The sequence below is a fragment of the Tenacibaculum sp. 1_MG-2023 genome, from assembly GCF_030547425.1.
In the GTDB taxonomy this organism is placed as follows: Bacteria; Bacteroidota; Bacteroidia; order Flavobacteriales; family Flavobacteriaceae; genus Polaribacter.
Map to the genome: position 1 here is coordinate 114946 of NZ_JAUORH010000003.1, position 115343 is coordinate 230288.

A 115343-nucleotide genomic window follows, 5' to 3' on the forward strand; every position below is an offset into this window, starting at 1 on the left:
AACACCTCCTAAAGAAAAATGAGCGTCTGTAATTGTATTATTTTTTAGTGTAATTCTTCCAGCGGAATTTAAACTAGCAATGTCTAAATGTGTTCGTTTGCTTACCTTCTCAAAATTGAAAAAGTCTTCCGTTTGCGGAACTTTGAATTGTATTGAATGTAAGATTTCACCTTCGTGTAAATCATACTTTTTATAGTCTTGATGAAATTCTTGAAATGGAATTTGTCGCGTATTTCTATCTTCTTTTTGAATGGTTACCATTGAGTTTAATGCTAAAAAGAAAATAGACATATCACCAATAGGTGAGGCATTTACAAAGTTACCTCCAATAGTTCCCATATTTCTGATTTGCTCAGAAGAAACAAGTTTTAAAAATTGTTTGAGTTTAGGAAAGAGGGTTTGTAATTGTTTGCTTTCTGCTATTTCGGTAACGGTTGTATTAGCACCCAGTCTACAAAATCCTTCAGTAAAAGAAATTTCTTTTAAAGCGTTTTTATCGGTTAATAAATGCACATCTTCTTCCGCCATTTTATCAGCATGTTGTACATATATATCGGTTCCGTTGGCTACTTTTACTCCTGTTTTTTCAAAGGTTCTTGGTTGTAATTGAGCTAATTTTTCTGGAATAGTTACAAAATAATTAGGAATAAAACCTTCCTTGATTAGCCAGTCAATTTGATGGTTTTTATCTTTTTGTTGTAGTTTTTGTTCTATTTCAAAACCTGCTTTTTCAATCGATTTATAACCTGTACAGCGACAAATGTTTCCGCTGATAGCATCGTTACAAGAAGTTGTTTGTTTACTGTCAAGAGCATAACCAGTCATAGAAACCACAAATCCTGGTGTACAGAAACCACATTGTGTCGCATAATTATCGGTCATTGCTTTTTGAACGGTATTCAGTTCTTTTGGTAAATTGATTCCTTCTACCGTAACGATGTGTTTTCCGTTAGCATTTCCTAAAGGAGAAATACATGAAGTTATACTTTGGTAGCTAAGTTTATTATCATTTAGATCACCAATTAAAACAGTACAAGCTCCGCAATCGCCTTCACGACATCCTATTTTTGTACCTTTTAATTGTTGATGTTCTCTAATAAAATCGAGTAGGGTAATACCAGCGTTTGCTGTAGTTTTTATTACCTGATTATTTAATATAAATTGTATCATAAGCAGAATGCAAGATACGAAAATGTGACGTTAGGGGAAAAGTTGAAAAAGAAAAGTGTGGAGTTTAAGCTTTTTAATTATTTAATGATATGATGGTCAAAATATGTAGCAATAAAAAAGCCTCCAATTTTTGGAGGCTTTGTATATATTTTAAGAAAAATATTAAGCAAATAGGCTATCTATTTTTTCTTTTTCTTCTTGTGCTAAGGCTGGGTCTACTAAAATACGACCACTATGCTCATCAATTGTAATCTTTTTACGGTTTGCAATTTCTAACTGAACTTGTGGTGGAATAGTGAAGAAAGAACCTCCAGCAGCTCCACGTTCAATAGCAACAACAGCTAAACCGTTTCTTACTTTTGTTCTAATTCTTTTATAAGCAGTTAATAAGTGACCTTCGATAGACTTTGAAAATTCTTCAGACTTTTCTTTTAATAATTGCTCTTCTTTCTCAGTCTCTTTTAAGATAGCATCTAGTTCACCTTTTTTGTGAGTTAAATGTGCTTCTTGCTTCGCTAATTTTTCTTTGGTGTTATCAATAACCTCTTTCTTTTGAGCAATTTTAGCTTTATATTCCTTAATTCTCTTTTCAGATAATTGAATTTCTAGCTCTTGATACTCAATTTCTTTAGATAAAGAGTCAAATTCACGGTTATTACGAACATTTTTTTGTTGTTCTTCATACTTAGTAATTGAGTTTTTAGATTCTTCAATCGCTAACTTTTTATTACTAATGTCAGTTTCTAAATTTTTAACATCCTCAGCTAAATTAGAAAGTCTCTTGTTTAATCCGGCAACTTCATCTTCTAAATCTTCAACTTCTAAAGGTAATTCACCGCGAACGTTTCTAATCTCGTCAATTCTAGAATCGATTAACTGTAAATCGTATAACGCTCTTAATTTTTCTTCTACCGTTACTTCTTTTTTTGCCATCTGTTAAATATAGTATATTGGATTTGTACTTTTTTCGCTTAAAATAATTGCAAAAATACTAATTTTTTTGCTAAGATAATCAACTAAAAGGTTTTTTGTAAATTGTTCACTTTCATAATGTCCTACATCTGCAAGCAAAATTCTTTTTTCTGCTTTAAAAAACTCGTGATATTTAAAATCAGCACTTATATAAGCATCGGCACCAGCTCGCATCGCATTTTTGATAGCGAAACTTCCTGAACCACCTAACACAGCTACTTTTTTAATAGGTTTGTCAAGTAATTCTGAATGTCTGACACAGCCTGTTTTAAAGGTTTCTTTTACAAATAATAAAAAGTCTTTTTCATCCATCGCTGAAGGGAGTTCTCCAATCATCCCCATACCTACGTTTTGGTTTTGGTTATCCAGCGTAATAACTTCGTAGGCAACCTCTTCATAAGGATGGTTTTTAAAGAGAGTAGAAAGTATTTTTCCTTCTAAATAAGAATCAAAAGTTACTATAATACAGGTTTCCTTTTCAAACATTAATTCTCCTTTTTTACCTACAATAGGGTTCGAATTTTCGTTCCCTCTATAGCTTCCTTTTCCTTCTACATTAAAAGAACAGTTGTCATAATTACCAATGTTACCTGCCCCAGCTTCAAATAACTTTTCACGTACATTAGTAGCTTCTGCAAAAGGAACATAAGTTGTTAGTTTTTTTATGATTCCTTTTTTGGGGATTAAAGTTTTCATGTTTTCTAAGCCTAAAACTTCTCCCATTTTAGCAGAAACCCCATTGTTTACATTATCTAGAGCTGTATGTGTAGCGTAAATAGCAATGTTATTTTGAATAGCTTTTAATACAACACGTTCTACATAATTGTTGCCGTTAAATTTTTTTAGTCCACTAAATACAATAGGGTGAAAACTTACAATAAGATTACAGTTTTTAGCAATAGCCTCGTCCACAGTTTCTTCAAGAGTATCTAGCGTAACTAAAACTCCTGTAACTTTAGTACTGTAATTGCCTATTAATAAACCAACATTGTCAAAATCTTCGGCATACGAGAGTGGTGCCAGTTGTTCAATATAGTTGGTGACGTCTTTTATTTGCATTTGGTACGTTTTCAAAATTACTATAGCAAAGTTACAAAGTAGAAAAATGAAAATAAAAGTATCCTGTACATTAATGCTTAAATTATTACTTTTGGTGTAATGAAGCTACTTCGATTTTTATTATTTCCGTTTGCTGTTTTGTACGATGCTATTACGAGAATTCGTAATTGGTTTTTTAATCTAGGTGTTTTAAAATCAACTTCTTTTGATATCCCAGTGATTGCTGTTGGAAATTTAAGTGTAGGAGGAACAGGAAAATCTCCTCAGATAGAATATTTAATACGTTTACTAAAAGATAATTATAGAATTGCAGTTTTAAGTCGAGGATATAAACGTAAAACAGAAAGGTTTCAAGTAGTGAATGGTACCCATACAGCTGAAGATGTAGGTGATGAACCTTTGCAATTTTATAAGAAGTTTAAAAAAGGTGTTACCGTAGCTGTGGATGCTGACAGAACGAACGGAATTCAACAGTTGTTGCAGCGTAGCACCCCTCCTGAAGTAGTATTGTTGGACGATGCCTATCAACACAGAAAAGTAACGGCGAGTTGTTATATTTTACTCACAAAGTATAACGATTTGTTTGTAGATGACTTTGTGTTGCCTACAGGGAATTTGCGAGAAAGTAGGAGAGGAGCTAAACGAGCAACGATGATTGTAGTTACGAAATGTCCTGAGAATTTATCGAAGACAGAACAAGAAAAGATAGTACGAAAGCTCAATCCAAAATCGTATCAAAAGGTATTTTTTACAACCATTGCTTACGATGAGAATTTAAAAGGAACAAAAGAGTTAACAATTGATGATTTGCAGGATAAAGAAGTGTTGTTAGTGACGGGAATTGCGAATCCAACCCCATTGTTAAACTTTTTAAAAGAAAAGGAAGTAAGCTTTAAACACCTAAAATTCCCAGATCATCATAATTTTACTCAGCAAGATATTTCAACTATTAAGAAGGCTTTTGATGAGTTACCACCTGAACAAAAGATTATACTAACTACCGAAAAAGATTATATGCGTTTAGAGGGTAAGGTTGATAATCTTAATTATATATCAATAAAGAGTGATTTTATTAATGAAGAGGAGGTTTTTAATTCTTTGGTGTTGGATGAAATAAAAAGAGTAAAAACAAAATAACGTTATTTGCTTGTTAATAAGTTCTAAAAACGGCAGCATATATTTTTTTTGAATTTTCTTTTTGATCTTTTGGTATTGGTAATGTAAACTTCATAATTCTGTTAGCATCATATCCTTCAAAACTAGTACCTCTGGTTTCATCTGTAAAACAAATACTATGTTTATTATGTTTTTTGCTTAATGATACGTTTTTCATGTAGCTAAAAGTTTTAATAATGTAGTATTCATTTATAAGAACTATACCATATTTAAAGCATTGAACCTCTCTTATACGACAATCTAAAGCCTGTTTTAAAGGAGAAATTAAAAATTGGTAAGAGAATATCCCCCAAAAAAGAGAAATTATTAATAAGTTGTAACCTACAGCTAAAGCAAATTCTCCATCATTTTTTAAGGTATGACCCCAGTATATTAAGGAGATAGAAACCATGAAAATACACAAAACAACTATAACGTGTTTTTTCTTTCTCATAGATAGGTTTTCTTGAATAAAAAGTACCCATTCACTTTTGGTATACTTAAAACTTAAGATAGGCTTTATTTTTTTATGCTTAATATCATATATGAAACGTCTTTTATTGGAGTCTATAATATATTTGATTAGAAGGGAGGAGAATAGACCATAGAAAAAGGCAAGTATAAAATAGTCGAGTCTAGAGTTTTGAGCCCCAATATAGCCAATCAAGGCTAAGTAAGTGGTTCCTAAAGGTATAATTATAATTGATTTTACAAGAGTAATAAGAGTACCGTCAACATAATTTCGATCCATTTTTATAGCATTTTTCAATAATGTAAAGTGTTATGATAGTTACATGTGCTTTTTACCAAAAGTGTCTTTTGCTTCAGTTCGTAGTTGTTTTATGTCTTGTTCGTTTTTACGTGGACAAATAACCAAGACATCGTCTTTTTCTACGATAATAAAATCTTGTAAACCTTGAATTACTACTTTTTTGCCATTTTTAGTACTAACCATATTCCCGTTGGCATCTTTAAAAATAGTTGTGGCTCCAACTGTTGCATTTTGGTGAGTGTCTTTACCAAGTTTGTTATATAAAGAACCCCAGGTACCCAAATCATCCCAACCAAAATCTACAGGGAGTACGTGTACCTTTTCAGAGCGTTCCATAATCCCGAAGTCGATAGAAATGTTTTCACATTTTTCATAGTTACGTTTAATAAAATCATCTTCAAGCTCGGTGTTGTAAACGTTATCTCCGGTATCTAAAATGTTGACCATTTCAGGAAGATGTTTTTTAAAGGAATCTAAAATGCTAGAAACCGACCAAACAAAAATACCAGCATTCCATAAATAGTCACCGCTTGCTACAAACTGTGTAGCTTTTTCTAGGTTTGGTTTTTCAGTAAATGTTTTTACTTTTTTAACTTCAGAAACATTTTCTTTAAATTGAATATAGCCGTAACCCGTATTAGGATGATTTGGTTGAATCCCCAAAGTCATCAATATATCTTCTTTAGTACAGGCTTTAAAAGAAGTTTCAATGTTTTTAAGAAATTCAGTCTCGTTTTCTATCCAGTGATCAGACGGAGCAACTAACATCACAGCATTTTCATTCTGCTGACGGATTTTTAAAGCAGCATATAAAATACAAGGAGCAGTGTTACGCATTGCAGGTTCTAGCAGTAACTGTTTATTACCAATTTTAGGAAGTTGTTCTAAAACTAATTCTTCGTAACGTTTATTAGTGGCAATTAAAATATTTTCTGCTGGAATTAATTGATTAATTCTGTTGAAGGTTTTTTGTAACAAAGACTCTCCAGTTCCTAATAAATCATGAAATTGCTTAGGGTATTTTTCGGTACTTACTGGCCAAAGACGAGAACCTACGCCACCTGCCATGATTACTGCATAATAATTAGTGTTCATACAAGCTGTTATTTATTTAAAGCTATGAGTTTCACCTCTGCGTTTTGGTTGAATAAATATACACGCTTGTTTTCTAAATTTAAACATTCATAGCGTGTTCTTCGTTTATCACCTCTTTTATATAGTTTTTCCTTGAATTGAAAAACGCTTCCGTTTGGTATTTCAAAGATAAAGTTCTTTCCGTCTTCTGATTTTCCACCTCGCAATGCCAGTGATAAATTTACATCAGCATCGGTACTGGCTTTTGGGCTTTTTAAGTAGTTGGCTAAATAGGGTAGAATGTTTTTTGGATAAATTTCGGGTTGTAAAAAAGGGAGCATTAAATGCTGAAATACTGTTTTCCATTCTTTACCGTGGGGTTGTACTCTTCCAAATTTTTGATAGGTAACATGATGTGCAATTTCATGAACTAAGGTCAATAAAAACTGATAAGGATTCAAGTTGTTATTCACCGTAATTTGCATGTGTCCGTTTGGTAAACGACGGAAATCACCATGTTTGGTTTGACGTTCGCTTACTATTTTCAAGTTGATTTTATGTTCAATAATTAAATATTCAACTAACGGAATTGCTTCTTCAGGGATGTATTTAATCAGTGTTTTTTTCAAAAGTCAGTTCGAGTGGTTTTTTATTTTGAAATAAAAAGGAAAAATAAAAATTGTATCGAGAACTAGCTAGTACTTCTCGATATAATTTTCTTTTCAATTATGTTGAACGAAAATCACTCGAAGTGACAATCGTTATTTTTCTACGGAGTAGAACTAGAAACTTGTAAAACTTTACCGTTGTAATACTTATTACCAGTTAAAGCAAAATCAAAAATGTAGTTAGCCATTTCTTTAGCCGATAAAGGAGCTTCATAACCAGGGAAAGCCTCTTCTAACATCTCTGTTTGTACGGCGCCTAAGGCTAATACATTAAAAGCTATTTGTTGTTCTTTGTATTCTTCTGCTAATAATTCTGATAAGGTTATTACAGCACCTTTGGCAGAGCTATAAGCGGCTAGTCCAGGAAACTTCATGCTTCCTTGAATTCCACCCATACTACTCACTGTTACCACATGACTCCCTTTTTGCATAAATGGTAGTAAGTTTTTTGTTAATTCGGCAACTGCAAAAACATTCACTTTATAAACCTCTTCAAAATCTTGGGTGGTTAATTGTTCAAAAGGTTTATTAATTAATTTTCCAGCATTATTGATAAGGATGTCTACCTTTTTCCATTCAGTTGAAACAAAATCAACCGATTTTTTTATGTCACTTTCGTCAGATAAATCAACGGAAATAGTTGTAATGTTTGAATGATTTATTTGTTCTAAAGGTTTTGTGTTTCTAGATAGCGCTAATACCTGATGTCCTTGATTAGCAAACTGCTGTGCTAATTCAAAACCAATACCTCTACTAGTTCCTGTAATAACAATGTTCTTCATGTAATTGTCAAAATTTAAAAAGGCAAGCTACATAAAAATCACTACATTTATTGCTTAATCATTCTTAAATTATCATGAGAAAAAGACTTTTTTTAGCGTTACTCTTAACAATGTCAATCGCAACATTTGCTCAAAACACCTATATATTTTGTGGGAAATTAATTGATACAGAAAAAGGTAAAATAAATAAAGAGCAAACCATTGTAGTAAAAGGAAATAAAATTGTTGAAGTATTAAAAGGATATGTGAATACTGAAAACACTGATGATATAACGATAGATTTAAAAGATAAGGTGGTAATGCCAGGGTTGATTGATATGCACGTGCATATTGAAAGTGAGCATAGTCCAAAATCAAGGCTAGAAAAATATATATTGAATGATGCTGATAGAGCTTATAACTCGGTAAAATTTGCAGAAACTACTTTGTTAAACGGTTTTACGACAGTGAGAGATTTAGGAGGAACAGGAGTTAATATTTCTTTAGCTAAAGCAATTAAAGCGGGGAAAATTGTAGGTCCTAGAGTGTTTACTGCGGGGAAATCTTTAGCAACGACAGGTGGGCATGCAGACCCAACAAATGGAAGCAGTAGAAAGCTAATAGGAAACCCTGGCCCAAAAGAAGGAGTGGTAAATTCAATAGAAGATGCTCGAAAAGCGGTTAGACAACGCTATAAAAATGGAGCAGATTGTATAAAGATAACAGCGACAGGAGGTGTGTTAAGTGTGGCTAAAAGCGGAGATAATCCTCAATTTACTATTGAAGAGGTGAGAGCAATTTGTGAAACAGCAAAAGATTATGGAATGCATGTAGCAGCTCATGCTCATGGTGATGAAGGTATGCAACGTGCGGTTATTGGAGGAGTAAAAACTATTGAACATGGAACTTATATGAGTGATGAAACGATGGAGTTGATGAAAAAACACGATGCGTATTTAGTTCCTACCATTACGGCAGGAAAAGAGGTTGAAGAGAAAGCAAAAGTAAAAGGTTTTTATCCAGAAATTGTAGTACCTAAAGCGTTGGCTGTTGGTCCACAAATACAAGGAACTTTTGGAAGAGCTTATAAAAAAGGTGTAAAAATTGCTTTCGGTACCGATGCAGGAGTTTTTAAACATGGAAAAAACGGAAAAGAGTTTGGGTATATGGTAGAAGCAGGTATGCCTGCTATGGAAACGATACAGTCTGCAACAGTGACTAATGCAGCATTATTAGGTATGAAAAATGAGTTAGGAAAGGTTAAAAAAGGATTTCTTGCAGATATCATTGCAGTAGATGAAGATCCTACTCAAAATATTCATACAATGGAAAAAGTAGTTTTTGTGATGAAAAATGGAAAGATCTATAAAAAATGATAAGCTAAAAAAGTCGTATATTAAAAATGAAAAAGGAGTGCTTAGCCCTTTGCACTCCTTTTTCATTTTATAGCTTGTAAGCTAGAGATATATGTCCTGACAAGTGTTTTAATGTAATGACTCTTTTTTAAGAGTTAAAAGCTAACATGTTGGTAAGCTCCAATATCAGGAGAAGTACTTCTGTCTACGCCTAAAATATCTTTAGAAATAGAAGAAGCTTTTGCGTTATTAATAGCGTCACTATTTTTACCAATGATAAACTCGTTTTTAGTAACATCTTTAAAGTCAGATTCACCGTTTAAAATGTTGTTTTGATAATGTGAAGTATCATCAAAATTCAATTCATTATTATCTGTAAATGAATTATTAAAATCATCAAATTTAATTAAGCAACTTTCAACCATATAGTTGAAAGTTGTTCCGTCAATTCTATCAAGGATAAACTCTACATTGTTATTTCCTTCAATAATGCAATTAATAAAGTTAGCATTAACTAAATCATTAATTTCTGTAACTTCTTGGTTGTTATCGTTAGAATAAGTAATGTGGTTATTTATTAAAACTGTAGGTAATTGACGAATACTGCTATTCCAAAAATTAGCAAAAGTAGCATGGGTAAAGTTATATTTACCACCAAAAGTACAAGCTAATGCAGATTGTCCTGCGCTACCTATTACTAAGTTTTCTCCTTCAATATGTGTGTTTCTACCTAAAACACCATAGTTTGAACTGTTATATATTTCAGTATTTTTTATTGTTAGCGTGGGAGAGGAGGTATCTTGTCCGTCAACAAGAAGTCCAACAGTTCCATTTTTAATTTGAGTATAATTTAGTTCGTTGTTAAAACTACCTTCACGTATCCAAATAGCCCCCCATTGTCCTGGAATTTCACTAAACTGATGCTCTAGTCGGTCACCTTCAAAAACAATTTTTTTATCTAAGGTTCCATTGGCTTTAAGGTTAGCGTCTTTATCTATAATTAATCCAGAATTGTTGTGAAAGTGAATTTTAACTCCTGCTTCAATTGTTAGTATTTTACTTGATGGTACAGCAGCGTAACCGTAAATGACATAAGGTTTTTCATTAGTAAAGGTTAGTTCTTCATCAGTTAAAAAACGACCTTGAATCTCGGTTTCTTTGCCGTTAATAATTAATGTTTCAATACCCGAACTGTTTTTAGAAGGAAAAATAAAATGCGCATCTTGTACCAAGGTAACCAAATCTACATCTTGTTGATTTTCTCCATTATCGAACAATATTTTATCAGTGTATAAGGGATTGGTTACTGTATTAACGTTAATAGTGGTTTCTATAAAAATATAGATGCTGTCATTTGCTAAAATATCAATGTTATTAAAGTTGTCACCAGCTAATCCATCTACATTCAATCGGTAATTTGAAGTATTTCCATTTTCCAATTTGATTTCTGGAATTGTAATAGTTTTACTACTCTTATTGTATACTTTTAAGTTATAAGTAGCAGAACCTATGTTGCTGAAAATGGTGTCTAGAAATACGGTATCTTTTGAAAACTGTAACTTCCCATAACTAGGTACTGTAGTGAAATCTTTTCTACAAGACATTACAATAATAGATAAAATAAGCGCTAGTATTATGGGAAGGGGATTTTTCATGATTTTAGGTAGTAGATTATTGTTTGATTAATTCTATTTCAAATAATTTTCCCCAATGTTTTCCAGTTACGAACAAACGATTGTTTTCAGTATCATATGCAATACCATTTAGTACATCGTCTTGAGGCTCTATAGTTTGATCTTTAGCAACAATATCTCTTAATCCATTTAAGTTAGCTACACCTTCAACAACACCAGTTTCTGGATTGATAATAACTATTGAGTTTTGTTGCCATTTATTAGCATAAACTTTACCATCAATAAGTTCAATTTCATTCAAATTATCAACAGGGTATTTGTTTGTGTATACTTGGACACTTCTTTTTTCTTGTTGATTATTTGCGTCTAAAAACCAAATTTTGTTGCTTCCATCCGTTTTAATAAGTTCAGAGCCGTTGTGTGTTAATCCCCAACCTTGATTGCTATTGGTGTAATCAAAACTTCCAAGTTGCTTAAATGTTTCAAAATCGTATATGAAACCTTTACGAGCATGCCATGTTAACCAATAAATTTTATTGTTAAAAATGGTCATTCCTTCACCAAAGTACTTTTCGTCCAAATCTACCTTTTGTAAAACTTTTCCAGTTTCTAATTCAACTTTTCGTAAAGTAGATTCTCCATTACGTCCTGTGCTTTCGTATAAGTAACCATTTTTGTATTCTAACCCTTGGGTGTATGCTCCTTTATCGTGCGGATAAATATTTACAATTTTATAAGAGTATACAGCAGGGGCTTCCTTTGCTAATATCTCAATAGAATTGTTTAGTTTTTTTGATTTGTTTGGATAAAAAGCCAACGCAGTAACAGCATGTTTTCCTACACCAAAATCAGCAGTATTTATAGTAATACTTGTTTCGTTAGTATTTACACGTTTGTTGTTTACGTAAAGTTGTACAGAATCGATCTGTTCACCTTTAAGTTGTTCAAACTTAATAGCAGCTTTTTTACCTAAAGTAGTTTTTTTGGTAGTATTTAATTTAAATTTGTAATTAGTTTCGCTACAAGATGTTACAAGTAAAGTAGTTAATCCTAAAGTTAAAAGTTTATAAAAACGCATATATAAAATGTTATTTTCTATAGTTTATAAAGATGGTTGTACAAATTAAAGCAAATTATTTGTTTGCAAATTAAAAAAAAGGGTTAAATTTGCACCCTCAAATAGCCATTGCAGGTTTTTGATATATGAAACAACTATAAAGCATTACCAACTTTATAATTTTTTCAACAAAAATAAAAGATTTTAAATTTACAAGAGATGAAAAAAGGTATACATCCAGAAAATTATAGAATGGTAGCGTTCAAAGACATGTCTAACGGAGATGTTTTTTTAACACGTTCAACTGCTAATACAAAAGAAACTTTAGAAGTAGAAGGAGTTGAGTATCCATTAATTAAATTAGAAATTTCAAGAACTTCACATCCTTTCTACACTGGTAAGTCTAAGTTAGTAGATACTGCAGGGCGTATTGATAAGTTCAAAAACAAATACTCGAAATTCAAGAAGTAATTTTAAGTATTTTAAATATAAAAGAAAGCTCTGGCTATATGTCAGGGCTTTTTTTATGCTAAAATTGTATTTTTGTCAGAAAAATAAAAGAAATGAGAGATACTATCTTATCTGTTATTATTGTAATTAATATTTTATGTGGTGTGTTGGTTTATTTCATGCCAGATATGGGGAATTATATCTTATTAACTGTTGCTTCAGTAGTAACTTTATTAGCAATATATGATGCTTTTATTCAAAAAGAGCACTCATTAATGCGTGCATTTCCTGTAATTGCACGCCTACGTTGGGTGTTTGAAGAAGAGCGAGAAAAAATTCAACAATATTTTATTGAAGATGATTTAAGCGGAAAGCCTATAAACCGTGAGAAAAGGAGTATAGTTTACCAACGATCAAAAAAAGAAATTGAAACAGTTCCTTTTGGTACACAACACAATGTATATGCAAAAGGATATGAATTTGTAAAACATTCACTATTTCCTAAAGATCATCATCATATTAGTGGGGAACGAGTACTCATAGGCTCAGATAAGTGTACACAAAAGTATAATTCCTCTATAATTAACATTTCTGCAATGTCGTTTGGTTCGTTGAGTAAAAATGCAATTATGGCATTAAATCAAGGAGCAAAAATGGGAGAGTTTGCTCATAACACAGGCGAAGGAGGGGTTTCTCCTTACCATTTACAAGGTGGAGATTTAATTTTTCAAGTAGGAACAGGCTATTTTGGAGCAGGAAAAAGTGTAAATGGGAAACGAGTTTTTAATGCTGAGGTTTTTAAGAAGAATGCAGTAAGACCAGAGGTAAAAATGGTTGAAATAAAGCTTTCTCAAGGAGCTAAACCTGGTCATGGAGGGATTCTTCCAGCAAAAAAGAATACAAAAGAAATTGCTGAAATTCGTTCTGTAGAGCCTTTTACACGAGTAGATTCGCCACCAGGGCATGATGCTTTTTCTAATTTTGATGAAATGGTTGCATTTATTCAACAAGTAAGAGAGTTGTCAGGAGGGAAACCAATAGGAATTAAGTTTTGTGTTGGAGATAATGATGAAATTGAAGCAATGATCAAAGCATTTGCTGATGCAAATAATTATCCTGATTACATAGCTGTTGATGGAGGCGAAGGAGGAACAGGTTCAGCACCTTTGGAATTCTCAAATTACATCGGAACACCGTTATTAGAAGGGTTATCTTTTGTAAATAAAAAGCTAAAAAAATACGGGTTAAGAGACCAAATAAAAATCATTGCAAGTGGAAAAGCTATTGATGCTTTTGACGTGATTAAATACTTAGCGTTAGGCGCTGATGCCATAGGAATGGCTCGTAGCTTTATGTTGAGTTTAGGATGTATTCAGGCGCGTGAATGTAATTTAGATACTTGTCCTGTAGGTGTAGCAACACAAGAAAAAGACCTGGTAAAGGCTTTGGTAGTTAAGTATAAGAATATGCGTGTAAAAAATTATCACAATAAAACAATTAGCGCAACTAAAGAAATGGTTGCAGCTATGGGGAAAGAATCAATAGAAGATATTGAGCCAAAACATATTTTTAGAAGAAATAGAGCAGGCGAAATAACTTCGTTAGATGAAATTTACTATGCTAAAGAAAAGGTTTTGGTAAATTAAATGTAGAGTACTAATTTGGATACTAAAGTAAAAATTAACTCAAAAACATATCAATTACAGCGTTACCCTAAGACTTTTGATAAAAGTTTACGAGCTTGGAGTAACGCTGAACTCTTAGCGTTAGATTATATAGCTGAAAAAGAGATAGATCACTTACATCTTTTTAATGACCGTTTTGGAATGTGGAATTGTGCTTTACAGCATAAAGAGATTACTGCTATTTGGACGTATGCTAGTCAGCAAAAAGCAATTCGTCAAAACTTAAAGTTGAATAATTTTTCTACGGAAATTGATTTTAAAACTCCGCTTGATGATTTGCAGAATGTAGAAGTAGCTTTGATTAAAATTCCAAAGGCATTAGAATTATTTGAATTGTTTTTACAACAAATTCATACAGCTTCTAATAAAAAAACAGAAGTTGTTTGCGGATTTATGACTAAGTATTTTTCTCCTTCTTTTATAAGGGTCGCAGAACAATATTTTGAAGAAGTTACTCAGTCAAAAGCATGGAAAAAAGCAAGGTTACTTATTTTAAAAATACCTAAAAAGGAATTTCAAAATAAAAACCTAATTAATACTATTCAATGGGAAGATAAAGCTTTACGGCAATATTATGGTGTGTTTTCTTCTGGAAGTCTAGATATAGGAACACAATTTTTTTTAGAAACTTTAGAAGTTAAAACAGAGGAGTTAAAAGTATTAGATCTAGCTTCTGGTAATGGAGTTATAGCTTATGAAGTTACCAAGCAAAATCCACTAGCGGAAGTAACTTTGTTAGATGATTTTAATTTAGCTATTGAGTCATCTAAAATTAACTTAGAAGGGAAAAAAGCAGAATTTTTATGCGATGATACTCTAGAGGAGTTAAAAGAAAATTCTTTTGACTTAGTAGTATCGAATCCTCCTTTTCATTTCGAGTATGAGAATAATATTGAGATAGCACTTAATCTTTTTAAAGGAGTAGAAAATTGTTTGAAAAACAACGGAAGGTTTTTGTTAGTTGCTAATTCCCATTTAAATTATAGTACGCACCTAACAAAGCTTTTTACTTCGGTAAGTGTGTTACAACAAAATAAAAAGTTTCAAATAATAGAATGTATAAAAAAACGCTAAGAATTTTCTTAGCGTTTTTTGTTTGATTTGTAAACTTTAATACTACCAATAATATGATAAACCGAACATTAAATCAGTTGAGTTTATATTAAACTGAAATGAATCAGATTCTCTGTCAGGAAAACTACTTTCATCTTGGTCTGTTTTAGAATAACCTAAGCTACCTATATTAGCCTCTAAGGCGATGTTTTTGTTTAAAAAATAAGTAAGTCCAGGTCTTATCCCTACAAAATATTGGTTAGTGCTTCTTTCGTGTGGGGTGGGATTAATATTGTTTGAATAGTCAGAATAACTATAGCTAAACTCTCCTTGTAACGAAATAGTTAATTTCTTTCCAAGTGGAAAGTGTTTTTTGATGTAAGGAAAGATTTTATAGGAGTTACCTTTTCCAATTTCACTCCCTGATTCACTTTTTGAATATCCATATCCTACACCTAAACCTATAATTAAGTTGTCGTTAATAGTATATCCCACCTTAGGAGAGAAGTTAAAATTAAAATATTTAGAAGTTTCAGGAGAACCTTCAAATTCATTACTATTGTGTCCTATGGAAAAATTGGCACTAGTATACCATGTACCTTTTTCAATAGTTAATTTTTCTTTTTTTTCTTGCCCATAAGCAAATGACAATGCAAGTAGCATTGTACTTAATAATAATTTCTTCATAATTAAATTTTCTTTTATAGCAATCAAAAGTACTTGTCTTAGATTAATATAAGGTTAGCTTAATGAAAAATCATAGGAGAATTCCTCTTCAATAATTTGTTCTGTACAATTTTTTAAATCGTTTACAAATTCGTCAATTTGAGTTTTCGTTACGTTAGGCATACAAATCACATGAGAAATATTTCCTTCAGTAGCTAATTGCCATTTATCTTTAATACTTTGGGGAGTTTTGGGTAATACCACAGTAATTGCATTAGGGTTTCTCCAAGCATTGACTCCGATTTTTTGTAATTGGGCTTCGCAATATTCAGCTACAGCTAAGCTATGTTGGTAACGTTGTTGTAAACCTTCAACACCAAGCTGTTTTAAGGCGTACCATAAGAATAAAGGAGAGTGCCCGTTACGAGAACCTGTAATAGTGGTATCAAAAGAACCGATGTATGAAATTCCTTTAGCAATTCTATCTCTATTAGATCTTTTAGCCATTAATACTCCGGTAGGTATTGGTGAACCAATAAATTTATGTCCACTAATAGAAATACTGTCAGCACCATCCATAAAATCAAAAGGAAGACGAGGTTGCATAAACGGACCAAATGAGCCTGCCAAAGCAGCATCACAATGAATATAATGATCTTGAATAGCTAAATTGTGTAATATCCCTTTTATTTTACCTATGTTGTCTTTAGCTTCTTTCATAGTCGTACCAAAAGTAGCTAATACAATTACAGGCTTATGACGGTTCATACGAACAGTATTTTCAAAATCCTCATAATCCATCTCACCATTTTCTTGCGATTTAATTACAATACTAGGAATGTTTAACAAATGAATGTTTTTGCGAACACTGTAATGAGTAGATTCTGAATAATATACCATAGCCTTCGGAAACAATTCACGAGCGATGTATAAGCCATATAAATTACTTTCTGAACCACCATTGGTAACGTATCCCCAAAAATCTTTAGGGTTAGCTCTAAATAGCTTTGCGAAAAAAGCTATAACCTCACGTTCCATTTCATGGGTACGTACACGATAAGTACCTTGTTCGAAAGGATCACCAAGGTTGTTAATTGGATATTGAAAAAACTTATTTAATTCTGAATAATCAAAGTCTTTTGATACAGGATACCCTAAAAAAGTATCGCGAGCAGAAGCTAATTCTTCTTGTAATTTATTTAGTTTTTGCTGATTTTCTAATGATAATTTTCCCTCGTTAACCATAGTATTAAATTTAAGCAAGCAAAAGTAAATGAAGTAATATTATTTATCAGGTATAGGTTTAGTATTTAGATTATTTTTCTAATTTAATTGTTGTAGTAGATAAATAATCTATTAACGGTTTTTTACAGGAAGAAAAGAAGATATATTTTAGGAACGATATATAGATTAGAATTAATAAAAAAGCTCATCTAATTAGATGAGCTTTTAAACTTTATAATTTAAACTTGGTTAAGACCTTATTCTGCGGCTTTATCAACCACAACACGATTTTCACGATTCGCAACTTCCCAAGCAGTATGGAAAACCAAACGAGCTCTATTCTCTAACATTTCGTAATTGATTTTGTCAGGAGTATCAGTTGGTCTGTGATAGTCGGCATGTGTTCCATTAAAATAAAAAATAATTGGAATGTTGTGCTTAGCAAAATTATAATGGTCAGAACGATAATAAAAACGATTTGGGTCGTTATCATCGTTGTATTTATAATCTAAATCGATGTTTGTATACTTTTTGTTCATCGCTTCAGAGATATCGTGTAATTCAGTACTTAACTTATCAGAACCAATTAAGTATACGTAATTTGGATTTCCTTTATGGCGGTCATCAACTCTACCAATCATATCAATATTTAAATCAGCAACAGTATTTGCTAATGGGAAAATAGGGTTTTCTGTGTAATATTTAGACCCTAATAAACCTTTTTCTTCACCAGTAACATGTAAGAATAAAATAGAACGCTTAGGGCCTTTGCCAGCATCAGCAGCTTGTTTAAAAGCTTCAGCAATTTCTAAAATGGCTACAGTTCCTGATCCGTCATCATCTGCACCGTTATAAATTTCTCCATTTTTAACTCCTTCGTGATCTAAGTGAGCAGAAATAACCACTATTTCATCTGGTTTTTCCGTTCCTTTGATAAAAGCAACAACGTTTTCAGAATCTTTTAAAGTCATTCCTCTACGATTGTTACTTAAGTACTCAGAGGGTACTTCTTGAAAGTAATCATCACCACCTAAAGGAGAAGCAATTCCTTGACTAACATAAAAGTCTTTTAAATACTTTACTGCTTTTTTTTGTCCAGGCTCACCCGTATTTCTTCCTTCAAATTCATCTGAAGCATAGATGAATAGGTGTTTGCCTAAATCTTTTGCAGTAATGGTTTTTGCATATTTTGCAGCTTGGTCTGTGGTTACGTCATTATCTGTATTTGCAGTTTCTTTGCTAGAACCACATGCTACCAGTGCAATTGCACTAGCCATATAAAGTAATTTCTTCATCAATAATTAAGGTTTGTTTAGTTTGATTAGCTTCAAAAGTAACAAAATGTTACTGTCATTCAAATTTAATTTTTCTTGATAACGAATTGTTCTAATGTTTTGTTAAAACTTATTAATTCTTTCGGAAAAAGTTCTTCAAAAGCATTCTGAGTGATTAATTCTTGCGAAGTACCAGTGTATAATTGCTTTTCAGAAAGGAGTATGAATTCATCAGCAAGTTGAATAGCTAAATTTACTTCGTGAGTAGAAATAATAATAGTTTTTCCTGTGTTCTCTACAAGTTTTTTTAATAAAGAAAATACTTTAAATGTGTGATGAATGTCTAAGTGAGCTGTAGGTTCATCTAAAATGATGATTTCGGTATCTTGAGCTAAAGCACGAGCAATAAGTACACGTTGTAATTGACCATCACTTAATTCATAAAAACGTTTGTTTTTTAAATGTGTGATTTCAGTTTGTTCAATTGCCCAGAGAATTTTTTTTAAATGATCTTGAGTTAGTTTGTCAATCCAATTGGTGTAGGGTTGGCGCCCTAAAGCTACCAATTCAAAAACGGTTAGCTGACTTAACGGTAAACGTTCGGTTAATACTAAACTTAGCGTAGTTGACAATTCTTGATTCGTGTAAGATGAAAGTTCTTTTTGATTGATTTTTACAAAACCTTTTAAAGGTTTTTGAACTTTAGAAATTGTACGTAGCAGAGTTGATTTTCCTATTCCGTTTTTACCTAATAAAGCAACAAATTTTCCTTTTTTAATAGCTAAATCAATATTTGAAGCAATAACGGTTTGTTGCTTTTTTGATTGATACCCTATAGAAAGGTTTTCTGTTTGTAAGACGATATTTTTTTCTTGTTGCTTGATGTTTATCCGTTTAGTTGTTTATAAAGTTTTTAGTAACTCTATGCTATACATATATTTTTTTCTTCCTTATTAATAACCAAATAACAACAGGTGCTCCAAATAATGAGGTTACTGCGTTAATAGGTAAAGTAAATTCACTTGTGGGTAATTGTGCTATACTGTCGCAAATTAACAGAATAATTGCTCCAATTAAAGCAACGGCAGGCAACAAAATTTTATGGTTTGATGTAGCAAAAATCATTTTAGCGATATGCGGAACAGCTAGTCCAACAAAAGCTATAGGTCCCGAGAAAGCAGTAATTACACCTGTAAGAATACTTGTAATTAATAAAATAATATTTCTGCTTTTTTTGATATTAATTCCTAAGCTTTTTGCATAATTTTCACCTAATAAGAAACTATTTAAAGGTTTTATTACAGAGAATGTTCCTAAGATTCCGATAAGATAAATTATTCCAAAAACCGAAAGTTCTGTCCAAGTTAAATTTCCAAGACTTCCAAAGCTCCAAAACAAATATTGTTGTATTTGCTCAGCTTCACTAAAAAAAGCTAATACACTAATAACCGCCGATGTTAACGAGCCAAACATTAATCCAATAATTAGAATAGACATCGTATTACGAACTCTATTTGCAGCTATAATAACGGCTGATAATACTAAGAAAGACCCTGCACTAGCAGCTATGGCTAATGCCCAGTTAGAGTAAATAGCTACAAGAAAAAATCCTCCAAAAACACTAGAGCCTAAAATAAGCAATGCCACACCAAGGCTTGCGCCAGAAGATATACCTAATACAAAAGGACCAGCAAGTGGGTTTCTAAATAATGTTTGCATTAATAAACCACTTATTGATAATCCTGATCCTACCAACATAGCAGTAATTGATTTAGGTAAACGGTAGTTAACGATGATAGTTTGCCAGCTATCTTTTGCTACAGGATTGCCAAATAAGGAATTAAAAATTTCTTGAAAAGGGATGGAAACTGAACCTAAACTAATGTTTAGTAGTAGAAAAACTATCAGTAAAACTGATAAAAGTAAAAAATGAACTGTGTATGTTTTTGATAAATTCAATTAGTTAATTGATTTTAAAAATGCTACTAACTGCTGAATTGCTAACCCCCTATGGCTTATTTTGTTTTTTTCTTCTGAAGTCATTTCTGCAAATGATTTGTTATAACCCTCAGGCTGAAAAATAGGATCATACCCAAATCCTTGTTCGCCTTGTTTAGAGGTTAAAATACTTCCTTTACAAATTCCATCAAATAAAAATTGCTTTCCATCTAAGTTTAAACAAATAGAAGTTCTAAACTGAGCATTTCTGTCAGTTTTGTGATTCAATTCTGTTAATAGTTTTTGCATATTGTTTTCTGCATTAGCAGGTTCACCAGCATAGCGAGCAGAATATACTCCTGGTTCTCCATTTAAAGCTTCTACCTCTAAACCTGTATCATCAGCAAAACAATTATATCCAAATTTCTCAGTAATGTAATTTGCTTTAATTTGAGCATTTCCTTCTAAAGTTGTTGCAGTTTCTTCAATATCATCAAAACAGTTAATATCTTTTAAAGATAACAACTCAATAGAGCTAGGGAGCATTTTTTGTACTTCAGCAAGTTTATTTAGATTATTGGTAGCAAAAACTAGTTTCATGTATTGAAAATTAACAAAAGCAAATGTATTCAATTTTTATCATCTTTGTGGTTGTTTTTATTTTTATAGAAAAGGTATTCGTCTTGAAACTACTATAAACAAAGAGATGTCGTGTAAAAGTCGGGTTTAAAACAATTAAATAGTTTTATCAAATTTAGAATGAAAAGTAATATTGTATGAGAAATAAAAATTTACTTACCATGAAACAACCAGATTTAGGAAAAAAGATTCTTGAATTGAGGAAACAAAAAGGATTAACTCAAGAAGAGCTTGTTGAAAAATGTAATATTAATGTTCGTACAATACAACGTATAGAGGCAGGAGAAACTATGCCAAGAAGTTTTACCATAAAGACTATATTACAAGCATTAGATGTAACTATTAATTTAGAAGAGTTTACAAATGAGGTAGTATTTACAAATCAAGATAAGAAGAGATTAAACTTAGCTTGGATTTGTGGAATTATTTATTTTGTTTTTGGATTTATTGAAACTATCGCAGATATATACCAGTTTACAAAAGATGAGTCAATTTTTAATGTAGCTATATATACTAGCATTAAAGTAGTGTCCTCTGTAGCTTTTGTGCTATTTTTTATGGGTTTTTTAAGAATAGCCAAAATTTATGCTCATAAATTATTAGAAATAGTGGTTTATGTGTTTATGATAGTTTTTGTGTTGTTTGAGTTTTATGATATTTTTTTAATAAATTTTAGTGAAGAAACTATTGCAATATCTCTTGTTGCAGAACTACTTGTTTTTGGAGCAATTCAAATAATTTTTGGAATGAGTTTATTACAGTTAAAGGATAAATTAGGGGTTTTAGTACAAATAGGAGGTGTTTTAGAAATTGTTACAGGAGCTTTCTTGGCTACAGTAGTTTTGGTTAGTTTAGGATTGCTCTTATTAATACCTACTGTGATAATTGAAATAATTATAATTTATAAGATAGCAAGAAAATAGGTGTATTTAAATCGTTTGAGAGGCTTTTAAAGCCTCTTTTTATTAAAATAAATGAAGTAGTGCTTAAGGATTTAAAAAGGGAAGTTGTTAACTAGGTTTACGTAAAATCTTTTCCATTTTACGACCTTTAGCTAATTCATCTACAAGTTTATCTAAATAACGAACTTGCTTAGTTAAAGGAGTTTCTATTTCTTCTATCCGATAACCACAAATAACACCTGTAATTAAATGAGCATTTGGATTCAAGTTGGCTTCATTGAAGAAGGTTTCAAAAGTAACCTTTTGATCAATTAAGTTGTCTAACTTTTTGTCATCGAAACCAGTCAACCATTCAATTACTTGATGTAATTCCTCTTTAGTTCTACCTTTTTTCTCAACTTTCGTAATATAGTGAGGATAAACAGAAGCAAAAGTCATGCTCGCTACTCTTTCGTTGTGCTTAGGTGTTGTTTTCATGGCTTAGGTTAATGTGAAACGATTTTGAGTCCTACAATCGAAGTAATTAATGTTGTGATAAAAAATAATCGCCAAAATGTAGCGGGTTCTTTAAAAACTAAAATTCCGATTAGTACTGTTCCTATAGCACCAATTCCTGTCCAAACCGCATAGGCGGTTCCAATAGGTAGCTCTTGGGTTGCTTTTACAAGAAGTAACATACTGATAGATAAACAGATTAAAAAGCCAATATACCAATATGTAGCTTTTATTCCAGTAGCTTCTTTAGCTTTTCCAAGACAAGCGGCAAAAGCAACTTCAAAAAGTCCAGCTATAATTAACAAAATCCAATTCATTTGTAATTACTTTTTAGACACTAAAATACAATAAATTTTCTCAATTATAAACTAAGCTATTTTACCTTTTTACTTGATTTATTTTGAATAAGAATGGTTACTACTGTAATTAAGTTAAAGGTTTTTATAAATCTTCTTTATTAATTATTCCTCCCCACTCGTCAGAGTACACATATTTATTATTTTCAAGGTTAATACAGTAATTTTCGAAAAAAACCTTAAAAGATGGAGCTATAAACTCTCTTGCACTATCGTCGTGCCACATTCTTATTACTTGACCTTTGGTTCCACTTTCAGTAGGATCCATATCTATACATAGATGATTTCCAGAGCCATCATAAGTGATTGGAATCCATTTAGGGTTCCACCAAAAATCTTTAATTTCTTTATCGGGTTCAGCTTCACTATCTTCAAAATCTCCACCTTTATATAAATCGTACCAAATTTTCCATTCATCAATTATTCTATCAGAAGAAAGTAGTTCTTCAGCATCTATTAAGCCTTCGGCATTTCTATCCTGACCATTGTGTATACTTAAAAATGCTATAAAGTCTTCAGGTAATTCTGTTTGTATGGTTTGTTGAAGTTGTTTTATTTCTTCTGGTTGAATAGCGGGTTGAAGCTCTTTTGATAAATGTGGAGCATTAGAAGAAATCCAATTTTTAAAATGGTTCCATAAAATTTCAATTTCAACTTTTTGATTTTTCATTGTAATTATTTTTTGTAGTGTAATATTAGTGCTTACTAAACTTCTTGTAAAAAAATAGATAGTGCTTTTCATAGCACCTTTGAAATGTTGAAGCTAAAATACTATGTGTGGAAAAGGCTTAAGGAAGTTTTTTCGCTAATTTTTCGTTAAAAAAGAGTAGAGAAGGCTAAAACTGCATTCCTAACTTAAAGTTCAATACTCTTCCTGTCATGTAGTTAGGAATACCGTATTGGTTTTTACTGTAAGCATCACGTACCCATGTATTGGTGTTGGAATTACGGATATCGAAAATGTTAAATAATTCTAAACCAGCGGTAAGTTCTTTAAAGTTATGTAATAATCCAGTTTTATGTTGTTTGTTAGCATCAGCAAAAACATAAGAAATTCCTACATCGGCACGTTTATAATCGTTCAAACGGTTTTGAAATTGATATACATCTGAATAAGCAGGAGCTCCACCTGGCAAACCAGTATTGTAAACTAAGTTTAAGTAGGCTTTTAGATCAGGTAAGTTAGGCACATAATCTTGAAATAATACACCAAATTTTAAACGTTGATCGGTTGGTCGAGCAATATAACCTCTATTGTTGATGTTTTCTTCGGTTTTTAAATACCCAAAACTTACCCAACTATCGTTACCAGGTACAAACTCTCCGTTTAAACGAACATCTAAACCGTAAGCATAGGCATCAGTAACATTGTCTGCGCGATAACGAATACGTACATTATCTACTGAGTACGCATTTACATCTGATAAATCTTTGTAATAAAGTTCAGTAACTAATTTAAAAGGGCGTTCCCATACGTTGAAACTATATTCATTCCCAGCAACTATGTGAATTGACTTTTGTGCTTTTACTTTGGGGTGTACTTGTCCGTCATAATCACGTAATTCTTTATAAAATGGAGGTTGTGAATACCACCCACCAGATATTCTAAATAGCATATCGCTTTCCCAATCAGGTTTTATAGCAAATTGCGCTCTAGGACTAAAGATTGTTTGAGAATAACTATTAGTAGAAACTGTTTTTATAGACCAATAATGAGAACGGACTCCAATATTCATCCAAACTTGGTGGTCATTCCAAATTGCTTTTCTACTGAATTGTAGGAAACTAGTAATACGATTGATGTCTGTTTCATTTTCTGCTCTTATATTTCTATAAGGCTCAATAGGACCTGTAAAAGGTTCGTATGGTTGATTGTTTGGGGAGTGGTGTGGTGGACGAACAGAAAAACCTAATGAATCTATTACTTCCCATTCACGAATACGATCTTTAATATTTTCTTTTTGGTATTTAATACCAGCTTTCCACTCATTGTTACCGTCTTTTAAAGTAGCTTTTAGTTGAATGTTACTAATTAAAGCATCCAAGTCGTTACGTGCATGATTAATTTGTGAACCTATTCCTTGAGAAAATTCAACTTCGCCAAAATTTTCAGAACCAATATTGCTATTTACTTCACCTATGGCGTAAGCGGCAGTAATATCAAAGTATTCTTCTTCTTGTGTATTAAAAGATGAAATAGTACCAGTAAGTTTTAGATTGTCGTTAACTTGATAATTAGCAGAAAAAGCTCCAAATAAGGTTTGAAAACGATCTTCTTCTTGTCCTTGATAAAAAACAATTAACTCTAGCGGGGAGCTTAAGGTACCAAATCGAGTTTTACGAGTTAATGGTTTATAGTTGTAGTTGTTGAGAGAGAAATTACCTAAGAAATTTAAAGTGAGTTTATTGGTAACTTGATAGCTTAAAAATGATTGTACATCAGTAAAACGGGGTCTGAAGTTAACTTCTGTCTGTTTACTATTAACAAATAAACTATTATCACGATAACGAACACCTACTATAGCACTAAGCTTATTGTTAGCAAAAGTATCTTCAATAGTAAAACTACCTCCTAATAAACTTAAATCTAGTTGAACGCCAAAATTGGTTGGTTTTCGATATGTAATATCCAAAACAGAAGATAATTTATCACCATATTTTGCTTGAAATCCACCTGCAGAAAAATTAATATTCTGAATCATATGTGGATTGGTGAAACTTAAGCCTTCTTGTTGACCAGAACGGATTAAAAACGGACGATATACTTCTATTCCATTTACGTATACTAGGTTTTCATCAAAGTTACCTCCGCGAACATTGTATTGAGTACTCAATTCGTTATTGTTACTAACTCCAGGGAGTGTCATTAGTATGTTTTCAACACCGGCATTGGCACCAAGTATGTTTTTTACTTTTTTAGATTTTATTTTGGTAATACCTTGTGCTTCTTTTTGTTGGTTTTTGACAATGACTTCTTCTAATTTTTCACTCTTAATTTGTAAAGTAGGAGAGAAGTTAAAGCTTCTTTTTCCTCTAGAAGTGAATTTTTTTACCAAAGTTTTATAAGAAACATGTGTAAATGTAACAGTAACAGTTTTGCGAATAGGAATGGTAAATTGATACATTCCGTTGGCATTGGTAGTAGTTCCTTTTGATAAATAGGAAATCGCAACTCCTTCAATTGGTGTATTGAATTTATTGGTAATGATTCCTTTTACTGTAGCTGTTTTTTGTGCAAAAACGAGTGAAGGGAACAGTAATAAAAGAATAAATTTTTTCAAGCTTGTTTAGTTTACTTTCTGAAAAATGTTGCTGAAACTGTTTCAGTATTACCCACATTATCAGAGACTACAAGTTTAAAAATATGTTTGCTACCAACCAACTTTTTATCATTAAAATCGTATGTAAGTATTCTTTTTTTATGGTTATACTCCATTAAAATCCATTCACCATCAATAGTAGCGCGGTAATTTTTTATTCCCGTTTCTTTATCTCCAATTTTAACTTTCAGTGTTTTATTTTTAGAAATCCACTGATTGTTACTAAAATTGTATAGCTGAATAGTTGGTTTTTGAGTGTCAAAACGTAAAGCATAGCTACCTAAGAGTTTTGTGGTAGTATATACTTTGTCAATTTTTTTTCTTGTAGATGTGTATCTTGGATATTTAGGGTTTGTAACATTAGCAATATATACATGTTGTTTTTGATCTTCTGTTAAAAAAGAAGTCTCAAAAGTTAGTGTATAACGTTTGTCCAAAGGAATTGTAGGATTGTGAATTTTAGCAGTACCATTTTCAACTTTAAAATCAATGAAACAATCTTTATAAAAAGTGTTTTTAGGAAAAGCAACTGTTACATTTTTTTGTTGAAATTTATTAAAGTTAGCTGCTATAATTTTATAGTTAGTGGTATCTTTTTCCTTAAATACTAAATTACTGGTAGTCCCTCTAACTGGTATTCTTACTTTAGAAGTGTTGTGTTTGAAATCTTTGGCAATGATTTCAATATTGTAATTAGCTCCGTTTTCAATATGAATCTTTCCATTGTTTACTAAATCTTCATATAGGCTAAGTCTGTTTGCTTTTACTTTATGTGTTCTTTGTACTCTATTTCTATATTTTTTATAATGCTTGTAATCGATTAACAGATTAATATATTTACTCTCAGCAAAAGAAAAGGTTTCAACATCATGATAATACACACGCTTACCATTTACCTTCATTTCTAAACTATAAATTCCATTTTTATTCAATGCACCATTTAATCGGTCAAATACACTAATACCAAAACCAACAGTACCGCTAGCTGTAATTTTTTCTGCTACATAATTACCATCTCCCTTGTTTTTAAAAGAAATAACAGACTCTAAAGCAGAGTTGTTAATTCGAGCGTCGTCACTTAATGGATAGGCGACTAATTTTTGAACTGTAGGAGTCTTATCATCTTTTGCTGTTAAACCGAAGTGCATTGGGTTGATAATATGTTCTGTTTTAGTATTTCTAACTTCATAATGTAGGTGTGGACCACCAGAACTACCAGTATCTCCAGTATAACCAATAAGTTGCCCTTTTTTTACAGGGAATTTATCCGACTTAAGGAAAAGGTTTCCTGTGCTATACTTTTCTTTTTTATACTGAACACTTTTTACATATTGTTGAATACTTGGTTCAAATCGTTTTAAATGCGCATATACAGTGGTATAACCATTAGGGTGTGTTATATACAAAGCTTTTCCAAAACCATACTGCTGTACTTTTATACGAGAAATATATCCATTTGCAGGAGCATAAATAGGAATTCCTTCTTTTCCTTGGGTTTTAATATCTATTCCAGAATGAAAATGATTACTTCGTAATTCTCCAAAGGTACCAGACAATACTACAGGGATTTTTAAAGGATTTGAAAAGTAATTTCGTGGATACTGACTTTGAGCATGTCCACTAACAAAAATGACTAATAAAATGAGAGAAAAGTAAAATTTCAAAATGCAATAGTTTTAAAGCAAAACTAGTAAAAATCTATCAAAAACCTTAAAGGTTCAAAATCAATGGTTTGGTAAAAAACACTAAAAGAGTTGCTAATTATAAGTTATATTAATAACTTTGTGAATATAGTTTTATTCTCTAAAATAAATGAGTAACCCTTTAAAAGCAATTCATTTACTGGAAGATAAGTTGAAGAACTTACTTTCGAACTATGAGTTTTTGAAAGAAGAAAATAAAGTTTTACTTCAAAATAACGCAGAGTTACAAGTTTTATTACAAGAAAAAGAGAAGCAGCTAAAAGAACAGCAAAAACAATTTAATTTGCTGAAAGTTGCTAAAACTATTGAGGGCAGTAACGAAAATACAAGAGAAACAAAACTCAAAATAAATGCTTTGGTTCGAGAGATTGATAAATGTATTACTCTTTTGAACACATAATATAAAGTTCTTTACATGGCAAAAATAAAAGTTAATGTGGTAATTGCTGGTAGAACGTATCCGTTGAGTGTGAATAATACCGATGAAGAGGAAGGATTACGTAAAGCAGCGAAAAGCATTAATGAATTAATTGCTAAGTTTGAAGAAAGTTATGCGGTAGCAGATAAGCAAGATGTTTTAGCAATGAGCGCTTTACAATTTGCCTCAAAAGCAGAAATAGTATCGTTAAAAAATACTAAAGAAAACACCGAAGTATTGCAAAAGATAAATGAATTGACTAACTTGCTAGAAGATCATTTATAAAACGTTCTTTAAAATATATTATTTAATATACTGCCTACATTAGTACATTGTTTGTTAAACTCAACGTTATTCAATTATAAAGGATGAGTCGTGGTTAGTAAAGCAAGCCGATTTTACCTCGGATCCTTGATCAATCAGTTAATCCTAAACTTGTTATTTTGGAGTTTTTAAAACCCTATTAATGTAGGCTTTTTTTATACAATCAAATCAAAATTATGGAGGGAATATTATTTCCTGTTTTAGCAGGAATTATAGGTGTAGCAGTAGGTTTTTTTATTGCTAAAATGTTAGAAAAATCTAATGCAAATAAATTAATACAAGAAACTAAAAAAGAGGCTGGTAGCATTATAAAAGAAGCTAAAGTAGAAGCCGAAGCAATAAAGAAAGATAAGATTTTACAAGCTAAAGAGAAGTTTATAGAACTGAAGTCTGAGCACGAAAAAGTAATCTTATCTAGAGAAAAGAAAGTTTCTGATGTAGAAAAAAGAGTAAGAGATAAAGAGAGCCAAGTATCATCAGAGCTAGACAAAAACAAAAAACTTAATAAGCAATTAGAGAAGAAAGAAGCTGATTTTAATTATAAATTAGACTTTTTAGAAAAGAAAGAATCTGAGCTAGAAAAAATGCACAAGCGTCATGTAGATATGCTTGAACAAATTTCTGGACTATCTGCCGATGAAGCCAAAACAGAGTTGGTAGCATCTTTAAAAGACGAAGCAAAATCTGATGCTATGTCTTTCATTCAAGACACCATAGAAGAAGCGAAAATGACGGCTCAACAAGAAGCTCGTAAGGTAGTGTTAAACACTATTCAAAGAGTAGGCGTAGAGCAAGCAGTTGAAAATTGCGTGTCTGTATTCAACCTTGAGTCAGATGACGTTAAAGGTAGAATTATTGGTAGAGAAGGGCGTAATATTCGTGCTTTAGAATCTGCAACAGGAGTTGAGATTATTGTTGATGATACTCCTGAAGCAATTATCTTATCTTGTTTTGACCCTGTTCGTCGTGAAATTGCTCGTTTATCAATGCATAAACTTGTAACGGACGGGAGAATTCACCCAGCAAGAATCGAAGAGGTTGTAAAGAAAACTGAAAAGCAAATTACTCAAGAAATTATAGAGGTTGGTAAACGTACTGTTATTGATTTAGGAATTCATGGTTTACACCCTGAATTAATCAAAACAGTTGGACGAATGAAATATCGTTCTTCTTATGGTCAAAACCTGTTACAACACTCACGTGAAGTAGCGAACCTTTGTGGTATAATGGCTGCTGAAATGGGCTTAAATGCAAAAGCTGCTAAGCGTGCTGGTTTATTACATGATATTGGTAAAGTACCAGAAACAGAAAGTGAATTACCACACGCATTGTTAGGAATGCAATGGGCTGAAAAATATGGTGAAAAACCTGATGTATGTAATGCAATTGGAGCTCACCACGATGAAATAGAAATGAAGAGTTTAATGGCTCCAATAGTTCAAGTATGTGATGCTATTTCTGGAGCAAGACCAGGTGCACGTCGTCAAGTATTAGATTCTTATATTCAACGTTTAAAAGATTTAGAGGATATTGCTTTTGGGTTTAATGGAGTACAAAAAGCATATGCTATTCAAGCAGGACGCGAATTAAGAGTTATGGTAGAAAGTGCAAAGGTAAACGATACAAAAGCTGCTGAATTATCATTTAATATTTCTCAAAAAATTCAGAATGACATGACCTATCCAGGTCAAGTTAAGGTTACTGTAATTAGAGAGACAAGAGCTGTTAATGTAGCTAAATAGTTTATTAGTTATATAAAATGAAAAATCCCTCATCAATTTTGATGAGGGATTTTTGTTTAATCATGGTTTCTTCTTGATTTACCTCTTTGCTCAGGTTTTCCTTTCCTATATTTATTCTTGTAAGTTTTGTTTTTACGTCTTTTTATCACTTTACTACGCTTTCCAATTTTTGAATTTGGTAAGGCTCTATAGTAATAATAATTATTATCCTCTTTAAACTTACGATAGTTTCTTCCAAAATCTTTTCTGTAAAAATAAACATCATCATAGTCAAAAATATCTCCTATGTTTATATCGATATTTACATCAACTCCATCATCATAATAGTAACGATCATCATAATGATAACGGTGTCCCGATTTTACAAATCCTCTAAATCTTGGATTTCCCCATCTATCGTATTGAATATGTAAGTTTCCTACTTTAAATAAGTTTCCGAATTTATATTTTATAAATACGTTACCAATTCGTTTCACGTTTCCTCTAGCATCGTAGTTTATGTACACATTTCCTACACTTCTAACACGACCTCTTCTATCACGTTTAATGCGTACGCCGTAATCAGAGTATTTATTGTAATGGGTATTAAAGTCGAAATCTCCGTTTAAAAATACATGGAATTGAATTCCCTTTTCTACAAAGGTAACAGCATCATTATTACGATTTGTAACCCCAATTTTGCTAGTTGATTTTTCAATATTGTCGGCATTTACAGTTGTTAATGACATCATTGCTAATAATAAAAGTATCCCTGTTCTCATAATTGCTAATTTTAGGGTTATGCTTACTCTATATGCTTTTCGGCTTCCGCAGTTGTTATGTAATTTTCCAAAGAACGTGCCAAAAAATATTTTAAAGCTTTTTAAAAGTGATAATATAAAGTGATTTTTTACTTTAAACTACTGATATTTAGTATTTTTTTTAGGATTTAAAAAATAATTTACTTCTCCCCGTAAAAAGTTCTATATTTATACGACTTACTCGAAAACTTATACTTACGAATGATAGCAGCTATTAATAAAAATTTACAAAGAGGAATTAAACTATTAGAAGCAATTAATGATGAACAGTATAGTGATACATCAATTCCACCATATTATTCGAGTATAGGTGCTAATATGAGACATATTCTGGATGTTTTCGTCTGTATTTTTAATGGGTTAGATAAAAAATGTGTTGATTTTTCTGACAGAGAACGTAATCAACTAGCAGAGCAGAAGACGGAGTTTGGAATTGTATATTTTAAAGAGGTAATTGAGCAACTATATTGTTTAGAAACAGAAGATTTTGATACAATTATTTCTGTTACAGATGATTTAGGAACTGGAAAAGTAACTGCAAATTATACGTTAGGTAGTGCTTTGATACAAGCGCATAGCCATGCAATACACCATTTTGCTAGTATAGGTTTTATTATAAATCAATTAGGAATAGAGTTACCTGATGCAGATTTTGGGTACAACCCTACAACTCCAAAGAAAGAATTAGTAAGATAATTATCGATTAATGTAAACCCAGCCTTTTTTAAGCTTTTGATAAGCGTTTGGTTGGTCACCTAACTCTAGGTAGTAGAAGTAAGTTGCTGCTGGAAGTTTACTTTCTCTGTTAATAGTAGATCGTCCGTTAGAAGTACCATTCCAATCGTTTTTATAATCTTCAGTTTGATATACAATATTTCCCCATCGATTATAAATAATAAGTTTATTATGGGCATATTCATTTACTTCATCAAAAACTAAATAATCGTTAAGATTATCTCCATTTGGGGAGATTAAAATATTATTATTATTTGTTTTAATCTCATCATCTAATAGCGAACCAATAGTGATTACTTCGTAATTATCAGGAACAAACGCAGCTGATGTAATTGTTCCTTCCGATAAATCTCCAGTAACTTTTAATACATCTAAATTTACCCATTGATTTTCTGTTTTACTCCAGCCTACAACGATTAACTGAGAAACTTGATTAGCCAAAGAGCTTATATCACTACGGGTATTCCAAGTTAATGTAATACGGGTTTCATTTTTACCTTCTAAATCCCAAAATTCAATGTTGCTAATATTTTCAATTATTGCTTGTTTCTGATCTGTTAAAAAGTTAGCAGTAAAAGTGGTAGGAAAGTTTGGGTCTTCGTAAAAATATGCTCCTTTAAAAATATAATACTTGTCTTTATAAGGTAAGCTCATTGGGCGTAACATTGTTCCATCCCCCACAGGGAAGGTGAAGCTAGAAGTGTTTTTATTTCCTTGTTTTAGTGAGGTGTATCCATTAACGTGTCGCTCATTATCTTCACCCGCATAAAAGTCATAATCAATAAAGTTGAGTGTTATGCTAGTGTTGTTTCTTGGAGTAATCACTTGTCCGTTAATAAAACTTAATTGATTATGCACACCCAAAGAATTGTATAGCTCTAAGTTTTGTAGAGCATCAACCTCTACATTGAAAAAAGTAACTCTATTAGTTCCTGAAATAGTTCTAACTTCATTATCAGCATAAAAACCAGCAAAACCGGTATAGTTATCTAGTGTACCATTATTAATAACATTGGTATGGAAACCTAATTGAGCTCCATCATGAAATTGTACATTCCCTAAATTATGAAAGGCTGTTTGAGCTTTAATAAAAAAAGGAATAAACAAAAGGAATAGTGAAGTTAAAAAAAGTTTCATAATACTTAAGTATTTATAGTTATATATAAAAGCTCTTACAATAATTTAGTTAATTTTTTTAATTGTCATGCCTGTAGCATTAGCATCAATAACTACATCACCATTTTCACCTATATATTTTTCTCTAATTTTTATTCCATAGCTTTGATAGGCAGTTAGGTTTAACAACACAGTTCTAGAAGCACTTACATATCTTTGGTTTGTGTTTCCTATAAGAGTTAGTATGCTACCAGTATTAGGTATAGGGTTGTTGTTTTGACATACAACTATTTCAAAAGAGCTATTAGTTCTATCATTGAAGTCATTTGAATTCTCTTTTCTTAATGAAACAGTATATGTAATTTCATATAAACCTGTTTCTGTGACTTGTACTTGACTATTATTTCTATTATTAATTGGTCCGTTATAGAGCCTAACAGAATTCAACGGTATTAAAGTTCCGTTTGTATTATAATCATTTACTCTTATTGTAGAGTTTGTACTGTTATATTTATCGATATATGTTAAGGTTGAACTTCCACCTCCGCTAGTTGTCGTATTTGAATTGTTTATTTGATGCCAATTAGATCCTGTACTTTGAATTTTTAAAACTGTATTGGCTTCTATGAAGTTTGTATTTACATTTGATAAGTTACGATAACTTGAGATGTTAATGTTATTACTCGTTATATTTTTAAGCACGTACTCTCTTCCTTCACAGGTAGAAGCATTAGGCAATGTAATGGTATGGTTACCATTAATAATTATAGAATAATGATCTTCAGTTAGTGTTAAATTATTTGTTGTAGTAAAAGTAGATTTTGAAATGGAACCTTGAACTTGTAAAGTAGAGTTTGCAATATTAAAACTCCCAGTATTATAGTTTGCGTTTATATCACCAGAAATAGGTATTTCTTGTTGGTTGATATTTATTCCAAATCTTGTTTTAGCATATCTTCCAGTCGTACTACCTTGAACTCTAAAGAACTCTTTGTATATTTGAGGAGAATAGTAATAGCGTTTAAATATCATAGGTTCATTACCGTCATCACCAATAATAAACTCTAGACGACCTTGATTATTTGGTCCTGCAGAACCTATTTCAAATAAATCTGTATTTCCAGAACTTCCTTTTAATCTAAAGCTACCATTAGAAGTCGTATAAAACATAGGTTTATAAAAACTAGCACCATCAGCTCTAAATTGTAATGCAGATACACCATTAGAACCATTTAAATAAACTAATGATTGATCTGGGGCGTTATAGTCTGGGTAGCCTTGTACTAAATTAAGAGTAGCTCTTCTTCCAAATTCAAGCATTGGAGTATTGTTCGAACGAATCTGCATTTTAACATCATCAATCGTTCCTAAAAAATTTGTATTCGTAGTACCAGTATTACCTGTAATTAGCCAGTTATTCAAAGCAGGGTTATCTATCCAATCTACACCCGTACCTGTAGAGGTTAATATTTGACCTGTTGAACCAGCATTACCATTAATGTCTATTAGTGAGCTGTTAAACTCTGCTGGACTTTGTAAAATAATATTACTTGGCGCTGTTAACTGCATTGTTGAAGAAGCAGATAGCTGCATAGGACCTCCTGTAGTACTTATTTGGGTACTGTTAATACCATTTATTTGGATACTGTTACTAAATAGTTGTAGATAGTTTAAGTTTTGTAAAGTTAAACCAAAGCTGTTGGTACCGTTTAAAGTACGGTTTGAAGTTAAATTACCGTTGGCAGTGTAAATATTTTGAGAGGAAAGGGTAGAGCTGATTAACTTCCAACCATCTACAGTATCATATATTTTTATTTGACTATTGGTTGTATCGAACCAAACATCATTTTCAACAGGGTTGGTTGGTGTAGTTGTAGATGTGGTTACAGTATTATTGTTAACCGTTTGTATAGTTCCTTTATTATCTATAACCCTAACTTCTTGTGCATTGGCACTAAAAGAAAATAGTGCCAATACAGAAGTTATAAATACTAATTTTTGTATAATAATGTTATTACGCATTAATATTATTAATAATTGAATTGTACTTCAATAATATCACCATCATATACCGACCAATCGTTAGGAGCAGTAGTACTAGGAACTAATGTAACCGTAGAACCAGCTACAGTATAGTCTAAATTAGCAACTAATTTAGCTCCGTTTCTATATACCCATACTTTTTGATAACTAGTTAAGTTAGGTGCTGGTACTAATGCAGATAAATCATAAGCGGTTTGACCAGCAGTAGCTGTAAATACTGAATGTCCGTTTTGAACTACATCAGCAGCTAAAATTTTCTTAGTTTCACCAGTAGCTTCATCTCTTACTAAAAAAGTATAACCTGTTCCAGTCGCAGTACCTCCTTTGGCAACTTCACCATCAACTGCATTTGTAGATGCTGCACCAGTTTCTAAAGCAATACCATCTAAAGCAAAAATAGCACCACTAGCATCAATATATGTATTGTCAGTTAGTGTACCTCCTAATTGCCAGGTTGTTGTAGTTTGATCTGTAGTTGTATTTGTAATCATAGTTATACCATTTTTAGATTGTAAATACTTAATGGTACCTTTATTATCAATAACTCTAACAGTTTTGTTTAAACCTGTTTGAATGTTTTTATTGTTAGTGGTTACATCTCCAGTCTCTTGCTGTGCGTTAGCTGTACCAATAACTAAAAGACCTAAAGTAGCCAATGTTAATTTAAATTTGTTTGTAATTGTTTTCATGAATTGATAATTAAATTGTTTTTTAAGATTTTAAATTGAGGATTATTATTAATAAAGTTGAACTATTCGTATTTCATCACCTGCATAACATGTAGCATCAGGTTCTATGGTAATCGTTGTGGCATTATCAACAGTAAAGTCTATTCTAACTCCATTTCTGTACACATTAATTTTGTCAGTTGTATATAATGTAAGCCCTGTAAAAGTTATTTGACCATCTGTAGCTGTAATTTTTGTAATTTCCTCTTTTAGTAAGTTAGAGGCAGTAGTTCTTTTTAAAACGCCAGTAGTTCTATCTACTGTAACGATATCATCAGTAGAAGTGCTTCCATTTTCTAAACCTGTAATGGCTAACGTATTTGCAGTACTAGTTTCAATAGTAGTAGGCTGAATTAATACCCCACCTAATTGAATAGTGTTACTTGCGTTTATAAAAAGTCCGTTATTAGCAGAAAGCGTTGCGTTAGATGCTACCCAAGTTGTACCGTTATAAGCATAAATTACACCAGTAGTTGTATCTACATAAACATCTCCAGAGGTTGGGTCAGGAGCAGTACTAGTATTAGGTATTCCGTTACCTCTTCTAGGATTGTTATCTATAGAAATCCAATTGGTTCCGTCCCAAATACTGGTAGTGTTATTTAGAGTATCGTTAACCCAAAAATCACCTATGTTATTATCGGATGGTGGAGTAGAGGAGGTGGTTACTTTTATAGTTTCTCTTGTATTCCCAGAACCATTACATAAACTTATCCATGTAGTTCCATCATACATAAAAACACAATTTTGATCAGTATTAAAGACTAAGGCGCCACGTAAAGGTTGTATAGCATTCATTTGAGCATTAGTCATTCTACTAATAACTAATACTTTGTCTGAGCTTTCTAATTCTAAAATTGAATTTAAATGAATTGAAGACGGATTGTTTCCAACTTTTACTTGTGAAAAAGTTGGAGTAATGGCACAAAAAAGAATCAAAGAAAAAAGTAATTTTCTTCCCATTCAGTTAAATAATTAATTGTTTTTTTAAGACTCGGGGGGATTCTTAATAATACATGAATATGTATCGGCGGGCAAATATAAAAAATAATTTTTATTTGGAGAGACGTTTGATTTTTTTTGTGTACTTTTTTAATAAAATAATTTCATTAAGAAAACTTATAGAACTTTTGTATGGAGTGTTGAAGTTTCTATGATTTGTAATAGCAATAGTAAAGAGCGATTTCCAGTGGGTTCTTATAGCTTTTAAAGCTTTTAAGTAGGTGTAGTTTTCTGCATCATAAATATGTGTAGGTTCTGCTATTATTCCGTTAATTTCTAGTATTTTAAAGGCGATTCCTTTTTCTAGTTCGTCAAAGGTGTTGTACTTTAAGTCAATTCGTCCATAGTACCAACCTGGTATTGATTTACTAAGCTTATCAAAAGTGGTGGTTAGTTTATCACTTATTAAATGATTACCATTAATAAATTGTGTTCCTTTTGAATGATTACCTATAGCTGTAAGTTTAATAATTTTGTTTTTAATAGGTATTTCTGTCAGTTTATCTTGGTGAATTTTAGTAAATAAGTCGATGTATAATTTAGCTCTTTCATCAGCAAGAATAAGCTCTTTTAATGTAGAAGTACCATCTCCTGTAACAGATAAAAAACGTTTTAGCGTTAATGAAGAAATCTTACCAGAATCATCTTTTGGATTTCTGTGGTAAAAAATACCGCATTCATTCTCATGGTCTAAAAATTCTTGAATGATAATATCAATAGAGTACTTTTCAATATAGTTTTTTAAGGCTGCTTTTGAAGCTATTTTCTCAACTAATAAACCTCTAAAACCCACATCAGGTTTTGCTATTAAAGGGAAGTTTATTTTTTGCTTTTGTATTTTTTTATAAACTGTTTCAAAATTAGTGTTTGGTTTTATTAAAACCGATTTAGGTCGGTATTTTTCAGGAACCAATAATATGGTTTCGTATTTGCTTTCAGTACCGTTTCCAGAGCTTTTTATGCAGGGGTTTGCAGCACTAAAAAAAGTTAAGTGTTTAGCTTTAAAAGCTAAATAAAAAGCGTAAGGAAGATTAGGAAGGTAAAACATCGCCGAGGGCCAGTGCTCCCAATTTATTATTTTTTTTATGGAATTGTTTTTTATCAAAAGTTATTTGCTAAAAAGATGGTCTAATATGGTTTTAAAAGTTTTAAAACCATAATATACAGTAAATAGTATTAATAAAACACCAACCACGAGCAAACCATAAGCAATAAAAACTTTAGGGGCTTCTTTAAAAGCACGTAAGGCTTTAAAGGCAATACTTAGTATTAAAGGAGAAATAATAAGCAAGCCTAAAAAAACTAAAAGCTTTTTTATACCAGTTTCAAAAGTAGTAGGTTTATTCATTTGTAAATTTTTTTATAGCTTCACGAACATTTCCATATTTTTTTAATAATTCGCTAGCTGTCTTTTGGTCGATGTTTAATTCAGAAGCTAACATTTTTTCTCCTCTATCTACTAATTTGTTGTTGGATAGTTGCATATCAACCATCTTATTCCCTTTAACTCTTCCTAATTGAATCATACTGGCTGTAGATAGCATATTTAATACTAATTTTTGAGCAGTTCCCGCTTTCATACGAGAGCTTCCTGTTACAAATTCAGGACCTACAACGACTTCAATGGGAAATTGAGTGGTTAATGATAACGGACTATCTTGATTACAGGTAATACAGCCTGTTACAATATCGTTATTATTGCATTCTTCTAAAGCAGAAATAACATAAGGAGTGGTACCTGATGCGGCAATTCCTACAACAACATCTTTTGAAGAGATTTGATGTTCTTGTAAATCTTTCCAACCTTGGTTAGTAGAATCTTCTGCAAATTCAACCGCTTTTCTAATGGCATAATCACCACCAGCAATTAATCCAATGACCAATTCATGGGGAACACCAAAAGTAGGAGGACATTCACTTGCGTCCAGGATACCTAAACGACCACTAGTGCCTGCACCGATGTAAAATAAACGGCCACCTTTTTTTAACTTCAAAACAATTTGTTCTGTGAGTTTCTCTATTTGTGGGAGTGCTTTTTCTACAGCTAAAGGAACTGTTTTATCTTCTTTGTTAATATTATACAATAATTCAGAAATACTCATTTTTTCTAAATTATTGTAGTTAGACTCTTGTTCGGTTGTTTTGGTAAACTTCATGTTTCAAATTTACTAATTAAAAATTTTAAGAAATTAGAATATGACGATTATAATTTTTTTGTGTCTTAACTATGAGCCAAGCAATGTTATGGGGGATTAAATAGTAATTCGGGGGACGTTATTGTTTAGTAATTTGTTTGGTTTATTTTAATAAAAAAGCAGGTGATTTTTGCCACCTGCTTTTGAATTTTATATAATTGATTAATTATATACTTTGTAAAATATCATTAAGAGTTTCACTAGGTTGCATAACTGCATTAGCTAATGCGTTATTAGGCTCGTAGTATCCTCCAATATTTACTGCTTTACCTTGAACAGTATTTAGTTCTTCTACAATTGTAGTTTCATTTGTTGCTAATTTTTCTGCAATAGGAGCAAATTGAGCTTTTAACTCGGTGTCTTTGTCCTGAGAGGCTAAAGCTTGTGCCCAATACATTGCTAAATAAAAATGAGAACCTCTATTATCTAATTCTCCAGTTTTTCTTGATGGTCCTTTTTTATTGTCTAATAATTTGTCAGTAGCATCATCTAAAGCTTCCGCTAATATTTTTGCTTTGTTGTTATTGTTTGTTTCTCCCAAATGTTCTAAAGAAACAGCTAAAGCTAAGAATTCACCTAAAGAATCCCAGCGTAAATGATTTTCTTCTACTAATTGTTGAACATGTTTTGGGGCAGATCCTCCAGCACCAGTTTCAAATAATCCACCACCATTCATTAACGGAACGATAGATAGCATTTTAGCTGAAGTTCCTAACTCTAAAATAGGGAATAAATCAGTTAAATAATCACGCAATACATTTCCTGTAACAGAAATAGTTTCTTTACCTGCTTTAACTCTTTCTAATGTATATTTAGTAGCTTCTACTTGAGATAAGATTTTAATTTCTAATCCAGTGGTGTCATGGTCTTGTAAGTACTTTTCTACTTTTTTAATGATTTCTCTATCATGAGCTCTTTCTTCATCTAGCCAAAAAACTGCAGGTGCTCCTGTAGCTCTTGCACGAGTAACAGCTAATTTTACCCAATCTTGAATAGGTGCGTCTTTTGTTTGACACATTCTCCAAATATCACCAGCTTCAACAGTATGCTCTAATAAAGTAGTTCCGCTAGCATCAATCACTTCAACTTTTCCATTAGAAGTAATTTCAAATGTTTTATCATGAGAACCGTATTCTTCAGCTTTCTGAGCCATTAAGCCTACGTTAGGAACTGTACCCATTGTAGTAGGATCAAAAGCACCATTTTTTTTACAAAAATCGATAGTTTCTTGGTATAAACCAGCATAAGAACTATCAGGAATTACAGCTTTTGCATCTTGAGGCTTTCCTTCTTTATTCCACATTTGACCAGAAGTACGAATCATTGCTGGCATTGAAGCGTCAATAATTACATCTGAAGGAACATGTAAGTTGGTAATTCCTTTGTCAGAGTTTACCATTGCTACATCAGGATTGCTAGCATAAATAGCTTCAATATCTGTTAAAATCTCCGCTTTTTTATCTGCTGATAACTCTTCAAGGTTACTTACTAAGTTTCCAAAACCGTTGTTTACATCTACACCAATTTCTTTAAAAGTTTCACTATGTTTAGTAAACAAATCTTTAAAGAAAATACGTACAGCATGACCAAAAATGATAGGGTCTGAAACCTTCATCATAGTTGCTTTCATGTGTAAAGAGAATAACACTCCTTTATCGTTAGCATCTTTAACTTGTTCTTCTAAGAAAGCTAATAATGCTTTTTTACTCATTACTGAAGCATCGATAACTTCTTTAGCTAGTAATGATACTTTATTTTTTAAAACAGTTTTATTTCCGTCAGCATTTGTGTGTACAATTTGTACGTCAGTTGCGTTTGGTACAGTAACTGATTTTTCGCTGTGTGCAAAATCACCTTCTGTCATTGTAGAAACATGAGTTTTAGAGTCAGCACTCCAAGCACCCATTGAATGAGGATTCTTTTTTGCGTAGTTTTTTACAGCTTTTGGAGCTCTACGGTCAGAGTTACCTTCACGTAAAACAGGGTTTACAGCAGATCCTTTTATTTTATTATAACGTGCTAAAATTGCTTTCTCTTCATCAGTTGTAGCTTCTTCTGGGTAATTTGGTAAAGCATAACCTAAAGCTTGTAGTTCTTTTATAGCAGCTTTTAATTGAGGAACAGAAGCTGAAATATTTGGAAGTTTAATAATGTTTGCTTCTGGCTTTTTTGCTAAATCTCCTAAAAAAGCTAAGGCATCTTCAACCTGCTGCTCTTTAGGTAAAAGGTCTGAAAAATTAGCAAGAATACGACCCGCAAGAGAAATATCTTTGGTTTCTACTTCTATGTTAGATGATTTTGTAAAAGCTTTTACGATTGGTAAAAACGAACGAGTAGCTAATGCTGGAGCTTCATCCGTTTTTGTGTACATAATTTTAGCAGTCTTATTCATATTTATAAGTAATAAATTAAATTATATTTTGAAGTGACGCAAATTTAAGAATTACGGTTGAGTTTTTTGATGATAAATTGTTATTAATTAGGGTGTTTTGCTACGAAATTGACAATTTAAATAGATGAAATAGAGGTTTTGTTATTAAAAACAAAAGCCATATCAAACAATTTCTTGTAATTGATATGGCTTTCTTGAAATAGTAAGGATGCTGACCTGTATTACTACATAGTCAAATAAAACTGCGTTTATGCTTTTTCCTTAGAAAAAACTACGTTACTACTTCAAAAGAAACTTTACTTTATAAATTATGTCACCTATAAAATAAAAACTTCGATGTTTTTAAACAGATTAGTTAAGCTAAATAAAAACCAATAATACTTATAAACTTATAACTAGAAAACTATAAATTATTAATAACTTACAATTAATCAAAAAAATTATGATGATTGTACTTAGCTTTAAGTATGTTTAAAAACAAAATATATAAAGAACGTTACTTTAAAGGTTTACTTTTGGTGATTAATATAGTTAACTATAACTTAGATGTCACTTACTTTGTAAACTCTATTCCCAAATATAAGGAATAATACTGTTTTTTTAGTAAGTTTAAGTGTTTTGTTATCAACAGTTTGAGGAAGTGTGTTGTTAACAAAAAGTGAATAAAAAAAACACCATGATATTCATGGTGTTTTTATTTTTTTTTGAGTAGAAGATGTTTTTAGTGTCTTCTTTCTTTAATTCTAGCTTTCTTACCAGTAAGACCTCTAAAGTAGTAAATACGTGCTCTACGTACTTTACCTGTTTTGTTAATTTCAATCTTTTGGATAGATGGTAAGTTAATAGGGAAGATACGCTCAACACCTACAGTACCAGACATTTTTCTAATAGTGAATGTTTCAGAAGCTCCACTTCCTCTTTTTTGGATAACAACTCCTCTAAAAAACTGAGTACGAGTTTTGTTTCCTTCTTTAATTTCGTAATATACTGTAATAGTATCTCCAGCTGTAAATTCTGGTAATTCGTTTCTTGTTACAAATTCGTCTTGAACAAATTTTACTAAATCCATTTTATTATTATTTATGGTTGTATAAAAGCAACATTCACGATTTTCGTCAGAGGTTGATTTTGTGGCTGCAAACTTAAAGCTTTTCTTTTGATAAAAAAAATAAATAAAACACTGATTATTAGTTAATCTAATAAATCTGGACGTATTTCTTTTGTTCTTTTATAAGCTTGTTCTGAGCGCCATTCTTCAATCTTAGGAAAGTTTCCTGATAATAAGACTTCAGGTACTTTCATTCCTTCATATTCTGAGGGTCTTGTATATACCGGTGGCGATAGTAAGTTATCTTGAAAACTATCTGTTAAAGCAGAAGTTTCGTCACCTAAAACTCCAGGGATTAATCGAATTACAGCATCACATAAAACAGCAGCAGCTAATTCACCTCCAGTTAAGACATAATCACCAATAGAAATTTCTTTAGTTACAAATTTATCACGTATGCGTTGGTCTACACCTTTATAATGTCCTGTTAAAATGATAATATTTTCCTTTAATGAAAGTGTATTTGCCGTAGCTTGATTTAGAGTTTTAGCATCAGGAGTCATATATATAACTTCATCATAAGTCCTTTCAGATTGAAGTTTTTCAATACACTTAGCTATAGGTTCAATCATTAAAACCATTCCAGCACCCCCACCAAATTGATAATCGTCTATTTGACGATAATTACCAAACCCATATTCTCGTAGGTTATGAAAATGAACTTCAGCGAGTCCTTTATCAATAGCCCTCTTCATCATTGAATTTTGAAATGGACTTTTTATTAAGTCGGGTTCTACCGTAATAATATCTATTCGCATGCGGCAAAGATAGCTGTTTTAAAGGAGATTTATTGCGGGAATATTTTTTTGAATTTTTTAGGAAGTTCTTTAGTGATAGTTATTTCTTCTTTACTAAAAGGATGTGTAAAAGTAAGCGTAGATGCATGTAGAAATAATCCTTTCCCTTTCATGATTTTATTTTCTAAAAAATAATCCTTGTCCCCTAAAATAGGATTGTTTATAATAAGTAAATGTTTACGTAGTTGATGTTTTCTACCTGTTTTTGGGTTCAGTTCTACTAAATTCAAAAAATCAAATCGAGGAGACTCCACTGATTGTATAACTTCGAACGAAGTAAAGGCACTTTTGTTATCGATGGGTAAATCAATTTCTCCACTTCTTCCCATTTTACCAATACAAATAGCATGGTATGTTTTCCGAATTTCTTTTTTTTCAAATAGTTGATTTAAAGCAATAATACTCTCAGTTGTTTTTCCAATGAGTAATAACCCGCTAGTTGGATAATCTAAACGATGAACAGGTCTTGGGCGAGTAGCATCAGGTGAAGTGCTTTTCTGTAAGTTTTGTACAAGTGCGTTGTCAATTGTAGCAAAAGAGTTACCACTTACTAAAATTCCTGCAGGTTTATAAACTATAGCTAGATAATCATCTTCAAAAAGAATATCTAAAGGGAAATTAAAATGTTTTTTTTGCGAGTTTTCTTTTGATTGAAGTAACTCAATGGTTTCACCTCCTTTAATGTATAAAGCGGTTGTGGTTGTTTTGCTATTAACTTTAATTAACCCTTTTTTAATGGCTTTTTTTATACCAGATTTAGTAGGAATAGTTTTGAAAATTCCAACAGCATACTCTTGTAACCGAATGGGGTTTTCTAATAGAGGAACTTTATGAGTTTCTTTTGAAACCATTAAAATCCTATAGCTTTATCATCACCACGATGATCAGCACCACCTTCTAATTTTCCATTAGGAAGTATTAAAATAGCATCTACTTTTCCGATAATTGGTGAGTTGGTTTCGTCTAATTCGTATCCAAGATTTTGTAAGTTTATTTTTACTTGTTTATCAAAACCTTTAGGTTCCATTTTAATCACATCAGGCAACCATTGATGATGAAAACGAGGTTGATTTACCGCCTCTTGCATTCCCATACCAAACTCATGTACATTTAAAATGGTTTGTAATACAGAAGTAATAATTGTTGAACCACCGGGTGTTCCTATAACCATATATAAGTTTCCGTTTTTCTCTACAATAGTGGGAGTCATTGAGCTTAACATACGTTTTTCAGGTTCAATTTTATTAGCTTCAGCACCTACTAACCCAAACATGTTTGGTACACCCGGCTTGCTTGAAAAATCATCCATTTCGTTATTTAAGAAGAAACCTAAGTCTGAACAATATAATTTAGAACCATAAGCTCCGTTGATTGTTGTAGTGGCAGAAACAGCATTTCCGAATTGATCAACGATAGAGTAGTGGGTGGTTTCATCACTTTCAACCATAGTAATACTTCCATGAGAGACATCGGTAGAAGAAGTTGCCTTTTCAAAAGAAAAATCATTCATTCGGTCTTTTGTGTATTCTTTACTAATAAGTGTTTCAACTGGAATTTTTACAAAATCAGGATCAGCCAAATAAAAACTTCTATCTGCATAAGCTCTACGTTCTGCTTCAGTAATTACCTGCATAGTTTTTGTTGAATTATGACCGTATTTGTCTAAATCAAAAGGTTCAATTCCATTCATTATTTGTGCTAAACAAATTCCTCCGCTAGCAGGTGGAGACATAGAAATAATTCGTAAATCGTCGTAGGTAAAAGTAATCGGAGTTCTCCATTTAGCTTCGTATTTAGCCAAATCCTCTTCATTTATAATTCCACCATTCGACTGCATAAAAGCAACGAGACGTTTGGCGGTTTCACCTTTGTAAAATTCATCTCTACCATTTTGTGAAATACGTTCTAAAGTTGAAGCTAAAGCAAGATATTTGATAGTGTCTCCTTTTTTCCAAAGTTTATCAAAAAGAATAGAGTCTTTATTTACTTTTAAAAAATAATGTTGATATTTTTTTATGCGGTCTTCTTGTTTTTGAGTAACTACAACGCCTTTTTTAGCTAAAGCTATGACTGGTTTTAAAATTTCTTGAATAGGTAATGAACCAAACTTTTTATGTGTGGCAAAAACACCAGCTACTGTTCCTGGAACCCCTACTGCCATAGCGCCTAAAGTACTTTTATTTTCAATTACATTTCCTAAGCTATCTAAATACATGTCTTTATGAGCGGCAAGTGGAGCTTTTTCACGATAATCTAATGCACCGATTTCTCCTGTGCCTTGTCGATAAACCATAAATCCACCACCACCAAGATTTCCAGCATAAGGGTAAGCGACTGCTAATGCTAGTTCGGTAGCAACCATGGCATCAAAAGCGTTACCACCTTTTTGTAAAATATCTGAACCAATTTTTGAAGCCTCTTTGCGGGCAGAAACAACCATGGCTTTTTCGGTAACTGTACCTACAATTTTTCTCTTCTTACAACTGTATAATACTGTGAGTATTGAAAAAAATAAGAGTGCTTTTTTCATGTTTTGTTAACTTAGTTCTTTTAGTTTTTGATGCGAGAATGCACGGAGGTCTTCAAAAAAAGTAGTGAAATCGTTTTCGAAAATTTGATAATTTTCTAGTAAGTCTTCCGTAGCTAAGTTCATTTTTGATTTTCCATCAGTACGCCTATTCATACCATTTAAAACCTCTTGAATTCCTTTGGCAAATTGATAATTGTATAACCAATTATATTGTACCATATAAGGAAGCATTTCTTGTGTTCTTTCAGGAAGACTATCAATATTTTCTTGAAGTAATTTATATACAGAATTTACATATATATTTAACGGAATTTGAGAATAGTTTCTCCAGTTTTTGGCTAAATAATGATCGTAAAAAATATCGATAATTACACCATCGTAGTGTCGATAGCGTTCATGTAAGCGTCGTTTGCTTATTCTAACAATTTTATGCGCATCTGTATACGTATCAATTTCTCGATGCAATAAAATGCCTTTTTGAATATCTTCATGAAAGTGAGAAAACTTATTGCCTTTCACGTGGTCTGCTATAAAGTTACCAATCATGATGTTTGTGTTATCTTCAGAAAGGTATAAGTGCGCTAAAAAATTCATTTTATAAATGTAAACAAAAAACCACAACTGTACAGTTGTGGTCTTAAAGTTTATGTATAAGTTTTTAATTCTTTACAGGAGTGTTCTTTAAAATTTCTAATAAAAACTTCCAGAATTTTTGTGTTGATGATATCTGTGCACGCTCATCAGGTGAGTGAGCCCCTTTAATATTAGGTCCAAAAGAAACCATATCCATTTCTGGGTAGTTTTGACCTAAAATACCACACTCTAAACCTGCGTGACATGCTGCTACATGTGGTTTATCGTTGTGTAGTTCTTCGTATAATTTTGTAACTGTTTTTAATATTTCAGAATTTACATTGGGTAGCCAACCAGGGTAAGAGCCTGAAAACTCTACATCAAAACCAGCTAATTCAAAAGATGAACGTAATGAGTTAGCTAAATCCCATTTATTAGTTTCGGAAGAAGAACGAGTTAAACAACCAATTTTAATAGCTCCGTCTTTTACAATAATACGAGCAATATTATTTGAAGTTTCTACTAATCCATCTATATCTGGACTCATACGGTATACTCCGTTTAAAGCAGCATAAATTGCCTTAATTAAACCTTCTTGAACACCTAAATCCATCACGGTTTTAGGAGTGTCAACTTCTTTTAATTCAATAGTAAGGTTAGGTTCTAATGTTGAAAACTCAGCTTTAATATTGTTAATAAGCTCATGTATTTCAAATAAGAAAGGTTCTTTAGAAACAGCATCAATAACTACAGTAGAAAAGCTTTCACGAGGAATGGCATTACGTAAGCTACCTCCGTTAATTTCAGCAACACGTAATCCGAAGTTGGTAAACCCGTCAAATAATAAACGGTTCATTATTTTATTAGCGTTTCCTAAACCTTTAATAATATCCATTCCTGAGTGACCTCCATTTAACCCAGTAACAGAAATTTCATAAGCGATGGTGTTTTCAGGAGTAGTTTCTTCATTATAACTTCTAGTTGCAGTAACATCTACACCACCAGCACATCCCATTCCTATTTCATCATCTTCTTCAGTATCTAGGTTTAATAAAATTTCACCTTGTAATAAACCACCTTCAAGTCCCATAGCACCTGTCATGCCTGTTTCTTCATCAATTGTAAACAAGGCTTCGATAGCAGGATGAGCAATGTCAGTAGATTCTAAAACTCCCATAATAGCAGCAACACCTAAACCGTTGTCGGCTCCTAATGTAGTTCCGTCAGCTTTAACCCAATCACCATCTACAAACATTTTAATTCCTTCGGTGTCAAAATCAAAAACAGTATCAGTATTTTTTTGATGGACCATATCTAAATGGCTTTGCATAACGACTGTTTTTCTGTCTTCCATTCCAGTTGAAGCAGGCTTACGAATAATTACATTCCCTACGTTGTCAACCATAGTTTCAAGATTTAGGTTCTTACCGAAATCTACCATAAACTGTATTACTCTTTCTTCTTTTTTAGAAGGGCGAGGTACAGCGTTTAAGTCGGCAAAGTTTTTCCAAACAGCTTTTGGTTCTAGGTTTCTTATCTCTGAATTCATGTGAATTGAAGTTTTAATTTTAAAGCTACGAAGATACTTAATCCTTATCGAAAAATTGTAAATTCGCAGCATGGATTTTTCATCAAAATTATTAGAAAATGCAGTAAATGAAGTAAGTCGATTGCCAGGAATTGGTAAGCGTACAGCACTTCGTTTGGTGTTACATTTATTAAAACAACCGAAAGAGAACACGAAGTATTTAGCAGAGGCTTTAACGCATTTGCGTAACGATGTAAAATCATGTAAAAAGTGCCACAATATTTCAGATACAGTGTTATGTGATATTTGTAGTAATCCGAAGAGAAATGCAGAGATTGTATGTGTGGTAGAAGATATTCGTGATGTAATGGCGATTGAAAATACAGCACAATATAGAGGTTTGTATCATGTGTTAGGTGGAAAGATTTCTCCTATTGAAGGAATTGGTCCTCAGAACCTACAAATAGAATCACTAGTAGAAAAGGTAAAAGAAGGTGAGATAAAAGAACTGATTTTTGCGTTGAGTTCTACGATGGAAGGAGATACCACCAATTTTTATATTTATAAGCAGATAGAACAATGGGGAATAAAAACGTCAACAATAGCTAGAGGAATTTCGGTAGGAGACGAGTTAGAATATGCAGATGAAGTTACTTTGGGAAGAAGTATTGTGAATAGAATACCGTTTGAGCAGTCGATAAAAGGGTAAAAAAGAGACTGTTCAAAAGTAAGAGTAGAAATAAAAGTTTTCTGTTAACTATGTCTTTTTTAATCAAAAAAGCTCTGTTTTTTTGATTAAAAAACAGAGCTTTTATAGAAGAATTAAATTTTGTTGTAGAAGTCCTTGTAAGAATTTTTACTTTTTCTTGAAGGTAGTGATAGCGGTTGTTGTTCCGTCAGGTGTATCTTCAGTAAATATTTCTTGATAGGTGTTGTTGTCTTTAAGTAATATTTTGCTTGATTCATCATCTCCTTCTCCTAAAGTTGTGTAATTATTATTGCCTTTATTAGTCCATGTTCCTTTAAACGTTTCTTCAGTAAGACAAGTGTTCTCTCCGTTGTAATAAGAATAAGTAGCTGTAAATGTACCATTTTGAGAGAATTTGATTGTTGTGTTTTTTTCACAATCATTAACTTCTTGCTCATTTATAGAAAACTTATACCAAGTTCCTACTATAGGGTCTAAATTGTTTTCGTCGTCAGAAGAACAAGCTAATAAGCTAAACAAAGCAATTGTTAAAACTAAAATTTTTTTCATAGTTAAATGTGATTTAATTTGAGGTTTATAATTTGCGGCGAAACTAGTAAAGTTATTTGTTATAAAAAAAATTAATTATCTAATTTCTCATCCTCTTCAATCAATTCTTTTTCATATTTATCCCAAGATTTTTTAGCTCTTACTTTTTTATAATAACGAATACCAATCATCAGTAATACTCCAAATAAGATAATTCCTACAACACCCCAAATCCAGTTAATAGCACTTTTTAAAACAACTAAAAATACAACAGCGAATAAAATTACTGTTGGAATTTCATTAAAGAGGCGAAGTTTATTAGAGGAATACTTAATCTCATCACGTTGTAGTTCTTTGTAAACTTTATGGCAAAATCCATGATAAAAATATAGCGCTAATACAAAGGCTAATTTTACATGCATCCAAGGCATTTCTAAATACACAGGATTTTTATACAACATCCAAAAAGCAAAAAAACTCGCTAAAAATAAAGAAGGCCAAGTAATAATATACCATAAACGTTTAGACATTAACTTGTATTGGGTTTGTAGTATAGACTTAGCTGGTTCGTCTTTTTTTTCTGCTTCTACATGATAAATAAATAAACGACCTATGTAAAATAACCCGGCAAACCAAGTAACTACAAATATGATATGTAATGCTTTTACGTATAAAAAGTCCATAATTAATTCTTATTGAAATCGTTAATCCATCCTGCTAAAACATCCACCCACTCGTCATTATCATTAATACAAGGAACAGTGTAAAATTCTTCACCGCCTGCTTCTAAAAATTCATGTTTACCTTCCATAGCTATCTCCTCTAAAGTCTCTAAACAATCAGAAACAAAAGCGGGAGTTACAATAGCTAATTTTTTAATGCCGTCTTTTTCAGCTTTATTAACAATTGTTCTATCGGTATATGGTTGTAGCCAAGGATCAACACCTAAACGTGATTGGAATGAGGTAGAAACTTTGTTCTCATCTAAACCTAACTCGGAAATCACATTTTTGGTAGTTTGATAACATTGGTGACGGTAGCAATATTTATGAGCTTCAGAAGGAGTGTTACAACAACTTAAATTTCCTGCTTCAGGGTTACAGTGTGATTTTGTAATGTCAGATTTTCTGATGTGACGCTCTGGAACTCCATGATACGAGAATAAAATATGATCGTAATCTTTGTCAGACAAATAATCTTTTATGCTATTAGATAGTGCTGTAATGTATTCTGGTTTGTTGTAAAAAGCAGGTACATCGGTAATTTTCATACCAGAGAAGAACTCTTTTCTTAATTCTTCAGCTAATACCAAAATAGTCTCAGTAGTTGCCATGGCAAACTGAGGATATAACGGAACTAATAAAACATCTGTAACACCCTTGTCATGTAATTCTTGTAAACCACTTTTAATTGATGGATTTCCATAGCGCATTGCCAAAGCAATAGGTAGTTCTGTTTTTGTTTGTACTTTGTTTTGTAAACGTTCTGATAATACAATTAAAGGAGAACCTTCTTTCCACCAAATTTTTTGATAGGCTTCTGCCGATTTTTTTGGTCGTGTATTTAAAATAATGCCTTTCACAATAAAAGTACGTAACCAATAAGGAACGTCAATAACACGTTCATCCATTAAAAACTCCCCTAAGTATTTTTTTACATCTTTAGGGTTGGTGCTTTTTGGTGATCCAAGGTTTACTAATAAAACTCCTTTCATATTTTGGCTGAATTTATTTCAGAATATTTTTATTTAATTGGTTTGTTGTTTCGTATAGAGCAATAGCTAAACTATGAATTACATTCATGCTAGAGTTACGCCCATACATTGGTATAGCGACTGTTGCATCTACTAAGTTAACGTTTTCTATACCATTTCTTTCGCTGCCCAAAAGTAACACAATTTTAGAATGTGGGCTGAAATCATAATCGCTAATATTTATGCTTTCATCGGTAATTTCAATGCCAATAATAGTATTTCCTTCTTCTTTTAATTGATGGATAAGTTGTTCAAAATTCCCATAAGTATCATATGGTATTTGCTGAATAGTGTTTCGAGCTGTTTTCTTAACAATTCTATTGTCTATAGTGGGTGAACTTTCGTGTAAATAGATTTTGGATACTCCAAAACTTTCAGAAATACGAAAACACATACCTATATTTTCAGGAGTACGGATCGCATCACATACAATAGTTATAGGAAATTCTTGTTGGTTGTTTTCTATATCGTAATGGGTAAGTTGTTTCATTTTGTAAGTTTCCAGGTTTTTTATTTTGTCTACTGTCTACTGTCTACTGTCTACTGTCTACTGTCTACTGTCTACTGTCTACTGTCTACTGTTGTAAACTCATTACATATTGTTTAGGTGTAGTGCCAAACTTCTTTTTGAAGGCGGAAATAAAGTGACTAGAGGTGCTGTATCCTACTTGTAAACCAACTTCATTTACATTATATTGATTGGTTTCTAGTAGTTTACGAGCATGATCCATTTTATAATCAAATAAAAAGCTATAAACAGTATCGCCATAAATTTGTTTGAACCCTTCTTTTAACTTTTTTAAGTTTAAACCTACTTCATTCGCTAAATCTTGCAGACTAGGCGGTTCACTCATTCTGGAAATGATAATATCTTTTGCTTTTCTAATCTTTAAAACTTCTCGGTCATCAACTAAAAATGGGCAATACTCTTCATTGGTGTTTTCGCCACTATCAAAATGTAAACTTAGGAGTTCGTATGTTTTTCCTTTTATATAAAGGTCTCGCATAGAACTTTGGTTCTTAGCCGTTAAAATTTGTTGAAGGACTAATAAAACATTAGCATTTATTTCTGCATTGTCGTAATACTTTTTGTTTTTATTGTTCTCACTTAAAAAAGGAATGTAACTAGCCTCTTTAGAAAAAAAAGTATGGAATTTTTCGATTGATATCAATACAGATACCAAAGAGGTTTTTGGTAATATTTCTAAGTTAATTGGTAAATCTTGTTGGGGATTGTATAGGAATATTGAATGCTTGTCTAAAACATTAAAAGTATAACTGTTGTTGTTAAAATGAAATTTGCAATTGCCTTTAACACAGTAATGTAGTTGTATGTAAGAGTTGTTAATATCTCTTTTAAAAAACTCTGTTTCGTCAGAGTTATTTTGGAATTTTAGTACGAAAAAACCTTGTTCAATGGGAACTTCTCTAAATGTACTTTCTGCGATGTTTTTTGACATGGATTCAGTGGTTTGTATAAATCTATCTATTTAGAATGATTCTAAAATAAAATGTTTCTCCTAGTCTATTTTACTGCAAAAATACACTTTTGTGTAAGTTTTTAAGGTGTTTTTAAGCGAAAAAACGAATAACGACATTAAAAGTTCTTTTAGCGATACTTTTTTTTGTTCAATATTTATATTTTTGACCGACTTTTTGAAGAAGACTCAATGACAGTAGAAAATAAACATCATAGTAATTTATACAACATAGGCGTTAGTTATAAAAAAGCTGATGCTGCGATTAGGGGGAAATTTAGTATTTCTAAAGAAAATCAAATACAACTTTTAGAAGAAGCAAAACAAAAAGGAATAGACGGTATTTTTGTGTTGTCTACTTGTAATAGAACTGAAATTTGTGGCTTTGCAGAACATCCTTTTCAGTTAATAAGTATGTTGTGTAAATACTCAAATGGTTCGGTAGAAGAATTTGCAAACGTATCAAACGTATATAAAAATAAAGAAGCTATTAACCACTTGTTTAGAATGGGAACAGGGTTGGATAGCCAGATTTTAGGAGATTACGAAATAGTAGGGCAGTTACGTCAGGCATTTAAGCAAGCTAAAGAAGTAGGAACTACAAATGCATATTTCGAGCGCTTACTAAACCATGTAATGCAAGCAAGTAAGCGAGTTAAGAACGAAACGAAGTTAAGTTCAGGTACCACTTCAGTATCATATGCAGCTGTTCAGTACTTAATTAATAACTTACCAGATTACAACTCGAAAAATGTTTTAGTATTTGGTTTAGGTAAAATGGGAAAACACACCTGTAAAAATCTAGCGGAGTACACACAAAATAAATCGGTAAGCTTAATTAATAGAACGGAAGAAAAAACAGAGGAATTTGTAAAAGACCATAATTCGATAAGAAAAGCGTCGTATGCAAATTTAGCTGAGGAAGTTCAAAACAGTGATGTGTTAATTGTTTCTACAGGAGCTAGTTTTCCTACTATAACGAAAGAACATGTTCCGACTGATAAAGACTTGTTGATTTTAGATTTATCAATGCCAGCAAATGTGTCAAAAGAAGTTGCAAACTTAGAGAGCGTCACGATGGTAAATGTTGATGACCTTTCAAAAATAACAGACGAAACCTTAGCGATACGTCAGCAAGAGGTACCTCTTGCCGAAGCAATTATTGAGACTCATAATCATGAGTTTCAAGAATGGTTAAACCACAGAAGATTTACACCAGCAATTACCGCTTTAAAAGAATCATTACAAAACATTCAACAAGGAGAAATAGCTTTTCACAAGAAAAAAATTAAAAATTTTGATGAAGAACAAGCAGAAATATTAACATCAAGATTTATACAGAAAATAACTACACAATTTGTAAAGCATTTAAAAGACGAAGAAACTTCAGTAAATACAAGTATTGAAGTAATGGCTAAAGTGTTCGGAGCAAATTTACAATCCACCCATGCAGAAGATAATTAGAATAGGTACACGCGATAGCCAATTGGCTATGTGGCAAGCAAAAAAAGTTCAAAAACTTTTAGAAGAATTAGGTCATCAAACTCAATTAATCCCCGTTAAAGCAACGGGTGATTTAGTTTTAGATAAACCTCTTTACGAATTAGGAATCACAGGGATTTTTACTAAAAATTTAGATATAGCCATGTTAAATGGTGATATTGATATTGCGGTACATTCTATGAAAGATGTTCCTACGGTATTGCCTGAAGACATTATTCAAGCGGCAGTTTTAAAACGTGCTAACTACAACGACATTTTGTTGTTAAAAGATAACGAAGAGTTTATGGCGCAACCTAATGGAGTGATTGCTACAGGTAGTTTACGAAGAAAAGCGCAGTGGTTAAATCGTTATCCAACTCATACAGTAGAAGGTTTACGTGGAAATGTAAATACACGTTTACAAAAGTTAGAAGATAGCGATTGGAACGGAGCTGTTTTCGCAGCAGCTGGTTTAGAACGTGTAGGCTTACGACCACAAGGAGCGGTAAACCTAACATGGATGATTCCTGCACCAGCACAAGGAGCAATAATGATTACAGCGTTAGATAAGGACGAAGAAATCAAAGAAATTTGTGCTGAGTTAAACGATAAAGACACAGAAACTTGTACAGGGATTGAACGTGAGTTCTTAAACCGTTTAGAAGGTGGTTGTACAGCGCCAATTGGAGCATTAGCTTTTATAAATGAGAAAGAAGAAGAAATTAACTTTAAAGGAGTTTTACTAAGTAGAGACGGTAAAAAGAAAATTGAAGTTAGTAAAAAGGTAAAAGTAGGAAAGCATAAATATGTAGCAAAAGATTGTGCTAATTATGTGATTGACAAAGGAGGAAAGCTAATTATGATGGAAGATGAAGGGATTGAAAAAGAGTTTTCAATCTATTCGACTAAAAAATTATCAGAAGTACAGAAAAAATTATTACCAACACACATGAGTGTGAATGATAGCGATTTTATAAAAATCCGTTTTAATAGAATTGCCCCTAAAGTAATTAAAAAAGAAATTGAAAATGTAATTATTACTAGTAAAAATGGTGTAGAAGCAATTCTAAATTCATTTACTTCAGATGAATTACAATTTAAAAATATTTATTGTGTTGGTCGAAGAACAAAAAAGTTAATCGAGCAACGTATAGGAAAAGTAACACATTCAGAAAGAAATGCGAAAAGACTGTCTGACTACTTATCAAAAGAATTAAAAGGTCAAGAAGTAACGTATTTCTGTAGTGATTTACGTCTAGACACACTCCCAATACTTTTAAAGGCAAATGGAGTTGTTGTAAATGAAGTAGAAGCATATAAAACCATGTATAGTCCTGTAAAAATTGATGAAAAAGTAAACGGAGTGTTGTTTTATAGTCCATCAACAGTTGAAAGCTATATGGAAAAAAACACTGCTGATAAAATAGCCTTTTGTATTGGAGAAAGTACTGCAAACGAAGCAAAAAAACATTTTAAAGAAGTACAAATAGCAAAATTACCAACAGTAGAAAGTGTACTAGAGTTGGTAAACCTTCACTTTGTAAAAGAATAAACTATGTTTAGAACACGCAGATTAAGAAAAACTGAAAACATCCGTCGATTGGTAAGAGAAACCAAATTATCGGTTGATGACTTTATATATCCTTTATTTATTGAAGAAGGAACAGGTATTGAAACTGAAATACCTTCAATGCCAGGAATTAATCGTTATTCATTAGACACCATTTCTAAAGAATTAGATGAGGTTGTAGCGTTAAAAATACCAGCAGTTTTATTATTTGGAATCCCATCTAAAAAAGATGTTGAAGGTACCGAAACTTGGAATGATAACGGAATTATGCAACAAGCTATCCGATTTATAAAAAAGAACTATCCAAGTTTATATGTAATTACCGATGTATGCTTTTGTGAGTACACATCACACGGTCACTGTGGTGTAATACATGATAACGATGTAGATAACGATGCGACGTTAGTGAACTTAGCAAAACAAACAGTTTCACATGCGAAGGCAGGAGCAGATATGGTAGCACCATCAGGAATGATGGATGGTGCCATAGCTATGATGCGTGAATCATTAGATAATACAGGTTATGCAAACTTGCCTATCATGGGATATTCTGTAAAATATGCTTCAGGTTTTTACGGGCCTTTTAGAGAAGCGGTAGATTCAGCACCATCATTTGGAGATAGAAGAACCTATCAAATGGATCCTTCTAATAGAGATGAAGGGTTACGTGAGGCAACTTTTGACGATGAAGAGGGAGCAGACATTTTAATGGTAAAACCAGCCTTATCGTATTTAGACATCATCAGAGATTTAAAAAATAATTTTGATAGACCAATCGCTTGCTATAATGTAAGCGGAGAATATTCAATGGTAAAAGCTGCTGCTGAAAAAGGATGGATTGATGGTGAAAAAGTAATGATGGAAAGCCTTTTATCAATGAAAAGAGCAGGAGCAGATATTATCATAACCTATTTTGCCAAAGAAGCAGCTAGAGTTTTAAATAAATAGCTGTTAGTTATTAGTTGTTGGCAATTTGCTAATAGCTAAAAACCAATAGCCAAAAGCCAAATAAAATGTTTAAAAAATCACAAGAGTTATATAATGAAGGACTAGTAAACTTAGTTGGAGCGGTAAACTCTCCAGTACGTGCGTTTGCATCCGTAGGAGGAAATCCTTTATTTATAAAAAAAGCGAAAGGAAGTAAGATTACTGATGTAGATAATAATTCATACATCGATTTAGTATTGTCTTATGGTCCAATGATTTTAGGACACCGTCATAAAAAAGTAGAAAAAGCTATTAGAAAAGCTTTGAAAAAAGGATATTCTTTTGGAGCATCAACAAAAGGTGAAATTAAATTAGCAAAAATTGTTTGTGATGCTTTCCCAGGAATGGACAAAGTTCGTTTTGTGAATTCTGGTACAGAAGCAGTATTAAGCGGAATCCGTTTAGCGAGAGCATATACAGGAAAAGATAAAATTATAAAGTTTGCTGGCTGTTATCACGGGCATCAAGATGCTTTGTTGGTAGCAGCAGGATCAGGTTTAGCTACTTTGAGTTTACCAGGAAGTAAAGGTGTGCCTGAAGGAGCAGTAAAAAACACGTTGATTGCCAACTATAACGATTTAGAAAGTGTAAAAGCACATTTTGAAGCACACGATGATATTGCAGGGGTAATTTTAGAACCTGTTGCAGGAAATATGGGAGTCGTAACTCCGCAAGATGGCTTTTTAAAAGAACTAAAAGAATATGTAAATTCTAAAGGGGCTTTGTTGATTATTGATGAGGTAATGACAGGTTTCCGTTCTAAATTTGGAGGAGCACAAGAAGTGTTAGATGTAGAAGCTGATATTACTTGTTTAGGAAAAGTAATTGGAGGTGGATTTCCAGTAGGTGCGTATGGTGCACGTAATGAAATTATGGAAACAGTAGCTCCTTTAGGAGGAATGTATCAAGCAGGAACTTTGTCAGGGAATCCAATTGCCATGGCGGCGGGAATTTCAACTTTAACAGAATTAAAGAAACAAAATCCGTATGAAAAGTTTAATGAGATTGCTCAAATTATTGAAGTTTTCTTGTTAGAATCAGCAAAAAAGCATGGAGTAGAAATTACCGTGAACCAATTTGGTTCGATGATCAATCCATTTTTTACAGACGTTACTGTAACCAATTTTAAAGAAGCACAAACTTCTGATACGAAGAAATATGCTACTTTTTTCTGGGAAATGACTAAAAATGGAGTGTTTTTACCTCCAAGTCAGTTTGAAGCTTGGTTCTTATCATCAGCATTAACAGAAAAAGATATTCAAAAGATCGCTAACGCAATTGATAAGTCGATGGAGAAGGTAGCTCTTAGTTGTTAGTTTTTGGCTATTAGCCTTTAGTTGAATACAAGAACTAGTGTGAAAAAGATGAGAAATTTCAGAAACTTAGATATTTGGAGGGAAGGAATTGAGATTGTAAAACAAGTTTACAGTCTTTCAGAAAAATTACCTTCTGAAGAAAAGTTTGGATTAAAAAGTCAAATAACAAGAGCAGCTGTTTCTATACCTTCTAATATTGCTGAAGGAGCTAGTAGAAATAGTGAGATTGAATTTAAAAGATTTTTAGAGATTTCTATGGGATCACTTTTTGAAGTAGAAACCCAACTTGTAATAGTAGAAGGGTTAGGTTTTGTTTCTTCAGAAGAATTAAAACTTATCTTTAAAATGTTAGAAAAAGAAGCTAAGATGATAAATTCATTAATAAACAAAATAAAAGCTAATAGCTAATAGCTAATAGCCAACAGCTATAATATGATAAAAAACGATTTATTTTTAAGAGCTTTAAAAGGAGAAACAGTTGATCGTCCACCAGTATGGATGATGCGTCAAGCAGGGAGATACTTACCAGAATTTATGGAAATTCGTGAAAAGTACGATTTCTTTACACGTTGTAGAACTCCAGAATTAGCCTCAGAAATTACAGTGCAACCAATTCGTAGGTACGGAATGGACGCTGCTATATTATTTTCAGACATTTTAGTAATTCCACAAGCAATGAATATTGAGGTGGAAATGAAACCTAATTTCGGACCCTATTTACCAAATCCTGTAAGAGATAAAAAAGGGTTGGATAGCGTAATTATTCCTGATGTAAATGAAGAATTAGGCTATGTAATGGATGCTATTAAAGCAACTAAAGAAAAATTGAATGATGAAATTCCACTAATAGGTTTTGCGGGGTCACCATGGACAATTTTATGTTACGTTGTACAAGGTCAAGGGTCTAAGAATTTTGATAAAGCGAAAGAATTTTGTTTCACGCAACCAGTTTTGGCACACGAATTGCTTCAGAAGATAACAGATACCACAATTGCTTATTTAAAAGAAAAGGTAAAAGCAGGTGTAAATGCTGTACAAGTTTTTGATTCTTGGGGAGGAATGTTATCTCCAACCGATTATCAAGAGTTTTCATGGCAATACATGAATCAAATAATAGAGGCATTAAAAGATGATGCTCCAGTTATTGCTTTTGGTAAAGGATGTTGGTTTGCCTTACATGAAATGGCACAATCAAATGCCTCAGCTCTAGGAGTAGATTGGACGTGTTCTGCTAGAAATGCACGCTATTTAACAGGAGGAAATATTACCTTACAAGGTAACTTTGATCCTTCAAGATTGTTGTCTCCACCAGCGGAAATAAAAAAGATGGTACACCAAATGATAAATGAGTTTGGTAAAGACAAATATATTGTTAACTTGGGGCACGGAATTTTACCAAATATTCCGCTAGAGAATGCAAAGGCATTTATAGATGCGGTTAAAGAGTATAAAGCCGATAGATAACCCCCTTTAAATAATTAAAAATGAAGAAATTATCTTTTGTTTTGATGTGTTTTTTAACAACTGTTATTTTCGCACAAAATAAAACGTATTACAATTTTGCAGTAAACAATTGTGTAGAAGAAAACACCGAAGGTTTGATTGATAAGTGCATTAAAGGCTCTTATTTATTAAATTATAACTTTACTACAATGGATAGTAAAACGGTAAGTACAGACAAAATTAACAAGCCAATTGTGTTGATAGCTAACGCAACTTGGTCAGCTCCTTGTTGGGGAGATGTACCAGCTTTAAACAAAATGGTTGAAAAATATAATGACCAATTGGAGTTTGTTATGATTTTCTGGGACAAGGAAGCTAAAGTTAAAAGAATGGCTGAAAAACTAGACAAGAGAATTAAGTTAGTTCCTGCGAGAGATATCGATAAAGTTCAAAAAGGATATTTAGATATCAGTGGTTTTGTTCACAAATTAGATTATCCAACAGCTTATTTAATAAGTAAAGACAAACAATTTGTTAATATTAAAAGAGGGGCTGCAACACCTACCAAAGAAGTAAGTTGGGATAAAGTCAATGAAATCAACACAAAGAATTTTGAAGATTTTTTAGCACCAATTTTAAAATAAATTGACTCAAGAATATTTCATAGACCTCTTTCTTTATTGAAAGAGGTTTTTTATTTTCACAAAAAAAAGATATGATACAAAATATTATAAAAGGAGTTAAAGCCTATTTTGGGGCTTTTGGAATGATTTCAAAATTAAGATTATGGAAATATTTTATTATTCCGATGTTTATAAGCATGTTAACAGCAACATTTGTTGGTTTTATAGCGTATACATTCTCCGATAATATTGGGCACTACGTAGCTAATTTTTGGAAGTGGGAGTTTGGAAAAGAAGCTTTTGAGGTAATTAGTACTTTTATAAGTGGACTACTAATTGTAGTAATTGGATTAGTGTTATATAAACATATTGTAATGGCGCTATCTGCACCTTTTATGAGTCCAGTTTCAGAAAAAATAGAAGACCATTTAAGAGGGGAAGATCATACACACAGAATTACTTCTTTTCAAGAGCAGCTAATAAGAGGAATACGAATAAACCTTAGAAATTTAACAAGAGAGTTATTGTTTACAATTCCTATTTTATTACTAGGGTTTATTCCGGTAATAGGTATTATTTCAACCATATTGTTGTTTTTAATGCAGGCCTATTACGCAGGTTTCGGAAATATGGATTTTACGCTTGAACGCCATTTTAAATACAGAGAAAGTATCAATTTTGTAAAAGAGAATAAAGGATTAGCAATAGGAAACGGAATTGTATTTATGCTATTTTTATTAATTCCTATACTTGGAGTAATCCTCGTATTACCATTATCTGTAACTGCAGCAACTACAGAAACTATTAAGAAAATACAGCTTAAAAAATTACCAGAATAAGTACTTTTGCACTTCAACAGAAACAAACACATGAAAGAACAATTTTACGCCTACATTCAAGAATTACAAGATACCATAACATCAACATTAGAAGCTATAGATGGTAAAGCCAAGTTTCAAGAAGATTTATGGGAACGTGCTGAAGGAGGTGGAGGTAGAACCCGTGTGATTGAAAATGGGAATATTTTTGAAAAAGGTGGCGTAAATATATCTAAAGTTTTTGGTGAGTTACCAGAAGCATTAAGAAAACAGTTTGGTGTAGAAAGTGGAGATTTTTTTGCTTGCGGATTAAGTTTAGTAATACATCCAAAAAATCCGTTTGTACCAACCGTACATGCTAACTGGCGATATTTTGAAATGTATGATGGAGAAGGAAACATAGTTACACAATGGTTTGGTGGCGGACAAGATTTAACTCCGTATTACTTATTTGAAGAAGATGCAAAACATTTTCACACGGTATGTAAAGAAGCTTGCGATAAGCACCACCCTGACTTTTATCCGAAATTTAAAGAGACCTGTGACAACTATTTTTGGAATACTCATCGAAATGAAGCACGCGGTTTAGGAGGTTTGTTCTTTGACTATTTAAAAGAAACAGAAGAGTTCTCTATACAAGATCGATATGATTTTGTTACCGAAGTAGGAAACAGCTTTTTAAACTCGTATATGCCGATTGTAGAGAGAAGAAAAGATATAACGTATACTCAAGAACATAAAGATTGGCAAGAAGTGCGTAGAGGTCGCTATGTTGAGTTTAATTTAGTACACGATAGAGGAACCTTATTTGGTTTAAAAACTAATGGGCGTATCGAAAGTATTTTAATGAGTTTACCACCAACTGTACAATGGAAATACAATCATCATCCAGAAGAAGGTTCTGAAGAAGCAAAATTATTAGAGGTGTTGACTAAACCTAAAAACTGGGTGTAGTTTAAAACCAAAACGAATAAAGAAGAAGGCAAAACAAATTAGTTTTGTCTTTTTTATTTTGAAGATACTCTCGTATACAGAAAGCAACAAAATATTTTTGCTTTTTAAATGTTTTGATTCACATTTTTTTTAGACAGGAATTCATGAAATATACAAACATAAAAAAGCCCCGAATTGAAAGTCGAGGCAGCTTAAATGTTTTCACAACGGAATAATCCTTATTGTGAATTGATTTCAAAATTGTACTGCTAATATACACCTTTTTAAATTAGTCGATTACGGATTGTCGTATATCGAATAACTTTTTTTTACTTATTTTTAAATCATTAAGTAATTCGTTTCTTAATGAAGCAATTGCGACTTCTTCCTCTTAAAGATAAAAATATTGTATCATAAGTTCACTCTTGTGTTGTGAACTAGTATAAAAAAGCGAAATAAAATGACTAAAAAAATTCTAGGTTTAGATTTAGGTACCAACTCAATTGGTTGGGCGTTGGTAGAAGAAGCTGAACACAATCAAGAAGAATCAAAAATTATAAAATTAGGGGTACGCGTAAACCCTTTAACTATTGATGAAAAAATAAATTTTGAGAAAGGAAAACCGATTACTACCAATGCAGATAGAACATTAAAGAGAGGTGCTAGGAAAAACTTACAGCGTTTTAAATTGAGAAGAGAAAATTTAAGAGAGCTTCTTTCAAAAAATAATATAATATCTAAAGATTTTATACTTGCAGAAAAAGGGAAGGAAAGTACACACTCTTTATTACAGTTAAGAGCTAGAGCGGCAAAAGAAAAAATTTCATTAATAGATTTTGCTAGAGTACTATTTGTAATTAATAAAAAAAGAGGATATAAAAGTAGTCGAAAAACTAAACAAGAAGTAGATGGGACAGCAATTGATGGTATGGGGGTTGCAAAATTGCTTTATGAAGAAAAATTTACACCAGGACAATACGGATATAAGCTTCTTAAAGAAGGTAAAAAATATATTCCCGATTTTTATCAATCTGATTTACAAACAGAGTTCTTGGCTATTTGGCAAAACCAACAAAAATATTATCCTAGTATTCTTAACGAAAAGCTTTTTGAAGAACTTCAAGAAAAAAATAAAAGTCAAACTTGGGCAATTTGTAAAGAGCCTTTTAATATAGTTGGTATTAAGTTAGAAGGAAAAGCTTCAGATCAAAAAAATAAGAAGTATGAATTAAGGAGTTTAGGACTTTCAGAAAAATTAGATTTAGAACAACTAGCTATAGTTTTACAAGAAATAAATAATGACAAAAAGAAATCGAGCGGTTATTTAGGGGCTATTTCTGATAGAAGTAAAATTTTATTTATGGATAAAATAACTGTTGGAGAATATCTTTGGCAGCAAAAGGAAAAGGACTTTCATATTTCTTTAAAAAACCAAGTGTTTTATAGACAGGATTATTTAGATGAGTTTGAAACTATATGGGAAACTCAAGCAAAGTATCATTCAGAGTTAACTTCTCAATTAAAAGAAGAAATACGTGATGTTGTTATTTTTTATCAAAGAAAACTAAAATCTCAAAAAGGATTACTTAGCTTTTGCCAGTTTGAAAGTTGGTGGGAAAACAGAAAAGATGAGAAGGGAACTGTAATTTTAAATAAATTAACAGGTAACCCAAAGCAAAGGCAAGTAGGACATAGAGTTATACCAAAATCATCTCCATTGTTCCAAGAGTTTAAGATATGGCAAAACATTAATAATTTATTATTTGTAAACAAGATTTCTAGAGAAGAATATCAACTTACTTTAGCAGACAAGAAGTTTCTTTTTAAAGAGCTTAATGTAAGGGGAGAACTAACAGAAAAGCAAGTGTTGAAAATGTTTAGCTATTCAGATAAAGAGTGGCATACTAATCAACCTATTATAGATTACAAAAAACAAACACGAAAAGCCATTGAAGGCAATAGAACTAACAAAACTCTTTTTAATGTATATCAAACTATTATAGAAAGAGAAGGGTATGGTTTTGATTGGAATAAAAAAAGTGCAGAAGAAATATTACAAGAATTAAAAGCTGTTTTTTCTCAAATAGGAATAAAGGCAGATATTTTAACATTTAATTCGGAGAGTAACTTAGATAAGCAAGCTAGTTTTCAACTATGGCATTTATTGTATTCAGCGACAGATGATGGTAAAATTACAAAAGAGGATAGAGAAGTTTATGGTAATTCCGATGTAAATCTTAAAAAGAAATTACATAAAAAGTTTGGTTTTAGTCCTGAGTATGCAAAGTTGATTTCAAATAAATCTTTACAAGATGATTATGGTAGTTTATCATCAAGGGCAATAAATAAAATTTTACCATTCTTAAAAGAAGGACATGAATATTCTGAAGCCTGTACATTGGCAGGTTATAATCACTCTAATAGCGAATCTAAAGAAGATTTTAGTAAAAGAGAATTAAAAGAACGGTTAGACATTTTACCCAAAAACAGTCTTCGAAACCCAGTAGTTGAAAAGATTTTAAATCAAATGATTAATTTGGTTAACCAAGTTTGTGAAACTTACGGAAAACCCGATGAAATTAGAATTGAATTAGCAAGAGAGTTAAAAAAATCTGCTAAAGAACGTGAAGAAGCAGTGAAATATATTAATGCAGCTACTAAAGCGAATGATGAAATAAAAAAACTTATAGAAAAAGACTTTGGTTTTAAACCAACTAAAACCGATGTAGTTCGTTACAAATTATGGGAAGAATTAGCTAATAATGGACATAAAACCGTTTTTACGAACAAATATATTCCAAGAGAAAAGATTTTTTCTAAAGATGTAGATATTGAACATATAATACCTAAAGCATTATTATTTGATGATTCCTTTTCTAATAAAACCTTAGCTTACAGAACTGTTAATCTTAAAAAAGGAAGTAGAACAGGATTAGATTTTATTAGTCAAGATTATGTTTCAGGATTAAATGATTATAAAACAAGAATAGAAAGTTTATTTAAAGCAAATGCTATATCTAAAGCTAAGTATAAAAAACTACTGATGAGTGCTAGTAACTTACCAGAAGATTTTATTGAAAGAGATTTAAGAAACAGCCAATATATAGCAAAGAAAGCAAAAGCTATTTTACAAGATTTAGTAAAAAAGCCTATTGTGTCTACCTCAGGAAGTATTACTGATAAACTCAGAAAAGATTGGGATTTAATTAATGTAATGAAAGAGCTTAATTTACCAAAATATAAGGCTTTAGGATTAACCCAAATAGAAAATCGTTGGGATTCTGGACAGGAAAAAGAAAAATCATTTGAGGTTATTAGTGATTGGACAAAACGTAACGATCATCGTCATCACGCAATGGATGCTCTTACGGTAGCATTTACAACGCACAACCATATACAGTATATAAACTATTTAAGCGCTCGCAAAAACGAAAGTCATGATAAACATAAAATAATTAAAAATATTGAGCACTTAATAACTAACCCAAATAAAAATGGAGGAAATAAAGTGTTTGTTCCGCCAATTGAGAATTTTAGATTAGAAGCAAAAAAGCATTTAGAAAGTATTTTAATTTCATTTAAAAATAAAAACAAGGTAACTACTACTAATAGAAATACAATAAAAAAAGGGAAGAACGGAAAGCATGTTCAATCGGTAAAAACACCAAGAGGGCAATTGCATAAAGAAACAGTTTACGGAAAATCAAAACAGTTGATGAGTAAACCAACAAGAATTTCAAAAAAACTAAGTATTCAACAAATACAGTTAATAAGTAATCCATCTCATAAAAAGCAAGTACTAGAACATCTTAAAAAGTTTGATAATAATGTATTAATAGCTTTTGATACAAAAACATTAAAAAATACACCTCTCCTATACAAAAATGAACCTCTTAAAGAAGTGCTTTGTTTTGAAGAAATATATACTATTAGGAAAGAAATAGCTTCTGATTTAAAGCTAAGTAAGGTGGTTGATGAAAAAGTAAAAAATATTCTTAAAGTTAGATTAGCAGAGTATAATAATAACCCCAAAGAAGCCTTTTCTGATTTAGAAAAGAACCCTATTTGGCTTAATAAAGAAAAAGGTATTTCTATTAAACGAGTTACTATAACAGGTGTCAATAATACAGAAGCATTACATTATAAAAAAGATCATTTAGGGAAAGAAATATTAGACCAACAAGGTAATAAACAAGCAGTAGATTTTGTAAGTACAGGTAATAATCATCACATCGCTATTTACAAAGATGTTAAAGGTAATTTACAAGAAAAAGTAGTATCGTTTTACGAAGTGGTAGCTAGAGTAAATGAAGGTTTATCTATCATCGACAAGACCTATAAGGAAAAAGAAGGTTGGCAGTTTTTGTTTACTATGAAACAAAACGAAATGTTCGTATTTCCTAATAATGACTTTAATATTGATGAAATTGATTTATTAGATGGAAAAAATGCATGTTTAATAAGTAAACACTTATTTAGAGTACAAAAAATTGCTGCTAAAGACTATTTCTTCAGACATCATTTAGAAACAACAGTAACTAATAATTTAGATTTTACATATAAAAGAAAACAAACTCCAAATTCTTTACAGGGAGTTATAAAAGTACGCATTAATCACATTGGTCAAATTGTCCAAGTAGGAGAATATTAATTTTTGTAAAAAGTCCATAAAATATTTAGTGTATGGGCTTTTTTTAAGCTAAATAGTTATGTTAAAAAGAACCATTTATATAGGGAACCCAACATATTTAAAGCTAAAACACCATCAATTAGTTGTAGAATGTCCAGAAACTAAAGATGTAAAAGGAACAATTCCTATAGAAGATATAGCTTTGTTACTATTAGATCATTATCAAATAACTTTATCTACTCAATTAATTAATTATTTAATGGGAAATGGAGTTGCGCTAATACATTGTGATAATCATCATTTGCCTAATGGATTGATGTTACCACTTGTAGGACACTCTGAACTTACCGAACGTTGGAGACACCAATTAAATAGTTCTGTTCCTTTAAAGAAGCAATTATGGAAACAAACAGTTATAGCCAAAATAGAAAATCAGAAACAATTATTACAACATAATAGCAGTCCTGTTGAAGCTATGCAAACGTATTTAGAAAAAGTTACTTCAGGGGATGAAACAAATATGGAGGGTAAGGCAGCTAACCATTATTGGAAATATATTTTAACCGATTTTCAACGAGAGCGTTTTGGAGATGCTCCTAATAATTATTTGAATTTTGGATATGCTGTTTTACGGAGTATAGTAGCAAGAGCTATAGTAAGTAGCGGTATGTTACCTGCACAAGGTATTTTTCATAAAAATAAGTATAATCCATATTGTTTAGCAGATGACATTATGGAGCCATATCGCCCCTTTATAGATAAGTTAGTTTTAGAATATATAACAAAATACCCTTTTGAAGAAGAATTAAGTAAGCAAGCTAAAGCATACCTTTTACAAGTGGCTACTGAAGATGTGTTAATTGATGAGAAAAAACGACCTCTTATGGTTGCAGTAACTACCACTACGGCAAGTTTGTATAAATGTTTTACAGGAGAAAGACGTACTATTTTATATCCTAAGTTATTATGAGTCAAGAACGTTACAATGCTTACAGAGTTATGTGGATACTAGTATTATTTGATTTACCTACTGAAACAAAAACAGAACGAAAAGCAGCCAGTGGCTTTAGAAAAAAATTAATGAATGATGGCTTTACCATGTTCCAATTTTCTATATACATACGACATTGTGCGAGTAGAGAAAATAGTAAAGTACATGCAAAAAGAGTAAAAAGTATGCTGCCCAAATATGGAAAAATTTGCATGTTTGAAATAACCGATAAGCAATTTGAAATGATGGAAATTTTTCATGGTAAAAAAGAAATTCCAAAGCCTACACCAGTGCAACAGTTAGAATTATTTTAATTTTTCTATTTCTACAAAATACAAAAACCTCCCGAAAACAGGAGGTTTTTAAATAGTTACCTTGTGATTGCTCACGTAAAAATACAATTTGAAATCAATTCACAACTAAAGTGCCAGCGGTTGGCTCTGTGGCTGACTTGTGATTGCTCACGTAAAAATACAATTTGAAATCAATTCACAACTACAAGGCGTTTAGATTACGCATTAATGTACTTGTGATTGCTCACGTAAAAATACAATTTGAAATCAATTCACAACTATGGTGAAGTTCTACCCCCACTAATTTTTCTTGTGATTGCTCACGTAAAAATACAATTTGAAATCAATTCACAACTATTATCATTCATTTTTTTTAGCTTTTTATCTTGTGATTGCTCACGTAAAAATACAATTTGAAATCAATTCACAACATAATAACTTTAATAATTATACAATGAATGCTTGTGATTGCTCACGTAAAAATACAATTTGAAATCAATTCACAACTAAACATTTAACAAAAGCGGAGTTTGACGACTTGTGATTGCTCACGTAAAAATACAATTTGAAATCAATTCACAACAAGTTTTCTGAATCTTTAAATAATCAATTACTTGTGATTGCTCACGTAAAAATACAATTTGAAATCAATTCACAACTAATTCGAGGTACAAAAAAAATAAAGTCAACTTGTGATTGCTCACGTAAAAATACAATTTGAAATCAATTCACAACTTAGATAATGTAATTAATTGTTGTTTCATACTTGTGATTGCTCACGTAAAAATACAATTTGAAATCAATTCACAACAAAATAAAATACAAGGCTACTGATTCAGAACTTGTGATTGCTCACGTAAAAATACAATTTGAAATCAATTCACAACTGGAAAACGTAATAGAATTATACAACAAAACTTGTGATTGCTCACGTAAAAATACAATTTGAAATCAATTCACAACCTACACAGCCGTTTAGGTCTATTCTAATTTCTTGTGATTGCTCACGTAAAAATACAATTTGAAATCAATTCACAACTGGTCTTTTTTACAGAACAGAGTTAAGACCCTTGTGATTGCTCACGTAAAAATACAATTTGAAATCAATTCACAACTATTGAAAATAAATATGGAGATAGAATATTCTTGTGATTGCTCACGTAAAAATACAATTTGAAATCAATTCACAACAGGCTAATTAATATTTATTTTTTTTAATTTCTTGTGATTGCTCACGTAAAAATACAATTTGAAATCAATTCACAACCTAATAAAAGAAGCTAAAAGAAGAGGTTATCTTGTGATTGCTCACGTAAAAATACAATTTGAAATCAATTCACAACACGATTCGTATTTAAAGGAATTACAAAAAGCTTGTGATTGCTCACGTAAAAATACAATTTGAAATCAATTCACAACTCTTTGGTATTATAAAATAAATCTATAAAACTTGTGATTGCTCACGTAAAAATACAATTTGAAATCAATTCACAACTTAAAAACAAAATTATGTTAACATTAGAAACTTGTGATTGCTCACGTAAAAATACAATTTGAAATCAATTCACAACTAAGGTGAAGTTCTGCCCCCACTAATTTTTCTTGTGATTGCTCACGTAAAAATACAATTTGAAATCAATTCACAACTAACTTACAGGAAGGATGGTAAAACTTACACTTGTGATTGCTCACGTAAAAATACAATTTGAAATCAATTCACAACTACCTATTATTTTAATTAAATTTTCTTTAGCTTGTGATTGCTCACGTAAAAATACAATTTGAAATCAATTCACAACTCAGTAACTACGACACCTTTATTTCGGCATCTTGTGATTGCTCACGTAAAAATACAATTTGAAATCAATTCACAACTAAAACGGCGTTAGATGTTACAGAACAATTCTTGTGATTGCTCACGTAAAAATACAATTTGAAATCAATTCACAACTATTTAACCGTGAAGATTTAAAAGTAATTGCTTGTGATTGCTCACGTAAAAATACAATTTGAAATCAATTCACAACTCTTCACTCGCTTTTTCCCACATCTTTTTTCTTGTGATTGCTCACGTAAAAATACAATTTGAAATCAATTCACAACATAATTAAGTCAAACAATGCTTCGTTGTCCCTTGTGATTGCTCACGTAAAAATACAATTTGAAATCAATTCACAACTAAATAACGGTTGTTTTATTTTACTATCAACTTGTGATTGCTCACGTAAAAATACAATTTGAAATCAATTCACAACTATTATTTCAATTAAATCTTTGTCCGATACCTTGTGATTGCTCACGTAAAAATACAATTTGAAATCAATTCACAACTAGCTTCAACTAAACGACATACTGGATTAGCTTGTGATTGCTCACGTAAAAATACAATTTGAAATCAATTCACAACAAAATAAAAGGAGAAATAAGAAAGGATAACCTTGTGATTGCTCACGTAAAAATACAATTTGAAATCAATTCACAACTTTTTTGTGAAAGCAGAAAAAACAAATAACCTTGTGATTGCTCACGTAAAAATACAATTTGAAATCAATTCACAACTATTCAAAAGGATAGGTTTACGGCAAAATACTTGTGATTGCTCACGTAAAAATACAATTTGAAATCAATTCACAACTCCAAAAGTGTTCAACATTTGAACTAGAAACTTGTGATTGCTCACGTAAAAATACAATTTGAAATCAATTCACAACTTTATTGCTGTTGTGTATACAAATCCTTTACTTGTGATTGCTCACGTAAAAATACAATTTGAAATCAATTCACAACTATAGAGGACTGTACGTTCGCTGAAATAGGCTTGTGATTGCTCACGTAAAAATACAATTTGAAATCAATTCACAACTATAAAGCACCATTATGATAAAACATAAAACTTGTGATTGCTCACGTAAAAATACAATTTGAAATCAATTCACAACCGTTTGTGTACTATTGATAAACGGGAAGGACTTGTGATTGCTCACGTAAAAATACAATTTGAAATCAATTCACAACTTTTTCTCTTTCCGCTTGTGATTTAGTAGTCTTGTGATTGCTCACGTAAAAATACAATTTGAAATCAATTCACAACGATTTACTTGTTTTGTGTCGTTATTAATACCTTGTGATTGCTCACGTAAAAATACAATTTGAAATCAATTCACAACTACTAATCCATTACCTACTGTAGTAATTGGCTTGTGATTGCTCACGTAAAAATACAATTTGAAATCAATTCACAACCCATTTATCTTGAACATATATAACTGTTAACTTGTGATTGCTCACGTAAAAATACAATTTGAAATCAATTCACAACTAATTAGTTTATTTAAACATAACACACTACCTTGTGATTGCTCACGTAAAAATACAATTTGAAATCAATTCACAACTTGATAAATGGGAAGGATAAAGAGTTGCTACTTGTGATTGCTCACGTAAAAATACAATTTGAAATCAATTCACAACTCATAGGTTTAGCAACTTTGTTCGGCTTATCTTGTGATTGCTCACGTAAAAATACAATTTGAAATCAATTCACAACTCGTTCTCCATAGGTTTTTACTGTTTTGGTCTTGTGATTGCTCACGTAAAAATACAATTTGAAATCAATTCACAACGGATGTTCAAGTCTTTCAATTCGTATTTAACTTGTGATTGCTCACGTAAAAATACAATTTGAAATCAATTCACAACTTAACCCTTCTGATGCAACCTCTGCTGCTGCTTGTGATTGCTCACGTAAAAATACAATTTGAAATCAATTCACAACACGGATGAATATACAGTAGTGGAATAGTTACTTGTGATTGCTCACGTAAAAATACAATTTGAAATCAATTCACAACGATAAATGGTTTTAACTGTGTTTACATCGGCTTGTGATTGCTCACGTAAAAATACAATTTGAAATCAATTCACAACATATTGTCTTTTATATGTTTTTTTAAATCACTTGTGATTGCTCACGTAAAAATACAATTTGAAATCAATTCACAACTAAGAATTAAAATGAACCTCAAAAACAACACTTGTGATTGCTCACGTAAAAATACAATTTGAAATCAATTCACAACTCTAAACCTGTATCCGTCCCTACAATAACTCTTGTGATTGCTCACGTAAAAATACAATTGTAAATAACTAAACCTACTTCCAAACAACATTTTTCTTGGTCAATTCATTGTTTACATTGTGAATATGGAAAAGACGTGCCTTTAATAACAGCTTCCTTCCATTCATAGTTCGAGTATACACCAACTTAGATTTACCAAGATGTTTGTTCCAGCAAGATTGAAAAACTAGGCATTCTTTTTTACGAACACCAAAAATTTCAGGAACAGAAAAAAAATTATGTAGCTTTAATTTTTTACGAAGCCAATTTGTTTTTATCAATAAATACTTAGGGTTATCAATAGGTTGGAGTAGCTCATCCAAAGCTTTTATAATTAAAGTATTCTCATATCTATTTGCTCCATGTATAGTACAAGAAACATTTCCTTTAGCTAATAATTGAGTTTGAATTTGTATTTTGTTTAAAGGAGTTGTTAAATGATTTAATTCATTAAGAGATTCTAAAATGACGAATGCCATTTTATCTATTTTCTTATGAATCAATCCGAAGTATAGATATAGTTGTGTAGACTTGTAAATTTTGTAACCAAAAGTTAATCCCAAAGCTGATGACAAAGCAAAAAGGAAGTAAATAATTCCTTTTTGTAAGAGTACGTTAAAGTTTTTAATGATAAACTCCGGTAGAAAAAAGGATAAACCAACAATAATTTCGCTAATCGCGTACTTTACAATATCTTGATAGTATAACTTTTTCTGTTTGGGAAACTGCTTGTTCCTTTCATTATAAAAAGTAAGTTCTTTGCTAATTCCTTTTCCATGACTAACGGCATTTTTCCATTGTTTAGCAATCAAATTTCTGTTTTCAGAAAGCGCTAAGGTTTGTTTATTTAAACTATCAATATCTTCATCAATAAAATTAGCAGGAAGCTGTAAACGTTCAATCCCGTTAGAAATAACAGCTTTTTCATCATTAGAAATACCCAAAAAAGCATCGAAACGACGTGAAAGAATTTCAAAATCTCGTCCTCCCAACTCATCTGAAATATCAATACATGCCAAATGCCAAATTAAGCCTACTTTATTAGGGTTTTTACTGTTTACTCTAATTGCACGACCACGCATTTGATTTGAAGTAACAAACGACCCCACAACTGACGCTAAAATTAAACTATTAATAGATGGAGCATCCCAACCTTCACCTAATAGTGATTTTGTTCCCACTAACACTTTAATATGTCCGAGTTCAAAAAGCTGCGTAATGACTTCAACAATACTATGTTTAGATGAGTTTTTAGTTGTAAGAATTACAAATTCAGTGTCTGATTTTAAAGGAGTATAATTGTAGTTTTCAATAGTATCAATTAAACCAAGCTTTGCAATATTACTACTATGAATAATTACCAAACTACCTGTAAGAACTGCTAAACTATTTTTATTTTTTGTAGCTATTCTAACATGATGAAAAATAGGAACAACACCCAGTTTTTTTATTTCTTTTATTTCAGTTAAAGAGCAATTTAGGTATTCTTTTCTGATATAATCAGATAAAATAACACAACGCAAATCATCCTGTAAATTTTGTTGTTCTTGTTGAACAATGGTGGTAATACTTTTTAATTTGCTAGGACTATTACTGAGTGATTTATACAAAAGTTCATTTCCTACTAAATTGACTTTGTTTTTACTGAAAACTGCCAATTTTCGAAGTCTTTTTTCTAAAAAATCTAAATAAACTTCATCTTCAATAAGGTTTTCACGATCAGTTACCAATAAGTGTTGAAATAAAATTTGAATCCATTCATTTGTAATTGAAGGAAAATCAATCTCTTCATCTTTATCAAAACCTAATATACGTAGTTTTTCAAAAGGAATAGTTTCTCCTGCTTCATGTAAGAAGATTAGCATTGAAGAAAAGAAGTCGGAATACTTGTAGAGTTCTTCTAAGTTTTCCTCTGTTTTAGCATAAAATCTATGCTGTTTTAGAAAAGAAATAAATTTTTCATCTTTTAAAATGTTAGTAACAAACTGAGAAATTTTCAGCCTAAAATCAGTAATAAAATTAATTTCTTGATCTTCAGGTTTGGATAGAAAAACTAAATCTTGATGTGGACAAAGGTTTTGTTCTTTAACCAAATCAGGAACAACAATTTCATCGTCTATTTCTCCACACAGTTTAAAATATTTTTGAATTTCAGCATTTTCACTATCGTAGGGTGGAGTAGCAGTTAAAGAAACAACAGTTTGCATGTGTCGCTCTTTTAAATCAAACAAACATTTCCACCAAGCATTTTTTAAATGATGTGCTTCATCTAATAATAAAACTTCTATTTGATGTTTTTTAAAGAACTTGTAATAGTCTTCTTTAGTTTCAAAAGACTTATAAAAACTATGCAGGGATTGATATGTAGAAAAGGTAATATCAGAAGGTTGCTTAATATCAAATGAAATCTGTTTGAAATTACAATCGGTAGTAAAAAAGTTTTGTAAACGATCTTCCCATTGATTTCTAATGGTTAAAGTAGGAGCTAAAATCAATGTTTTTTTACCTATTTTTTTAATAATTTCTATCCCTAAAATTGTTTTTCCAGAACCAGGTGGCGCAACTATATGAAAATGATCATCCTGTATATGAGCTGAAAAATTTTGAAGCACTTTTGCTTGATAAGGTCTCCAGTCAAATAAAAAGTTAAGTTTGGTAATAGCTGCGTTCAATAATTTTTAATTAGGTTAAAGAGTTCAAAAATAGAATTTTGAGCTAACAAACAAAAGTTTAATTAGATATTAAATTATTCGTAACGATATTCTCTGTTTACAGAGATAACAATAATCTATTTATTGTTTTTTATAGTTGAATTGAGAATAATTTAATCAATAAAGAAGAAGTTAGAAATATTTAACGTATAAAATCATGAAAAAATCGTTGCTTTTTAGTAACTTCGCAAGCGTTTAAAATTATACACTATGGCTAGATACGAATTGAAGTTGCCTAAAATGGGCGAAAGTGTTGCAGAAGCAACAATAACTTCTTGGGTAAAAGAAGTTGGAGAAACTATTGATATAGATGATACCGTTGTTGAAGTAGCTACAGATAAAGTAGATAGCGAAGTACCTAGTGAAGTTGAAGGAACTTTAGTTGAAATCTTATTCGAAAAAGATGCTGTTGTGCAAGTAGGAGAAACTATTGCAATTATAGAAGTAGAAGTAGAAGTAGAAGGAGAGGAAGGAGCAACAACTGATGTGTCTAAGAAAGAAGAGGTTAAACCAAAAACTGTAGCTGCAGTAGAAAAAACAGTTGAAGTAGCTAAAGAAACAGCAGCTACTACGATTGATACTTCATCAAGCGATCGTTTTTACTCACCATTAGTAAAAAGTATTGCACAAACAGAAGGAATATCGGTTGAAGAGTTAGAAACTATAAAAGGAACGGGTAAAGAAGGAAGAGTTACTAAAAATGATATTTTATCATATTTAGAAAATAGAGGAGGTCAACCAAGAGTTGCAGCACCAGCTTCAACAGAAAAGAAATCGGCACCTCAATCAGCACCAGCACCAACTCCAGTTTCATTAAGTGGTCAAGATGAAATTATAGAAATGAGCCGTATGGGGAAATTAATCTCTAAACATATGATCGATTCTATTCAAACATCAGCTCATGTACAGTCGTTTATCGAAATTGATGTAACTAATATTGTTAATTGGAGAAATAAGGTTAAAAATGCTTACCAACAAAGAGAAGGAGAGAAATTAACGTTTACACCAATATTTATGCAAGCTGTAGCTTCTACAATTAAGAGGCACCCTATGATAAACATTTCTGTTGATGGTGATAAAATCATTAAAAGAGGAAATGTAAACTTAGGAATGGCTGCAGCGCTACCTGATGGGAATTTAATTGTACCAGTAATTAAAAATGCTGATATGTTGAATTTAGTGGGGATGACTAAGCAAATAAATGATTTAGCAACTAGAGCTCGTGCTAATAAGTTAAAACCAGATGAAATTCAAGGAGGAACTTATACGGTAACTAATGTTGGAAGTTTTGGGAGTATTACAGGTACACCAATAATAAACCAACCTCAAGTGGCAATTTTAGCTTTAGGAGCTATTGTTAAAAAACCTGCTGTTATTGAAACTCCAGAAGGAGATTTTATAGGAATCCGTCATAAGATGATTGTTTCACATTCTTACGATCATAGAGTGGTAAATGGAGCCCTAGGAGGTATGTTTATTAAAACATTAAAAGATATTTTAGAATCTTGGGATGTAAATCAAGATTTTTAATAAAAGCGATATAATATTTTAAAAGGCTTAGGTGTTCACCTAAGCCTTTTTTATTTTTAGCTATATTAGCTACTTTAAACTATTAATAGAAATCAAAAAAAAAGATGAAAAAAATTTTAATAGCACTTTTGTTAGGTGTAACAATGATTAGTACAGCACAAGAAAAAGTGTTACTTCGTTTAAATTATGAAAAAGGACAAAAGTATACTATGGACATGAAAATGGCTCAGGTAATAGGTGTTGGAGTAATGACAAATGATATGCATATTCAAATGAAATATAATATAACCAGTGTTTCAGATGATACGTATGAAAGTAGTTCTAAAATCACCAAGATGGCAATGGATATGAAGCAAGGAGGAGTACCAATGTCTTACGATTCAACTAAAAAAGATGAAGAGTTGGATGAAACTGGTAAGATGATGAAATCTAGAATGAAGCCAATGTTATCAGCTACAATTATCACAAAAGGAGATAACTTAGGAAATATCTTAGAAACAAAAGTTGAACCTAGTAATATTCAAGGAGCAAAAGATTTTTCAAAGCAATCAAGTAGTGTGATTTATCCTAAAGAAGCAGTTGGGGTAGGAGATACTTGGACAAAGACTAAAAGTGATGGTGCAATGAGTTTTAGTTTTACCTATAAAGTTAAATCAATATCTTCTAACAATGTTTTAATAGATGTTTCAGGAAAGGTTACGGGAGCGGCTAATGGAGATATTACAGGTACTATGGATATAGAAAGAGATTCAGGGATGCCTTTAGAATCAAATATTAATATGACAATGAAGATTCAAGGACAAGATGCAACAACAAACGTGATAACAAAGTTAATTAAAGGTTAAGAAAAATATTTTAATTAAAAAGCTCAGAATAAATTCTGAGCTTTTATCTTTTATGAAAAAACCACCAATTCATATCTCGTGTAAGTCGATACCCTAATTTTTCATAAAGCTGAATTGCAGGGTTTCCTTTGTTAGTATGCAAAATAGGATGTTTTCCATCTTTTAAAATTTCTTTAGTAACATGTTGAGAGAGTTGTTTAGCTAATCCTTTTCTAGTATACTCAGGATGTGTAACTACAGCACTAACTTCAATAAAATTGTCAGTTTGCATGCGTTGCCCAGTTACAGCCACAAGCATATTATCTTTAAAAATTCCAAAATACTTTCCCATATCAAACGTTCTTTTTCTATAGTAACCAGGCATTACTAACCATACTAGGTTATAAATTTCATCAATATGTTCTTCAGTTAGCGGTTTAATTTCTTCGGTAATGTCAAAATCTGTTATGTTCTCTAAAACCATTTGACAGCCATCAATCTTTTTGTACAAAAGAATGTTGTCTTTGTTATAAGTAGGAATTTCTTTTTCAGAAACTAAAAAGAATTGATCTGTAAGTTTTGAGTATTTATGTAAAGCTTTTGTAGTTTTTGAGGCATCCGTAAAAGCACCAAATGGGCAAATTGTAGGATTGTAAAATTTTACATTATCGTAGTTGATAGCAAATTTTTCATGTGTTTCACACAACGAATGCCAAACAGGATTTTCAAGTTTATTATTCATTATAAATATTGGTTAAAGCAGTTTTTAAGTTTGGAAAAATAAAATTATAAGCATTACTTGTTTTTTCAGAAGAAACCTTACTTCCTTGTAATAAAATATAAGCCATTTCACCCAAAGCAGTTTTTAAAATAAAAGAAGGAGTGTTCATAGGAAGCACAGGTTTATTAATTACCTTTCCTAATAATTTAGTAAAACTTTCATTGGTTTGATGTTCTGGAGCAACAGCATTAAAAATACCATTAAAGTCTTTGTCTTCTATTGTTTTTGCATACAGTTCACATAAATCATCAATATGAATCCAAGGCATATATTGTTTACCGTTTCCTAAGGCAGATAAAAATAAAGGAGTATTCATTTTTTGTAAAGCCCCTCCATTTTTTGAAAGAACGACACCAGTTCGTAAAATAGTTACGGGAATGTCTATTTGCTCAAATTGCTGAGCAGCTTCTTCCCATTTTATACAAATTTTAGAGATAAAATCATTTTCAGGCTTATCTTTTTCTGTAAATACTTTATCAGAAGTAACAGCTCCATAATACCCTACGCCAGATGCAGAGATAATTTTTTTAAGAGGTATTTGATATTCCTGAGCTTTATTGAACAATAAATTTGCAGTTTTTACACGACTATTAATTAATTCTTTTTTTCGATTGTTAGTCCAGCGTTTATCCGCAATTCCAGCTCCTGCTAAATGAATAATATAATTTACGTTGGTAAAAGCATCTTTATCGATAAAACTTTCTTCAACATTCCAACGAAATTCATTGTTCTTTTTAGGAGTTCTAGTAAGAATATTTACCACATGTCCTTCACTAGTTAACTTTTTAGTTAACTCTTTTCCAATTAAACCAGTTCCGCCCGTAATTAATATAGTAGCCATAGTACTCAAAAATAAACATTCATTTTTAAAAAAACTAAGAGACGAAAGAAAAGGATTAAAAAATAAGAGCTACAACTCTTGTAAAATAAGGTGGTTGTGAATTTTTATAAAAAAAAGTGAAAAAATAACCCCATCATTTTTTAATGATGAGGTTATATTATAGCTCTTAAATAATGTTACTTTATATCTTTAAGATTATTATTAATTAAGAGTTTTAATTGACTTTTATGAGCTTTTGTAGCAATATTACCAACATCATTACTTACCCATGATTTAATCTTGTTTAAATTATACAAGGCCATAGATTTAGAGGCGTTGGTATATTTACTTTTACTACTAATCATTTTTAGTAGCATTTTGGTATATTCAGTTTGTAAATTTTGACGGAAAGAGTTTACATTGGTGTTTATATCAGCCTTAAAGATTGCATTATTAAGGTCTGTCATAAAACTAGCTAGTTTATATTGGTTTCCATATAATTCAGAATCAGAAATTCTTTGTAAAGTATTTCTGTGTAAAATATGATTTAAAACTCTTTTTTGATAGCTTAAAACTTCAGCATGGATTTTAGGATCTTCTGATCCAGAGAAAAAGTTAAATCCACGTCTTTGTCTTGCTAAATAGTTATATAAACCTTTGGGAGCATTAAAAGCATTTGGAGCAAAAATATATGTTTTTAATGCATTCATAGCTCTTTTTTGATCAGTTAAACTAACTGGTGTATATGGTTGGCTAGCATTTTCTTGACCAGATACAGATCTGTCTACATAAACACCACCTATAAATCTAGAAATTACATCACCAGCTCTAAGAGCTTGACCGTTTAAGATATAATAAGCATTTCTAAGTTCCTCGTAGGTTTCTCCATCTTTTGAAAAACGTTGTTTAATATCTTTCATTATGTTATTAGCCAGTTTAATGCGGTTAATTGAATATTTGATTTGATCGTTTGATAAATCGCCTATCATAACACGAGGGTCTATTGCCTTACCAGGAGAACGCATATCATCAGCATCGTTACCAAAAATTAATTCCGGTTTTGTTGATTGTGCTAATAAAGCATCCATTTCAGCTCTGTTTTTAAAAGGTGTATAACCGTATTGAATAGCCCAAATATCATAAGGCCCTACAGCAGTATCATAATATTGCCCTTGTTTACTTCTATCAAGAGTTAAATTAATAGCAGCATAATCCATTACAGAACCAGTTAAGCATTTTCCTTTTATAAAATCAGGGTCAGCTAGTTGTTCTGGAGTAAACAATTGACTTGCTTTCATATTATGGTTTAAACCTAGTGTATGACCTACTTCGTGCATGATTAATGATTTCATAGCTTCTCTTTTCATACCTTCCATTTCTAAATCAGAAGCACCTGTAACTGCTAAAACTGTTTTACCAAACATGGTGTTTTCGTGCATTAAATGACCTGCTGAACAGTACATAAGGTTGTTTTCATTAGTAAAAATAGCACGTGCCTCTTCTTCAGACGAAGCTTTTGATATATCACCAAATATTTTATTGTATTTTACACGATTGGTAAAGTGAACATATTCAAGCATAATATCTGCTCCTAAAATTTCTCCTGTTTTAGGGTTAACAAAACTAGGTCCGTAACCACCAAAAGGAGGATTAGGAGAAGAGGTCCAACGTAGAACGTTGTAACGAACATCACCAGCATCCCATGTAGCATCATCTGGTTGAACTTTTACAACCATAGCATTTTTAAATCCAGCTTTTTCAAAAGCTTCATTCCAAGCTAAAACACCTTCTTTTATAGTTTCAATAAACTCTTTAGGTGTTGAGTTTTCAATCCACCAAGTAATTGGTTTTACAGGTTCTGAAATGGCTAACTCAGGGTTTTTCTTAACAAGTTTCCAACGATGTATAAAATCTCTATAGTTCACAGTTTGTGTAGAGGTCATGTCGTTAGTGTTTGTTAAAAAATAACCTACTCTTGGGTCATCTATTCTGGTTTGGTAGTTGTTCTCAGGAACGTTCATAAACGTATGAAAAACCTTTATAGAAATATACCTACCATCTTTAATAGCTCTTGACCCTTGGTTTAAAACCGAAGGATTGTTGTATACATATTCAGTTTTAAGGTTGGTGTTTTCTGGATAGTTTTTTATGGTATTTATTTTTGACTTTTCCTTATCAAATCTACCTAGCTTAAATGCAAAAGGTGAACTTTTAGGAAAGTTTGGAGCTTTAATTCGAGTAAAAGCTTCAGAAATAAATAAGGTATTAGCATCTATAAGATATTCTCCTTTTTTTTCATCAGAGGCTAAAATTTTAGTACTTGCTATAATAGCATCGCTAATATTTGCTTTGGCTGATTTAGAAATAGCATTATTTTTATCGAAATAAAATGAAGTATTAGGAGCAACAAACTCAATTTTATTAAAGTGTTTTTTTATATTGAAAATGCTAGAACCCTTATAAGCGCCTCTAAAAGCACCAGCCTCTGTAACACCATCAGCAATTTGTGAGAAATAAATAAAATCTTTGTTTAATTGTTCTTTTTTCAATAGTAACTTAACATTACCGGTAACTGAGTCTTGGAAAATAGTAAATAAACCGTCTAGTTTTTTACTATTTTTTGTTAAGCTTTTAATTGTTTTTTTTGGTTCCTTTTTTTTTGATTTAGAAGAAACTTCTGTTTTAGCTTTGTTCTTTTTCTTTTTTCTTTTTTGAGCATTTATGTCTTGAATGCCGATTATTGAAATGGTTAAAAAAAGTAAACAAACTAACTTTAGTTGTTTTGTAAACATAATAATTTGTTTGAGTTGATAAATAAGATAACCAATTTACTTTATATTATTATCTATTATTGTTAATTATATTATAAAGTTTAACAGTTTATTTAGATTTAATATTAGCTTCACACAAACGAATAATTTCATTAATTCGTTTTACTCTTGTAGATTCTCTTTTAGCTTGATGTATCCAGTACAAGTAGTTCTTACGGTAAGAAGGAGCAAAGTTTTGATAGTTGTTAAAAGCGGTTGGATTTTTATTAAATTGAACTTGTAAATCTTCTGGAACTATTAAGTTTTCTACAGCATCTAGAGCATTCCAAGAACCATTTTTTTTAGCAATTTCAACAGACGCAATTCCAGCAGGGTGGATTAAGTTGGAAGTAGTTAGTTCCTTAATATATTTCTTGTTTAAAGCACTCCAAACACTTTTAGGTTTTCTGGGGCTGAAGTATTGCCGCCTTTTACCATCGCCTAAACTTTTCACAGTACTATCTATCCAACCAAAGCATAAAGCTACTTTTACAGCTTCTTCCCAACGCATACTGGGTATGTTTACGTCAACTTTGTATAAAATTAGATGAACTCCATCACTTTCGTTATGGTTTTCTAATAACCACTTACGCCATTCTGTGTCTGTTTTAAAATATAGGTGAGGTTTGTGGTCCATTTGTTAACGTATAATTTTTGAAGGAAATGAAACAATGCTTTCGTGTCCGTTTTTTCCTACAGCACTTACCCCAAAGAAGTAGTTGTCTAAAACAATTCCGTCTAAAGTAAACTCAGTAGTATTTTCCACATATTTGAAATGATCCCAAGTAGGAGAAGTAGTGTCTCTCCAGTAGATTTTATATCCTTTAGCACCATCAACTTTATCCCATTGTAATTTTGCAGATGCTTCAACAATACCACCAATTTCTACATTTTTCGGAGAAGGTGGGGCAGCAGCAATATTAGCCAAATTAATAGCATTTACAGCGGTTAATTTTTTAGCGTAATCGAAGTTTACAAACTTAAGTCTATCACCATATTCAATATCGTTTTCTGTTCTAATATCTTGATGTTGTTGTGTGTAATTCTCATGAGCTTCCATGATTCGAATACCAGCAAAACCTGCATCGTTAAAAGGTCTGTGATGTCCGCCACGACCAAACCTATCTAAGCGATAAATCATTTTCGGATTCATTTCTGGCATATAGGTTTTGGTAGTTTTGTATATGTAACGTGCTAATTGGCGTGATATTCCGTCCACCTCGCCACCGTAAAAACGACGTGCTTTCCGTTGAAGTTCTGTTTCTGTAGGAGGTACAGGTTCAGAGAAAATTCTAAACGTACGATTGTCAATTACTCCATCAACACCTTTAATGTTTCCAATCATATCGTTATTCATAACACCTACAATATTCCAGTCTTTTTCTTTAGCATATTTAGCCAATCCTTTTCCTCCAAACAAACCTTGTTCTTCACCAGACAATCCAACATAAATAATACTGTTTTCAAAGTTATAGTTACTTAAAACACGAGCAGCTTCAATTGTTCCTGCCATACCAGAAGCATTGTCATTAGCTCCAGGCGCATCATCGGTAAAATTATTAGGATCGGAAATTCTTGAGTCAATATCACCACTCATTACAATGTAATTGTTAGGATATTTTGTTCCTTTTTGAATAGCAACAACATTAACGACCCAAACATCTTTGGTGATTCTGCTATTGGTTCCTTTTTTTACAAAGTCTTTTTGGTAAAATACCTCTAAACAGTTGTTGCAATCAGAAGATATTTTATCAAATTCAGATTTAATCCAACGACGTGCCGCTCCAATTCCACGAGTATTTGAAATTGTATCACTTAGTGTATGGCGTGTTCCGAAATTTGTTAGAGTAGTAATATCAGTTTTGATTCTATCTGCTGAAACAGCATTAATAATATCGTATATTTTAGTGTCGGTTTGCGCTGATATTGTTGTAGAAATTAGTAAGAATAGTACTGTTAATTTTCTCATGTTAAGGAATTTAGCTTACTAAATTACAAAACAAAAAAGAGAATAAAATTAGCTTTATTCTCTTTTAACATATTTATTAAAGTAGTTTATTATTTAAACAAACTTTATTCGTTGTCTAATTTTTTGGTTTGATTAAAACCGATTAATAAGGTCCCACCTGCACAAAGAAAAATAGATGAGATAAAGAAAACTTCTGAATCAATAGCATTTGATGGTCTATCTGCCCAAGAACCACTATATCCAAATAAAGAACTTAAAATAGCACCTAATAAAACACCAACACCTATTCCCATAGCTAATAAAGCTAAGTTTAAGATAATTATCCTACCTGTTAATGTAGAACGTTTTTTTTCGCCTTGCATAAAAATTTTGGCATCTACACCTTTTTCAATTAAAGCTAAACGTTCCTTATTTCTTGTTGAATAGAATAAATAAAAGATTCCGAATATTACTGCAAACAAGAACATAAATACAATTGTTACTTCCATATTTTTGAGTTTAAAATGATTATTTTTAATGTGTTTACAAGTATGACAGCTACATTTAAAAAAAGGTTACAGAATATTTTTAATTTTTTTAATGAATAGTTGTAACCTTTTTTAACTAAGTACAGTCATAGTATAAAACGACTATTATTAACGATCAAACTTATATAGATAAAATCCTTAGAGGAGATACTAATGCTTATGCTTTTTTAGTAGAAAAGTATAAAGTAATGGTGTTTTCGTTGGCGTTAAAAATGGTAAAGAGTAGAGAAGAGGCTGAAGAAATATCACAAGATACTTTTATAAAAGCTTACAAGAATTTAAGTAAGTTTAAAGGAGAGTCAAAATTTTCTACTTGGTTGTTAAAATAACGTACAGAACTTGTTTAGATAGTTTAAAAAAGAATAAAGAGAAGTATAATACAGATACAATTGATGAGATAACGATTAATAGAATTAAATCTACTGATAGTATTTTAGAGGGTATTGAACGAAAAGAACGAGTAGAAGTGATAAATAAGTGTTTGTTAAGTCTGCCAGAAGAGGAGCGTTCTATTTTATGGATGTTTTATTTTGAAGAATTAAGTTTGAAGGAAATAGTAGAAGTAACCGATTTTTCTGAAGCGAATGTTAAAGTGAAATTACATAGAGCTAGAAAGAGTTTACTGAGTATAGTAGAGAAAAAAGTAGAACCTGAATTGATAAAACATTATGGGAGAAAATAAAGATATTAAAGAGTTGGATGCTTTTACAAAAAAGTATATCAACGAAATAGGAGAGGCAGCACCATCTATTGATTTTACAGCAAATATTATGGATGCTATTGTACAAGAAGAGAAATCTTCTATTTATAAAGTAGAACCATTAATATCAAAAAAAGTATGGTTTGTATTAGCAGGTATATTAGCTGTTAGTATTTTGTTTGTATCGAAAGGAACTTCATCAAGTTGGCTTCAAATACCTGAGATAAAAATGGATTACTTATCGAATATTCAATTGCCAAATTTATTTAAAAATATCACAGTATCAAATTTAATGCTAAGTGCTTGCTTCTTTTTTACCGTAATGGTATTTGTACAAATCTATTATTTGAAAAACCATTTTACTAGAAAATTTAACTGATAAAAAAATCCGCTTTGAGTTATCAAAGCGGATTTTTATTTTTTATTAAAGTAGTGAGGTTAGTTTTTAGAAGTAACCCAGTTGTCAATTTTGTTTTCTAATAGCGCTAAAGGAATACATCCTGTCTCTAAAACCTGATTATGGAATTTTTTAATATCGAATTTATCGCCTAATTCCTTTTTGGCTTTTGCACGTAATTCACGGATTTTCAATTGCCCTATTTTATAAGATAACGCTTGTCCAGGGTTTGCCATATAACGCTCAATTTCAGAAATAATACTAGCTTCGCTTTCAGCTTCATTATCTAATGAATATTGAATTGCTTTTTCACGACTCCAACCTTTAGCATGTAGTCCAGTATCAACAACTAAACGAATTGCTCGGTGCATTTCCATACCTAACATTCCGAAGTATTGATATGGGTCTGTGTATAAACCTAATTCTTTTCCTAAATTTTCGGTATACAATGCCCAACCTTCACCATAGGCACTATACCATAAGGTTTTTCTAAAGTCTGGTAATTCTTCGTTTTCTTGAGTTAATGAAATTTGATAATGGTGTCCCGGAATAGCCTCATGTAAAAATAAAGCTTCATCAGAAAATACGTTGTATTTAGTTGCATCGGGAATTGGCGTGTAGAAAACACCTGGGCGAGTACCATCTAACGAACCAGGGTTGTATTCAGCACTAGCAGAAGCTTCTCTGAATTTTTCAGTTTGTTTTACCACAAATGGAGTTTTTGGTTTATTACCAAATAATTTTTCTAACTGTGGTTTCATTTTTTCGTGAATAGCATTAAAATTATTGATGATTTGTTGCGATTCAGTATATGGCATTAATTCTTTGTTGTTACGAACAAAATCAAAGAATTCTTTTAAGTTTCCTTCAAATCCAACTTGTTCTTTTACTTTTTCCATTTCTGATAAAATTCGAGCAACTTCTTTTAGCCCTAATTCATGAATTTCATCAGCAGTCATGTTGGTAGTTGTATAGTTTTTGATAGCATGTTGATAGTATGCTGTTCCGTTAGGGATATCAGAAATACCGCTGCTTTCTCTACCAGCAGCTAAATAGTCAGTCTTTAAAAATTCATACATAGCTTTGAATGACGGAATTAATTTATCATTCAATATATTGGTATACGCTTCTGTTAATCTTGTTTTATCAGCATCCGAAAAATCAGCAGGTAAAGCGTTTATCGGAGCAAAAAATAAATGCTCAGAAAAATCGATAACTCCTTCAGAAGACTTTTTTACAACAGTTAAGCTTTCGAATTGAGGAATTACTTTTTTGATTAATGATTTAGGTAAAACATATCCTTCCTTGATACCTTGTTGCATACGTTCTTTAGCCGATTGTAACCACGTATTGTATTTATCTAATCTGCTTAGCCAATTGTCGTAATCTTCAGCTGTTTTAAAAGGTTGCGCGCTACTACCACTTGCCAATTGCCCCATGGTAAGGTTAATTGTCCACATTTGGTTAATAGGCATTAATAAGTCGTTTTTATAGCTAGCTTGTGCCAATGCCATATCACAATCCCAATCCAACACAGCTTTACTCATTTGTTGATTTTCAGTTAAGTCAGCATCTTTAAAGTTGTTAAGTTTTTCTTTATAGCTTTTAAAAAACTCATTACTTTTTGCTTGATATTCGTCAGACAACGTATTAGGGAATTGATCGTTAAAACGATTATCACCTGCAAAAGTTGCACTTACAGGGTTTAATTGTAGTTTACCTTCGTTGTAATCTTTTAATAACTGATTGAATTCAGTATTTTCTGGAGTAGGAGTGCTTACTGCTTCCTTTTTTTCTTGCTTACAAGAAACTAGGAAAGTAGCTGTGGCTACTACAGTTAAGAGGATTTTTTTCATGGTTATGTTTTTATAGCTAACAAATATATCAAAAATAAAACCTCTCTGTTTTCACAAAGAGGTTTTGAATATTGATATGTGATACTGAAACAAGTTGTTCAGCATAAAATTTTGTTACTTAATTAGTTCATATGAACGTTTGATAAAGTTAGTTAAATCTTCACCGTGTAATAGGTTTTGAGATAGTTTAGCTAAATCAAAAGCTTGTGAAACTAATTGTTTTTGCTTGTCTTCATTAGCAGTTAAGATTTCTGATACTAACTCGTGATTAGTGTTCACTACTAAGTTGTACATTTCTGGCATGTTACCCATTCCCATCATTCCACCACCAGTAGCGCTCATTTCTTTCATACGACGCATAAATTCTGGTACGGTGATTAAGAAAGGAGAAGCACTTGAATCCATAGCTTCTAACTGTACTGTGTAGCTAGAGTTATTTACAGCGCCTTCGATAACTGGTTTTAATCTCTCTTTTTCTTCATCAGAAAGTTTAGAAATTACAGTGTCATCTTTCTTAATTAAATTATCAACATGGTCAGCATCTACACGTTTAAACTGTACTTTAGCGTCACCAGATTCTGTTTCTAATTTCTGCATTAAATGCGGAACGATTGGAGAATCTAATAACAACACTTCATATCCTTTTGCTTTAGCATCTTCAATATAACTATGTTGCGCATCTTTGTTTGCTGCGTATAAAACGATGTGGTTTCCGTCTTTATCTGTTTGAGCATCCTTCGTTTTTTCAACTAACTCATCAAACGTAAAGAATTTACCGTCAACAGTTGGGTATAAGGCAAACTTCTTAGCTTTTTTACTGAAGAATTTTTCTTCTGATAACATTCCGTACTCGATAATAACTTTGATGTCATTCCACTTTTGTTCAAAGTCTTCACGATTGTTTTTGAATAAAGAAGAAAGCTTATCGGCTACTTTTTTAGTAATGTATCCAGAAATCTTTTTAACAGCTCCGTCAGCTTGTAAGTATGAACGAGAAACATTTAAAGGAATATCAGGAGAATCAATTACCCCTTTTAGCATCTGTAAGAAATCAGGAACAATTCCTTCTACATTATCGGTAACAAATACTTGATTCTGGTATAACTGAATCTTATCTTTTTGCATATCCAAATTCTGTGTTAACTTAGGAAAGTATAAAATTCCTGTTAAGTTGAATGGATAATCTACGTTTAAGTGAATGTGGAATAGAGATTCCTCAAATTGCATTGGATACAATTCACGGTAGAAGTTTTTATAATCGTCATCTTCTAAATCTGCAGGTTTTTTAGTCCAAGCAGGTTCTGTATTATTGATGATATTATCAACTTCAATTTGTTTGTGAGGCTCGGTAACTTCTTTACCGTCTTCGTCTTTAGTGGTTTGTGGAGTGAAGTCAGGGTCGTTTATTTTCTTGGTTCCAAATTTAATTGGCACTTGGTTAAAACGATTGTATTTAGTTAATAATCCACGAATTTTTCCTTCTTCTAAAAACTCAGTAGAATCTCCAGCAATGTGTAATACAATTTCTGTACCTCTGTCAGATTTGTCATGTTCTACCAAAGTATACTCAGGAGAACCATCACACGTCCATTGAGCAGCAGGTTCATCTTTAAATGATTTGGTAAAGATTTCTACTTTATCAGCAACCATAAAAGCAGAGTAGAACCCTAATCCGAAATGACCAATAACACCTGTTTCATTTTTATCATCTTTGTACTTTTCTAAGAATTCTTCAGCTCCAGAAAAAGCGATTTGGTTAATATATTTTTCAACCTCATCCATTGTCATACCAATACCTTGGTCTTTAATAGTTAAGGTTTTCGCATCTTTATCGATACTTATTTCAATTTTAGCGTCGCCTAACTCAGTTTTAGCTTCACCAATTGAGATAAGGTGCTTCAATTTAGTTGTGGCATCAGTTCCGTTAGAAATTAACTCACGTAAAAAGATTTCGTGATCAGAATACAAGAATTTTTTAATCAGTGGAAATATATTTTCTACCGATACATTAATGTTTCCTTTACTCATAATTTTATATTTTATTTGATATTATTTTCTGATGAATAGAGTAGTCAAAAAAAATACCAAATAAATTTTTATGACAAACTGACACTTTTTGTGCAGACTATATAAAATTCATACTTTTACAGGCTTTTAATTTGTTAATATTAAAATAACCAACATAAAAATATATGTATAACTCAAAAATTACAGGATTAGGTTATTATGTTCCTGAGAACGTAGTGACTAACGATGACTTGACTCAGTTTATGGAGACGAGCGATGAATGGATTCAGGAAAGAACTGGTATCAAGGAACGTCGTTGGATTGACCCAAAAACTTCTGATGATTCAACATCAGTTATGGGGGCTAAAGCTGCAAAAATAGCCATTGAACGTGCAGGTTTAACCAAAGATGATATTGATTTTATCGTTTTTGCTACTTTGAGTCCTGAGTTATATTTCCCTGGCGGAGGTGTTCAAGTTCAAGACTTACTTGATATGCCAACAATTGGTGCGTTAGATGTACGTAACCAGTGTTCAGGTTTTATTTACGCAATGTCGGTTGCTGATCAGTTTATAAAAACAGGGATGTATAAAAATGTACTTGTAATCGGTTCTGAAAATCACTCAGGAGGTTTAGAACGTTCTACACGTGGTCGTGGTGTTACAGTAATTTTTGGTGACGGAGCAGGTGCTGCGGTATTATCACGTAGTGAAGAAGAGGGGAAAGGAATCTTATCATCACATTTACATTCAGAAGGAAAGTATGCTAAAGAATTAGTGTTAGAAGGACCTTCTACTGGGCGTTGGGTACCAGAGATAATGGAAGCAAACGATCCAGAGGATACTTCATATTACCCATATATGAATGGTCAATTTGTGTTTAAACATGCAGTAGTTCGTTTTTCGGAAGCTATTGTTGAAGGTTTACAAGCAAATGGATTACAAAAAGAAGATATTGACATGTTAATTCCGCATCAAGCGAATTTACGTATTGCTCAGTTTATTCAAAAGAAGTTCCAGTTATCTGATGACAAGGTGTATAACAATATTATGAAGTATGGTAATACTACTGCTGCTTCGGTTATTATAGCATTGACAGAAGCTTGGGAGAAAGGAAAAATAAATGATGGAGATTTAGTAGTCTTGGCTGCTTTTGGCAGTGGATTTACTTGGGGGTCGGTAGTGATTCGTTGGTAGTTTATTTACATATAAAATAAAAAAATCCGAAGTTTTAACTTCGGATTTTTTATTAAAACATGCCTCCTTGAGCTTCATTACTATCTCTATACTTTCTGCCTTTACTTTTGTTTTTACCACTTCCAAAATTATAGGAAAAACCTAGATGAACTGAATTGTTTTCCATAGTATACTTTCCTTTTTGTATAAACGGGGTATTTGATACATAGTCAAGATTTACAGTATTAAAAATGTCAGTACCTCTTAAGGTAATATTTCCTTTACCATTTAATACCTTTAGTCTAGCTCCAACATTAACCATAGTATATGGTTGTACAGTGTATTGAATATTTTCACTTTTACCTCTAAAAATTCCTGATAACTGAAAATTAAGTTTTTTTGAAGCTTTAAAAGAGTTGCTTACACGTCCTTTTACTAAGATGTTTTTTACCGTTTTAAAGTTACCATTTAAAAGACCTTGAGAGTCTTGTATATAAGTTTCAAAAGAAGGTCTAAGTGTCCACCATTTTACAGGTTTAAAGCTAGCTGAAAGTTCAATACCATAACTATCAGCAAAGTCATAATTAGTAAAAGAACTAATAGTTCTATCAGGGTTTTGATTGTCTTGTTGTAATAATCGACCAATTTTATCATTTGTTCTTCGATAAAATGTACCAAAAGATACATAACCTTTAGTAATCGTCTTAGTATAGTTAAGTTCCAAAGAGTTTGTAAATTGTGGTTGTAAGTTTAAGTTTCCTTTCGATATAGTTAATGGTGAAAACCATTCTTGAATAGGAGTTACTTGATATGCAGAGGGTCTGTCAACTCTTCTACTATAAGTAAATTGTAACTTGTCTTTTTCAGTAAAACTATATAGAATTGATGCTGAAGGATACCAACTAAAAATATTATCTTTTAAAGGAGTGTTTCCTTGTTGGGTATTAGAAAAAAGAGCATTTAAGTTAAACTGCTCTAATCGAACTCCAGCTTGAATTGAAATTTTTTTGAACTCCTTATTAAAGTTTATATATACTGAATAAATACTTTTGTCATAATTTAATGTTGTGTTTCCTACGAGTTCAAGAGAAGCCGAATCATTTATGTGTTCTCTATCAGTAAGTATTAAATTGTAAAAGTCTTGTTTTCTAAATTCAATTCCAGCTTCTAATTTTCCAGATTTTATAGGTTTTACATAATCAATATTAAGCAACCAAAGTTTTCGTGTGTCTTTTATATTATTTGTATAATTATATTCCTTAGAATTAGGATTGATGAACTCTTCGTTAATAGTTTCTTCAGGGTTTTTTGTTATAGAGTGATTGAGTTCAATTTCTAAATTTTGTCCTTTATCATCAAAGTTGTAAACATAATCAATGTTATAAGTCTCGTCTTTTTGATTATAATCAGAAAAACTTTTGTTATCAAAAACTAAAGAATTGTTTTCATGAACAAGAGTGTTGGTAGCTAAACTATTCTCATCAAAGTTCTGAGACGTATACAAAGATAATATACTTCTTGAAGTAATATCTATATCTACTCCAAATTTGATATTATGATTTTCAGAGTTATTTAAAAAATCAATATCTTGAGTTAAGTCAATGTCCGTTCTTTCTAAATCATTAAAGGTTTCATAATCACCCCAACTTGTATTATAGTTTAGGTGAAAATTTGTGATACCAGTTTTATAATTTGTATTTAAGGAAATTTCGGGTCTTAGATTTCTACTTTGAGTTGCACCAACAGATAAACTTCCGTTAAAACCAATTTTAGTATTTTTTTTAAGAATTAAATTGATGATACCACTCATACCTTCTGGAGTGTGTTTTGCCGATGGATTTGTAATTATTTCAACGCTTTTTACCGAGTTAGAAGGTATTTGTTTTAATAATTGAGCTGTATTTACGTTGGAAGGTTTTCCATTTACTAAAACTCTAACATTTTCATTTCCTCGTAAACTTATAGTCCCAGAAAGTTGATTAACATCTATTGAAGGAATGTTTTCAAGCATTTCTAAAGAGGTAGCTCCAGTAGCTGTTAGGTTATTACCTACATTAATAACTTTTCTGTCAATTTTTTGAATAATGGTTGAAGTTTCTCCTTGTATTTCAACTTCATCCAACTGTGTGATATTCTCTTCGAGTAAAACCGCTCCTATTTTACTGCTTTCTTTTAAATTAATTCTTTTTTCTAGAGTTTTATAACCAATAAACTGAAAAGTTAAGAGTAAACTATCTTTTGGAAGTTTTTCAATTTTAAAATTCCCTTTTTCATCAGATATACTACCTGTTAGTATTTTTTTTGAAGTATTTTTACAGGTAATGGAAACAAAAGGTAGGGGTGTATTAGTTTTTTTGTCTAAAATAGTTCCTGTAAGCTGTAAATTTTGAGCTTGACAAAAATAAGTAACTAAGAATAAAGTTAATATTAGCAATTTTTTCATGTATTGAAGGGAATGAAATTCTGCTAAAAATAAAAAAAACGAAGTTAAATACTTCGTTTTTTTTTAATAATTAATTAAAAACCAATTTTATAAGAAACCTCCGCCTCCTTGTTTTTCGTTATTGTCACGTTGTTTTCTGGCGCGAGCTTTGTTTTTTCCTCCACCAAACCTATAGTTAAATCCAATATAAGCAGTTCTACTTTCCCATTTAAAACGTCCATTTTGAACAAAAGGTCTTTCAGAGTTAAATTTAAACCTCATATCGTTAAAGATATCATTTACTCTAAGGTTAATATTTCCTTTTCCTTTAAGAATACTATAGTTAGCACCAATATTGACCATTTTCATAGGGTCTACATTCCATTGAATGTCTTCTCTTGGGCCTCTGTACATTGCAAATAATTGTAAACGTAACTTTTTAGAGACTGTAAAACTATTACTTATACGAGCATTAAAAATATCTGTTTTAACTTCAATAGTTTGAGCGTTAGGGTTGCTCAAGTCAGCAGTTCCAAATTGTTTTTGAGAATAATAATCCATACTTGCGTTTGCTCTCCACCATTTTGCAATCTTGTAACTAGCAGAAAACTCTAAACCGTAAGCATCTGTGTCGTCAAAATTAGCAAAAGTTAATATTTGCCTAGTGTTTGTTTCATCTAAAGGATCCATGTAAGTAGCTCTATTAATTACATCGGTGATGTTTCTATAAAAACTACCTAATGTTATTGAACCACCTTTTATCTTTCTGGTATAATTAAATTCAACTGAGTTTGTAAATTGAGGAACAAGATCAGGATTACCTACAGAAGTAATTAAAGGAGTACTCCATTCTCTAATAGGGTTTACTTGCTGTATTCCTGGTCTATCAACTCTTTTACTATAGCTTAACTGAAATTGATCTGCATCATTAGGATTGTAAGTGAAAAAAGCAGAAGGGTATACGCTGAAAATATCATCAGTAACTTTATCTTTCTTTACATCACCATTTTCGTCTAGTCCTGTAAAATTTCCTTCAATTTTATATTGCTCAAAACGAGCACCTAATTGCATAGATAGTTTTCCAAACTTATGACCATAGTTTATATAAGCAGAATAAATATCTCTGTCATAAGTAAAATAAGAGTCTCCTACATCTCTATATGTTTTATTTCCATTAATATCTTCTAATACAGTTTGTTGGTTTGTTAGGTTTACATTGTCGGTATTATTTACTCGATACTCTAAACCTAACTCAAGTTTACCATTTTTAGAAATAGGGTTTGTATAATCTAAATTTAATAATGTACTTTTTCTATCGTTATTAATATCATTGAAATAATCAGGTTGAGTACCTTCTAAGAAATAGTTATTTAAATAGTTTGGAGCGTTGTTTTTTGAATAGTTAGCTTCAAACTCTATGTTATGTCCTTCTTTTTCAAAATCATGTTTATAATTTACATTATAAGCTTGATTGTGACTTTCATTGTTTTGAGTATTAGGTGAATGTTCAATTAAATTACCATTATTATCTGTAATTATAGCACGTCCTTTAGCAAAAACATTAAACCAGTTTTGAGTTGTGTAAAGTGAAAGAGTGTTTTTATCATCTAAATAAATGTCTGCTCCAATTTTAAATAAATGTGATTCATCATCATTCTGAAAAATAAAGTCTTGATAATTTTCTCCAGGTCTACTAATGTATCCAAAATTATAATTATCACCACCTCTAAAGCCATAGTTACCAAAAAAGTTCACTTTTCCTGTTTTGTAATTCATGTTTGTAGAAGCATTGTAACGAACATAATGACCAGCTTCAACTCCAGTATTTATAGAACCATTAAAGCCCATATTGGCATTTTTATTAAGAATTATATTAATAATACCACTCATTCCTTCAGGGTTGTATTTAGCAGAAGGATTGGTAATTAATTCAACACTTTTAATAGATGATGAAGGTATTTGTTTTAATAACTCAGAAGCAGGGATATTGGTAGGTTTCCCATCAACTAATACACGCACATTTTCGTTACCACGCAAGCTAATATTACCTGATTGGCTATCAACACTTACAGATTGTACGTTATTTAATAAATCAGAAGCAGTAGCTCCTGCTGAGGTTAAATCTTTACCAACGTTAATAACTTTTCTGTCTACTTTCTGAGTTACAGAAGAAGTTTCTGCACGAATTTCAACTTCATCTAAAGTTGTGCTATCTTCCTCTAGAGAAATGGTACCTAAATTAACTTTACTTGATTTACGGCTTACAGAAACTGGCTTTGAAAAAGTTTTATATCCTATAAACTGAACTTCAACAATGCTGTTACCTTCAGGAATATTTTTTATAGAGAATAGTCCATTATCATCAGTAATTCCACCAGTAATAATTTTTTTGGCAGCATCTTTGATTATAATATTTACGTAAGGAAGAGGTTGTTTGGTTATTTGATCAACTACCTTACCAGTAATAGTACCTGGTTTAGGTAGGCTACTTTTAGGCATTTGTGCATATATACTTGTAGTAAATACAGCTAAAAGTATTAGTAATATGTTTTTCATTTTTGTTGTTTTTGAATTGTTTTGATGCTTAATAGACTCTTTATTACCTAACTTTGTTACTTAGTTTAAGAGAGTTTAACGTATTATTAACAGAAAATGAAAAAACGTACTTTGGTGCTGGGAGCTTCTTTAAAGCCTTCTAGATATTCTAATATAGCTATTAAAAGGTTAAGAAATAGTGGTATAGAAACTGTAGCAATTGGTTTACAAAAAGGAAGTGTAGCAAACGTAGCTATTGAAACAGAAAATATTTTTTTTGAAGATATTGATACTGTGACTTTATATTTAAACCCTAAACGTCAGAAATTATATTATGAGTATATAATTTACTTACAGCCTTGTAGGGTAATATTTAACCCTGGAACGGAAAATACAGAGTTTATAAAATTGTTAAAAGAAAATGGGATTGAGAGTGAAATAGCGTGTACTTTGGTACTTTTATCAACAAAGCAGTATTAATTTAAAATCTCCACAGGAAAAGAATTAGTACTGTATCGTTTTCCTGCTTCAGCTAATTCAGTGTTCTTAAAAACTGTTTGAGCTTCTACTTTAAAATCGTTAATGTTTTTGTATCTGCTAGAGTAATGCCCAATAATTAATTTATTTACGTTTCCTTGGTTAGCAATAGAGGCAGCTTGTTCTGCTGTTGAGTGTTTTGTTTTATCACATAAATCTTCTCTATCTTTTAAAAATGTAGCTTCATGGTATAGTAAGTCTACATTTTTAATTATAGGAACAATATCTGGCTTGTATTTGGTATCACTACAAAAAGCAAAACTTAAAGGTTTGGGTGGATCAATAGTAAGTTCTTCGTTAGAAATTATTTCACCCGTAGAGAGTGTAAAGTCTTTACCAGCTTTAATGTTATGAAAATCACAGGTTTCTATTTCATCATACTGTTGAATATTCTCAATGTGTAACTTTCTAAGTTTAGGTTTTTCAGTAAATAAAAAACCGTTAGTATAAACTCTATGATTTAAAGGAATGGTTCTTACAGAAACCTTATCATCTTCAAAAATAAGCTCACTTTCTTTTGATTCTAATTCGTGAAAAATAATAGGATATTTAGTCCAAGATTTTGAAACTTTTAACTGAAGTGTTGTTGCTTCTTTGATTCCTTTTGGACCGTAAATATGTAACTCTTTTTCTCTGTTTAGAATCCCAAAAGTAGCAATAAGTCCAACCAAACCAAAAAAATGATCACCATGTAAATGAGAAATAAAAATATGGTTTATTTTTGAAAAACCAACCTTGTATTTTCGCATTTGGCGTTGTGTGCCTTCTCCACAATCAATTAAAAAATGACGATTGTTAATTTCTAAGTATTGAGCGGTAGGATAGGCATTAGCTCTTGGAGTAGCAGAATGACAACCTAAAACAGTTAAGTGTAAACTCATTTATTTAATTACAAAGCGTTTTGAAATTATCTCTTTATTACTTTGTATTGCATAAATGTACATTCCAGATTTTAAGTCATTACGTTGAAAAGGAAAAGAGTTACGACCCTTAACCACTTTAAGTTCTTTATTATAAACGGTTTTACCTAGTACATTTCTAACAGTTAAAATAACTGTTTGACTATGTTTAGCATTAAAGTAAATAGTAGTATTGTTTGTAAAAGGGTTAGGAGATGCTATTAACTTATTAATTGATTTTTCTTGTGAAAAAACAACAGAAATAGTTAAGAAAAAAGTTATAAAAAGTATTTTTTTTACCATAAATTATCGTTTAGGGGATGGATAATTATTAAAACTTAAGGTTAAAAACCTAAATCACGCTGAATATTTTCCATTTCTATAACATCTTCTGCTTCTACTAATGTAGGAACAATGTTAAAAGTCTCAGGAAAATCATCAATAGTAACATCTTTAGATACAACTACAAAAGATGTGCCATTGTTTTGATGTTCTTCTGCGTATTTCAAAAGTAATAAAATATTTTTGTTAGAGGCATTAAATTCTTCTGAAATTACAACAATTAGGTTTTTTCCTGTAAGGTTTACATATTCATTATCAAAGTTTTCTAAGAAACTAGAAAATGTTTTCTCTTCAGAAGTAATTATAGTGTAAGCAGGTTTATCAGTTATGTTCATGACTATCTTTTTATTTGTTGTGCTAACAAATAAATAACTGCCATACGAACAGCAACTCCATTTTCTACTTGGTTTAGAATAATTGATTGATCACTGTCGGCAACATCACTTGTTAGTTCTACCCCTCTATTAATAGGCCCAGGGTGCATTATGACAATTTTTTTGTCAAGATTATCCAAAATTTCCTTGTTGATACCAAAAAGCTGTGTGTATTCTCTAGTTGATGGAAAATATTTTATATCCATACGTTCGTATTGCACACGTAATACGTTAGCAACATCACACCAATCTAAAGCTTTTTTTAGATTAGTTTCTACTTCAACACCTAAACTAGAAATATATCTAGGAATTAAGGTACTAGGTCCACAAACTTTTACTTTGGCTCCTTGTAATTGTAGTGCAAAAATATTTGACAAAGCTACACGTGAATGTAAGACATCACCAACAATTACAATTTTCTTTCCTTTTAGGTCACTATTTAAAGCTTCACGCATAGAGAAACTATCTAATAATGCTTGGGTTGGGTGTTCATGTGTACCATCACCGGCATTAATAATTTTAGCATCTACATGGTTTGATAAGAAAATTCCAGCTCCAACATTCGAATGACGCATCACAACAATATCAACTTTCATTGATAAAATATTGTTCACAGTATCAATCAAAGTTTCTCCTTTTTTTACTGAAGATTGTCCTGCAGAAAAATTAATAACATCTGCAGATAAACGTTTTTCAGCTAATTCAAAAGAAAGTTTTGTACGTGTACTATTTTCAAAAAATAAATTAGCGATGGTAATATCACGTAGCGAAGGAACCTTTTTTATAGGTCGGTTAATGACTTCTTTAAAATGAGCAGCAGTTTCAAAAATAAGCTCAAGGTCATTTTTGTTAAGGTATTTAATTCCTAATAAATGTTCAACACTTAACTGCTTCATTTTAGTTTGTTTTTTTTATCATAACTAATCAAGCTTTGAGGGCTTGGGTTCAAGGTAAATTGTATCTTCTTTATGAGTTTCTTGCCAGTTCACAACTACTTTTTCTTCATTGATGGCATCTACTTGTCTTCCTCTATAATTAGGCTGAATTGGTAAATGACGGCTAAAACGACGATCTATTAATACTAATAACTCAATATTATCAGGTCTTCCGTACGATTGTAGTGCTGTTAAAGCACTTCGAACACTTCTTCCTGAAAATAATACGTCATCAATAATAACCACCTTCTTTCCTTCAATTAAAAAGTCAATTTGTGTAGAAGTGGCTTCTAAGGGTTCTTCTCTTCTGCGAAAATCATCACGATAAAAAGTAATATCTAACAAGCCTAAATTTAGGTCTTTAATATCATATTCTTCTCTTAATAACTTAGCTAGTCGATTAGCTAAATAAGAACCTCTAGGTTGTAATCCTATTAAAACGGTGTTAGAAAAATCGTTGTGATTCTCGATTAACTGACACGCTAATCGATGCAGAATGATTTCAATTTCTTTCGAAGTAAGTAGTGTTTTTCTGCTCATTTGTTGCTACCAAATTGGTTTGATAGTTCAACGCTCAAAATTAAGGCAAAAATTTACGCTGACAAAATTAAACTTAATGAAACCTAAAACTTGGTCTATAAAATTATCTTTACATTTGCGCATTTTTACAAAAGACTCTTAGAAATTATGATGAAATACATTAAAAGTAAGAAGATTAACATAAAAGACGATTCTTTAGCAGGTATTACAGTATCGTTAGCAATGATACCAGAAGTGGTAGCTTTTGCTTTTGTGGCTCAAATTAGTCCTATTGTAGCGCTATTTGGAGCTTTTGTGGTAGGAATTGTTTCAGCAGTTTTTGGTGGTAGACCTGGGTTAATTTCTGGAGCAGCAGGGGCTGTGGCTGTAATTTTTGTAAATATGATACAAGAAGGACACGCAAAGGGATTACTGTTTGATACACCTGTAGAAAATATGGGATACTTTTATTTACTAGCAGCTGTAGTGTTGATGGGAGTCATTCAAGTACTTGCAGGAGTTTTTAAGTTAGGGAAGTTAGTTCGATTAATTCCACATCCAGTAATGATGGGGTTTGTAAACGGTTTAGCGGTAGTTATATTTATAGCTCAGTTGGGGATGTTCAAAGAAAATAAGAAGGATGTTTTCGGGCAAAATATGCGTAAAACCGAATCGAAAGAGTTGGTGTATAAAGTTGCAGATAATGAGGTACAAGATCTAGTATCAAGTGCTGCATTGTTTTCAATTAAAGGAAATTCAATTATTAATAATGAAACAAACCAGGAAGTTTTTGTAAAGTCAGATACGCAAGTCTTTGATGCAAATACAAAAAAGGTGGTTTATAATATAGAAAATAATGGGTTTTATTCAGTAAAAGATAGTGGAGTAGTAAAATCAACTTTGCAAGGAACAAAACTATATACTATGATAGGCTTGGTGTTACTAACAATGTTAATTATATGGTTGCTTCCAAAATTAACAACAAAAGTACCAGCAGCGTTAACAGCTATTTTAATTGTTACGTTTGTATCTATTTTCGGTGGATTAGAGTCTATAAATGTTGGAGATTTTATTAGAGATGGAGGAGGAGCTGGTTTAAATGGTTTTGATGAAATTTCTAAGAAAATGAATTTAGCAGAGCTTTGGAGTAATTTGCCATTCAACTTAGATACCTTAAAGTTTATAGCACCGTATGCCTTTTTAGCGGCTTCAGTTGGGTTGATTGAAACGTTGATGACGATGAATTTAGTGGATGAATTAACTGATTCTAGAGGTGATGGTAATAAAGAGTGTGTAGCACAAGGAGCAGGAAACATGTTAAGCGGTTTGTTTGGAGGAACTGGTGGTTGTGGTATGATTGGTCAGACTGTAATTAATATTAATGCAGGTGGTAGAGGTCGTTTATCAGGAGTTATGATGGCAGTTACCTTATTAGTTTTTATTCTTTTTGCTGATAAGTATATTGAGCAAGTACCTATTGCTGCTTTAGTAGGGGTAATGTTTATGATGGTGATTGATACATTTGCATGGTCTAGTTTTAGAATTATGAATAAAATTCCAAAATCAGATGCAATTGTATTAATTATAGTATCTGCAGTAACCGTGATTTTTGACTTGGCAATTGCTGTATTTGTTGGGGTAATTATCTCAGCATTAGTTTTTGCATGGGAAAATGCCAAAAAAATTAGAGCGAGAAAACGTTTTAAACAAGATGGAACGAAGATTTACGAAATTTGGGGGCCTTTATTCTTCGGAAGTATTACAGCTTTTAATGAAAAGTTTGATATAAAAAATGATCCAGAGAATGTTGAGATTGATTTTGTAGAATCTCGTATTTCAGATCATTCAGCTATTGAAGCTATTTTTATATTAGTAGAAAAATATCAAAAGGCAGGAAAAAAGGTAACCTTAAAACATTTAAGTGAAGATTGTAAAGTGTTGCTTTATAAAGCAAGTCCAATATTTGCAGATGTTATTGAAGAAGGGGTAGATGATCCTCGTTATCATTTAGCTGCAAATCCAGAAGATTTTCCAAAACCTTTATCAGAATATAGTTTTTAAATAGCATGGCGATAGCTAAAGATTTAATTTAGATGCTTGTTTTGAAGTTAAAATAAAAAATTCCGCTATTAGCGGGATTTTTTATTACTCTTATTTTTTTTGAAGTGGACTTACAATTTCCACATCACTAAAAGCAATAGCGCCTCTAATTACACTATCAATAGTGCTTTTTAAAGCTTCAATCAATTGCATCTTTAACTGAGATTTGTGATAAATTAAGCTAACCTCACGTGCAGGAGAAGGAGTTTCAAATTCTCTTAGATGAGTTTTATCTCGTTCGTTTAAATCTAAAGTATTTAAGTAAGGAAGTAACGTCATTCCTAAACCGTCTTTAGATAATTTAATAAGTGTATCAAAACTTCCACTTTCTAGTTGAAAGTGGTGTGTTGAACTTCTTTTATTAGTTCTACAAAGGTTAATTACACTGTCTTTAAAACAATGCCCGTCTTCTAATAATAAAATATCATCAACTTCTAAATCATCAACCTTTAATTTCTTTTGTTTAAATAAACGATGCTCACTAGGAACTAAACCAACAAAAGGCTCGTAGTATAAAACTCGTTCTTTAATTGCTTCGTTTTCTAGTGGAGTAGCAGCAATAGCAGCATCAATATAACCATCCATTAATTTCCTAACAATCTCTTCAGTAGTTAGTTCTTCAATAACTAATTGAACTTTAGGGTAATTTTTACTAAAAGTTTTTAAAAACATAGGTAGTAGCGTAGGCATAACTGTAGGGATAATTCCTAGTCTGAACTCACCGCCTACATACCCTTTTTGTTGATGCACAATGTCAATAATACGATTACTTTCATCAACAATAACTTTAGCTTGTTCTACAATACGTTTACCAACTTCAGTTAATTCAATTGGTTTTTTTGAGCGATTAAAAATTTTAGCATCTAATTCTTCTTCTAACTTTTGAATTTGCATACTCAAAGTAGGTTGAGTAACAAAGCAATGCTCTGCTGCTACGGTAAAGTTTTTATACTCTGCAACAGCTAGTGTATATTTTAGTTGTGTAATAGTCATTTCAATAATAATTTTTGATAAAGATATTAAAACAATCGATTACCTTTATGGTAAAACTGTTAAAACTTACCTTAAATTTGTAGTAGAAAAAGTAAAAAACTTAAAATCAAAACAATATGTCAACTACAATTTTAGGATTAGATAAACAAAAAACCGAAAACTTAGTAAATGAGTTAAATACATTACTAGCAAATTTTCAAGTGTATTACCAAAATGCAAGAGGGTTACACTGGAATATTAAAGGGAAAAACTTCTTTGAGTTACATATGAAGTTTGAGGAATTTTATACGGATGCACAAGAAAAAGTAGACTTAATTGCAGAACGTATTTTAACATTACAAGGAACACCTTTACATACTTTTGAGGACTACACTAGTGTATCAAGAGTACCAGTAGGAAAAAATATTTCAAATGATGTTGAAGCGGTAAAGTTAATTATTGACTCACTATCAGAATTATTAAAAATAGAACGTACAATTCTTGATTTGTCTGATAAATCTGAAGATGAAGGAACAAACTCAATGATGAGTGACTTTATTGCAGAACAAGAAAAAACATTGTGGATGATGAATGCTTGGTTAGGCTAAGAAGATAGTTATCTATATTTAGGGGATGAAAGAGCAACGTATTTACGTTGCTTTTTTTATAAAGAATAATGTATGTTATATTAGCTAAAACAAATACTTAATTAAAATCCGAATACTTACAAAGGCAATCAAAATAGCGGTTGCTTTTTTTAGTTGCGTAGAACTAAAGAATTGGTTACTCATTCTGCTACCAATTTGACCGCCAATAAAAACAGTAATTAATAAAATAGAAGTTAAATTCCAATCAATAGAAAACTCAGGATTTGTATATTGACCTATTAAGCCAGATATTGAATTTACCAAAATAAAAAAGCTTGCTGTAGCAGCTATTTTTTTAGGAGTGTCCCAATTGGTTAAATGAAGTAATGGAGCTAAGAAAATACCTCCACCAATTCCAACCATTCCAGAGATAAAACCAATAACTCCGCCATAACTGGCGTTTTTTATCAAGTTCAAATCGGTAGTTTTGTTATTCTTGGTAACTACTTTATTAGAAATCCACATAGTAATAGCAGCAAAAAGTAACGTAAAACCTAACAGGATAAAGAAAAACGTTTGACTTATACGTAAATATCCACCTAAAAAAGCCATGGGAATGCTAAATAACGTAAGCGGAATAACCTTTTTCCAGCTATATTGTTTTTGTTGCATGTACAATAAAACATTCCCTGTAACAACCATTACATTACAAAGTAAAGAAGTAGCTCTTATTTGTGTAAAAAGTAAACCAGTGAGTGCTAAAACGGCTAAGTAACTAGAACCTCCACCAAATCCAACAGAGGAGTATAGAATAGCTACAATAAAAAAAAGTAAAATAATGTACCAGTTAGCACTTAAAACATCTAAGAAAAGAGATATCACCATAGCGAGCAAATGTAACTATAAAAGTTTTTTGAAAAAAGTTGATGATTTACTCTTTTAGAAAAGACTTTTTAAACTGCTGAGGAGTAATCATTTCCATTTTTTTAAACTGTCTGTTAAAATAGCTAATGTTATTAAAACCAGATTTGTAAGCTATTTCAGAGATTCGCAGGTTTTTAGATTGCTTTATAAGTTTTTTAGAAAATTTAATTTTTTCAGAATTTATATAATCAATAGGAGAGATTCCCAAGGTGTTTTTAAACTTTTTATGAAAATGAGATGTACTCATACAAGCCTTCTTAGCTAACAATTCTACAGTAATATCTTTATTTGTGAGGTTGTTTTTTATAAACTTAATAACCATACCAATACGGGTGTCTGTAAGCGTGCCAGAAGGATCATTTAAAATAAAAGCTTTAGCCTTAGTTTGTAATAATCTCACAATAAGTTCTTGAATCATTAAATCAAGAAGAATGTCTTTAGATTTGTTTTGATCGGTAAACGTATGTACCAAACGTCCAACTAAATGATTAATATCCGTATTATGAACAAGGTGAGAAGAAGTTTCGTTTAATTTCCAATTATTGTTTTCGCGCTCTATAGTAACATTGTGATTAAACTTATCTACTATCTCATCAATCTTATCAGAGTCAATACCTAAAGCCAAACATTGAGTGGGATTGTCTTTTTCAGCCAAGGGAAAATCTATAACCATTTCTTTATTAGTTGGCATTACCACAGATTCACCAGGGAAAAAATCAAAAGGTTCCATACCTTCTAAATGCATTACTTTTTTTCCAGTGAGCATACTTGCAATCACAGGAAAATCAAAAGTCAAAGAGACTTGTTCAGCACTTTTATGAGTCTCAAAAATATTTAACTCAGCATATTCAGCATTATACGTAGTTCTGTTCTCTATTAAAGTAGTAAGTTTTCTACTTTCTTTATGTCGACTTAATAAATGGTTCATAAATCAATAGTACAAAAATCTATTTATCCTTTTTTTGAGATAATAGATATGTGTTACAATTTAATAAATACGTTCAATATATTGACTATATGATATTTTAATTTTACAAAAATTACGAAATATTCATTTTTTATACAAGTTGATTGTAGAAGTGTTATTTCGGGTAAATTAGTTTAAGTAAAGAACAAAAATACAAAGTTTTATGAGTTACACGAAACCAAAATTTAAAGACAGCTATGCAAATTTTATTAATGGAAAGTTTGTGTCTCCCTTGGGTGGAGAATATTTTGAAAACAAATCTCCAGTTGATAATAGTATCATAGCAAAATATCCAAGATCACAAAAAGAAGATATAGAATTAGCTTTAGATGCAGCAAATACAGCAAAGGAAAGTTGGGGCAACACATCAGCAGCAGAACGAGCTTCATTGCTAAATAAAGTAGCAGATATAATTGAAGCAAATTTAGAAGAGTTTGCATTAGTAGAAACCTGTGATAATGGAAAACCAATACGAGAAACATTAAATGCTGATGTTCCTTTGGCAGTAGATCATTGGCGCTATTTTGCTGCAGCCATTAGAGCAGAAGAAGGAAGTGCAACAGAGCTTGATCAAAATACTTTATCAATGAACATTAAAGAACCTTTGGGAGTTGTGGGGCAAATTATTCCTTGGAACTTTCCTCTTTTAATGTTATCGTGGAAGTTGCCACCAGCATTAGCTACAGGTAACTGTGTAATATTAAAACCCGCAGAACAAACTCCGTCATCAGCAACATTGTTAATGGAAAAAATAGCCGATGTTTTTCCTCCAGGAGTTATTAATGTAGTTCATGGTTTTGGTCCAGAAGCAGGAAAACCATTGGCATCAAGCCCAAGAATAGATAAAGTAGCATTTACAGGAGAAACTACTACAGGACAGTTAATAATGCAGTATGCTTCTAAAAACTTAAATCCAGTTACGATGGAGTTAGGAGGTAAGTCTCCAAATATCTTCTTTAATAGTGTAATGGATGAAGACGATGCATTTTTAGATAAAGCAATTGAAGGAGCAGTGTTATTTGCTTTTAATCAAGGAGAAGTTTGTACCTGTCCTTCACGCATTTTAGTACAAGAAGACATCTATGATAAGTTTATGGAGCGAGTGGTGGCAAGAACAGAAGCAATTGTACAAAAAAGTCCGTATGATGTAAACACAATGGTAGGAGCACAAGCATCAAATGATCAATATGAAAAAATTCAAGCGTATATTAAAATAGGAAAAGAAGAAGGAGCGAAAGTGCTATGTGGAGGAGAAGCTAATACACTAGAAGGAGAGTTGGCAAATGGATTTTATATTAAACCAACTATTCTAGAAGGACACAATAAGATGCGTGTATTTCAAGAGGAAATTTTTGGGCCTGTAGTGTGTGTGACAAAGTTTAAAGATGAAGCAGAAGCGCTAGAAATAGCAAATGATACCATGTACGGATTAGGAGCAGGAGTGTGGACACGAGATGCACATCAGCTATATCAAATTCCTAGAGCAATTAAAGCAGGGAGAGTTTGGGTAAATTGCTATCATGCTTATCCAGCGCACGCACCATTTGGAGGATATAAAAAATCAGGATTTGGTAGGGAAAACCACTTAATGATGATGGATTACTATCGCCAGACTAAAAACATGTTGATATCGTATGATAAAAACAAGTTAGGGTTCTTTTAGTTGTTTGAAAATACTGGGCTGATATAGGTCTAGTATTTTATAATTTAAAAAATATAATATGCAAAGAGTAGCAATAACAGATGCAGCAAAAGAAATAGTTGAAATACTAAAAAAGCAACATGGCGAATTAATTTTTCATCAAAGTGGAGGGTGTTGTGATGGATCATCACCAATGATTTTTCCTAAAGATGAAATGTATTTAGATGAAAGTGATATTCTGTTAGGAGTGTTAGATGAAGTCCCCTTTTATATGAATAAAGATCAATATGAATATTGGAAGCATACGCACTTAACCATTGATGTAACTGAAGGAAGAGGAGCAAGTTTTTCATTAGAAATTCCTTTAGGAGTTCGTTTCATTACACATTCACGTTTATTGCAACAAGAAGATGAAAGTTAGTATATGTTTTAAGAAGAAGAATTAATAAGTTGATAAACAATTAAAAATGATTTATTTTAGTAGCTTAAGCTAAAATAAAAGAAGTATAAGAATGAGTAACTATCACGTAAAAACATTAGAAGAATATTTTCAAGTATATAGAAAATCAGTAAGAAATCCAGAATTATTTTGGGAAGAAATAGCAGAAGAACACTTTGTTTGGAGAAAAAAATGGAACACCGTTTTAGACTATGATTTTGAGAAAGCTAAATTCAAATGGTTTGAAGGAGCAAAGCTGAACATTACAGAAAATTGTATTGATCGTCATTTACATATCAGAGGAGATAAAACTGCTATTTTATTTGAGCCTAATAATCCTAAAGAAGAGGCTCAACATATCTCTTACAAAGAACTGCACAAACGTGTTTGTAAGTTTGCTAATGTTTTAAAAGACCACGGAATTAAGAAAGGAGATAGAGTTTGTATTTACTTACCAATGATTCCAGAATTAGCTATTTCGGTTTTAGCTTGCGCACGAATCGGAGCAGTACACTCAGTTGTTTTTGCAGGATTTTCATCAACAGCATTAGCAACGAGAATTAATGATTGCGAAGCAAAAATGGTAATTACTTCAGATGGTTCTTACAGAGGGACAAAAACTATTGATTTAAAGAGTATTGTAGATGAAGCATTAGAAGGTTGTTCTACTATAGAAAATGTATTAGTTGTTAAAAGAATTAATTCAGATATTCAATTAAAAGAAGGACGAGATAAGTGGTTAGCACCTTTATTAGAAGAAGCTTATCAAGATTGTGTTCCAGAGATTATGGATGCTGAAGATCCATTATTCATTTTATACACTTCTGGTTCAACAGGAAGTCCAAAAGGGATGTTACATACTACAGCGGGTTACATGGTGTACACAGCATATACGTTTAAAAATGTATTTAATTATAAAGAAAATGATGTGTATTGGTGTACCGCAGATATTGGTTGGATTACAGGACATAGTTATATTGTGTATGGTCCGTTAGCAAACGGAGCAACAACTGTAATGTTTGAAGGTGTTCCTAGCTATCCAGATTTCGGTCGTTTTTGGGAAATTGTAGAGAAGCACAATATAAATCAATTTTATACAGCGCCTACAGCAATTAGAGCGTTAGCAAAAGAGAACTTAGAATTTGTTGATAGCCATAATCTTTCATCCGTAAAAGTGTTAGGAACGGTAGGAGAGCCTATAAATGAAGAAGCATGGCACTGGTATAATGATAATGTAGGAAAAAAGAAAAGTCCAATTGTAGATACTTGGTGGCAAACAGAAACTGGCGGGATCATGATTTCTCCTTTACCTTATATCACTCCAACAAAACCAACTTACGCAACATTGCCTTTACCAGGAATTCAAATAGCGTTGATGGACGAAAATGGAAAAGAAGTAAAAGGAAATCAGGTTGATGGAAGATTATGTATAAAATATCCTTGGCCATCTATGGCAAGAACTATTTGGGGGAATCATCAGCGTTATAAAGAAACATATTTCTCTGCATTTGATGCTATGTATTTTACAGGTGATGGAGCACTTCGTGATGAGGTAGGCTATTACCGAATTACAGGTAGGGTAGATGATGTAATTATTGTTTCAGGGCACAATTTAGGAACTGCACCTATAGAAGATGCCGTTAATGAGCATCCTGCAGTTGCTGAAAGTGCTATAGTTGGTTTTCCACACGAAGTAAAAGGAAACGCTTTATATGGTTATGTGATTTTGAAAGAAACAGGAGAGGTAAGAAATCAAGATAACTTACGTAAAGAGATAAATCAAATTATTACGGAGCATATCGGTCCGATAGCGAAGTTAGATAAAATTCAGTTCACGGCAGGACTGCCTAAAACACGCTCAGGAAAAATTATGCGTCGTATTCTTCGAAAAATTGCACATAATGAATTAGATAATTTAGGAGATGTTTCTACACTCTTAAATCCTGAAGTGGTACAGAGTATAATTGATAACAAATTATAAAATAAAGAAAAGGGTTCTTATAAGAACCCTTTTTCTTTTGCTATTAAAATCAAATCACGATCATCAGAATTATCAACCTCAAATATTTTAGCCATTTGTCGTTTTCTTTTTTGTACAGCAGCTAATGATAAGGGTAGGATGTTGGGTAGTTTATTTACACGATTACCAATAGATAATTCATATAAAATCTTTCGATCTAAATCATCTAAAAAATACTCATTGGATACTTGGCTTCTAAGCATTTTCATTACCGTTTTACTGTAGTAAGGAGGGTCGTTAAGTACTTCTTCAATAGCATGAACTAACTCTACCGGGGTAATGTCATTTTTAACTAAGAAACCATCGGGGTTTACGTTTTTTAAAATACTATGTACTCGATAATTATCGTTAAAAGTAGTGGAGATAATAATTTTAGACTCAGGTAGTTTTTCGTTTATAATCAAGCCTAAATCTTCACCAGATAAAATGCCTTTTTCTTCCATAGGAGGGAGGCTAATATCTAAAAAAATAATATCAATAGATCGGTTAGAAGAAGAATACGTTTCTATAATTTCATCGGCAGCACCACAGTTATTTGCTATTTGAATATGAAAAGAAATATTTTCATTTTGACTTTCAATATAAGCGAAAGCACTTTTGTAGGCTTCTGATATTAAAGGGTGATCGTCAATTATTAAAGCATTATACTTTTTACTTTCCATTTTTAGTATTAAAAGGGGTTATAATAACAAGTGTAGTTCCTTGGTTTTCTTTAGAGATAAATTCCAAAGTACCACCTAGTTTTTGTACCCTTGCTGTAATATTTTTTATTCCAATTCCCTTTTTCTTTTTCTCGGCATTAAAACCAATTCCGTCATCTTTTAACGAAATAATGAGCTCTTCTTTCTTAAAAGAAGCGTCTAAGGTAACATTTTTTGCCTTAGCATGCTTTATAATATTTTGTAAAGCTTCTTGAATAATGCGGTATACGTTAGCTTTGGTAACCTCGTTAATTTCGTTCCATGGAATGGTTTTATCAAAGTTAAACTTATAAGAAAAATTACCAATAGTACTTCTATCTTTTAAAAGTTGTGTTAAGATAGATGTAAAGTTAATATTTGAACTATCAAAATTATCGCTTAACCTGTGGGAAACATCTCTAATTTCTTTTTCTATCTCTTGTAACTCATCTAAAAAAGCTTGGTGTTTTTCTTGAGTTTCGGGTTTCATTTGCATAGCTAAAAAACCAAGGTTTACCCGAGTACCGAAAAGTTTTCCTAAAACACCATCATGAAGTTCTGCTGAAATACGATTACGTTCGTTAACACGTTCTTCTTCTAATTTAGCTTGCTGTTGTAGTGTTAGTACATATACTTCTTCATTCGCTTTTTGTTGTTCCGCTTCTAGTTTTAATTTTTCATTTTTTACTTTTTGTACACGTAAAAAATATAGTAAGCTAAGAACTAATAAACCAGCGAAACTAGTTACTAGAATCCATACACGTTGTTGACTTAACCGCTCGGTTTCTTCAATGTATTCATCTGTTTCAAACTCAATTCGTGTAAACTTATTTTGTATTCTTCGTTCAGCACTAATTAAGCTGTCGTTAAACACAATGTAGCGATCTAAGTATTTTTTAGAATTTTGTTTGTCTAAGTTGGCGAGTTGTTGTAAAGTAGTTAAATAATCTCCTCCATTTTTTAACTCTTTAGCTAATAAATTAGCTTCTTTAGCATATTGCAGCGCCTTAGTGGTGTCTTTGGTGTGTTTATAATAATCTGAAATATGGATTTTTGAAGTTAAAATATCAGTTTTATCACCTAGGCTATCTCTTATAGTCAAAGCTTTAAAGAAATCCTTCTTAATATTAGAAGTGTCATTAATTAAAAGTTTACAATGAGCTCTATTACTAAGTGCTCTTACCTTATTGGTAATATTAATACTTTTCTTTAAGTCAATATTATAATATTTTAAAGCAGATTTATAATTTTCCTTTATTTTGTGTATATTGGCGATGTTATTATAGGTACCTAAATAAACATTTTCTTTGTTTTTTAACTTAGAAAGGTATTCAAGTGATTTATTATAATAAAATAAAGCCTTATCATACTCTCTGATATCAGCTTGCAGTAAAGCAAGTTGATTGTAAGAAAAGTAAAGGTTTTTATTTTTGTTTAAATTCTTAAAAATTTCAATGGCTTTTATAATAGATATTTCACTGCCATAAAAGTCTCTGTATCTACCCTTGATATGAGCCATTCCGTATAGCATCTTTCCTCTTTCATATTTAAAACCTCCTTTATCAAAAGCTTCATAACCTTTATTGAAATGATAATAAGCTTTAGGGTAATCTTGTTTTCTTACATAATACGTAGCAAAATTCCAATAAGCATCACCTAAAGCATAATAGTCTTTTTGAGTCTGGGAGATCTCTATAGCTTTATGATTTACTTTTTTAAATAAAGAAGTATCTTTTAGTTTATAATATTCATAAGCAATAGAACTTAAATCTAGAGATCTTTTCAAGTTGTTGTTTAAAATATATTGATATGATTTAAAAAGTAGGTTTTTTCTATTATCAATATCTAGTTTTTTATTTTTTGATTTATTAATCCAAATATTAATACTATCCCTTTGAATAAGAGAAGTATTTAAGTTGTAGCCAAAACAATTTTTAGAGAATATAATAAACAAAAAAAATAGAGTACTTTTTTTTACCATCTTAATTTTATGTAGAAAAGCAAATCTAAAAAAAAAAGCCTTTAACTCTTGTTAAAGGCTTGGTTTATTAATAAAGGTTAGTTTCCTTTACCGCCATCATTACCGCTACCATCACTACCACCTGTATCTCCGTCTACGGGAGGGTAGATAGGTTCATCTACATTGATAGAATTAACTAATTCTGTTTGGTTAACAGTGTTGTTTGGTACAATATCTTCTGTTAAGTCTGTACAACTTGTAGTTAACAAAAATAACGTGCTTATTAGTAGTGTAAATTTTAAAGTTCTCATAATTTCAATTTTTAAATTTTGACAATAGTTTTCCTAGCCGCATGTGCAGCTCGTATAGCATCGAAATAAATTTTCGTGTGTATTACTTCATTTTAAAAATGAGGCAATAGTCATCTAACCCAAGTGTTTGGGTAGTAGGTAGAATTAAATTGATTGAAACATCAATTCATGAAGATGCGTTACTACTAAGGCCTATTGAGTACAACAGACTTCAGGGAATTCTACTTTGTCATAAAGGAAGCGTTTGCAATTTTGAGGTGAACGCTAGTTGATGTTGATTCTAAAATAGTGACATCATTATAAATAATGAATGTAATTTTAGTAAGCGTTCTTGTTGAATGAGTAAACGTCCTTTTTCATTTAGTATGTGCAATTTTAATGTTTTCATAGCATTTATTTTGTCTCCTTAATATAGTGAAAAAAAACGAATTATACAAGTTTTAACTTGTTGAAAATGTGTTTTTAATAAAAAAAAGCGTCTTTTTTAAAAAGACGCTTTTGTGTTGTATATAAGTGTAGAATAATTGCTAATTCCTCATTAAATATTTTGCTCCACAATAAACATCCTTGTCTTTTTTTGCTCTGTAACCAGCTCCTTTTCTGTAAGCTAAGCTGATACTTCTGTTTATGTTAGTTAATACCATCGTTTTAAATTTTTATTTATTAATAATACCAATTAAGTATATCTTAATAAGTATGGTACAAATATACGAAATTTTTACAATAAAACAAGTGTTTTTTTAATTTAAATTACTGTAAATCAGTTAATTATGTTGTTTTTAGAGTAAAAGAGGGCTGTCCGGATAATATCCAGATAACTAGTAGTTTTTTAACGTTTTGTACGTTAGTAGCTTAGAGTTCAATTAAGAGTTTTTAGTATGTTTTAAATTAAAATTTCATTTTTCAAAAAAAAAATATAAAAAAAGCGTCCAAAATTAATTGGACGCTTTGTATATCATTAGTTTTTATAATCAAATCATATTTGAGTTTTCATTATAATTAACATACAACGTCCTGTTTCGAAAGATTCCTTCATCAGGATTCCCACGAAAACTACATGTTAAGCTTACAAGCTCTTGTGCTATATGTAAATTCATTTTTTTCATAAAAAACAAATATATAAAATTTTAAATAATTTCTGTTTTAACGAAATTTTTGGCTTTTGAAGTCTTTTTTACCTCATTTTGGTGAAAAAGTAAGTCAGTGACTTACTAAAAGTAAGTCACTGACTTACCAAAAATAAAATTAGACGGTTTATTTTTGTCTCGGTTAAAATTTAGACCTTCAATAAGGTTAAGATATAAAATGGGGAATTATATCACGTCGTAGGGAAAGTTCTATGAAGAAAAAGAAAAACAAAATGATTTTACTCTAACCAAAGTAAAATATTCAAACTGAGAGTGCCTTTTAAGGCGCTCTTTTTTATTAGAAAAAAAGCTATATAGTCAGAAGATAAAACGAGTTAAGTAAGTTAATAAATAGTTAAGTGTTATATTTTAATAACAAGTGTTTAGAGGGAGGAATAAAAATAGATATTTAAAGTTGTTTAAGTTTAGTTAAAGTTGGTAACCTTTTAGTGAGTTAGATTTAAACTACAGCTAAGAACATCTTAAAGTAAGTGTTGTTGATTTGCGGGTATAAAACAAAAATTAACAGAATAATGAAAAACTTACTTAAATTAGGGCTCTTAGGTGTTTGTAGCGCAATAGCTTTAACATCGTGTGACTCTGATAGTACACCTAACCATGGAGATTCAATAGAATTAAAAGCACATTCTAAAACTCCCAACTTCTTAAAATTAGAATCAGAGTTTTCTGGAGTAAACATTTTTCCTTTATTGTCTTCTGAAGATAAGTTAGAAGATACACCAAACTTTGTGTATGGTTCTATGGCTGATGGTGCTGGATTAATGAGAAATTCAGATGGAACTTATACTTTAATTAATAATATTGAGGCAGATTATTCAATTGCTCGTATTAAATTAGATAAAACTTTTAAGCCTGTACATGGTGAATATATTTTAAATGCAAATGCTACAGCTAGTACAGCACAGTGTTCAGGTTCATTAATTACAGAGGCAGAACATGGCTTTGGCCCATTATATTTATCTGGTGGAGAATGGGGAGGAGCTTCTAAAGGAGTTTTCGCAACAGATCCTTCAAAAAATGCTTCAGCAGCAAGTTCACCAAGAATGTTAACAGCTATGGGACAATGGTCTACAGAAAATGCAGTAGCAATTGGTAAAGATGCATACGCAGATAAAACCGTTGTATTTATTGGAGATGATCATTCAGATAATGAAGTTCCTTCAGGTCAATTAGGAATGTATGTAGGTGATAGAGGAGATTTAGAAGGTGGTAAATTATACGGATTAAAAGTGACTGATGAAGGTATTACGTATGAGGTAGATATGAAAGAGGGTGCAACTTATAACGCTTCTTTTGTTGAGTTAACTGAAAAGAATATCGATTTATTAGATGCTGAAGCTAAAGAAAAAGGAGTGATGGGATTCTCTCGTTTAGAAGATATTGATTGGAGAAGAGGTTCTGCTAAAAATAACCGTGAAATCTATTTTTGTGTTACGGGTCGTAAAAAAGACGGTTTAGTGGGGAAAGGAAGTATTTACGGACGTGTATATAAAGTAGAGTTAAATGAAAATGATCCTACTGGAGCAGCAAAAATTACATGTGTATTAGATGGTGATAAGTTAGATGGTAAGGCAAGTGCTTTTCATAGTCCAGATAATATCGTAGTAACAGAAAACTACGCGTATATTCAAGAAGATCCAAATGGATATTTTGATGGTGAAAAGAACCACGCTGCAAGTTTGTATCAATATAATTTAAAAACAGAAGAGTTAAAGAAGGTATTAGAGTGCGATCAGGTTGCAGCTTCTGCTCAAGGTTACGGACGTTCTTTTCAAGAAAAAGCATGGGAGATTACAGGTATGATTGATATTTCTAAAACTATTGGAGTAAGTAATACTTTTTTGTTAATTACTCAAAACCACGGATGGGTTCCTGCTGATGGTGGAGCTTTTACAGATCCTTTAGCAAATGATGCAGCTGAAACTTCTAAAGAAGGAAGTCAATTATACATTGTTCAAGGATTGGATAGATAATGAAAAACAATTTTCAAAAAATAAAAAAGGCACATGTTATTATGTGTCTTTTTCTGGTGTCTATAATTAGTTGTAAACAAGAAAAAGCAACAAGCTATTCAAAGCTAGATAATCGAGCTTTAGTAGCTAAAGTTCAGGAATACTATTCAAAACATCTTGACAGCTGTATTTCAGATTTAGAAGAAATTAATGCTGTTGATGAGGCTTCAGAAAAATTGAAAAAATACAAATTAGCAAGAAAAGAGTTTAAGTTAATTGAACCAATATTGGCCTTTGTTGATAAAGAAAATTATAAGAGTTTAAATGCTCCGAATATTTTAAAGGTAGAAGAAGAAGATGCAACAGATATTAAAATAAGAAATCCTTTCGGGTTTCAAGTTATAGAAGAATTATTATATGAGGATAAGGTTGATACTATTGAGGTTGATAACATAGTAAAAGCAACTACAAATAGGCTTAAATTAATAGCTGAAAATAATACACTGTATTTTAAAAAACATCATATTTTATGGTTGCTACGAGATCAAATAACACGCATAGCTTTGGTAGGAATTACAGGTTTTGACTCACCAGTATTAGAACAATCATTAATAGAGGCTAAAACAAATTATGAAACTTTACTGTTTATTATAGATGTATATAAAAAGGAATTTTCAAAAGATAATTTATATGTTGATTTTGTAAACGAATTGCAGATGGCTCAAAAAGTATTGCAAAAAGGCAATTTTGAGTCGTTTAATCGTTATAATTTTATTAAAAATTATGCGCATAAACAATTAGAGCTGTTGGTAAAAACCTCAGAAGATTGGAAAGTAGAATTTCCATTAACTATGGCGTTCAATAATAACATCACTTCATTATTTTCTAAAGAAACATTTAATGTTGATTTTTTTAATGACTATCATCAGTTAGAAAAGGCGATGTCTAATGAAAAAATAGCGTTAGGAAGAAAGTTGTTTAATGATAAAAACTTATCTAAAGATGGAGTGATGAGCTGTGCTACTTGTCATATTAAAGACAAGGCTTTTACTGATGGATTAGCAACGTTTCCGAAGCAAAAAAGAAATACTCCAACATTGCTATATGCTGCTTATCAACAAACTTTTTTTCATGATGGAAGAGCGGGAAGTTTAGAGGGGCAAATTGTTGGAGTGGTGGAAAACAAAAATGAGTTTCATACCAGCTTAGAATATTTGACGGAAACTGTAAAAAATGACAGTGTATATACAAAGTCTTTTACTGATTTATATGGAAAAATAACTGATTTCAATATCAGAAATGCAATAGCGAACTACATCAGAAGTTTAGGTGATTTTAATTCTAAATTTGATAAGAATATCAACAATAAAGAAAATAATTTAACAACTTCTGAAGTTAATGGGTTTAATCTTTTTATGGGGAAAGCAAAATGCGCAACATGTCACTTTCCACCAGTGTTTAACGGAACAGTTCCACCTAATTTTACGGAAACAGAAGTAGAATCTATTGGAGTTCCAAATATGAAAGAAACTGAGTTAGATGATGATTTAGGAGCTTATGATATATTTAAAACTGAAGAACGAAAATACTTTTTCAAAACTTCTACCGTTCGTAATATATCCAAAACGGCTCCCTATATGCATAATGGGGTATATGAAACTTTAGAGCAAGTAATTGATTTTTATAATAAAGGTGGAGGAGAAGGATTAGGGTATGAAGTGCCAAATCAAACCTTACCGTCAGATAAATTGAATTTGTCAGAAAAAGAAATTGAAGACCTAATAGCTTTTATGGAGAGCCTAACGGATGAATAATTCATTCAATTTTTATAGTTAACATAAAACTCTCTGAATGTATTTTTAGAGAGTTTTTTATTTTTACTGTAAT

Annotated in this window: 98 protein-coding genes, 1 other RNA gene, 1 pseudogene and 1 CRISPR repeat array (1 of these 101 running past the window's edge); of the genes and pseudogenes, 38 read left to right on the forward strand and 62 right to left on the reverse strand. The window is 31.5% G+C overall.

From position 1 onward, the window contains the following. From Q4517_RS03520 to Q4517_RS03530, 3 genes are all read right to left on the reverse strand, one after another. Positions 1-1170: the 5' portion of an FAD binding domain-containing protein gene (locus Q4517_RS03520; RefSeq protein WP_303506295.1), read on the reverse strand. It extends 228 nt beyond the left edge of the window; the window shows 1170 of its 1398 coding nt (coding positions 1-1170); it begins with the start codon at positions 1168-1170; its stop codon lies beyond the left edge, outside the window. 162 nt (positions 1171-1332) lie between these two features. Next, positions 1333-2103 (reverse strand): zinc ribbon domain-containing protein, encoded by a 771-nt coding sequence (locus tag Q4517_RS03525; RefSeq protein WP_115900606.1) that lies wholly within the window; start codon positions 2101-2103, stop codon positions 1333-1335. A 3-nt stretch (positions 2104-2106) separates the two neighbouring features. Further along, positions 2107-3201: a Nif3-like dinuclear metal center hexameric protein gene (locus Q4517_RS03530; protein ID WP_303506301.1), complete on the reverse strand. Its 1095-nt coding sequence runs from the start codon at positions 3199-3201 to the stop codon at positions 2107-2109. Positions 3202-3300: 99 nt separating this feature from the next. Between Q4517_RS03530 and lpxK the strand changes: the two genes are divergently transcribed. Further along, positions 3301-4338 (forward strand): tetraacyldisaccharide 4'-kinase, encoded by a 1038-nt coding sequence (lpxK, locus tag Q4517_RS03535; RefSeq protein WP_303506303.1) that lies wholly within the window; start codon positions 3301-3303, stop codon positions 4336-4338. 13 nt (positions 4339-4351) lie between these two features. On the opposite strand, the gene Q4517_RS03540 is transcribed toward lpxK, so the two are convergent. From Q4517_RS03540 to Q4517_RS03555, 4 genes are all read right to left on the reverse strand, one after another. Beyond that, the gene (locus Q4517_RS03540) at positions 4352-5107 is read right to left on the reverse strand and encodes a hypothetical protein (protein ID WP_303506305.1); all 756 of its coding nucleotides are present in this window, start codon (positions 5105-5107) and stop codon (positions 4352-4354) included. A 39-nt stretch (positions 5108-5146) separates the two neighbouring features. Next, a complete protein-coding gene (locus Q4517_RS03545) occupies positions 5147-6223 on the reverse strand; it encodes a mannose-1-phosphate guanylyltransferase (protein WP_303506307.1) in 1077 nt (358 codons plus the stop codon). 8 nt (positions 6224-6231) lie between these two features. Beyond that, positions 6232-6831, reverse strand: a complete 600-nt coding sequence (locus tag Q4517_RS03550; protein ID WP_303506309.1) for a SprT-like domain-containing protein — start codon at positions 6829-6831, stop codon at positions 6232-6234. Positions 6832-6971: 140 nt separating this feature from the next. Beyond that, positions 6972-7652 carry an SDR family oxidoreductase gene (locus tag Q4517_RS03555; RefSeq protein ID WP_303506311.1) on the reverse strand — a complete coding sequence of 227 codons (681 nt, stop codon included), beginning with the start codon at positions 7650-7652 and terminating at the stop codon, positions 6972-6974. Positions 7653-7726: 74 nt separating this feature from the next. Between Q4517_RS03555 and Q4517_RS03560 the strand changes: the two genes are divergently transcribed. Then, positions 7727-9007: an amidohydrolase family protein gene (locus Q4517_RS03560; RefSeq protein WP_303506313.1), complete on the forward strand. Its 1281-nt coding sequence runs from the start codon at positions 7727-7729 to the stop codon at positions 9005-9007. Between the two features lie 134 nt (positions 9008-9141). On the opposite strand, the gene Q4517_RS03565 is transcribed toward Q4517_RS03560, so the two are convergent. After that, positions 9142-10641 (reverse strand): hypothetical protein, encoded by a 1500-nt coding sequence (locus tag Q4517_RS03565; protein WP_303506315.1) that lies wholly within the window; start codon positions 10639-10641, stop codon positions 9142-9144. 16 nt (positions 10642-10657) lie between these two features. Continuing rightward, complete coding sequence (locus Q4517_RS03570; protein ID WP_303506317.1) at positions 10658-11698, reverse strand: glutaminyl-peptide cyclotransferase; 1041 nt, start codon at positions 11696-11698, stop codon at positions 10658-10660. A 198-nt stretch (positions 11699-11896) separates the two neighbouring features. On the opposite strand from Q4517_RS03570, the gene Q4517_RS03575 reads away from it, so the two are divergent. From Q4517_RS03575 to Q4517_RS03585, 3 genes are all read left to right on the forward strand, one after another. After that, positions 11897-12148 carry a type B 50S ribosomal protein L31 gene (locus Q4517_RS03575; protein WP_115901257.1) on the forward strand — a complete coding sequence of 84 codons (252 nt, stop codon included), beginning with the start codon at positions 11897-11899 and terminating at the stop codon, positions 12146-12148. A 92-nt stretch (positions 12149-12240) separates the two neighbouring features. Further along, positions 12241-13773 carry an FMN-binding glutamate synthase family protein gene (locus Q4517_RS03580; protein WP_303506324.1) on the forward strand — a complete coding sequence of 511 codons (1533 nt, stop codon included), beginning with the start codon at positions 12241-12243 and terminating at the stop codon, positions 13771-13773. A 15-nt stretch (positions 13774-13788) separates the two neighbouring features. Then, a complete protein-coding gene (locus Q4517_RS03585) occupies positions 13789-14886 on the forward strand; it encodes a methyltransferase (protein WP_303506326.1) in 1098 nt (365 codons plus the stop codon). 42 nt (positions 14887-14928) lie between these two features. On the opposite strand, the gene Q4517_RS03590 is transcribed toward Q4517_RS03585, so the two are convergent. From Q4517_RS03590 to Q4517_RS03615, 6 genes are all read right to left on the reverse strand, one after another. Next, a complete protein-coding gene (locus Q4517_RS03590; protein WP_303506328.1) occupies positions 14929-15552 on the reverse strand; it encodes an outer membrane beta-barrel protein in 624 nt (207 codons plus the stop codon). Between the two features lie 54 nt (positions 15553-15606). Further along, positions 15607-16776, reverse strand: coding sequence for a histidine decarboxylase (locus Q4517_RS03595; protein WP_303506330.1), 1170 nt, complete (start codon positions 16774-16776; stop codon positions 15607-15609). Positions 16777-17012: 236 nt separating this feature from the next. Next, positions 17013-18050, reverse strand: coding sequence for a M28 family metallopeptidase (locus Q4517_RS03600; protein ID WP_303506332.1), 1038 nt, complete (start codon positions 18048-18050; stop codon positions 17013-17015). Between the two features lie 65 nt (positions 18051-18115). Next, positions 18116-18919, reverse strand: a complete 804-nt coding sequence (locus Q4517_RS03605) for an ABC transporter ATP-binding protein (protein WP_368506458.1) — start codon at positions 18917-18919, stop codon at positions 18116-18118. A gap of 37 nt (positions 18920-18956) precedes the next feature. After that, a complete protein-coding gene (locus tag Q4517_RS03610) occupies positions 18957-19988 on the reverse strand; it encodes an iron ABC transporter permease (RefSeq protein WP_303506334.1) in 1032 nt (343 codons plus the stop codon). Further along, positions 19989-20567: a non-canonical purine NTP diphosphatase gene (locus Q4517_RS03615; RefSeq protein ID WP_303506336.1), complete on the reverse strand. Its 579-nt coding sequence runs from the start codon at positions 20565-20567 to the stop codon at positions 19989-19991. A 176-nt stretch (positions 20568-20743) separates the two neighbouring features. On the opposite strand from Q4517_RS03615, the gene Q4517_RS03620 reads away from it, so the two are divergent. Next, entirely contained in the window at positions 20744-21529 is a 786-nt protein-coding gene (locus Q4517_RS03620; protein ID WP_303506338.1) for a helix-turn-helix domain-containing protein, read from the forward strand. Between the two features lie 87 nt (positions 21530-21616). Here the strand turns inward: Q4517_RS03620 and Q4517_RS03625 are convergent, their stop codons facing one another. From Q4517_RS03625 to Q4517_RS03645, 5 genes are all read right to left on the reverse strand, one after another. Continuing rightward, on the reverse strand, positions 21617-21985 hold the full coding sequence (locus Q4517_RS03625; RefSeq protein WP_303506340.1) for a DUF2200 domain-containing protein: 369 nt from the start codon (positions 21983-21985) through the stop codon (positions 21617-21619). Positions 21986-21993: 8 nt separating this feature from the next. Then, positions 21994-22320, reverse strand: coding sequence for a multidrug efflux SMR transporter (locus Q4517_RS03630; RefSeq protein ID WP_303506343.1), 327 nt, complete (start codon positions 22318-22320; stop codon positions 21994-21996). Positions 22321-22444: 124 nt separating this feature from the next. Beyond that, on the reverse strand, positions 22445-23029 hold the full coding sequence (locus Q4517_RS03635) for an SMI1/KNR4 family protein (RefSeq protein WP_303506345.1): 585 nt from the start codon (positions 23027-23029) through the stop codon (positions 22445-22447). Positions 23030-23195: 166 nt separating this feature from the next. Then, positions 23196-25640 (reverse strand): carboxypeptidase-like regulatory domain-containing protein, encoded by a 2445-nt coding sequence (locus tag Q4517_RS03640; RefSeq protein ID WP_303506347.1) that lies wholly within the window; start codon positions 25638-25640, stop codon positions 23196-23198. An 11-nt stretch (positions 25641-25651) separates the two neighbouring features. Continuing rightward, positions 25652-27343: a M23 family metallopeptidase gene (locus tag Q4517_RS03645; RefSeq protein WP_303506349.1), complete on the reverse strand. Its 1692-nt coding sequence runs from the start codon at positions 27341-27343 to the stop codon at positions 25652-25654. A gap of 148 nt (positions 27344-27491) precedes the next feature. Between Q4517_RS03645 and Q4517_RS03650 the strand changes: the two genes are divergently transcribed. From Q4517_RS03650 to rny, 4 genes are all read left to right on the forward strand, one after another. Beyond that, a complete protein-coding gene (locus Q4517_RS03650; RefSeq protein WP_303506352.1) occupies positions 27492-27782 on the forward strand; it encodes a hypothetical protein in 291 nt (96 codons plus the stop codon). 15 nt (positions 27783-27797) lie between these two features. Beyond that, entirely contained in the window at positions 27798-28085 is a 288-nt protein-coding gene (locus Q4517_RS03655) for a cell division protein ZapA (RefSeq protein ID WP_115901276.1), read from the forward strand. Positions 28086-28143: 58 nt separating this feature from the next. Continuing rightward, positions 28144-28252, forward strand: a non-coding RNA gene (ssrS, locus tag Q4517_RS03660) — 6S RNA. A 48-nt stretch (positions 28253-28300) separates the two neighbouring features. Continuing rightward, positions 28301-29866, forward strand: a complete 1566-nt coding sequence (gene rny, locus Q4517_RS03665) for a ribonuclease Y (protein ID WP_303506355.1) — start codon at positions 28301-28303, stop codon at positions 29864-29866. A gap of 56 nt (positions 29867-29922) precedes the next feature. Here rny and Q4517_RS03670 read toward each other — a convergent pair whose 3' ends face one another. Then, positions 29923-30627 (reverse strand): hypothetical protein, encoded by a 705-nt coding sequence (locus Q4517_RS03670; protein ID WP_303506357.1) that lies wholly within the window; start codon positions 30625-30627, stop codon positions 29923-29925. 240 nt (positions 30628-30867) lie between these two features. Between Q4517_RS03670 and Q4517_RS03675 the strand changes: the two genes are divergently transcribed. Then, a complete protein-coding gene (locus Q4517_RS03675; protein ID WP_303506359.1) occupies positions 30868-31362 on the forward strand; it encodes a DinB family protein in 495 nt (164 codons plus the stop codon). Here Q4517_RS03675 and Q4517_RS03680 read toward each other — a convergent pair whose 3' ends face one another. The 14 genes from Q4517_RS03680 to Q4517_RS03745 form a co-directional block, all read right to left on the reverse strand. Then, positions 31363-32538 carry a gliding motility-associated C-terminal domain-containing protein gene (locus tag Q4517_RS03680; protein WP_303506361.1) on the reverse strand — a complete coding sequence of 392 codons (1176 nt, stop codon included), beginning with the start codon at positions 32536-32538 and terminating at the stop codon, positions 31363-31365. Positions 32539-32583: 45 nt separating this feature from the next. Then, positions 32584-34539, reverse strand: coding sequence for a hypothetical protein (locus Q4517_RS03685; protein WP_303506363.1), 1956 nt, complete (start codon positions 34537-34539; stop codon positions 32584-32586). Between the two features lie 8 nt (positions 34540-34547). Then, positions 34548-35249: a hypothetical protein gene (locus tag Q4517_RS03690; RefSeq protein WP_303506365.1), complete on the reverse strand. Its 702-nt coding sequence runs from the start codon at positions 35247-35249 to the stop codon at positions 34548-34550. A gap of 48 nt (positions 35250-35297) precedes the next feature. Further along, complete coding sequence (locus tag Q4517_RS03695) at positions 35298-36251, reverse strand: hypothetical protein (RefSeq protein ID WP_303506367.1); 954 nt, start codon at positions 36249-36251, stop codon at positions 35298-35300. A 91-nt stretch (positions 36252-36342) separates the two neighbouring features. Beyond that, positions 36343-37338, reverse strand: coding sequence for a D-alanine--D-alanine ligase (locus Q4517_RS03700; protein ID WP_303506369.1), 996 nt, complete (start codon positions 37336-37338; stop codon positions 36343-36345). Between the two features lie 60 nt (positions 37339-37398). Further along, the gene (locus tag Q4517_RS03705) at positions 37399-37638 is read right to left on the reverse strand and encodes a DUF6095 family protein (protein WP_303506371.1); all 240 of its coding nucleotides are present in this window, start codon (positions 37636-37638) and stop codon (positions 37399-37401) included. Further along, the gene (murQ, locus tag Q4517_RS03710; protein WP_303506373.1) at positions 37631-38446 is read right to left on the reverse strand and encodes an N-acetylmuramic acid 6-phosphate etherase; all 816 of its coding nucleotides are present in this window, start codon (positions 38444-38446) and stop codon (positions 37631-37633) included. The genes Q4517_RS03705 and murQ overlap by 8 nt, the downstream gene beginning before the upstream one ends. Before the next feature lie 205 nt (positions 38447-38651). Continuing rightward, complete coding sequence (locus Q4517_RS03715) at positions 38652-40877, reverse strand: NADP-dependent isocitrate dehydrogenase (RefSeq protein ID WP_303506375.1); 2226 nt, start codon at positions 40875-40877, stop codon at positions 38652-38654. 721 nt (positions 40878-41598) lie between these two features. Then, the gene (rplS, locus tag Q4517_RS03720; protein ID WP_303506377.1) at positions 41599-41946 is read right to left on the reverse strand and encodes a 50S ribosomal protein L19; all 348 of its coding nucleotides are present in this window, start codon (positions 41944-41946) and stop codon (positions 41599-41601) included. Positions 41947-42068: 122 nt separating this feature from the next. Further along, positions 42069-42743, reverse strand: a complete 675-nt coding sequence (gene trmD / locus Q4517_RS03725) for a tRNA (guanosine(37)-N1)-methyltransferase TrmD (protein ID WP_303506379.1) — start codon at positions 42741-42743, stop codon at positions 42069-42071. Between the two features lie 29 nt (positions 42744-42772). Beyond that, on the reverse strand, positions 42773-43633 hold the full coding sequence (locus Q4517_RS03730; RefSeq protein WP_303506381.1) for an RluA family pseudouridine synthase: 861 nt from the start codon (positions 43631-43633) through the stop codon (positions 42773-42775). Beyond that, entirely contained in the window at positions 43633-45312 is a 1680-nt protein-coding gene (gene ggt, locus Q4517_RS03735; RefSeq protein ID WP_303506382.1) for a gamma-glutamyltransferase, read from the reverse strand. The genes Q4517_RS03730 and ggt overlap by 1 nt, the downstream gene beginning before the upstream one ends. A gap of 6 nt (positions 45313-45318) precedes the next feature. Beyond that, positions 45319-45906 carry an ACP phosphodiesterase gene (locus Q4517_RS03740; protein ID WP_303506384.1) on the reverse strand — a complete coding sequence of 196 codons (588 nt, stop codon included), beginning with the start codon at positions 45904-45906 and terminating at the stop codon, positions 45319-45321. Between the two features lie 64 nt (positions 45907-45970). Further along, positions 45971-47434 (reverse strand): aminoacyl-histidine dipeptidase, encoded by a 1464-nt coding sequence (locus Q4517_RS03745; RefSeq protein ID WP_303506386.1) that lies wholly within the window; start codon positions 47432-47434, stop codon positions 45971-45973. Positions 47435-47504: 70 nt separating this feature from the next. Between Q4517_RS03745 and recR the strand changes: the two genes are divergently transcribed. Beyond that, complete coding sequence (recR, locus tag Q4517_RS03750) at positions 47505-48122, forward strand: recombination mediator RecR (RefSeq protein WP_303506388.1); 618 nt, start codon at positions 47505-47507, stop codon at positions 48120-48122. Positions 48123-48269: 147 nt separating this feature from the next. Here the strand turns inward: recR and Q4517_RS03755 are convergent, their stop codons facing one another. From Q4517_RS03755 to Q4517_RS03775, 5 genes are all read right to left on the reverse strand, one after another. Beyond that, positions 48270-48671, reverse strand: coding sequence for a lipocalin family protein (locus tag Q4517_RS03755; RefSeq protein WP_303506391.1), 402 nt, complete (start codon positions 48669-48671; stop codon positions 48270-48272). Positions 48672-48742: 71 nt separating this feature from the next. Beyond that, positions 48743-49333: a CopD family protein gene (locus tag Q4517_RS03760; protein WP_303506394.1), complete on the reverse strand. Its 591-nt coding sequence runs from the start codon at positions 49331-49333 to the stop codon at positions 48743-48745. A 2-nt stretch (positions 49334-49335) separates the two neighbouring features. Continuing rightward, the gene (gene hemH / locus Q4517_RS03765) at positions 49336-50364 is read right to left on the reverse strand and encodes a ferrochelatase (RefSeq protein WP_303506396.1); all 1029 of its coding nucleotides are present in this window, start codon (positions 50362-50364) and stop codon (positions 49336-49338) included. A gap of 13 nt (positions 50365-50377) precedes the next feature. Continuing rightward, complete coding sequence (locus Q4517_RS03770; protein WP_303506398.1) at positions 50378-50893, reverse strand: TrmH family RNA methyltransferase; 516 nt, start codon at positions 50891-50893, stop codon at positions 50378-50380. Positions 50894-50978: 85 nt separating this feature from the next. Then, complete coding sequence (locus tag Q4517_RS03775; protein ID WP_303506400.1) at positions 50979-51863, reverse strand: helix-turn-helix transcriptional regulator; 885 nt, start codon at positions 51861-51863, stop codon at positions 50979-50981. A 210-nt stretch (positions 51864-52073) separates the two neighbouring features. On the opposite strand from Q4517_RS03775, the gene hemA reads away from it, so the two are divergent. The 12 genes from hemA to cas2 all read left to right on the forward strand — a co-directional run bounded on the left by hemA (position 52074) and on the right by cas2 (position 66988). Next, positions 52074-53345, forward strand: a complete 1272-nt coding sequence (hemA, locus tag Q4517_RS03780) for a glutamyl-tRNA reductase (protein WP_303506404.1) — start codon at positions 52074-52076, stop codon at positions 53343-53345. Further along, positions 53329-54915 carry a hydroxymethylbilane synthase gene (gene hemC, locus Q4517_RS03785; protein ID WP_303506406.1) on the forward strand — a complete coding sequence of 529 codons (1587 nt, stop codon included), beginning with the start codon at positions 53329-53331 and terminating at the stop codon, positions 54913-54915. Before hemA ends, hemC begins: the two co-directional genes overlap by 17 nt. 3 nt (positions 54916-54918) lie before the next feature. Then, on the forward strand, positions 54919-55881 hold the full coding sequence (gene hemB, locus Q4517_RS03790) for a porphobilinogen synthase (RefSeq protein ID WP_303506408.1): 963 nt from the start codon (positions 54919-54921) through the stop codon (positions 55879-55881). A 65-nt stretch (positions 55882-55946) separates the two neighbouring features. After that, on the forward strand, positions 55947-57236 hold the full coding sequence (gene hemL / locus Q4517_RS03795) for a glutamate-1-semialdehyde 2,1-aminomutase (protein WP_303506410.1): 1290 nt from the start codon (positions 55947-55949) through the stop codon (positions 57234-57236). A gap of 48 nt (positions 57237-57284) precedes the next feature. Beyond that, positions 57285-57644, forward strand: coding sequence for a four helix bundle protein (locus Q4517_RS03800; protein ID WP_303506412.1), 360 nt, complete (start codon positions 57285-57287; stop codon positions 57642-57644). 24 nt (positions 57645-57668) lie between these two features. Next, positions 57669-58700: a uroporphyrinogen decarboxylase gene (hemE, locus tag Q4517_RS03805; RefSeq protein ID WP_303506414.1), complete on the forward strand. Its 1032-nt coding sequence runs from the start codon at positions 57669-57671 to the stop codon at positions 58698-58700. Between the two features lie 20 nt (positions 58701-58720). After that, complete coding sequence (locus Q4517_RS03810) at positions 58721-59323, forward strand: thioredoxin family protein (protein WP_115901209.1); 603 nt, start codon at positions 58721-58723, stop codon at positions 59321-59323. Between the two features lie 71 nt (positions 59324-59394). After that, entirely contained in the window at positions 59395-60141 is a 747-nt protein-coding gene (locus tag Q4517_RS03815; RefSeq protein WP_303506415.1) for an EI24 domain-containing protein, read from the forward strand. A 30-nt stretch (positions 60142-60171) separates the two neighbouring features. Next, the gene (hemF, locus tag Q4517_RS03820; RefSeq protein ID WP_303506416.1) at positions 60172-61074 is read left to right on the forward strand and encodes an oxygen-dependent coproporphyrinogen oxidase; all 903 of its coding nucleotides are present in this window, start codon (positions 60172-60174) and stop codon (positions 61072-61074) included. Between the two features lie 439 nt (positions 61075-61513). Continuing rightward, complete coding sequence (gene cas9 / locus Q4517_RS03825; protein WP_303506417.1) at positions 61514-65704, forward strand: type II CRISPR RNA-guided endonuclease Cas9; 4191 nt, start codon at positions 61514-61516, stop codon at positions 65702-65704. A gap of 58 nt (positions 65705-65762) precedes the next feature. Beyond that, positions 65763-66653 (forward strand): type II CRISPR-associated endonuclease Cas1, encoded by an 891-nt coding sequence (gene cas1, locus Q4517_RS03830; protein WP_303506418.1) that lies wholly within the window; start codon positions 65763-65765, stop codon positions 66651-66653. Then, on the forward strand, positions 66650-66988 hold the full coding sequence (gene cas2, locus Q4517_RS03835) for a CRISPR-associated endonuclease Cas2 (protein ID WP_303506419.1): 339 nt from the start codon (positions 66650-66652) through the stop codon (positions 66986-66988). Before cas1 ends, cas2 begins: the two co-directional genes overlap by 4 nt. A gap of 60 nt (positions 66989-67048) precedes the next feature. Further along, positions 67049-71122: a CRISPR direct-repeat array (repeat unit 46 nt; unit sequence CTTGTGATTGCTCACGTAAAAATACAATTTGAAATCAATTCACAAC). A 2139-nt stretch (positions 71123-73261) separates the two neighbouring features. Here the strand turns inward: cas2 and Q4517_RS15480 are convergent. Next, positions 73262-73756, reverse strand: a pseudogene (locus Q4517_RS15480) (DEAD/DEAH box helicase family protein); the annotation flags it as partial. Between the two features lie 249 nt (positions 73757-74005). On the opposite strand from Q4517_RS15480, the gene Q4517_RS03845 reads away from it, so the two are divergent. Both Q4517_RS03845 and Q4517_RS03850 read left to right on the forward strand, forming a co-directional pair. Further along, positions 74006-75325, forward strand: a complete 1320-nt coding sequence (locus Q4517_RS03845; protein WP_303506422.1) for a dihydrolipoamide acetyltransferase family protein — start codon at positions 74006-74008, stop codon at positions 75323-75325. Between the two features lie 104 nt (positions 75326-75429). After that, positions 75430-76170: a DUF6263 family protein gene (locus Q4517_RS03850; RefSeq protein ID WP_303506423.1), complete on the forward strand. Its 741-nt coding sequence runs from the start codon at positions 75430-75432 to the stop codon at positions 76168-76170. A gap of 43 nt (positions 76171-76213) precedes the next feature. Here the strand turns inward: Q4517_RS03850 and Q4517_RS03855 are convergent, their stop codons facing one another. The 6 genes from Q4517_RS03855 to Q4517_RS03880 form a co-directional block, all read right to left on the reverse strand. Beyond that, positions 76214-76891: a GNAT family N-acetyltransferase gene (locus tag Q4517_RS03855; RefSeq protein WP_303506424.1), complete on the reverse strand. Its 678-nt coding sequence runs from the start codon at positions 76889-76891 to the stop codon at positions 76214-76216. Continuing rightward, complete coding sequence (locus Q4517_RS03860; RefSeq protein ID WP_303506425.1) at positions 76884-77771, reverse strand: TIGR01777 family oxidoreductase; 888 nt, start codon at positions 77769-77771, stop codon at positions 76884-76886. Before Q4517_RS03860 ends, Q4517_RS03855 begins: the two co-directional genes overlap by 8 nt. A 176-nt stretch (positions 77772-77947) precedes the next feature. After that, the gene (locus Q4517_RS03865; RefSeq protein ID WP_303506426.1) at positions 77948-80542 is read right to left on the reverse strand and encodes a zinc-dependent metalloprotease; all 2595 of its coding nucleotides are present in this window, start codon (positions 80540-80542) and stop codon (positions 77948-77950) included. An 88-nt stretch (positions 80543-80630) separates the two neighbouring features. Further along, positions 80631-81197, reverse strand: coding sequence for a YdeI family protein (locus Q4517_RS03870; RefSeq protein WP_303506428.1), 567 nt, complete (start codon positions 81195-81197; stop codon positions 80631-80633). A gap of 3 nt (positions 81198-81200) precedes the next feature. After that, on the reverse strand, positions 81201-82529 hold the full coding sequence (locus tag Q4517_RS03875) for a M28 family peptidase (RefSeq protein ID WP_303506430.1): 1329 nt from the start codon (positions 82527-82529) through the stop codon (positions 81201-81203). Between the two features lie 104 nt (positions 82530-82633). After that, positions 82634-83017, reverse strand: a complete 384-nt coding sequence (locus tag Q4517_RS03880) for a DUF6249 domain-containing protein (protein ID WP_303506432.1) — start codon at positions 83015-83017, stop codon at positions 82634-82636. Positions 83018-83268: 251 nt separating this feature from the next. Here Q4517_RS03880 and Q4517_RS03885 point away from each other — a divergent pair, with 251 nt between their 5' ends. Genes Q4517_RS03885 through Q4517_RS03895 form a run of 3 tightly spaced genes read left to right on the forward strand, consistent with a single transcriptional unit; the run spans position 83269 to position 84135 of the window. Further along, on the forward strand, positions 83269-83385 hold the full coding sequence (locus tag Q4517_RS03885) for an RNA polymerase sigma factor (protein WP_303506434.1): 117 nt from the start codon (positions 83269-83271) through the stop codon (positions 83383-83385). Further along, positions 83370-83738 carry an RNA polymerase sigma factor gene (locus Q4517_RS03890; RefSeq protein WP_303506436.1) on the forward strand — a complete coding sequence of 123 codons (369 nt, stop codon included), beginning with the start codon at positions 83370-83372 and terminating at the stop codon, positions 83736-83738. Before Q4517_RS03885 ends, Q4517_RS03890 begins: the two co-directional genes overlap by 16 nt. Beyond that, the gene (locus Q4517_RS03895) at positions 83725-84135 is read left to right on the forward strand and encodes a hypothetical protein (protein ID WP_303506439.1); all 411 of its coding nucleotides are present in this window, start codon (positions 83725-83727) and stop codon (positions 84133-84135) included. The genes Q4517_RS03890 and Q4517_RS03895 overlap by 14 nt, the downstream gene beginning before the upstream one ends. A 59-nt stretch (positions 84136-84194) precedes the next feature. Here Q4517_RS03895 and Q4517_RS03900 read toward each other — a convergent pair whose 3' ends face one another. Together Q4517_RS03900 and htpG are read right to left on the reverse strand one after the other, a co-directional pair. Beyond that, complete coding sequence (locus tag Q4517_RS03900) at positions 84195-86009, reverse strand: DUF885 family protein (RefSeq protein WP_303506441.1); 1815 nt, start codon at positions 86007-86009, stop codon at positions 84195-84197. A 114-nt stretch (positions 86010-86123) separates the two neighbouring features. Further along, the gene (gene htpG / locus Q4517_RS03905) at positions 86124-88037 is read right to left on the reverse strand and encodes a molecular chaperone HtpG (protein WP_303506443.1); all 1914 of its coding nucleotides are present in this window, start codon (positions 88035-88037) and stop codon (positions 86124-86126) included. Between the two features lie 164 nt (positions 88038-88201). Here htpG and Q4517_RS03910 point away from each other — a divergent pair, with 164 nt between their 5' ends. Further along, entirely contained in the window at positions 88202-89212 is a 1011-nt protein-coding gene (locus Q4517_RS03910; RefSeq protein WP_303506445.1) for a 3-oxoacyl-ACP synthase III family protein, read from the forward strand. A gap of 52 nt (positions 89213-89264) precedes the next feature. Here the strand turns inward: Q4517_RS03910 and Q4517_RS03915 are convergent, their stop codons facing one another. Together Q4517_RS03915 and Q4517_RS03920 are read right to left on the reverse strand one after the other, a co-directional pair. Beyond that, the gene (locus tag Q4517_RS03915; protein WP_303506447.1) at positions 89265-91634 is read right to left on the reverse strand and encodes a TonB-dependent receptor domain-containing protein; all 2370 of its coding nucleotides are present in this window, start codon (positions 91632-91634) and stop codon (positions 89265-89267) included. 87 nt (positions 91635-91721) lie between these two features. Then, positions 91722-94169 carry a TonB-dependent receptor domain-containing protein gene (locus Q4517_RS03920; protein WP_303506449.1) on the reverse strand — a complete coding sequence of 816 codons (2448 nt, stop codon included), beginning with the start codon at positions 94167-94169 and terminating at the stop codon, positions 91722-91724. A 96-nt stretch (positions 94170-94265) separates the two neighbouring features. Between Q4517_RS03920 and Q4517_RS03925 the strand changes: the two genes are divergently transcribed. Continuing rightward, the gene (locus Q4517_RS03925; protein WP_303506451.1) at positions 94266-94628 is read left to right on the forward strand and encodes a CoA-binding protein; all 363 of its coding nucleotides are present in this window, start codon (positions 94266-94268) and stop codon (positions 94626-94628) included. On the opposite strand, the gene Q4517_RS03930 is transcribed toward Q4517_RS03925, so the two are convergent. The 5 genes from Q4517_RS03930 to pyrR are packed head-to-tail and all read right to left on the reverse strand — an operon-like array spanning position 94625 to position 97775. After that, positions 94625-95566 carry a ribonuclease Z gene (locus Q4517_RS03930; protein WP_303506453.1) on the reverse strand — a complete coding sequence of 314 codons (942 nt, stop codon included), beginning with the start codon at positions 95564-95566 and terminating at the stop codon, positions 94625-94627. The genes Q4517_RS03925 and Q4517_RS03930 overlap by 4 nt on opposite strands. Next, positions 95567-95887: a T9SS type A sorting domain-containing protein gene (locus Q4517_RS03935; protein WP_303506455.1), complete on the reverse strand. Its 321-nt coding sequence runs from the start codon at positions 95885-95887 to the stop codon at positions 95567-95569. It abuts the gene before it with no gap. A gap of 41 nt (positions 95888-95928) precedes the next feature. Continuing rightward, positions 95929-96261 carry a hypothetical protein gene (locus Q4517_RS03940; RefSeq protein WP_303506458.1) on the reverse strand — a complete coding sequence of 111 codons (333 nt, stop codon included), beginning with the start codon at positions 96259-96261 and terminating at the stop codon, positions 95929-95931. A gap of 2 nt (positions 96262-96263) precedes the next feature. Then, positions 96264-97196 (reverse strand): aspartate carbamoyltransferase catalytic subunit, encoded by a 933-nt coding sequence (locus tag Q4517_RS03945; protein ID WP_303506460.1) that lies wholly within the window; start codon positions 97194-97196, stop codon positions 96264-96266. Positions 97197-97220: 24 nt separating this feature from the next. After that, a complete protein-coding gene (gene pyrR, locus Q4517_RS03950; RefSeq protein ID WP_303506463.1) occupies positions 97221-97775 on the reverse strand; it encodes a bifunctional pyr operon transcriptional regulator/uracil phosphoribosyltransferase PyrR in 555 nt (184 codons plus the stop codon). Between the two features lie 147 nt (positions 97776-97922). On the opposite strand from pyrR, the gene Q4517_RS03955 reads away from it, so the two are divergent. Further along, on the forward strand, positions 97923-99815 hold the full coding sequence (locus Q4517_RS03955; protein WP_303506465.1) for a SulP family inorganic anion transporter: 1893 nt from the start codon (positions 97923-97925) through the stop codon (positions 99813-99815). 90 nt (positions 99816-99905) lie between these two features. On the opposite strand, the gene Q4517_RS03960 is transcribed toward Q4517_RS03955, so the two are convergent. Beyond that, the gene (locus tag Q4517_RS03960) at positions 99906-100847 is read right to left on the reverse strand and encodes a hydrogen peroxide-inducible genes activator (protein WP_303506467.1); all 942 of its coding nucleotides are present in this window, start codon (positions 100845-100847) and stop codon (positions 99906-99908) included. Between the two features lie 116 nt (positions 100848-100963). On the opposite strand from Q4517_RS03960, the gene Q4517_RS03965 reads away from it, so the two are divergent. Further along, positions 100964-101434 (forward strand): Dps family protein, encoded by a 471-nt coding sequence (locus tag Q4517_RS03965; protein ID WP_303506469.1) that lies wholly within the window; start codon positions 100964-100966, stop codon positions 101432-101434. 84 nt (positions 101435-101518) lie between these two features. On the opposite strand, the gene Q4517_RS03970 is transcribed toward Q4517_RS03965, so the two are convergent. Then, on the reverse strand, positions 101519-102298 hold the full coding sequence (locus Q4517_RS03970; RefSeq protein ID WP_303506471.1) for a sulfite exporter TauE/SafE family protein: 780 nt from the start codon (positions 102296-102298) through the stop codon (positions 101519-101521). Between the two features lie 46 nt (positions 102299-102344). Next, positions 102345-103265, reverse strand: a complete 921-nt coding sequence (locus Q4517_RS03975) for an AraC family transcriptional regulator (protein WP_303506473.1) — start codon at positions 103263-103265, stop codon at positions 102345-102347. Between the two features lie 202 nt (positions 103266-103467). Here Q4517_RS03975 and Q4517_RS03980 point away from each other — a divergent pair, with 202 nt between their 5' ends. The 3 genes from Q4517_RS03980 (at position 103468) to acs (ending at position 107366) form a co-directional block, all read left to right on the forward strand. Next, on the forward strand, positions 103468-104967 hold the full coding sequence (locus tag Q4517_RS03980; protein ID WP_303506475.1) for an aldehyde dehydrogenase family protein: 1500 nt from the start codon (positions 103468-103470) through the stop codon (positions 104965-104967). Positions 104968-105025: 58 nt separating this feature from the next. Next, positions 105026-105367 carry a DUF779 domain-containing protein gene (locus Q4517_RS03985; RefSeq protein ID WP_303506477.1) on the forward strand — a complete coding sequence of 114 codons (342 nt, stop codon included), beginning with the start codon at positions 105026-105028 and terminating at the stop codon, positions 105365-105367. 91 nt (positions 105368-105458) lie between these two features. After that, positions 105459-107366: an acetate--CoA ligase gene (acs, locus tag Q4517_RS03990; RefSeq protein ID WP_303506479.1), complete on the forward strand. Its 1908-nt coding sequence runs from the start codon at positions 105459-105461 to the stop codon at positions 107364-107366. 17 nt (positions 107367-107383) lie between these two features. Here acs and Q4517_RS03995 read toward each other — a convergent pair whose 3' ends face one another. From Q4517_RS03995 to Q4517_RS04005, 3 genes are all read right to left on the reverse strand, one after another. Continuing rightward, positions 107384-108067, reverse strand: coding sequence for a response regulator (locus Q4517_RS03995; RefSeq protein WP_303506482.1), 684 nt, complete (start codon positions 108065-108067; stop codon positions 107384-107386). Beyond that, positions 108057-109871 (reverse strand): ATP-binding protein, encoded by a 1815-nt coding sequence (locus tag Q4517_RS04000; RefSeq protein WP_303506484.1) that lies wholly within the window; start codon positions 109869-109871, stop codon positions 108057-108059. Before Q4517_RS04000 ends, Q4517_RS03995 begins: the two co-directional genes overlap by 11 nt. A 272-nt stretch (positions 109872-110143) precedes the next feature. After that, positions 110144-110356 (reverse strand): hypothetical protein, encoded by a 213-nt coding sequence (locus Q4517_RS04005; protein ID WP_303506486.1) that lies wholly within the window; start codon positions 110354-110356, stop codon positions 110144-110146. 1660 nt (positions 110357-112016) lie between these two features. Here Q4517_RS04005 and Q4517_RS04010 point away from each other — a divergent pair. Continuing rightward, a complete protein-coding gene (locus tag Q4517_RS04010; RefSeq protein WP_303506488.1) occupies positions 112017-113477 on the forward strand; it encodes an alkaline phosphatase PhoX in 1461 nt (486 codons plus the stop codon). Further along, positions 113477-115270 (forward strand): cytochrome-c peroxidase, encoded by a 1794-nt coding sequence (locus Q4517_RS04015; RefSeq protein ID WP_303506490.1) that lies wholly within the window; start codon positions 113477-113479, stop codon positions 115268-115270. Before Q4517_RS04010 ends, Q4517_RS04015 begins: the two co-directional genes overlap by 1 nt. Positions 115271-115343: the final 73 nt, after the last annotated feature.

What these genes read in the sequence shown, in the direction of transcription:
- trmD (WP_303506379.1), bottom strand. Translation starts at nt 42,743, where the DNA reads ATGCGAATAGATATTATTACGGTAGAACCCGACTTAATAAAAAGTCCA.
- Q4517_RS03815 (WP_303506415.1), top strand. Translation starts at nt 59,395, where the DNA reads ATGATACAAAATATTATAAAAGGAGTTAAAGCCTATTTTGGGGCTTTT.
- Q4517_RS03875 (WP_303506430.1), bottom strand. Translation starts at nt 82,529, where the DNA reads ATGAGAAAATTAACAGTACTATTCTTACTAATTTCTACAACAATATCA.
- cas9 (WP_303506417.1), top strand. Translation starts at nt 61,514, where the DNA reads ATGACTAAAAAAATTCTAGGTTTAGATTTAGGTACCAACTCAATTGGT.
- Q4517_RS03920 (WP_303506449.1), bottom strand. Translation starts at nt 94,169, where the DNA reads ATGAAAAACATATTACTAATACTTTTAGCTGTATTTACTACAAGTATA.
- Q4517_RS04005 (WP_303506486.1), bottom strand. Translation starts at nt 110,356, where the DNA reads ATGAGAACTTTAAAATTTACACTACTAATAAGCACGTTATTTTTGTTA.
- hemH (WP_303506396.1), bottom strand. Translation starts at nt 50,364, where the DNA reads ATGAAAGGAGTTTTATTAGTAAACCTTGGATCACCAAAAAGCACCAAC.
- Q4517_RS03690 (WP_303506365.1), bottom strand. Translation starts at nt 35,249, where the DNA reads ATGAAAACAATTACAAACAAATTTAAATTAACATTGGCTACTTTAGGT.
- Q4517_RS03980 (WP_303506475.1), top strand. Translation starts at nt 103,468, where the DNA reads ATGAGTTACACGAAACCAAAATTTAAAGACAGCTATGCAAATTTTATT.
- Q4517_RS03655 (WP_115901276.1), top strand. Translation starts at nt 27,798, where the DNA reads ATGGCAAAAATAAAAGTTAATGTGGTAATTGCTGGTAGAACGTATCCG.
- Q4517_RS03850 (WP_303506423.1), top strand. Translation starts at nt 75,430, where the DNA reads ATGAAAAAAATTTTAATAGCACTTTTGTTAGGTGTAACAATGATTAGT.
- Q4517_RS04015 (WP_303506490.1), top strand. Translation starts at nt 113,477, where the DNA reads ATGAAAAACAATTTTCAAAAAATAAAAAAGGCACATGTTATTATGTGT.
- Q4517_RS03940 (WP_303506458.1), bottom strand. Translation starts at nt 96,261, where the DNA reads ATGAACATAACTGATAAACCTGCTTACACTATAATTACTTCTGAAGAG.
- Q4517_RS03925 (WP_303506451.1), top strand. Translation starts at nt 94,266, where the DNA reads ATGAAAAAACGTACTTTGGTGCTGGGAGCTTCTTTAAAGCCTTCTAGA.
- Q4517_RS03965 (WP_303506469.1), top strand. Translation starts at nt 100,964, where the DNA reads ATGTCAACTACAATTTTAGGATTAGATAAACAAAAAACCGAAAACTTA.
- Q4517_RS03590 (WP_303506328.1), bottom strand. Translation starts at nt 15,552, where the DNA reads ATGAAGAAATTATTATTAAGTACAATGCTACTTGCATTGTCATTTGCT.
- Q4517_RS03575 (WP_115901257.1), top strand. Translation starts at nt 11,897, where the DNA reads ATGAAAAAAGGTATACATCCAGAAAATTATAGAATGGTAGCGTTCAAA.
- Q4517_RS03680 (WP_303506361.1), bottom strand. Translation starts at nt 32,538, where the DNA reads ATGAAACTTTTTTTAACTTCACTATTCCTTTTGTTTATTCCTTTTTTT.
- hemE (WP_303506414.1), top strand. Translation starts at nt 57,669, where the DNA reads ATGATAAAAAACGATTTATTTTTAAGAGCTTTAAAAGGAGAAACAGTT.
- Q4517_RS03620 (WP_303506338.1), top strand. Translation starts at nt 20,744, where the DNA reads ATGAGAAATAAAAATTTACTTACCATGAAACAACCAGATTTAGGAAAA.
- Q4517_RS03755 (WP_303506391.1), bottom strand. Translation starts at nt 48,671, where the DNA reads ATGAAAAAAATTTTAGTTTTAACAATTGCTTTGTTTAGCTTATTAGCT.
- Q4517_RS03525 (WP_115900606.1), bottom strand. Translation starts at nt 2,103, where the DNA reads ATGGCAAAAAAAGAAGTAACGGTAGAAGAAAAATTAAGAGCGTTATAC.
- Q4517_RS03675 (WP_303506359.1), top strand. Translation starts at nt 30,868, where the DNA reads ATGATAGCAGCTATTAATAAAAATTTACAAAGAGGAATTAAACTATTA.
- Q4517_RS03865 (WP_303506426.1), bottom strand. Translation starts at nt 80,542, where the DNA reads ATGTTTACAAAACAACTAAAGTTAGTTTGTTTACTTTTTTTAACCATT.
- Q4517_RS03870 (WP_303506428.1), bottom strand. Translation starts at nt 81,197, where the DNA reads ATGGACCACAAACCTCACCTATATTTTAAAACAGACACAGAATGGCGT.
- rny (WP_303506355.1), top strand. Translation starts at nt 28,301, where the DNA reads ATGGAGGGAATATTATTTCCTGTTTTAGCAGGAATTATAGGTGTAGCA.
- Q4517_RS03685 (WP_303506363.1), bottom strand. Translation starts at nt 34,539, where the DNA reads ATGCGTAATAACATTATTATACAAAAATTAGTATTTATAACTTCTGTA.
- htpG (WP_303506443.1), bottom strand. Translation starts at nt 88,037, where the DNA reads ATGAGTAAAGGAAACATTAATGTATCGGTAGAAAATATATTTCCACTG.
- Q4517_RS03630 (WP_303506343.1), bottom strand. Translation starts at nt 22,320, where the DNA reads ATGAATTGGATTTTGTTAATTATAGCTGGACTTTTTGAAGTTGCTTTT.
- Q4517_RS03810 (WP_115901209.1), top strand. Translation starts at nt 58,721, where the DNA reads ATGAAGAAATTATCTTTTGTTTTGATGTGTTTTTTAACAACTGTTATT.
- Q4517_RS03900 (WP_303506441.1), bottom strand. Translation starts at nt 86,009, where the DNA reads ATGAAAAAAATCCTCTTAACTGTAGTAGCCACAGCTACTTTCCTAGTT.
- Q4517_RS03800 (WP_303506412.1), top strand. Translation starts at nt 57,285, where the DNA reads ATGAGAAATTTCAGAAACTTAGATATTTGGAGGGAAGGAATTGAGATT.
- Q4517_RS03975 (WP_303506473.1), bottom strand. Translation starts at nt 103,265, where the DNA reads ATGAACCATTTATTAAGTCGACATAAAGAAAGTAGAAAACTTACTACT.
- Q4517_RS03595 (WP_303506330.1), bottom strand. Translation starts at nt 16,776, where the DNA reads ATGGTTAACGAGGGAAAATTATCATTAGAAAATCAGCAAAAACTAAAT.
- Q4517_RS03855 (WP_303506424.1), bottom strand. Translation starts at nt 76,891, where the DNA reads ATGAATAATAAACTTGAAAATCCTGTTTGGCATTCGTTGTGTGAAACA.
- Q4517_RS03885 (WP_303506434.1), top strand. Translation starts at nt 83,269, where the DNA reads ATGGTAAAGAGTAGAGAAGAGGCTGAAGAAATATCACAAGATACTTTT.
- rplS (WP_303506377.1), bottom strand. Translation starts at nt 41,946, where the DNA reads ATGGATTTAGTAAAATTTGTTCAAGACGAATTTGTAACAAGAAACGAA.
- Q4517_RS03700 (WP_303506369.1), bottom strand. Translation starts at nt 37,338, where the DNA reads ATGTTTTACCTTCCTAATCTTCCTTACGCTTTTTATTTAGCTTTTAAA.
- Q4517_RS03895 (WP_303506439.1), top strand. Translation starts at nt 83,725, where the DNA reads ATGGGAGAAAATAAAGATATTAAAGAGTTGGATGCTTTTACAAAAAAG.
- Q4517_RS04010 (WP_303506488.1), top strand. Translation starts at nt 112,017, where the DNA reads ATGAAAAACTTACTTAAATTAGGGCTCTTAGGTGTTTGTAGCGCAATA.
- Q4517_RS03915 (WP_303506447.1), bottom strand. Translation starts at nt 91,634, where the DNA reads ATGAAAAAATTGCTAATATTAACTTTATTCTTAGTTACTTATTTTTGT.
- Q4517_RS03625 (WP_303506340.1), bottom strand. Translation starts at nt 21,985, where the DNA reads ATGAAAACAACACCTAAGCACAACGAAAGAGTAGCGAGCATGACTTTT.
- Q4517_RS03970 (WP_303506471.1), bottom strand. Translation starts at nt 102,298, where the DNA reads ATGGTGATATCTCTTTTCTTAGATGTTTTAAGTGCTAACTGGTACATT.
- hemC (WP_303506406.1), top strand. Translation starts at nt 53,329, where the DNA reads ATGCAGAAGATAATTAGAATAGGTACACGCGATAGCCAATTGGCTATG.
- ggt (WP_303506382.1), bottom strand. Translation starts at nt 45,312, where the DNA reads ATGAAAAAAGCACTCTTATTTTTTTCAATACTCACAGTATTATACAGT.
- Q4517_RS03650 (WP_303506352.1), top strand. Translation starts at nt 27,492, where the DNA reads ATGAGTAACCCTTTAAAAGCAATTCATTTACTGGAAGATAAGTTGAAG.
- acs (WP_303506479.1), top strand. Translation starts at nt 105,459, where the DNA reads ATGAGTAACTATCACGTAAAAACATTAGAAGAATATTTTCAAGTATAT.
- Q4517_RS03995 (WP_303506482.1), bottom strand. Translation starts at nt 108,067, where the DNA reads ATGGAAAGTAAAAAGTATAATGCTTTAATAATTGACGATCACCCTTTA.
- Q4517_RS03985 (WP_303506477.1), top strand. Translation starts at nt 105,026, where the DNA reads ATGCAAAGAGTAGCAATAACAGATGCAGCAAAAGAAATAGTTGAAATA.
- cas2 (WP_303506419.1), top strand. Translation starts at nt 66,650, where the DNA reads ATGAGTCAAGAACGTTACAATGCTTACAGAGTTATGTGGATACTAGTA.
- Q4517_RS03635 (WP_303506345.1), bottom strand. Translation starts at nt 23,029, where the DNA reads ATGAAAAATCAAAAAGTTGAAATTGAAATTTTATGGAACCATTTTAAA.
- hemL (WP_303506410.1), top strand. Translation starts at nt 55,947, where the DNA reads ATGTTTAAAAAATCACAAGAGTTATATAATGAAGGACTAGTAAACTTA.
- lpxK (WP_303506303.1), top strand. Translation starts at nt 3,301, where the DNA reads ATGAAGCTACTTCGATTTTTATTATTTCCGTTTGCTGTTTTGTACGAT.
- Q4517_RS03760 (WP_303506394.1), bottom strand. Translation starts at nt 49,333, where the DNA reads ATGGACTTTTTATACGTAAAAGCATTACATATCATATTTGTAGTTACT.
- Q4517_RS03930 (WP_303506453.1), bottom strand. Translation starts at nt 95,566, where the DNA reads ATGAGTTTACACTTAACTGTTTTAGGTTGTCATTCTGCTACTCCAAGA.
- Q4517_RS03955 (WP_303506465.1), top strand. Translation starts at nt 97,923, where the DNA reads ATGATGAAATACATTAAAAGTAAGAAGATTAACATAAAAGACGATTCT.
- Q4517_RS03715 (WP_303506375.1), bottom strand. Translation starts at nt 40,877, where the DNA reads ATGAATAAGACTGCTAAAATTATGTACACAAAAACGGATGAAGCTCCA.
- Q4517_RS03565 (WP_303506315.1), bottom strand. Translation starts at nt 10,641, where the DNA reads ATGAAAAATCCCCTTCCCATAATACTAGCGCTTATTTTATCTATTATT.
- pyrR (WP_303506463.1), bottom strand. Translation starts at nt 97,775, where the DNA reads ATGAGCAGAAAAACACTACTTACTTCGAAAGAAATTGAAATCATTCTG.
- Q4517_RS03745 (WP_303506386.1), bottom strand. Translation starts at nt 47,434, where the DNA reads ATGAATTCAGAGATAAGAAACCTAGAACCAAAAGCTGTTTGGAAAAAC.
- Q4517_RS03960 (WP_303506467.1), bottom strand. Translation starts at nt 100,847, where the DNA reads ATGACTATTACACAACTAAAATATACACTAGCTGTTGCAGAGTATAAA.
- Q4517_RS03670 (WP_303506357.1), bottom strand. Translation starts at nt 30,627, where the DNA reads ATGAGAACAGGGATACTTTTATTATTAGCAATGATGTCATTAACAACT.
- Q4517_RS03910 (WP_303506445.1), top strand. Translation starts at nt 88,202, where the DNA reads ATGTATAACTCAAAAATTACAGGATTAGGTTATTATGTTCCTGAGAAC.
- Q4517_RS03945 (WP_303506460.1), bottom strand. Translation starts at nt 97,196, where the DNA reads ATGAAGCAGTTAAGTGTTGAACATTTATTAGGAATTAAATACCTTAAC.
- murQ (WP_303506373.1), bottom strand. Translation starts at nt 38,446, where the DNA reads ATGAAGTTTACCAAAACAACCGAACAAGAGTCTAACTACAATAATTTA.
- Q4517_RS03560 (WP_303506313.1), top strand. Translation starts at nt 7,727, where the DNA reads ATGAGAAAAAGACTTTTTTTAGCGTTACTCTTAACAATGTCAATCGCA.
- Q4517_RS03860 (WP_303506425.1), bottom strand. Translation starts at nt 77,771, where the DNA reads ATGGCTACTATATTAATTACGGGCGGAACTGGTTTAATTGGAAAAGAG.
- Q4517_RS03705 (WP_303506371.1), bottom strand. Translation starts at nt 37,638, where the DNA reads ATGAATAAACCTACTACTTTTGAAACTGGTATAAAAAAGCTTTTAGTT.
- Q4517_RS03545 (WP_303506307.1), bottom strand. Translation starts at nt 6,223, where the DNA reads ATGAACACTAATTATTATGCAGTAATCATGGCAGGTGGCGTAGGTTCT.
- cas1 (WP_303506418.1), top strand. Translation starts at nt 65,763, where the DNA reads ATGTTAAAAAGAACCATTTATATAGGGAACCCAACATATTTAAAGCTA.
- Q4517_RS03775 (WP_303506400.1), bottom strand. Translation starts at nt 51,863, where the DNA reads ATGTCAAAAAACATCGCAGAAAGTACATTTAGAGAAGTTCCCATTGAA.
- hemB (WP_303506408.1), top strand. Translation starts at nt 54,919, where the DNA reads ATGTTTAGAACACGCAGATTAAGAAAAACTGAAAACATCCGTCGATTG.
- Q4517_RS03935 (WP_303506455.1), bottom strand. Translation starts at nt 95,887, where the DNA reads ATGGTAAAAAAAATACTTTTTATAACTTTTTTCTTAACTATTTCTGTT.
- Q4517_RS03740 (WP_303506384.1), bottom strand. Translation starts at nt 45,906, where the DNA reads ATGAATTTTTTAGCGCACTTATACCTTTCTGAAGATAACACAAACATC.
- Q4517_RS03540 (WP_303506305.1), bottom strand. Translation starts at nt 5,107, where the DNA reads ATGGATCGAAATTATGTTGACGGTACTCTTATTACTCTTGTAAAATCA.
- recR (WP_303506388.1), top strand. Translation starts at nt 47,505, where the DNA reads ATGGATTTTTCATCAAAATTATTAGAAAATGCAGTAAATGAAGTAAGT.
- Q4517_RS03615 (WP_303506336.1), bottom strand. Translation starts at nt 20,567, where the DNA reads ATGAAACTAGTTTTTGCTACCAATAATCTAAATAAACTTGCTGAAGTA.
- Q4517_RS03695 (WP_303506367.1), bottom strand. Translation starts at nt 36,251, where the DNA reads ATGGGAAGAAAATTACTTTTTTCTTTGATTCTTTTTTGTGCCATTACT.
- Q4517_RS03530 (WP_303506301.1), bottom strand. Translation starts at nt 3,201, where the DNA reads ATGCAAATAAAAGACGTCACCAACTATATTGAACAACTGGCACCACTC.
- Q4517_RS03770 (WP_303506398.1), bottom strand. Translation starts at nt 50,893, where the DNA reads ATGAAACAACTTACCCATTACGATATAGAAAACAACCAACAAGAATTT.
- hemF (WP_303506416.1), top strand. Translation starts at nt 60,172, where the DNA reads ATGAAAGAACAATTTTACGCCTACATTCAAGAATTACAAGATACCATA.
- Q4517_RS03600 (WP_303506332.1), bottom strand. Translation starts at nt 18,050, where the DNA reads ATGAAGAAATTACTTTATATGGCTAGTGCAATTGCACTGGTAGCATGT.
- Q4517_RS03730 (WP_303506381.1), bottom strand. Translation starts at nt 43,633, where the DNA reads ATGGTTTCAAAAGAAACTCATAAAGTTCCTCTATTAGAAAACCCCATT.
- Q4517_RS03580 (WP_303506324.1), top strand. Translation starts at nt 12,241, where the DNA reads ATGAGAGATACTATCTTATCTGTTATTATTGTAATTAATATTTTATGT.
- hemA (WP_303506404.1), top strand. Translation starts at nt 52,074, where the DNA reads ATGACAGTAGAAAATAAACATCATAGTAATTTATACAACATAGGCGTT.
- Q4517_RS03880 (WP_303506432.1), bottom strand. Translation starts at nt 83,017, where the DNA reads ATGGAAGTAACAATTGTATTTATGTTCTTGTTTGCAGTAATATTCGGA.
- Q4517_RS03555 (WP_303506311.1), bottom strand. Translation starts at nt 7,652, where the DNA reads ATGAAGAACATTGTTATTACAGGAACTAGTAGAGGTATTGGTTTTGAA.
- Q4517_RS03845 (WP_303506422.1), top strand. Translation starts at nt 74,006, where the DNA reads ATGGCTAGATACGAATTGAAGTTGCCTAAAATGGGCGAAAGTGTTGCA.
- Q4517_RS03570 (WP_303506317.1), bottom strand. Translation starts at nt 11,698, where the DNA reads ATGCGTTTTTATAAACTTTTAACTTTAGGATTAACTACTTTACTTGTA.